Annotated in this window: 78 protein-coding genes, 5 pseudogenes and 3 CRISPR repeat arrays; of the genes and pseudogenes, 25 read left to right on the forward strand and 58 right to left on the reverse strand. The window is 62.2% G+C overall.

Annotated elements, in window-relative coordinates; all coding sequences use genetic code 11:
- Positions 1-39 precede the first annotated feature (39 nt).
- Positions 40-7,560: direct repeats of the CRISPR family, unit length 37 nt; unit sequence GCGTGAACCGGCCCAAACTCGATTGCGAGATTGAAAC.
- Between the two features lie 51 nt (positions 7,561-7,611).
- The 17 genes and pseudogenes from IPM84_15915 to IPM84_15995 all read right to left on the reverse strand — a co-directional run bounded on the left by IPM84_15915 (position 7,612) and on the right by IPM84_15995 (position 32,155).
- On the reverse strand, positions 7,612-8,751 hold the full coding sequence (locus IPM84_15915) for a hypothetical protein (GenBank protein MBK9094226.1): 1,140 nt from the start codon (positions 8,749-8,751) through the stop codon (positions 7,612-7,614).
- Positions 8,752-8,878: 127 nt separating this feature from the next.
- The gene (locus IPM84_15920) at positions 8,879-9,142 is read right to left on the reverse strand and encodes a hypothetical protein (GenBank protein MBK9094227.1); all 264 of its coding nucleotides are present in this window, start codon (positions 9,140-9,142) and stop codon (positions 8,879-8,881) included.
- A 133-nt stretch (positions 9,143-9,275) separates the two neighbouring features.
- Positions 9,276-15,962: a CRISPR direct-repeat array (repeat unit 37 nt; unit sequence GCGTGAACCGGCCCAAACTCGATTGCGAGATTGAAAC).
- A gap of 31 nt (positions 15,963-15,993) precedes the next feature.
- Positions 15,994-16,791 (reverse strand): annotated as a pseudogene (locus IPM84_15925) (ATP-binding protein).
- Positions 16,778-17,128 (reverse strand): hypothetical protein, encoded by a 351-nt coding sequence (locus tag IPM84_15930; protein MBK9094228.1) that lies wholly within the window; start codon positions 17,126-17,128, stop codon positions 16,778-16,780. The pseudogene IPM84_15925 and the gene IPM84_15930 overlap by 14 nt, the downstream one beginning before the upstream one ends.
- A 35-nt stretch (positions 17,129-17,163) precedes the next feature.
- A pseudogene (locus IPM84_15935) lies at positions 17,164-18,517 on the reverse strand (transposase).
- 85 nt (positions 18,518-18,602) lie between these two features.
- A complete protein-coding gene (locus IPM84_15940; GenBank protein ID MBK9094229.1) occupies positions 18,603-19,067 on the reverse strand; it encodes a hypothetical protein in 465 nt (154 codons plus the stop codon).
- A gap of 11 nt (positions 19,068-19,078) precedes the next feature.
- Entirely contained in the window at positions 19,079-19,252 is a 174-nt protein-coding gene (locus tag IPM84_15945) for a hypothetical protein (protein ID MBK9094230.1), read from the reverse strand.
- 610 nt (positions 19,253-19,862) lie between these two features.
- Positions 19,863-20,712: a CRISPR direct-repeat array (repeat unit 37 nt; unit sequence GCGTGAACCGGCCCAAACTCGATTGCGAGATTGAAAC).
- 200 nt (positions 20,713-20,912) lie between these two features.
- Positions 20,913-22,592 carry a transposase gene (locus IPM84_15950; GenBank protein MBK9094231.1) on the reverse strand — a complete coding sequence of 560 codons (1,680 nt, stop codon included), beginning with the start codon at positions 22,590-22,592 and terminating at the stop codon, positions 20,913-20,915.
- Positions 22,593-23,537: 945 nt separating this feature from the next.
- On the reverse strand, positions 23,538-23,705 hold the full coding sequence (locus IPM84_15955) for a hypothetical protein (GenBank protein MBK9094232.1): 168 nt from the start codon (positions 23,703-23,705) through the stop codon (positions 23,538-23,540).
- Positions 23,706-23,719: 14 nt separating this feature from the next.
- Positions 23,720-25,774 (reverse strand): glycogen debranching enzyme family protein, encoded by a 2,055-nt coding sequence (locus tag IPM84_15960; protein ID MBK9094233.1) that lies wholly within the window; start codon positions 25,772-25,774, stop codon positions 23,720-23,722.
- A complete protein-coding gene (locus tag IPM84_15965) occupies positions 25,761-26,831 on the reverse strand; it encodes an aldo/keto reductase (GenBank protein ID MBK9094234.1) in 1,071 nt (356 codons plus the stop codon). Before IPM84_15965 ends, IPM84_15960 begins: the two co-directional genes overlap by 14 nt.
- A 43-nt stretch (positions 26,832-26,874) precedes the next feature.
- Positions 26,875-28,257, reverse strand: coding sequence for a beta-glucosidase (locus IPM84_15970; protein ID MBK9094235.1), 1,383 nt, complete (start codon positions 28,255-28,257; stop codon positions 26,875-26,877).
- 8 nt (positions 28,258-28,265) lie between these two features.
- Entirely contained in the window at positions 28,266-28,793 is a 528-nt protein-coding gene (locus IPM84_15975) for a DinB family protein (GenBank protein ID MBK9094236.1), read from the reverse strand.
- A gap of 44 nt (positions 28,794-28,837) precedes the next feature.
- Positions 28,838-29,587 carry an enoyl-[acyl-carrier-protein] reductase FabL gene (gene fabL / locus IPM84_15980; GenBank protein MBK9094237.1) on the reverse strand — a complete coding sequence of 250 codons (750 nt, stop codon included), beginning with the start codon at positions 29,585-29,587 and terminating at the stop codon, positions 28,838-28,840.
- Positions 29,588-29,626: 39 nt separating this feature from the next.
- Positions 29,627-30,547 (reverse strand): annotated as a pseudogene (locus tag IPM84_15985) (proline dehydrogenase family protein).
- A gap of 103 nt (positions 30,548-30,650) precedes the next feature.
- Positions 30,651-31,505, reverse strand: coding sequence for a DUF309 domain-containing protein (locus IPM84_15990; GenBank protein MBK9094238.1), 855 nt, complete (start codon positions 31,503-31,505; stop codon positions 30,651-30,653).
- Entirely contained in the window at positions 31,502-32,155 is a 654-nt protein-coding gene (locus IPM84_15995; protein MBK9094239.1) for a winged helix-turn-helix transcriptional regulator, read from the reverse strand. Before IPM84_15995 ends, IPM84_15990 begins: the two co-directional genes overlap by 4 nt.
- A 175-nt stretch (positions 32,156-32,330) precedes the next feature.
- On the opposite strand from IPM84_15995, the gene IPM84_16000 reads away from it, so the two are divergent.
- From IPM84_16000 to IPM84_16010, 3 genes are all read left to right on the forward strand, one after another.
- Complete coding sequence (locus tag IPM84_16000) at positions 32,331-32,861, forward strand: ECF transporter S component (protein MBK9094240.1); 531 nt, start codon at positions 32,331-32,333, stop codon at positions 32,859-32,861.
- Positions 32,862-32,935: 74 nt separating this feature from the next.
- On the forward strand, positions 32,936-34,531 hold the full coding sequence (locus tag IPM84_16005; GenBank protein ID MBK9094241.1) for an ABC transporter ATP-binding protein: 1,596 nt from the start codon (positions 32,936-32,938) through the stop codon (positions 34,529-34,531).
- Positions 34,521-35,312: an energy-coupling factor transporter transmembrane protein EcfT gene (locus tag IPM84_16010; GenBank protein ID MBK9094242.1), complete on the forward strand. Its 792-nt coding sequence runs from the start codon at positions 34,521-34,523 to the stop codon at positions 35,310-35,312. The genes IPM84_16005 and IPM84_16010 overlap by 11 nt, the downstream gene beginning before the upstream one ends.
- 15 nt (positions 35,313-35,327) lie before the next feature.
- Here IPM84_16010 and IPM84_16015 read toward each other — a convergent pair whose 3' ends face one another.
- The 8 genes from IPM84_16015 to IPM84_16050 form a co-directional block, all read right to left on the reverse strand.
- Positions 35,328-36,017: a hypothetical protein gene (locus IPM84_16015; GenBank protein ID MBK9094243.1), complete on the reverse strand. Its 690-nt coding sequence runs from the start codon at positions 36,015-36,017 to the stop codon at positions 35,328-35,330.
- A gap of 48 nt (positions 36,018-36,065) precedes the next feature.
- Positions 36,066-36,689, reverse strand: coding sequence for a YgjV family protein (locus IPM84_16020; GenBank protein MBK9094244.1), 624 nt, complete (start codon positions 36,687-36,689; stop codon positions 36,066-36,068).
- A gap of 102 nt (positions 36,690-36,791) precedes the next feature.
- Positions 36,792-38,513 (reverse strand): thiamine pyrophosphate-binding protein, encoded by a 1,722-nt coding sequence (locus tag IPM84_16025; GenBank protein MBK9094245.1) that lies wholly within the window; start codon positions 38,511-38,513, stop codon positions 36,792-36,794.
- A gap of 508 nt (positions 38,514-39,021) precedes the next feature.
- Complete coding sequence (locus tag IPM84_16030) at positions 39,022-42,318, reverse strand: SUMF1/EgtB/PvdO family nonheme iron enzyme (protein MBK9094246.1); 3,297 nt, start codon at positions 42,316-42,318, stop codon at positions 39,022-39,024.
- Entirely contained in the window at positions 42,315-43,382 is a 1,068-nt protein-coding gene (locus IPM84_16035; GenBank protein ID MBK9094247.1) for an RNA-dependent DNA polymerase, read from the reverse strand. Before IPM84_16035 ends, IPM84_16030 begins: the two co-directional genes overlap by 4 nt.
- A gap of 583 nt (positions 43,383-43,965) precedes the next feature.
- Complete coding sequence (gene avd, locus IPM84_16040; protein MBK9094248.1) at positions 43,966-44,316, reverse strand: diversity-generating retroelement protein Avd; 351 nt, start codon at positions 44,314-44,316, stop codon at positions 43,966-43,968.
- Positions 44,317-44,543: 227 nt separating this feature from the next.
- Positions 44,544-45,434, reverse strand: a complete 891-nt coding sequence (locus tag IPM84_16045; GenBank protein MBK9094249.1) for a formylglycine-generating enzyme family protein — start codon at positions 45,432-45,434, stop codon at positions 44,544-44,546.
- Positions 45,431-47,779, reverse strand: coding sequence for an NACHT domain-containing protein (locus tag IPM84_16050; GenBank protein MBK9094250.1), 2,349 nt, complete (start codon positions 47,777-47,779; stop codon positions 45,431-45,433). The genes IPM84_16045 and IPM84_16050 overlap by 4 nt, the downstream gene beginning before the upstream one ends.
- Before the next feature lie 371 nt (positions 47,780-48,150).
- Here IPM84_16050 and IPM84_16055 point away from each other — a divergent pair, with 371 nt between their 5' ends.
- From IPM84_16055 to IPM84_16075, 5 genes are all read left to right on the forward strand, one after another.
- Entirely contained in the window at positions 48,151-49,074 is a 924-nt protein-coding gene (locus IPM84_16055) for a class I fructose-bisphosphate aldolase (protein MBK9094251.1), read from the forward strand.
- Positions 49,075-49,392: 318 nt separating this feature from the next.
- Positions 49,393-50,049, forward strand: a complete 657-nt coding sequence (locus IPM84_16060; GenBank protein MBK9094252.1) for a ribulose-phosphate 3-epimerase — start codon at positions 49,393-49,395, stop codon at positions 50,047-50,049.
- Positions 50,050-50,224: 175 nt separating this feature from the next.
- Positions 50,225-50,560 (forward strand): XisI protein, encoded by a 336-nt coding sequence (locus IPM84_16065; protein MBK9094253.1) that lies wholly within the window; start codon positions 50,225-50,227, stop codon positions 50,558-50,560.
- 131 nt (positions 50,561-50,691) lie between these two features.
- Complete coding sequence (locus IPM84_16070; protein ID MBK9094254.1) at positions 50,692-51,192, forward strand: hypothetical protein; 501 nt, start codon at positions 50,692-50,694, stop codon at positions 51,190-51,192.
- Positions 51,193-51,253: 61 nt separating this feature from the next.
- A complete protein-coding gene (locus tag IPM84_16075) occupies positions 51,254-54,784 on the forward strand; it encodes a DNRLRE domain-containing protein (GenBank protein MBK9094255.1) in 3,531 nt (1,176 codons plus the stop codon).
- Between the two features lie 60 nt (positions 54,785-54,844).
- On the opposite strand, the gene IPM84_16080 is transcribed toward IPM84_16075, so the two are convergent.
- From IPM84_16080 to htpG, 5 genes are all read right to left on the reverse strand, one after another.
- Positions 54,845-55,288: an NUDIX domain-containing protein gene (locus tag IPM84_16080; GenBank protein MBK9094256.1), complete on the reverse strand. Its 444-nt coding sequence runs from the start codon at positions 55,286-55,288 to the stop codon at positions 54,845-54,847.
- Positions 55,289-55,502: 214 nt separating this feature from the next.
- A complete protein-coding gene (locus tag IPM84_16085; protein MBK9094257.1) occupies positions 55,503-56,216 on the reverse strand; it encodes a hypothetical protein in 714 nt (237 codons plus the stop codon).
- Positions 56,213-57,085, reverse strand: a complete 873-nt coding sequence (locus IPM84_16090; GenBank protein MBK9094258.1) for an ABC transporter ATP-binding protein — start codon at positions 57,083-57,085, stop codon at positions 56,213-56,215. The genes IPM84_16085 and IPM84_16090 overlap by 4 nt, the downstream gene beginning before the upstream one ends.
- A 14-nt stretch (positions 57,086-57,099) precedes the next feature.
- Positions 57,100-57,867: a sulfite exporter TauE/SafE family protein gene (locus IPM84_16095; GenBank protein ID MBK9094259.1), complete on the reverse strand. Its 768-nt coding sequence runs from the start codon at positions 57,865-57,867 to the stop codon at positions 57,100-57,102.
- 43 nt (positions 57,868-57,910) lie between these two features.
- Complete coding sequence (gene htpG / locus IPM84_16100) at positions 57,911-59,806, reverse strand: molecular chaperone HtpG (protein ID MBK9094260.1); 1,896 nt, start codon at positions 59,804-59,806, stop codon at positions 57,911-57,913.
- 358 nt (positions 59,807-60,164) lie between these two features.
- Here htpG and IPM84_16105 point away from each other — a divergent pair, with 358 nt between their 5' ends.
- Entirely contained in the window at positions 60,165-60,386 is a 222-nt protein-coding gene (locus tag IPM84_16105; protein MBK9094261.1) for a hypothetical protein, read from the forward strand.
- A gap of 107 nt (positions 60,387-60,493) precedes the next feature.
- Here the strand turns inward: IPM84_16105 and IPM84_16110 are convergent, their stop codons facing one another.
- From IPM84_16110 to fabF, 5 genes are all read right to left on the reverse strand, one after another.
- Positions 60,494-61,531 (reverse strand): Uma2 family endonuclease, encoded by a 1,038-nt coding sequence (locus IPM84_16110; GenBank protein MBK9094262.1) that lies wholly within the window; start codon positions 61,529-61,531, stop codon positions 60,494-60,496.
- 101 nt (positions 61,532-61,632) lie between these two features.
- Positions 61,633-62,001 carry a metallopeptidase family protein gene (locus IPM84_16115; protein MBK9094263.1) on the reverse strand — a complete coding sequence of 123 codons (369 nt, stop codon included), beginning with the start codon at positions 61,999-62,001 and terminating at the stop codon, positions 61,633-61,635.
- A gap of 4 nt (positions 62,002-62,005) precedes the next feature.
- Positions 62,006-62,143, reverse strand: coding sequence for a hypothetical protein (locus IPM84_16120; GenBank protein ID MBK9094264.1), 138 nt, complete (start codon positions 62,141-62,143; stop codon positions 62,006-62,008).
- Positions 62,124-63,215 (reverse strand): ketoacyl-ACP synthase III, encoded by a 1,092-nt coding sequence (locus IPM84_16125; GenBank protein MBK9094265.1) that lies wholly within the window; start codon positions 63,213-63,215, stop codon positions 62,124-62,126. The genes IPM84_16120 and IPM84_16125 overlap by 20 nt, the downstream gene beginning before the upstream one ends.
- 30 nt (positions 63,216-63,245) lie before the next feature.
- Complete coding sequence (gene fabF / locus IPM84_16130) at positions 63,246-64,523, reverse strand: beta-ketoacyl-ACP synthase II (GenBank protein MBK9094266.1); 1,278 nt, start codon at positions 64,521-64,523, stop codon at positions 63,246-63,248.
- Positions 64,524-65,014: 491 nt separating this feature from the next.
- Between fabF and IPM84_16135 the strand changes: the two genes are divergently transcribed.
- Together IPM84_16135 and IPM84_16140 are read left to right on the forward strand one after the other, a co-directional pair.
- Positions 65,015-65,248, forward strand: a complete 234-nt coding sequence (locus tag IPM84_16135; GenBank protein ID MBK9094267.1) for an SUMF1/EgtB/PvdO family nonheme iron enzyme — start codon at positions 65,015-65,017, stop codon at positions 65,246-65,248.
- Positions 65,170-65,736, forward strand: a complete 567-nt coding sequence (locus IPM84_16140) for an RHS repeat protein (GenBank protein ID MBK9094268.1) — start codon at positions 65,170-65,172, stop codon at positions 65,734-65,736. The genes IPM84_16135 and IPM84_16140 overlap by 79 nt, the downstream gene beginning before the upstream one ends.
- Before the next feature lie 1,161 nt (positions 65,737-66,897).
- Here IPM84_16140 and IPM84_16145 read toward each other — a convergent pair.
- The 3 genes from IPM84_16145 to IPM84_16155 form a co-directional block, all read right to left on the reverse strand.
- Complete coding sequence (locus tag IPM84_16145; GenBank protein ID MBK9094269.1) at positions 66,898-67,881, reverse strand: CPBP family intramembrane metalloprotease; 984 nt, start codon at positions 67,879-67,881, stop codon at positions 66,898-66,900.
- 211 nt (positions 67,882-68,092) lie between these two features.
- Positions 68,093-68,776: a hypothetical protein gene (locus IPM84_16150; protein MBK9094270.1), complete on the reverse strand. Its 684-nt coding sequence runs from the start codon at positions 68,774-68,776 to the stop codon at positions 68,093-68,095.
- Positions 68,757-69,692, reverse strand: a complete 936-nt coding sequence (locus IPM84_16155; protein ID MBK9094271.1) for a hypothetical protein — start codon at positions 69,690-69,692, stop codon at positions 68,757-68,759. Before IPM84_16155 ends, IPM84_16150 begins: the two co-directional genes overlap by 20 nt.
- A gap of 293 nt (positions 69,693-69,985) precedes the next feature.
- Between IPM84_16155 and IPM84_16160 the strand changes: the two genes are divergently transcribed.
- Positions 69,986-70,249, forward strand: coding sequence for a DUF1232 domain-containing protein (locus IPM84_16160; protein MBK9094272.1), 264 nt, complete (start codon positions 69,986-69,988; stop codon positions 70,247-70,249).
- Between the two features lies 1 nt (position 70,250).
- On the forward strand, positions 70,251-70,718 hold the full coding sequence (locus tag IPM84_16165) for a hypothetical protein (GenBank protein ID MBK9094273.1): 468 nt from the start codon (positions 70,251-70,253) through the stop codon (positions 70,716-70,718).
- Positions 70,719-70,730: 12 nt separating this feature from the next.
- On the opposite strand, the gene rimO is transcribed toward IPM84_16165, so the two are convergent.
- Entirely contained in the window at positions 70,731-72,077 is a 1,347-nt protein-coding gene (gene rimO, locus IPM84_16170) for a 30S ribosomal protein S12 methylthiotransferase RimO (protein MBK9094274.1), read from the reverse strand.
- Positions 72,074-73,183 (reverse strand): helix-turn-helix domain-containing protein, encoded by a 1,110-nt coding sequence (locus IPM84_16175; protein ID MBK9094275.1) that lies wholly within the window; start codon positions 73,181-73,183, stop codon positions 72,074-72,076. Before IPM84_16175 ends, rimO begins: the two co-directional genes overlap by 4 nt.
- Before the next feature lie 174 nt (positions 73,184-73,357).
- On the opposite strand from IPM84_16175, the gene IPM84_16180 reads away from it, so the two are divergent.
- The gene (locus IPM84_16180) at positions 73,358-74,050 is read left to right on the forward strand and encodes an N-acetylmuramoyl-L-alanine amidase (protein ID MBK9094276.1); all 693 of its coding nucleotides are present in this window, start codon (positions 73,358-73,360) and stop codon (positions 74,048-74,050) included.
- Between the two features lie 57 nt (positions 74,051-74,107).
- Here the strand turns inward: IPM84_16180 and IPM84_16185 are convergent, their stop codons facing one another.
- The gene (locus tag IPM84_16185; GenBank protein MBK9094277.1) at positions 74,108-75,670 is read right to left on the reverse strand and encodes a fused MFS/spermidine synthase; all 1,563 of its coding nucleotides are present in this window, start codon (positions 75,668-75,670) and stop codon (positions 74,108-74,110) included.
- Between the two features lie 123 nt (positions 75,671-75,793).
- On the reverse strand, positions 75,794-80,158 hold the full coding sequence (pulA, locus tag IPM84_16190) for a pullulanase-type alpha-1,6-glucosidase (protein ID MBK9094278.1): 4,365 nt from the start codon (positions 80,156-80,158) through the stop codon (positions 75,794-75,796).
- 413 nt (positions 80,159-80,571) lie between these two features.
- Here pulA and IPM84_16195 point away from each other — a divergent pair, with 413 nt between their 5' ends.
- Positions 80,572-81,372 (forward strand): VOC family protein, encoded by an 801-nt coding sequence (locus tag IPM84_16195; protein ID MBK9094279.1) that lies wholly within the window; start codon positions 80,572-80,574, stop codon positions 81,370-81,372.
- Between the two features lie 116 nt (positions 81,373-81,488).
- On the opposite strand, the gene IPM84_16200 is transcribed toward IPM84_16195, so the two are convergent.
- From IPM84_16200 to IPM84_16210, 3 genes are all read right to left on the reverse strand, one after another.
- Positions 81,489-81,662, reverse strand: a complete 174-nt coding sequence (locus tag IPM84_16200; GenBank protein ID MBK9094280.1) for a hypothetical protein — start codon at positions 81,660-81,662, stop codon at positions 81,489-81,491.
- Positions 81,663-81,815: 153 nt separating this feature from the next.
- On the reverse strand, positions 81,816-85,187 hold the full coding sequence (locus IPM84_16205) for a PD40 domain-containing protein (GenBank protein MBK9094281.1): 3,372 nt from the start codon (positions 85,185-85,187) through the stop codon (positions 81,816-81,818).
- Between the two features lie 60 nt (positions 85,188-85,247).
- Complete coding sequence (locus IPM84_16210) at positions 85,248-88,619, reverse strand: PD40 domain-containing protein (protein ID MBK9094282.1); 3,372 nt, start codon at positions 88,617-88,619, stop codon at positions 85,248-85,250.
- A gap of 467 nt (positions 88,620-89,086) precedes the next feature.
- Here IPM84_16210 and IPM84_16215 point away from each other — a divergent pair, with 467 nt between their 5' ends.
- From IPM84_16215 to IPM84_16245, 7 genes are all read left to right on the forward strand, one after another.
- Complete coding sequence (locus IPM84_16215) at positions 89,087-89,503, forward strand: DUF1801 domain-containing protein (protein MBK9094283.1); 417 nt, start codon at positions 89,087-89,089, stop codon at positions 89,501-89,503.
- A gap of 2 nt (positions 89,504-89,505) precedes the next feature.
- On the forward strand, positions 89,506-91,233 hold the full coding sequence (locus tag IPM84_16220; GenBank protein MBK9094284.1) for a long-chain fatty acid--CoA ligase: 1,728 nt from the start codon (positions 89,506-89,508) through the stop codon (positions 91,231-91,233).
- 109 nt (positions 91,234-91,342) lie between these two features.
- Positions 91,343-93,382 (forward strand): hypothetical protein, encoded by a 2,040-nt coding sequence (locus IPM84_16225; GenBank protein MBK9094285.1) that lies wholly within the window; start codon positions 91,343-91,345, stop codon positions 93,380-93,382.
- A 21-nt stretch (positions 93,383-93,403) separates the two neighbouring features.
- Positions 93,404-93,673: a DUF2277 domain-containing protein gene (locus tag IPM84_16230; GenBank protein MBK9094286.1), complete on the forward strand. Its 270-nt coding sequence runs from the start codon at positions 93,404-93,406 to the stop codon at positions 93,671-93,673.
- Between the two features lie 104 nt (positions 93,674-93,777).
- Positions 93,778-94,275: a GNAT family N-acetyltransferase gene (locus IPM84_16235; protein ID MBK9094287.1), complete on the forward strand. Its 498-nt coding sequence runs from the start codon at positions 93,778-93,780 to the stop codon at positions 94,273-94,275.
- Positions 94,276-94,562: 287 nt separating this feature from the next.
- Complete coding sequence (locus tag IPM84_16240; protein ID MBK9094288.1) at positions 94,563-94,982, forward strand: hypothetical protein; 420 nt, start codon at positions 94,563-94,565, stop codon at positions 94,980-94,982.
- Positions 94,957-95,361, forward strand: coding sequence for an ACP S-malonyltransferase (locus IPM84_16245; protein MBK9094289.1), 405 nt, complete (start codon positions 94,957-94,959; stop codon positions 95,359-95,361). Before IPM84_16240 ends, IPM84_16245 begins: the two co-directional genes overlap by 26 nt.
- Before the next feature lie 35 nt (positions 95,362-95,396).
- Here IPM84_16245 and IPM84_16250 read toward each other — a convergent pair.
- From IPM84_16250 to IPM84_16295, 10 genes and pseudogenes are all read right to left on the reverse strand, one after another.
- Positions 95,397-95,546, reverse strand: a pseudogene (locus IPM84_16250) (response regulator transcription factor).
- Between the two features lie 5 nt (positions 95,547-95,551).
- The gene (locus IPM84_16255; protein ID MBK9094290.1) at positions 95,552-96,289 is read right to left on the reverse strand and encodes a hypothetical protein; all 738 of its coding nucleotides are present in this window, start codon (positions 96,287-96,289) and stop codon (positions 95,552-95,554) included.
- Complete coding sequence (locus IPM84_16260) at positions 96,225-96,509, reverse strand: type II toxin-antitoxin system Phd/YefM family antitoxin (protein ID MBK9094291.1); 285 nt, start codon at positions 96,507-96,509, stop codon at positions 96,225-96,227. The genes IPM84_16255 and IPM84_16260 overlap by 65 nt, the downstream gene beginning before the upstream one ends.
- Positions 96,510-96,835: 326 nt before the next feature.
- On the reverse strand, positions 96,836-99,526 hold the full coding sequence (locus IPM84_16265) for a DEAD/DEAH box helicase family protein (GenBank protein ID MBK9094292.1): 2,691 nt from the start codon (positions 99,524-99,526) through the stop codon (positions 96,836-96,838).
- Complete coding sequence (locus tag IPM84_16270) at positions 99,523-100,197, reverse strand: site-specific DNA-methyltransferase (GenBank protein ID MBK9094293.1); 675 nt, start codon at positions 100,195-100,197, stop codon at positions 99,523-99,525. Before IPM84_16270 ends, IPM84_16265 begins: the two co-directional genes overlap by 4 nt.
- A gap of 303 nt (positions 100,198-100,500) precedes the next feature.
- The gene (locus IPM84_16275) at positions 100,501-101,127 is read right to left on the reverse strand and encodes a site-specific DNA-methyltransferase (GenBank protein ID MBK9094294.1); all 627 of its coding nucleotides are present in this window, start codon (positions 101,125-101,127) and stop codon (positions 100,501-100,503) included.
- A 132-nt stretch (positions 101,128-101,259) separates the two neighbouring features.
- A complete protein-coding gene (locus tag IPM84_16280) occupies positions 101,260-103,017 on the reverse strand; it encodes a hypothetical protein (protein ID MBK9094295.1) in 1,758 nt (585 codons plus the stop codon).
- Positions 103,018-103,307: 290 nt separating this feature from the next.
- Complete coding sequence (locus IPM84_16285) at positions 103,308-103,721, reverse strand: GxxExxY protein (GenBank protein ID MBK9094296.1); 414 nt, start codon at positions 103,719-103,721, stop codon at positions 103,308-103,310.
- A 200-nt stretch (positions 103,722-103,921) separates the two neighbouring features.
- The gene (locus IPM84_16290; GenBank protein MBK9094297.1) at positions 103,922-106,744 is read right to left on the reverse strand and encodes a tetratricopeptide repeat protein; all 2,823 of its coding nucleotides are present in this window, start codon (positions 106,742-106,744) and stop codon (positions 103,922-103,924) included.
- Positions 106,741-107,499: a hypothetical protein gene (locus tag IPM84_16295; GenBank protein ID MBK9094298.1), complete on the reverse strand. Its 759-nt coding sequence runs from the start codon at positions 107,497-107,499 to the stop codon at positions 106,741-106,743. Before IPM84_16295 ends, IPM84_16290 begins: the two co-directional genes overlap by 4 nt.
- Before the next feature lie 195 nt (positions 107,500-107,694).
- On the opposite strand from IPM84_16295, the gene IPM84_16300 reads away from it, so the two are divergent.
- Entirely contained in the window at positions 107,695-108,288 is a 594-nt protein-coding gene (locus IPM84_16300) for a GNAT family N-acetyltransferase (protein MBK9094299.1), read from the forward strand.
- Positions 108,289-108,313: 25 nt separating this feature from the next.
- Positions 108,314-108,997, forward strand: coding sequence for an isoprenylcysteine carboxylmethyltransferase family protein (locus IPM84_16305; protein ID MBK9094300.1), 684 nt, complete (start codon positions 108,314-108,316; stop codon positions 108,995-108,997).
- A 1,148-nt stretch (positions 108,998-110,145) separates the two neighbouring features.
- Here the strand turns inward: IPM84_16305 and rhaI are convergent.
- From rhaI to IPM84_16320, 3 genes and pseudogenes are all read right to left on the reverse strand, one after another.
- Positions 110,146-111,305: pseudogene (gene rhaI / locus IPM84_16310) on the reverse strand (L-rhamnose isomerase).
- Complete coding sequence (locus IPM84_16315) at positions 111,293-111,739, reverse strand: 2-oxo acid dehydrogenase subunit E2 (GenBank protein MBK9094301.1); 447 nt, start codon at positions 111,737-111,739, stop codon at positions 111,293-111,295. The pseudogene rhaI and the gene IPM84_16315 overlap by 13 nt, the downstream one beginning before the upstream one ends.
- A gap of 450 nt (positions 111,740-112,189) precedes the next feature.
- A complete protein-coding gene (locus IPM84_16320; protein MBK9094302.1) occupies positions 112,190-112,984 on the reverse strand; it encodes a FadR family transcriptional regulator in 795 nt (264 codons plus the stop codon).
- A gap of 295 nt (positions 112,985-113,279) precedes the next feature.
- Between IPM84_16320 and IPM84_16325 the strand changes: the two genes are divergently transcribed.
- Positions 113,280-115,313, forward strand: coding sequence for a response regulator (locus IPM84_16325; protein MBK9094303.1), 2,034 nt, complete (start codon positions 113,280-113,282; stop codon positions 115,311-115,313).
- Positions 115,314-115,343: the final 30 nt, after the last annotated feature.

The raw sequence follows: 115,343 nt of genomic DNA on the forward strand, positions 1-115,343 counted from the left end.
ATTGAAACGGCGACGCTGGGCTGCCGCTCGCCTGCGCCTGGCGTGAACCGGCCCAAACTCGATTGCGAGATTGAAACAGAAAGGTCTGTCGTTGGTCCCGATATATCCAATTTGCGTGAACCGGCCCAAACTCGATTGCGAGATTGAAACAACACCTCGGTACCGATACCTTCCCCGGTGTCGCTGGCGTGAACCGGCCCAAACTCGATTGCGAGATTGAAACACGGGGAGGCGTGGCCGAGCATGTCCTGGGTGACGGCGTGAACCGGCCCAAACTCGATTGCGAGATTGAAACAGTTACCAAAGAAAATGGGCAAAAAAAAGCCCATCGGCGTGAACCGGCCCAAACTCGATTGCGAGATTGAAACACCCTGATAGACGAGGTAGAGGCCAGGCCGTGGGTGGCGTGAACCGGCCCAAACTCGATTGCGAGATTGAAACTACACCTCGTCCTCCTCGTCCATCTCGTCCACGCCTGCGTGAACCGGCCCAAACTCGATTGCGAGATTGAAACCGTGTTGCACCGCACCCGCACCTGCCCCACATCCACGCGTGAACCGGCCCAAACTCGATTGCGAGATTGAAACAGCCTGACGCTGACGCCCTGGCTGGTACGCATCGAGGCGTGAACCGGCCCAAACTCGATTGCGAGATTGAAACTCCTGAGCAGGAACGGCTGGTGGCCGAGGCGACGCCGGCGTGAACCGGCCCAAACTCGATTGCGAGATTGAAACCGCACGCGAACATCCCCGCCCCACTCCGGCACCGGCAGCGTGAACCGGCCCAAACTCGATTGCGAGATTGAAACGATGGCAGCACAGTCAAAGACCTTCGACGGGATGAAGCGTGAACCGGCCCAAACTCGATTGCGAGATTGAAACACGGACATCACGTTCGACCAGGCTGATGAATTCGCCGCGTGAACCGGCCCAAACTCGATTGCGAGATTGAAACGTCTATGTAATCAAGCTCTTGGGGGTAGAGGCTGACGCGTGAACCGGCCCAAACTCGATTGCGAGATTGAAACAGCGGACGGCCCAAGCAGGATCGTCGGACGGGCGGTGCGTGAACCGGCCCAAACTCGATTGCGAGATTGAAACCGATGCCACTCATCGAACGAACGAATGGCTGATACTGGCGTGAACCGGCCCAAACTCGATTGCGAGATTGAAACCAGCCGCTGCGCCACCGAGAAAATCCGATCAAGCGCGCGTGAACCGGCCCAAACTCGATTGCGAGATTGAAACCACATTCGCCACCGTCGCCGCCACGATCCCCGCGTGGCGTGAACCGGCCCAAACTCGATTGCGAGATTGAAACTTTCGATTGGCAGTGGACGCAGGCGGTGTACTCGGCGCGTGAACCGGCCCAAACTCGATTGCGAGATTGAAACACGAGATCGTGAACGCTGACAGCGTCGTCGTCCCCAGCGTGAACCGGCCCAAACTCGATTGCGAGATTGAAACCCCCACAGCGGTCAGGGTGCCCGTCGTGTTGGACAGGCGTGAACCGGCCCAAACTCGATTGCGAGATTGAAACGGACATCCCGACCCGCAGCTCATTTCGGATTGTGCCGGCGTGAACCGGCCCAAACTCGATTGCGAGATTGAAACTAGGGTGGGCGAAGGGGCGAAGAAATGGGAATCTCCGCGTGAACCGGCCCAAACTCGATTGCGAGATTGAAACCGCTGCCCGGTCCAAATGCCAAACCTGACGATCAGGCGTGAACCGGCCCAAACTCGATTGCGAGATTGAAACTCCGCCAGAGCAGTTGAATGTATTCCCGTTCGCGGTGCGTGAACCGGCCCAAACTCGATTGCGAGATTGAAACCTTCATATCGCCAGGCCCGAATAGTCGCCGCTAAAAGCGTGAACCGGCCCAAACTCGATTGCGAGATTGAAACGGAAAGATATGTGGAAGGGTGCTGTTGGGGCAAATAGCGTGAACCGGCCCAAACTCGATTGCGAGATTGAAACCGCGGCAGGCGACTCATGGCGCGAGCGCAGCGGCCTGGCGTGAACCGGCCCAAACTCGATTGCGAGATTGAAACATTTGTCGTGGCCTGGCCTAACGAAGAGACGGGACGGGCGTGAACCGGCCCAAACTCGATTGCGAGATTGAAACAATCATGCCCAGGATGTGGGCCTGGCGCTCGGCGGCGCGTGAACCGGCCCAAACTCGATTGCGAGATTGAAACCACGGGCGCGTTGGCGCTGCCCTCGGTCGAGGAAATCCTGGCGTGAACCGGCCCAAACTCGATTGCGAGATTGAAACCTCGAATGGCCCATTGCCGCCGGGCGCAAACTGATGCGTGAACCGGCCCAAACTCGATTGCGAGATTGAAACCAGCAGCCTCACCATCTCATCGTCCATTTTTGCCGGCGTGAACCGGCCCAAACTCGATTGCGAGATTGAAACGATCAGCAACCGCGCGCCCAACGTCGCCCCCACCGTGCGTGAACCGGCCCAAACTCGATTGCGAGATTGAAACGACGGGGTGGACGGAGTGGACAGAGGGAAGGGGGGAGCGTGAACCGGCCCAAACTCGATTGCGAGATTGAAACGAGCAGCCCATCCTCCGCGCGGCCGGCCACGCTAAAGCGTGAACCGGCCCAAACTCGATTGCGAGATTGAAACGGCGGTGATTACACTGTCAACCAGATGGCAATACCTGCGTGAACCGGCCCAAACTCGATTGCGAGATTGAAACTCATGCCGTTAAAACCTATCCCGATGTGGCGATTGGGGCGTGAACCGGCCCAAACTCGATTGCGAGATTGAAACAAAAATCGGCTTGATCTGCTCCTGATTCGCCATCGCAGCGTGAACCGGCCCAAACTCGATTGCGAGATTGAAACCGTCGTGTTGATGACCTGGTACGTTGTTCCTGCCATTGCGTGAACCGGCCCAAACTCGATTGCGAGATTGAAACAGCGAGTTTGTGACCGACCCCTCGGCCGCCGGCCTGGCGTGAACCGGCCCAAACTCGATTGCGAGATTGAAACTCTTCGCCTGGTTTCTGCGGCTGTGGGATGCCAAGCCAGGTGCAATGGCGTGAACCGGCCCAAACTCGATTGCGAGATTGAAACGCTTATCCCACACAATCCACCCCGTAGCTTGTGGGTGCGTGAACCGGCCCAAACTCGATTGCGAGATTGAAACAAAATTGTCAACCGCGGTTTGCACGAACGTATCGTAGCGTGAACCGGCCCAAACTCGATTGCGAGATTGAAACTCCACTCCGTCAGCTGCTCACTGTCCAGCCATGACGGCGTGAACCGGCCCAAACTCGATTGCGAGATTGAAACCATTGACCACAACGACATGATCCGCTACCTCCCCCTGCGTGAACCGGCCCAAACTCGATTGCGAGATTGAAACGTAGTATTTTTCCCAGAACACCATGCCGCCTTCGAAGGCGTGAACCGGCCCAAACTCGATTGCGAGATTGAAACACAAAATTTGCGCCAGGGGCCGAAGAGAGCCCCCAGCGTGAACCGGCCCAAACTCGATTGCGAGATTGAAACCCGCCGACCGACTTCTACGACGGGCAGGTCATCACGGCGTGAACCGGCCCAAACTCGATTGCGAGATTGAAACGTGCAGGGCCTGGACGTGCGCAACGCCGCCAACGTGCGTGAACCGGCCCAAACTCGATTGCGAGATTGAAACATCTCCGGATTCAAGTTCGATCACGGCGTCGGGGTCAAGCGTGAACCGGCCCAAACTCGATTGCGAGATTGAAACTTCAACTGTCCAGTTTGGCGGATTCGTCAGCGACAGGCGTGAACCGGCCCAAACTCGATTGCGAGATTGAAACGCCCATTTGCCTTGTTTTGCGAATTGCTTGCCGTCTGCGTGAACCGGCCCAAACTCGATTGCGAGATTGAAACATCAGCGCATCCAGGCGGGCCTGTTGTGCCAGCGCCAGGCGTGAACCGGCCCAAACTCGATTGCGAGATTGAAACGGATAAGCGGGCCACCCCCGAAACACCGGGCATCCCAGGCGTGAACCGTCCCAAACTCGATTGCGAGATTGAAACCCGCACGATGAGTGCGGAGTTGGAGCGGCTGAAGAAGCGTGAACCGGCCCAAACTCGATTGCGAGATTGAAACCATCACCCCACATGGCTGGCGTTTTTGCACCATCCACGCGTGAACCGGCCCAAACTCGATTGCGAGATTGAAACAAAGCCATGCTCTACTGCCAAGTGCCGGGGACGTTGCGTGAACCGGCCCAAACTCGATTGCGAGATTGAAACGTACATTTGCATATGATGTTGGGCCTTTCCTTTCCTTGCGTGAACCGGCCCAAACTCGATTGCGAGATTGAAACCGGGGAGCCGCTGAACTCTCCCCCATACGCTGAGGCGTGAACCGGCCCAAACTCGATTGCGAGATTGAAACAGCCAGACGACGCAGCCGCAGCCCGCGCTATCCTAGCGTGAACCGGCCCAAACTCGATTGCGAGATTGAAACTCATCTGGTCAATCTCCGCCGCAACTCCGACATCCTCATGCGTGAACCGGCCCAAACTCGATTGCGAGATTGAAACTTACCGCCTGATCTCTGAATGCCTGGAACAGCGCAGCGTGAACCGGCCCAAACTCGATTGCGAGATTGAAACTCCTCGAAAACCTGGAGACCACCCATGGCGCCTAAACGCGTGAACCGGCCCAAACTCGATTGCGAGATTGAAACAGTACGATAGTTCCATTTGGCCGCAAACACTTGCGTGCGTGAACCGGCCCAAACTCGATTGCGAGATTGAAACGCCTTCATATCGCAGACCTGCCGCGAGATGGCCCAGCGTGAACCGGCCCAAACTCGATTGCGAGATTGAAACAAGAGAAACATGAGGTCGGCGGGTCAATTGAGATCAGCGTGAACCGGCCCAAACTCGATTGCGAGATTGAAACCACGCGTTTTCCTTCTTTCGATTGAAAATCTCAAACGCGTGAACCGGCCCAAACTCGATTGCGAGATTGAAACTCCGCTCCACCCTCGCCAGCAGCAGCCTGCGCAGCGCCGTCAAGCGTGAACCGGCCCAAACTCGATTGCGAGATTGAAACGGGCAGTGGGTGCCCACCTTCCCAGGGCGTGACGTGGCGTGAACCGGCCCAAACTCGATTGCGAGATTGAAACTTCCCAGTGCGTCGGGTGTCCGCACCCCATGTCCTGGCGTGAACCGGCCCAAACTCGATTGCGAGATTGAAACATACAGCCGGCGAGCACCGCACCGCTGAACGTGGACGCGTGAACCGGCCCAAACTCGATTGCGAGATTGAAACTGCTGGCGCAGGGTACGGCGAAGGGGTGGGGGATTTGCGTGAACCGGCCCAAACTCGATTGCGAGATTGAAACCGGCACTGGTCACTGGCGGCAGTGGAGCGGGCTAAGCGTGAACCGGCCCAAACTCGATTGCGAGATTGAAACCTCAGTCCTGCCGGCCGCCACGCCTGCCATTCCCGAGCGTGAACCGGCCCAAACTCGATTGCGAGATTGAAACCAGCTACATCGCGCTCAACGGCTGGTGCCCTGGCGGCGTGAACCGGCCCAAACTCGATTGCGAGATTGAAACAGGCGCACATCTTCGGGCGACGGGGAAGGGTCGCCAGGCGTGAACCGGCCCAAACTCGATTGCGAGATTGAAACCGGAATCCTTTAGATTTCTTTAGCTCCCCATTTCTTGCGTGAACCGGCCCAAACTCGATTGCGAGATTGAAACCTGAAACCGTACAACGAGGCGACGAAGGAGATGAGGCGTGAACCGGCCCAAACTCGATTGCGAGATTGAAACTGGCGCTGCTGGAGTATGCTGAGAATCATGCGCAGTGCGTGAACCGGCCCAAACTCGATTGCGAGATTGAAACTATGACCTGGCTGCACTGCTGCCCGACCCGCTGATAGCGTGAACCGGCCCAAACTCGATTGCGAGATTGAAACTTGCGCTCGGAGGCCAGCTGCTTGACTTCGTCGGTCAGGGCGTGAACCGGCCCAAACTCGATTGCGAGATTGAAACCAGCTAATTCGGACTCTTGATAACTGCTTGGAAGGCGTGAACCGGCCCAAACTCGATTGCGAGATTGAAACTAAAATGCCTATCTGCCGCTGATACTGCCATTGCGAAGCGTGAACCGGCCCAAACTCGATTGCGAGATTGAAACAACGGGTTGACGCAAAGCGCGGCCGCGGCCGCAGCGCGTGAACCGGCCCAAACTCGATTGCGAGATTGAAACACACCAAGCCCAGCCAGCCCCCGACTGGCACTGACAGGCGTGAACCGGCCCAAACTCGATTGCGAGATTGAAACGTTATGATTTTGGCGGGCCTGGCGTTTATGGGCAATGGCGTGAACCGGCCCAAACTCGATTGCGAGATTGAAACAGCGTTGATCTCGTCATTGTCCAATTCACAGGTCGGCGTGAACCGGCCCAAACTCGATTGCGAGATTGAAACGTAAAGTTCGGCGCTCGTTTCGCCGCTATTCGGCAGGCGTGAACCGGCCCAAACTCGATTGCGAGATTGAAACATGCGTAGGGGTTGCTGCTTCGTCACTGATCCAGCGGGCGTGAACCGGCCCAAACTCGATTGCGAGATTGAAACACAGTGACGGTTGTCGTCGCAACCCCGCCATCTCCGCGTGAACCGGCCCAAACTCGATTGCGAGATTGAAACCGGCGATTACCTGGAGACTGACGACCTGTCCAGCGTCGCGTGAACCGGCCCAAACTCGATTGCGAGATTGAAACATGACACTGATAGCGGTAGTGGTTGTTGGCGGCCATGGCGTGAACCGGCCCAAACTCGATTGCGAGATTGAAACTTTTCCCATTCAGGATTTGTTATGTTCATTGTTCGAGCGTGAACCGGCCCAAACTCGATTGCGAGATTGAAACCGCAGTCGGATGTGCTGGAATTCGACACCGATGGCGGCGTGAACCGGCCCAAACTCGATTGCGAGATTGAAACACGCCGTTCTCGGAGGCGGATGTGCGGGCGCTGCTGGCGTGAACCGGCCCAAACTCGATTGCGAGATTGAAACAACAGGCTCACCGCCTGCCCGATGACGGCCATGATGGCGTGAACCGGCCCAAACTCGATTGCGAGATTGAAACAACAGCAGTAGCCTGGGTGCGATTGACCCCATCATGCGTGAACCGGCCCAAACTCGATTGCGAGATTGAAACTGATCGTCCGCCTTCGCCGTGGGTGCCGCTGCTGGCCGCCTCGCGTGAACCGGCCCAAACTCGATTGCGAGATTGAAACCTGGTTTCCGTGATGACCGTCGGCGCCTTGCCGGTCGCGTGAACCGGCCCAAACTCGATTGCGAGATTGAAACACGATGGACCTGCTGCGGGCGTTGGGCGACGCGGGGCGTGAACCGGCCCAAACTCGATTGCGAGATTGAAACCATCTCGCCGGCCACCTGCAGCGCCAGGCGCAGCCGGCGTGAACCGGCCCAAACTCGATTGCGAGATTGAAACACAGAAATACGACCGCGAGGGCCGGCTTCGGTTTCGCGTGAACCGGCCCAAACTCGATTGCGAGATTGAAACAGAAACCTGCGAACAGCACTAAAGATATTGTTAGCGCGAATAAGTAATGGGTCAAGCTGCTACCAGGGGTAGCACCTGTCCTTTCTGCCAGTAGAGATCCCAGCCGTGATTGAGAGTCAATGTTTTCAGAGCGGCCAGTGCATCCGTGGTGGATTGACTCCAGTGCATACCTTGGTGCTTCTGGCGGCGGGCGACAATCAAGTCGTTGGCTTTTTCCACCTGACCGCTGCCGTTGAACTGGCGTGCTTGCCGGCGGAGTTTATAGTTGGGAATGCTGGTGCGGCGGTTCTGTAGGTAGTTAATCAACTCATCCAGCTTGTTCGCATTCTTGGCAACGGGCCGGTAATCTTCGAGATAGGCCACTGCAGCCCCTACATCACCTGACCAGAGGGCAGGCAGGAGGCGTCCGATCAACTGTGCCTTATCCTTGCGGTTGCGGCAGATCATAGATAGCAGTTCGCAGCATTTCTTGCGCAAGTGATACCAGTCCAAGATCAGTTCCTTATGCGGTAAGTGCGCCAATTGCTCGGCGAAGAAGTTGCGAATCCAGCGGGCGCCATCGGCCAGCAGCGTAATTAGGGCGGAATTGCCCCCACAGAGCACGAGCAACAGACACACCTGCTGTAGAAAGGTAGCGCCAGTACCGCTGAGATAACGATAGCCCTGCGTCGTGACAATGCGCGCTGTGTGCAACTCCCACCAAGCACCCGGCGTCGGTTGACGCACCTTAACTTCGTCTAAACTCGCCACGATTTGATTTGGCTGCACCGTCGGCCCCAAACGTGCCAGGTTAGCCAGTGTCAACGTCGGTTCCGCACGTCGCGCCGTGAGCACACGGGCCCAGTCGCCAGCACTAACGCCGGTTGGCGACTGCGGTGTCTCGGCTGCCAACGCTGTTTCAACGGCAGCATTCAATTCGGCGGGCCAAGTCGCTGACCGTCGAGCGGCTTCAGTAGGGATCAAGTGCGGTTGTAAACCGGCAAGATCGCCCTGTGCAAGCAAGGCTTGCACCTCATCAGCTTCCGCTTGGCGGACTACCTGCCCATGCGTGCGGACCAATTGCCGCACCTCGGTGCTTGACAAGACTGATGGCGTCTGTGTCTGCCAGCTCAAAAGCCGCACAACCGTCTCAAACGGCATATCTTGAGCCAACAAACACGCCCATTCTTGTAACGATCGGGTGATGATCATCCCGTTGTGCTCCGGTAAGATCGCATTGCCAGGCATTGTGTGCGTTCCCGTCGCTGGGTGGTAGCAAACCTGCCGTGGTAAGTGCAATACACCTAGCCGACTGGCGACTTTGACGCTGGCAAAACCATCAAGATGAACGCCCCCGAGGGGGGAAAAACTGCTGGTGATTACCCACCAACAGTTGATCCAGTTCTCGCCATTGATCCACCAGTAGGTGGCGCATCACAGCTTGCCCGGTGTCAAGAGTCGTTACCTCCAGTTGATTTAGAGCTGTTTCTGATACAAGTTGCCCGACATCAGCCGCAGGTAGATCGATCCGATGCAGCTCCGTCGTCCGTTCAGGTTCCTTCTCGTCCGCAACCCGAACGATCAAGATGCGTAAGTGGCTCATGTGTCCTCCCATTACTCGAGCGATGTTTGCTACCAAATATGATATACCATACAGTGTCGCTCTTGACTAATGGAGATGGCCCGCTTACACCTTGGCCCCATCACTTATTCGCGCTTACAAGATATTCATGTTCGCGTGAACCGGCCCAAACTCGATTGCGAGATTGAAACTCAATCGTCGCGGGCGTGGTCGCGGGCACGTTGGCGGCGTGAACCGGCCCAAACTCGATTGCGAGATTGAAACTGGGACAGCCTGGTGGGTGCGCGCCGGAAGCTGTGGGCGTGAACCGGCCCAAACTCGATTGCGAGATTGAAACGGCGCTGCTGAACGTGCCGCCGAAGCCCGCCGGCATGCGTGAACCGGCCCAAACTCGATTGCGAGATTGAAACATCGGATGCAGCCCGCACACCTGGCACACACCTCACGCGTGAACCGGCCCAAACTCGATTGCGAGATTGAAACATCGCCCTGGTGCAACGGGCAGCGCGAGCTATGCCGGCGTGAACCGGCCCAAACTCGATTGCGAGATTGAAACATCGCATTCGGCGGTGTCGGCTGCATACTCGATGCAGGCGTGAACCGGCCCAAACTCGATTGCGAGATTGAAACTGGGGGAAAAATGGCGGGCGTTCTGGTGATTACGCCGCGTGAACCGGCCCAAACTCGATTGCGAGATTGAAACCTCGAACATCGAGCAGATGTCGCTGGAGTTCGTGATGGCGTGAACCGGCCCAAACTCGATTGCGAGATTGAAACAAATATCAGGACGCTCGCCGGCGAGTGCTGGACGGGCGTGAACCGGCCCAAACTCGATTGCGAGATTGAAACAATTGGCATCAGCACGCACGACGTTTCCGGCTGCCGCGTGAACCGGCCCAAACTCGATTGCGAGATTGAAACTTAGGGCACAAAGACCCCAGGACTACGCTACAGAAGCGTGAACCGGCCCAAACTCGATTGCGAGATTGAAACCGTGCTATCGTTGTCATCACCCACCCCAGGTATAAGCGTGAACCGGCCCAAACTCGATTGCGAGATTGAAACATCGTATTCATCGTAACATTGCGTACGATAGTCCGCGGCGTGAACCGGCCCAAACTCGATTGCGAGATTGAAACTGATAGCCAGTGTAGGGATACAAGTCAAGGCTGCCGGCGTGAACCGGCCCAAACTCGATTGCGAGATTGAAACTCCGCCAGAGCAGCTGAATGTATTCCCGTTTGCGGGCGTGAACCGGCCCAAACTCGATTGCGAGATTGAAACTCCACGTCGCGCGGAAGGTCCTTCCTCGCGACGTGAGCGTGAACCGGCCCAAACTCGATTGCGAGATTGAAACCACGGTCATTTCTCCTTATCCGTAAAGTTGCCGAAGGCGTGAACCGGCCCAAACTCGATTGCGAGATTGAAACAAACACGTCATACCACCAATTCACCAACCCGCCGGCCGCGTGAACCGGCCCAAACTCGATTGCGAGATTGAAACCGTGCGTCCATTCCCAACTCTCTATCGTCGAATCCACGTGAACCGGCCCAAACTCGATTGCGAGATTGAAACCGCAAAGTCGGCCTCATCAACGACCAGGGTGCCCCGGCGTGAACCGGCCCAAACTCGATTGCGAGATTGAAACACCCAGGTTGCGCCGCACGTGATGGTTGGATTCGTGGCGTGAACCGGCCCAAACTCGATTGCGAGATTGAAACAGCCGCCGGTCGCATGTACGGCCTGGCCGCCATCGCGTGAACCGGCCCAAACTCGATTGCGAGATTGAAACCATACTCCCCTCCCCGTTTCACCATCGTGCCCCTGAGGCGTGAACCGGCCCAAACTCGATTGCGAGATTGAAACACTCATCGGCCCGCTTCATCGCCCTGCTGGCTCATGCGTGAACCGGCCCAAACTCGATTGCGAGATTGAAACCAGCGAGTAACCGCTGGCTGGCTTACCACAGCCACGCGTGAACCGGCCCAAACTCGATTGCGAGATTGAAACTGTAACGCAGGAACAGAAAATGACAACGCCAGTATTGCGTGAACCGGCCCAAACTCGATTGCGAGATTGAAACAGTCCCTGACAACATCATAAAGGACGCAGCATCTTTGCGTGAACCGGCCCAAACTCGATTGCGAGATTGAAACAATGTGCGTCCTTGCGAGCGGATCGGGTAACTCAAGTGCGTGAACCGGCCCAAACTCGATTGCGAGATTGAAACATTGGAGCTAATCGCCTGCGCCAGGTGGTCATTGGAGGCGTGAACCGGCCCAAACTCGATTGCGAGATTGAAACCTTCAGAATCACCCGCACCCCCCACGGCCCGCGCGAGGCGTGAACCGGCCCAAACTCGATTGCGAGATTGAAACATCAGCCTTCAACCCCATGAATTCGGCCAGCGTCAAGCGTGAACCGGCCCAAACTCGATTGCGAGATTGAAACGTCCCGATGCCGACGTTGCCCGCATTTGTTACTACTAGCGTGAACCGGCCCAAACTCGATTGCGAGATTGAAACCATCTCCCGCAGCGTCGCACTCGGCCAACTCGCCGAAGCGTGAACCGGCCCAAACTCGATTGCGAGATTGAAACAATACAATGACAGCATAGCAAAGTTGTATCATTCAGAGGCGTGAACCGGCCCAAACTCGATTGCGAGATTGAAACTTGTTTCCGTTGGCGCTAAACTTCGGCCATTCGACGCGTGAACCGGCCAAAACTCGATTGCGAGATTGAAACGGCGAGTGGTGGGCGCTTGGAGTTGGCAGTCAAGCCGCGTGAACCGGCCCAAACTCGATTGCGAGATTGAAACACGGGCAACCCGGCGCCGAGCCAGCCGTACACCTGCGGCGTGAACCGGCCCAAACTCGATTGCGAGATTGAAACTTTCTGCTGTAGCCGTGGGTCTTTCGACATGGCCCAGCGTGAACCGGCCCAAACTCGATTGCGAGATTGAAACTCAGGGTAGATAATCGGAACAGCGCCGATGCTCTCATGCGTGAACCGGCCCAAACTCGATTGCGAGATTGAAACTCGTGCCACAGGTGACCAGGCGCACGCCAGCGAGAGGCGTGAACCGGCCCAAACTCGATTGCGAGATTGAAACTGGAAATGCCTCGTTAAAAGGGCAATTCCCATCGGTGGCGTGAACCGGCCCAAACTCGATTGCGAGATTGAAACACCGGTCGCGCCATAGGCACCGCAACGACAAGCGCCAGGCGTGAACCGGCCCAAACTCGATTGCGAGATTGAAACTACGTTGCTTTGGCTGGCTAGGGCTGACTTGACTTGCGTGAACCGGCCCAAACTCGATTGCGAGATTGAAACTGTTGGCGTATAATCAAACCAAAGGGAGGGAAACGCGCGTGAACCGGCCCAAACTCGATTGCGAGATTGAAACTGGCATCTCGGCTAAGTTGATCCAACGCATGTGTCGCGTGAACCGGCCCAAACTCGATTGCGAGATTGAAACCCTCAATCTCTGCCAGAAGCACAAACACATCCGCACGCGTGAACCGGCCCAAACTCGATTGCGAGATTGAAACTTGCCGATGCTTGCAGCATACGCCTGAAACGCCTGGCGTGAACCGGCCCAAACTCGATTGCGAGATTGAAACGAATCGCTGGTTGATGTGGCGCTGCGTTTTCGACGTGCGTGAACCGGCCCAAACTCGATTGCGAGATTGAAACTCAGGAGTCGGGTCAGGATGCGGATACGCCACAGGTGCGTGAACCGGCCCAAACTCGATTGCGAGATTGAAACGATGAATTTACAAGCGTTGTTGACAGACAAGTAGCGCGTGAACCGGCCCAAACTCGATTGCGAGATTGAAACTAGGTCGGATCCCAACCGCTGCCAATCCGGTAGTCTGGCGTGAACCGGCCCAAACTCGATTGCGAGATTGAAACTTCTCGACGAAGGGCGCTTGGCTGATATAGCTGCGGGGCGTGAACCGGCCCAAACTCGATTGCGAGATTGAAACAGGGAGGGCAGGTTGAAGCCGTCATCATCATAGCCCAGCGTGAACCGGCCCAAACTCGATTGCGAGATTGAAACTATCATCCGGCGCTACAACGTCGGGGGCACCATCACGCGTGAACCGGCCCAAACTCGATTGCGAGATTGAAACATTGGATGCGCGCTGAAAGACGCTGTGTCGGGCGAGCGTGAACCGGCCCAAACTCGATTGCGAGATTGAAACATGCACGCGGCGGACATGCACGCCCGCGTCATAGTTGCGTGAACCGGCCCAAACTCGATTGCGAGATTGAAACAACGGTGGGGACCTGCTCATCCGGCTGATCTTCCGAGCGTGAACCGGCCCAAACTCGATTGCGAGATTGAAACCTATCCGTGAATGACATCATCAATTGTCCAGACGACAGCGTGAACCGGCCCAAACTCGATTGCGAGATTGAAACAGCACATTGTCGAAGCGGGGCGCACCGCTACCGGCAAGGCGTGAACCGGCCCAAACTCGATTGCGAGATTGAAACCTGGCACCGGTCGCATGGGCGGCATTGTCGGGGAAGGCGTGAACCGGCCCAAACTCGATTGCGAGATTGAAACATTCGATGTTGCTGTTCGCCAACGCCATGAATCCAGGCGTGAACCGGCCCAAACTCGATTGCGAGATTGAAACCAGGGCGCTGGCGATGCGATGGTTGGCGTTGGGGCGCGTGAACCGGCCCAAACTCGATTGCGAGATTGAAACACGAAAGGGCGGCACGGCAGGATCAGCTGAATGGGGGCGTGAACCGGCCCAAACTCGATTGCGAGATTGAAACAGCAAGTCCGACGACCTCCACGGCGCATAATTGACGGCGTGAACCGGCCCAAACTCGATTGCGAGATTGAAACGAGCATGTTGGCATAGGCCGGGGAGGGCGGGACGTTGCGTGAACCGGCCCAAACTCGATTGCGAGATTGAAACTGAACTGGGTGCGAACCGCCGAGCCGAGTCGAAAGGCGTGAACCGGCCCAAACTCGATTGCGAGATTGAAACATCGAATCGGCGGCGGCATTTGGCGCGTGCGCCGGGGCGTGAACCGGCCCAAACTCGATTGCGAGATTGAAACCACATCCGCCGCGCGCAACACCTGCCCATCCACAAACGCGTGAACCGGCCCAAACTCGATTGCGAGATTGAAACTACTTACCCTATGGCCTAACCCTATGGCCTGGCCTGGCGTGAACCGGCCCAAACTCGATTGCGAGATTGAAACAGCCAACAAGATGGTTGGCATTGATTTTATTGCAGGGCGTGAACCGGCCCAAACTCGATTGCGAGATTGAAACTGGGGGACGTTGTTGGAAGGCTTGGGGGCTGAACGGGCGTGAACCGGCCCAAACTCGATTGCGAGATTGAAACTCTCTGTTGAATCGGCTGCCCATGTCCCCTGCGGAGGCGTGAACCGGCCCAAACTCGATTGCGAGATTGAAACTCATGCCGCTCTCTTTTCAGACAGTCTAATCAGCGTGCGTGAACCGGCCCAAACTCGATTGCGAGATTGAAACTCTTTCAACCCGTCTCGATACCCGTCATGGTACGACGCGTGAACCGGCCCAAACTCGATTGCGAGATTGAAACCCGAATGGGGACCGCTCCCCCCTACCCTGCTCGTCAAAGCGTGAACCGGCCCAAACTCGATTGCGAGATTGAAACCCCACTCGGTACCGGGGTAATCGGCGGCGGTGTCGGCGTGAACCGGCCCAAACTCGATTGCGAGATTGAAACTCGCATCACCACCCGGTGAGACACCTCCGACTGCACGCGTGAACCGGCCCAAACTCGATTGCGAGATTGAAACTGTAGCTGACGGCGCTGGTAGTATTCATGCACCACGGCGTGAACCGGCCCAAACTCGATTGCGAGATTGAAACCGGTATACCCGCTCGGCCTGCAATTCATCCTGCCCGGCGTGAACCGGCCCAAACTCGATTGCGAGATTGAAACCTCATTGTAAGCGAACCTGGCGACTATCGGGCGCTTGGCGTGAACCGGCCCAAACTCGATTGCGAGATTGAAACTGCACCACGTGCCGTCAAAACGACCTTTGGCCTTTGCGTGAACCGGCCCAAACTCGATTGCGAGATTGAAACCAACATACTGAATAATGTCCAGAGAGCCTCTACTGGCGTGAACCGGCCCAAACTCGATTGCGAGATTGAAACAGAACGTAACTGACAGGGATTTGCCAAATCGGACAAGCGTGAACCGGCCCAAACTCGATTGCGAGATTGAAACTGAGGAGTATTTCAAGAAATGGCTAAAGGCCCAAAGCGTGAACCGGCCCAAACTCGATTGCGAGATTGAAACGCCAAAGTGTAACGCCATCCGTGGCAGCTACCAATGGCGTGAACCGGCCCAAACTCGATTGCGAGATTGAAACAGGCCAAAGCGCCCGGCCATGACCAGCAACGAAATAAACGCGTGAACCGGCCCAAACTCGATTGCGAGATTGAAACCGGGTGGATGTGGATGTGCAAATAAGGTATGACGGTGCGTGAACCGGCCCAAACTCGATTGCGAGATTGAAACCCACGAATAGTCATGGAGAACATCTTCGTCATTGCCGCGTGAACCGGCCCAAACTCGATTGCGAGATTGAAACTTAAGGCTATGCCACCAACGAAAAACCGCCTACGAGGCGTGAACCGGCCCAAACTCGATTGCGAGATTGAAACCATCATTTCCCCCTCTAGGACGCGGCCAGCTTCACGGCGTGAACCGGCCCAAACTCGATTGCGAGATTGAAACCTTCAACTTCTGCAGGCACAGCAAAGGGGCGTGGGGCGTGAACCTGTCAAGCGACAATTAGATTTACACATCAGCGACAATTAGAATTACCCATTTTGAATGGTTAGTTTCGAATTGCCTCAACCTGGCCAGGCTGAGCCTGACCCATTTCCTGTGATTGGCGGCGGGCGGCTGCTTCCGCTCGCATACTGGTCATTTCGGACCCGAACTCGATGATCCGACTGTGATGAACCACGCGGTCGATCGCCGGCCGTGGTCAAGGGATCTTTGAAGATTTGATCCCACTGTGAAAACACGAGATTGGAGGTGATCACTACGCTGCGGCGCTCATAACGCTCAGCCAGAAAAGTGAATAACACTTCCATTTCTTCCCGGCTCTGCTGAACATAGCCGATGTCATCGAGGATGACCACCTGAAAGCGATCGAGCCGTTTCAGTTCCGGTTCCAGTGCATAGTCCCGTTTGGCTCGCAGTAAGCCGTCGACCAGTTTATAGGTCGGAGTGAACCAGACGCTGTAATCGTGGTGAATCCATTCGTAAGCCAACGCGGCGCCAAATGTGTTTTCCCAGTCCTGGGTTAGCAAAAATCAATATGTTTTCTGCCTCCTTGATGAAACCGCCCTCGATCAGGCCAGCTAATTGGCGGCGCAAGCGTAAAGGCAGCCGGGACTGCTCAAACCGGGCCAGGGTTTTGTCGGGTGGTAGGTGAGCCTCACGTAGCAAGCGCTCAACCCGACGCTGCTGGCGACCGGCTGTTTCCTGCTCTAACAGATAGAGCAGGAAACTCCTCGAGAGACCAGTCCTGCTGCTGGGCCAGGCTCAGGGCTTCCGGTACGGCCTCGGCGATGCTGGGCAGCCGCAGGCGTTTGCAGTGTTGCGCAATTGGTTCAAGCACTGTCATCGTTCACCTCCCTGAGTAGGGCATCGTACTGGGCCAGATTGACTGATGATGTCGCCAACTGGGGTATCGCTGGTGATGGAGACTTGATCAAGCGTTCAACGTCGGTGTCATCCCAGGTTTCTGGACTCTCCAGCAAACGTTTCAGTGCGGCTTCCACGTCACTTTCCAGGGTGTGCGCCGCCCAATGCACGATGCGTAGGTAGATCAGGTCGGCTTTGCGCGGTGAGTGCCACTGGTTCAAGATTTCCCAGGCTTGCCGGAAAACAACGGTCGGAAACAAGGCTTCCCGGTAACGGTAATCCCGAAAGCCGCCGGGTTTGCGTAGCAGGCTATCCACTAAGTGCCGATAGTTCAGTTCAATACCTTCGCCAGCTAGGGCGAGTTGGGGGTAGGTTGAGCGACATGAATGCGGCCCAAGGCGGCTAGTTTACTGAAGATGCGGGCCAATAAAACTGGCTCGGGCTTTTCGGGAAGCATTTTAATGGTCTCGGTCACATATTTGGCACCGCGATAGTGCGCTTTAAGGTCTAGGACGCTGCAATCTGGGTCTGTGTCGTGGAGATTGCGCAGTAAGCCCTGGGAGAAGTTGACCATGAACAAAGAGAGGTTGGCGGCATTGGTGACGGCGGTTTCCGGAGACATTCATGAAGTCCTCCAGGCCCCAATACTGTTTAGCGTCCCTGAAGTTGAACTCGATTTGGAATCTCAGACAATAATAGTCAACCAGTTTGTCGTAGGCGAGCGTGAGATCGCTGCTGAACAGGGTGACATGGGCGTAGGCTTGCGTTTGCAGATGAGTTTTCAGGATAACCACGACATTAAGCGGCTGGCTAAACTCTCTATGCAGGCATCGAATATGGTACATGCGAGTTTCGATCTGGCCGTCAACGGTCGTTTGTTTTAGGTACTCGACTGGCAAGTTCTGGTAATCCAGCTTGTCGCCGTATTTGCGGTGCGGCCCACGCCCTTTGCAGGGGCCAGTATAAGGTAAGTACAAGGCCGAGTCGGAGCGCAGCTTAGAAATCAGATGTAACTTGCACTGCTGCACCATGTGCAGGGCAAAACGGTTACCAAAATGCCCGTCCAGGGCCAGATAGGTCAGAGGGATCAATTTGCCCATAAGTTTGAGTTGAGCTTCCAGCATGGCTTGGATGCGAAGCAGTTCCGGCGACAGGGTGATTTCGGTTGCCGCTTTGTTCTTACTGCCTTTGGGGCGGCCCGGCTTGCGCGGCTCAGCCGGTTTGGGCGTCTGCTTAGCGACTGTCTTGGCACGGTTAGCCGCTTTTTTCTTCCTCGCTGCGCACGACTTGCTCGATCCGCAGCTGAGATGAGCGGCGTTTTTTGGTGTTGACCAGTGCCAAACTGAAAAAGGCCAGGCCGGGAATCACACGGCCGAATACCCCCGCAAAAAAACGATCCAGCCCGTGGGTGTAGTGCCCCGCTTTGCTCACCACCACCTCGTCGCCAACCATGATGTAGACATCGTCTGGCCGATATAGATGCTGGCGGAAAAACGCCCAAAACAACGTCGCCCACGGCACTACCGTGTAGAAAAAACGCTGTACCGTGCGATAACTGCCCCCTTCACCGGCCCAGCGCGAGATGCCAAGCATGGTCACCCGCCCTGTCATGCTAACACTGCCGCAATGATGCGGCTGAGTTGGCGCAGCGTCGTCGCCGTCACTAATGATTCGATACACTCTAAACGTGCTACAATATCAGGCATGGGCTTTCGCTAGTCCTTGTGTTGTGATTTTCGTAAACTATCAACAACAACTTTACTACGAAAGCCCGTTTAGTTCACATTTGACTTACCCCCATTTTGGCGAAGGTATTGTCAGTTGATACTGATTTTGGCCCACAAGGCGGGGCATCTTTGCCATCAGGTTTCGCCGGAAGTAGACTTCCAGGTGCCACTCATGGATGTGAACGATGACCATTTGGCCAATCAGGCTGGTCGGTACGGAGTAGGCATTGTGCTGCACCCGGATCATGCTACCCCGGCCGACTCTCACCCGGCATTCTTGATACGATTCCAGCGGAGGTACCGTCAGTGGCTTCATCACCGCTAATTCCTCGGCCAGGCGCTCCCGCCGACGTTCGTTGCGCCGGGTCATCACCTGAGCGATGAAGTGCTCATAATCTGTCACGGAGGCAAAATCCGAGCTGCTGCGCAGTAGCAGATGCTGGCGCAACGCCTGCTTGAGCGCACCGTTGGCCGCTTCGATGTCACCGTTCTCTTCGGGGCTGCCGACATGGATGGTCCGCGGCTGCATCCCATAATGCTTCAAGAGAGCCAGGTAAGCCAGATTATACCCCGGCCCAACTCATCGCTGGCGCTCAGTGAGTGGGTAACCGCCGACGAATTGTCGGTCTGATGGTACACCGGCACCGCGCCCAAGTTGAACAGGGTCACCTGCAAGGCGCGCTGGTACGCCAATAGTGATTCCGATTGTGCCACCACCCCCATTCCCAGTTGGAGTAGGGTAACACGCTGTGAATCAGCACATGCTTGAAGGACTCACCGGCAATTGTCGCCCCTAACTCCGTTAGCCAGGTGCCATCCGTCTGCAGAATTTCGCCTGGTCGGTGGACCTGCGCCAAAACAGCGATCTGGGCCAGGTGTATCGCCCGCCACTCGGCTATCCGCCGTTGTAGGGTTCGCAACTGGCCTTCCTGATACTTATCTGGCTGCTGTTCGCACAACCACTGAAAAGCGTTTTGGCTTCCAGTTCTGGAGCAGCTGCTAACATCTGCTCTACCTTCGGCCAATAGTCACTAAACGGGTCGTCTCGCGTGCGATATGCCCGTGGTTGCTGCACTTCACTGGGAAGTTGTTCCGCTCCTCATACTTAGCAACCGTTTTCGACTTTAATGTTCGCTTTGACGGCCGATTGTTCTTGGGTACGGCCTTTCGTTCGTTCACGCATTGCTAGCCTCACTTGAGCATCGGTACAAGTCATCTTATCCTCCCTCTCCTTCATGATCAGAGGAAGTTTACCTGACCTGCCTGCTGCTTCCTAGTGGGCAGTTCTAATTGTCGTCAATGAGTAATTATAGTTGTCGTTGAACAGTGAACCGGCCCAAACTCGATTGCGAGATTGAAACTTGAAGAAATTCAGGATGTCGCGCACGTCATCCACGCGTGAACCGGCCCAAACTCGATTGCGAGATTGAAACAAACCGCCCGCGCTGCACCGTCTGCGTGCGCTGGCTGCTCGTCAGGCGTGAACCGGCCCAAACTCGATTGCGAGATTGAAACTTCTTCTCTGTCTCCCCAAGGCTTTAGTCCATCGTGGCGTGAACCGGCCCAAACTCGATTGCGAGATTGAAACCGTGGTTGTCGCAATACAGGCTGTAGCCCGATGCAGGGCGTGAACCGGCCCAAACTCGATTGCGAGATTGAAACCGCTCTAAACCGAGCAAAGGCAAGCAGTTGCTCAGGCGTGAACCGGCCCAAACTCGATTGCGAGATTGAAACACATAGCGGGGATTCAACCGAATCAACCGCACCCCGCGCGTGAACCGGCCCAAACTCGATTGCGAGATTGAAACGCAGAATCGGTTGAGGATCCCCAGGCGCCGTCATGGGCGTGAACCGGCCCAAACTCGATTGCGAGATTGAAACACGCGGGCAGACGGCTGCGGTAGGTGCTGGCTGCGGCGTGAACCGGCCCAAACTCGATTGCGAGATTGAAACGGGGGTGATGCCGATGATCTCGCCGGCACGTTTTGTGGGCGTGAACCGGCCCAAACTCGATTGCGAGATTGAAACGTCCATTTCTTTGTGCAAAACGGGAGTAATCGGTACGCGTGAACCGGCCCAAACTCGATTGCGAGATTGAAACGCCCATACCCCAGGAACGAAAGCGCATTCGGCGTCGGCGTGAACCGGCCCAAACTCGATTGCGAGAGTGTTGCAGAATTAAGGTCAAGCGGCGGCTGAGGGGCTTCGCGGAGCGGCTGATTTTACGTTATGGTAAGTAGTGGTTTGCTGGTTGGGGCCTGAGAGGTATTTTTGGGTCAATTTGGGCTTCAGGAGGGGTCAATCGCCCAATTTTTCCCGTCATCCAAGCATCTTTCTCACCTTCGGCCGGTCGAAGGGCGCAGTACGCCCTGGGTCAGGGTTGGGGCACGGCAGACGCAGCTTGGGCCTGGCGTTGCAGGCGACGAAGCCACTGGCGGAGGTTGAAGGCGGTGGCACACATTTTGGCCTGGAAATCGCACAAGAGACGACCCCGGCGATGGGCACGGCGTGCGCCGTGGTAGCGGACGAGGTTGGCGATGATGCGCTCAACGGTCGAACGGAGCTTGAGGTCCAGACGGAACTGGGGGGTTTGGGCATAGGTGCGGGCTTTGGCAAGGATGGAGCGATGGTCGCTGATGAAAACCTGGCGTATGTGGGATGCGGGGACCTGGTCGCCCCGACATTGAGCGAACAAGGGACAGTCGGCGCATTGAGCGGGCGTGAAGCGAAAGCTGCGTCCGTCGCCACTTTGGGAACGGTAAGCAGTGGTGCTGACCCGACCGCGGGGGCAAGTGAGGGAGTGATCATCGGGCGATAAGGTAAAGTCGTCAGGGGCAAAGCGTTCGCTGCGCTGGTCATAGGGCATGAGAGGCGCAACGAGTTGAGTTTGACCGTCGCTGGCCTTGTCAACGTCAGCGTGGTGTTTGCCGGTGCCGGCTGCTTTGTCATAGATTAACTTGACGGGCATGAAGTCGTGATACTCTTGCTGAGCGGTGAGCAAATCAGGGATAGCCACGGGGTCTGGTTGGCTGCCGGTATCAGCCCTGATCTCACGAATGAAGGTATCGGTGGCGGCAAGGTTGACGTTGTATCCGAAGTCCGTTTTTTCGCCATGCACGCGGAAGGTGGCATCGTAATCGGTGGTGCTGGCGATACGATAGGACCCCTTCTTGTTCTTGGGTAACTCCTGCACGCTGGTAATCTCACCGGCCTCGTTACGGGTAATCGAGACTTCATCGGTCATAATTTTGTTCAAGATGTCGAGCAAAGCGGACACAGCCTGACGTTGAGCCTCTGGCAACGAGGGATGCTCGGCTAGTTGTGCCCGAATCAACGCCTGGCACTGAAGCGCAGCGGCCACCGTTCTTTGTAGGCGATTGCCGCGCTGCGTTTGATCGAGACGGAATTCCTTCGCTTCGTCTTCAGCGCCAAAGATCGCTTCTCGATCCAATTGCTTTCGCACTGCAGCCAGGCCCGCTTCATCCATTTCTTGCCATGCCGTCAGGAGTCGCTGGCACGTATGGCGGATCAACCAAATGATCGTTTCGGTTGCGGCATTGGTGCGCATGGCATAGGTATCGCCGATCTGCGACTTGTCTCGATCGTCGGCAAAGTCGTGGTCAATCTGGTTGAGGATCTGATCGAAGAAGGTGCGAGTCTGGTGCTCAATCACCCACAGTTCGAAGCGTTCCAGGGTGGCATGGTCGGGTCCGCTCTCGAATGCGGCATAACCCACGAACCACTTGACCAGCAGATTCCAGCGGATGGATTCTTCCAGGTTGCGCAGCGACAGATTCAGCAGGTACTTCACGAGTAACGCCCGCACCAAGCGGGACACCGGATGCACGACGGGTGCACCGCGCCCGCCCTCATGATGATACTTGGCGCACGCTGTCTCTAACGTGCCGAAATTCAGATGATTGCGCAGGCCAACCAGGAAATGGTTCTGCGCACGGGGTAACAGTAGCTTGTATATTTCGTCGCTGAACCAGTAGAGCAACTGCATGAGGTACTTCTCTACGACAGATCGAACGGCAGGTGGTATAATATCCATAGGTAGCCTGTGCTTTGGAAGGATTTCGGTTTGCAAGCAATAATCCCACAAAACCGGGCTATCAGCAATTCCTTGCCCTGCCCTTGGTTATCGAATTCTGCAACGCTCTCATTGCGAGATTGAAACTGCCATGACGGCGATCCAGGGGAGACCGCCATAAAAGCGTGAACCGGCCCAAACTCGATTGCGAGATTGAAACTGCCGTCAGCGTAGCGCCTACCCGCGCCAGGCGCAAGCGTGAACCGGCCCAAACTCGATTGCGAGATTGAAACCTGAATGAGCCAGAGGAGATCGGTCAGGCCGAACTGGCGTGAACCGGCCCAAACTCGATTTGCTTTGTAAAGACTTGTCAAATTTGGATGGGTGGGATGCGCGTGGGAGCGACCGTGCGTGGGTGAGACGACGGATGGTGGGCTGGGGGATGAGTTACCAGTCGAGGGAATTCAGGCGCCGGGAAGGCGGATACGGGGTGGCAAGCGGACCTCTCGCTCTCTATGATGCCCAATCACACTGGATATGCGACGTCAAGCGTCAAGATTTCTAAGCGAGCCACAACCACAGAGAACGCCGGTAAAGGAACGAGGCTTGGCCGTCAAGCAAAAGAACGCGACCATAAAGGTCAGGGAAGATTGGCGACGCAGCCGCCACCGGCCACCGGCATCCGCGATTCGACAAGGCGCCTGAGGTATGCCAGACTGGCGCTGTGGGCGAGGCGCACGTAAAGGCTGGGAGAGGCAGACAAACGCTGCCCTCACCGGCGACAATGACAGTGTTCCCCGCGGCGTTTGCCAGGCGGCGGGTCGCGCGAGCGGCAGCTGCGGGCGCGGGTTGAGCGCCGGCCGCGAGGTCGGATAGGTGTCGCACCAAACATAACTTGCCTGCCCACGAGGACAAGGTCGGTCGCAGGCTGTGGTCTGTGGGCCGGCCTTGTTGTATTGGTGGGGGTCATGGGTTTACCTGGGTGGGACGCCAGGGGGCCGGAGCCGGGTTGATGGTTGGGGAACTGCGGTGACGGCGATGGGCGAGCCAGTAGATGCGCCAGCGTGCCAGATCGTCGGGATAGGTGGCGTCGCGGTATTCAGCATTCAGTTCTGAGCATTCAGTTCTGAGCATTCAGCGTTCAGAATTCAGCGTTCAGATCTGAGCATCTTCCACACTCGCAGCACTTCTGCCACGCTCCACGCCTGCCAGGGGCAGCCGCGCGGGGCGAAGGGGGCGCTGCCGTCGGCGATTTCGCTGATGCTGCCCAGGCCGGCGTCGCTGAGGTGGTGGCGGAACGGTTCCAGGAAGGCGCGGGCCAGGGTTGGGTCCTGGTGGACGCGCAGATGGGCCTGCACGAAGGGACCGATCAGCCAGGCCCAGGTCGTGCCCTGGTGATAGGCGCCATCACGCGTGCGGCGGTTGCCCACGTAAAGGCCGATGTAGTTCGGGTCGCTGGCAGCGAGCGAACGCAGACCGATCGAGGTGAGCAGATGGCGGGCGCAGGCGTCGAGCAGGCGGCGCTGCTGGGACGGCGTCAACGGGCTGTTGGGCAGCGCGACGGCCAGCAGCCCGTTGGGGCGCAGCGCCAGGTCATCGCCGGTCGGCCCGTCCAGGATATCCGCGCAGAAGCCCAGGTCATCGCGCCAGAAACGGGCAAAGGATTGGCGCACCTGGTTGGCGCGCTGCTCATACGCGGCGGCTGGCTGCCCGAGGCGTTGAGCAAAATCGGCCATGATGCAGAGCGCATGATACCAGAGCGCATTGATCTCCACCGCCTTGCCCTGGCGCGGAGTCACCACCCAATCGCCCACTTTGGCATCCATCCAGGTCAACTGCACGCCCGCCTCGCCTGCGCTGAGCAGGCCATCGGCCGGGTCCACGCGAATGTTGAAACGCGTGCCGGTGTGATGCCACTCCACGATGTCCTGCAGTACGGGAAAGATCGCGGCCAAGAGATCGGGATCGCCGCTGGCAGCTACGACCGCGCGCACGGCCTCGAAATACCACAGCGTGGCGTCCACCGTGTTGTAATCGCCATCCCCCAGCGCTTCGCCCGCGTCCGGGAAGCGATTGGGCAGCATTCCCTGATTGACATAACGGGCAAAGGTGCGCAGCAGCGACGCGGCCAGTTCTGGCCGGCCAGTGCTCAAGGCCAGGCCCGGCAGCGCAATCATGGTGTCGCGGCCCCAATCGGTAAACCAGGGGTAACCAGCGATGACCGTATGCCCGTCGTCGCGGGCCACGATGAACTGGTCGGCCGCCAGGGTGAGCTGTTGAATCCAGGCCGGCTCGTCCGTCACCTGCGCGCGGGTCAGCAGCTCGATCGCGCGGGTTTGCGCGGCGCTCAGGCTGGCGACCGCGTCTGCATGATCCATACCCACGGTAGAAGCGACCAGGCACAGGGTTTGACCGGGCTGCAGATCCACGTAGAAACGCCCCAGCGCGGTCAGGTCTTCATGGTCGGTCTCCTGGCGCTCCGCTTCGATGCGCCAATGGAAGTTGCGGTACAGGTGATCGAGCACCTCGAAGCGCAACGCGGCCGGTTCCGCCGGCTGGCCGCCCTGCAGGCTGGCGGTCAGAAAGAACGGGGTTGCCGTCTCGAACATCGTGATCTTCAGTTCGAAACGGCCGTCAACCGCTTCCCAGTGACCGTTCTCCTGCGGTGTGGCGCAGATTTCCAGTTGCGGCGTCCAGGTCGGCATCTGCATGTCGCCGTGATAATCACGGTAGTTCGCCAGGGCCACGATCCCCAGGCGCACGGGCCGCTCGCCTCGCTCCAAGCGGTAGGTGACATAAGTGGTGTTCTGACCATGCACCATCCAGACGCGTTTCTCCAGGATGGCGTCAGCCAGGGCATAACGCCACACCGGCAGCGTGCCGTCCAGGTGAAACGATTCCAGGTGACGGTAGCCATGCGGGTCCACGGTGCCATCCTGAAATTCGTTGCAGGCAAGCGGGAAAACGGCGCCATCCATCTCGGCCCATTCGTCCAACTTCGCCAGGAGCAGCGTGCGGTCCAGCGGCGGCCGCAAGGCAGCCACGAGCAGACCATGATAGCGCCGGGTGTGCGCGCCGGCGATAGTGCCCGCCGCAAAGCCGCCGATACCGTTCGTCACCAGCCACTCACGGCGCAAGGCCGCATCCAAGTCCCCACAGATCGCACGGCCAAATGCAATAGCCGGCCCCCTACTTTGCCCCATGTCCTTCATACTCTCCCCCCCACCTCACCCCCTTCGCTCCTTCGCCCCTTCGCCCCTTCGCGCGCGCCTTCGCGCTCCAAACCCCACCCGCGGCCAAATTCTGTTCGACCTGACCCGGGGTCTTAGCGCCGGGGATGACGGTGCTGACGGCCGGATGATCGAGCGCAAAGCGAATGGCGGCCTGGGCCAGGGTTTGGCCGGGGCGCACCCATTCTGCCGCCAGGGTCTGCGCGGCGCGGCTGCGGGCCGTGACATAATCGGCCGGCCAGGTCGCGCGCATATCGCCTGGCGCAAAGCGCGTGTCTGGCCCGTATTTTCCGGCCAGGAAGCCGTTCGCCAACGGTTCACGGGCAATGATGCCCACCTGCAGGGCCAGGGCCAGGGGGAAGAGCTGGCTGGCCGCGGCCTGATCGAGCAGGTTGTACACCACCTGGATCGTGTCTGCTTTACCGCCGACCAGGGCCGCGATGCCTTCGACCGGCTGATGAATGGACACGCCGTAGAAACGAATCTTGCCGGCCTGCTTGAGATCGTCCAGCGCCTGCCAAATCTCGCCCTGCTCGATCAAGGCCAGGCCGGGGTTGTGCAGTTGATAAAGGTCAATCACCTCGCGGCGCAGCCGGCGCAGGCTCTGTTCGCAGGCAAAGCGCAGGTAGTCCGGGCGGAAATTGGCGCCATGCGCCACGGGCAGCACGGCGTCGGCCGGGAAATCGGCCAGCGGCCGCCCCAGGTGACGGCTCAGGCCGGGCGCCAGGGCCGGGTCAACATCCCGGTGATAGAAGTTGGCGCCCACTTTGGTGGCGATGATGACCTGGTCGCGGGCGGCCGCGTCATGCAGCGCCTGGCCGAGCAGCTCTTCGCTGTGCCCATGGCCGTAGACATCGGCCGCGTCGAAAAAAGTACAGCCCAACTCCAGCGCGCGCTGGATCGCCGCGCGGGAGGCGGCGTCATCGGTGGGGCCGTAGGAGTTGCCAAACGCCGCGCCGCCAATGGCCCAACCGCCAAAACCGATCTCGGATACCCGCAGGCCCGTGCGCCCAAGCGAACGATAGTTCATGCAGCAAGACCTTCTTCTCGATTATCTTTCAGCGCTTGAACCGTTACGCCGGCGCAAACCCGCCGGCCCGCGCCGCCTGTCCGTACCAGAGACCGCTGTCCTTGACGATGCGCTCCTGCGTCTCGTAGTTGACCCAGGTCAGCCCAAAGCGCTGCGCATAGCCATGCGCCCACTCGAAGTTGTCCAGCAGCGACCAGGCGAAGTAGCCGGCCAGGGGCACGCCCATCTGAATGGCGCGCCAGGCGGCGACCAAATGCTGGCGCACATAGGCGAGACGCCGGGCGTCATGCACTCGCCCATCGGCGTCTGGCCCGTCCGCATAGCTGGCGCCGTTCTCGGTGATGTAGATGCGGGGCGCTTGATACTCGAACGCCACCCGCACCAGGGTCCCGAACAGGCCGTCAGGGTAGGTTTCCCAACCCATCTCGGTCCAATGGTCGGGATCGCGCGGCGCGGGAATGAGAGTCGGCGGCAGGTTGTCGGCCTCGGTCACCGCCTGGCTGCGCACGATGACGCGATTGTAGTAGTTGACGCCCAGGAAGTCGGTCGGCGCGGCGATGGCGGCATCGTCGCCGGGCTGGACAAAGGACAGAACGCCGTGCGGGAACGCGCCCTCGGCCTCCAAATCAGCGGTGATGTCGGCGGGGTAACGGCGGCCGTAGAGCGGGTCCAGGAACCAGCGCACCCAGCGGCCATCCACGTTGCGTGCAAAATCCAGGTCGGCCGCGCTGCGCGAAGCCGGCGCGGTCCAGTTGATGTTCAGCGTGATGCCGGCCTGGGCGTCGGGGCTGTTCTGGCGCAGCACCGGCATGGCCCAGCCGTGCGACAGGAGCAAGTGATGACTGACCGCCGCGGCCGTCGCCACATCATTGATGCCGGGCGCATGCTCACCGTTCGAATGGCCGAGCCATGCCACCACGGCCGGCTCGTTGTGCGTAATCCACAGTTTGACACGGTCGCCCAAGCGGCGGCTGACCACATCGGCATACTCCACGAACGCGGCCGCGGTGTCGCGATTGGCCCATCCGCCCTGGTCTTGCAGGGCCTGGGGCAGGTCCCAGTGATAGAGCGTGACGCCCGGCTCGATGCCGGCGGCCAGCAGGCTATCCACCAGGCGGCTGTAAAAATCAAGCCCGGCCTGGTTGATGGCGCCGCGGCCCTGGGGCAGGATGCGCGTCCAGGCGATGGAGAAGCGGTAAGCGCGCAGTCCCAGCGACTGCATCAGACGGATGTCGTCCGGCCAGCGGTGGTAGTGATCGCACGCCACATCGCCGGTGTCACCGTTGCGGGTCTTGCCCGGCGTGTGTGCGAAGCGGTCCCAGATGGACTCCCCCTTGCCGTCGGCCTGCCAGGCGCCTTCGATCTGGTAGGCTGCGGTGGCCGCGCCCCACAAGAAATGTTCAGGAAAGGTCAGAAAAGATGGCATGATGTTCTTTATTCTCTCGTCACAGAAACGTCGGTTCCCGGCCAGGCCGGGATGCGGGGTGCGGGCAGTCCCAGGGCACGTGCAATCTCTGCGCCGTGCAGGCGTTCATGGTAAGCCATCACCTTGAAGACGCCCGCGACTGTGGTGCGAAAGCCGGCCGGATGCATGCCTTCGACCGCCATCTGCTCATCGCTCAGCGATTCGAGCAGTTCCAGGGTCCCTTGGCGCGAGCCGGTCATCGCCGCAATCATCTCGGCCAGCGAGCGGTTGGCCGCTTTTTTGACCTGGCGCTCGTTCCACACGTTCAGGCTGAAATCAGCGGGCAGCTCAACCCCTTCCAGGAAGCGTTGAACGGTGGCCTGCAGTCCGCGCTCCGACAGGGTGACATGCGCCACGATGTCATGAACGGTCCAGGCGGGGTTTTCGGTAGATTGTATCTCGGTGTCAGGCGTAATTTTGTCCAACACATCCAGGAGTTCCTGACGGGCCTCTTCCAGCCTGGTGCGAATCCGCGCACGCCGGTTGTCGTTGCTCATTTTGCTTCGCTCCGTTACTCTCTTTTCATTCCAAACATCTGCTGCTACGCCAACAGGGCGTAACCGCCGTCAATGGTGATCACCTGGCCCATGATCATGCGGGCATCGTCCGAACAGAGGAACGCGACCAGCCGCGCCACCTCTTCAGGCTGCACGAAGCGCCCGGCCGGCGTGCGCCGCAGCCCTTCGGCCAAGATTTGGTCCCTGCTGGGGAAGAAATCGAGCGCCTCCGTCTCCACCACGCCCGGGCTGATGGCGTTGCACACGATGCCGGTCGGCGCCAGCTCCACGGCCAGGTAACGCACCGCGGCCTCGATGGCCGCCTTGGAGATGCCGACCATGGCGTATTCGGGCAGTACACGGGTGGAGCCGATGCTGGTGATGCCGATGATGCGGCCCCAGCCCTGGGCCTGCATGAACGGCGCCACCGCCCGCGCACCAAACAGCAGAGAACGCGCGTTGATGTTCATCGTCCAATCCCAGGTGCGCTCGTCCTGCTCCACGGCCGGCCGCAGCACCCCGCTGGCAGCATTGGCGATGAAGATGTCCACCCCGCCAAAGGCCTTGACCGTTTCCTGCACGAGGGTCTGCAGGCCGTCGAGTTGGCCCACATTGGCCTTGACCACCAGGGCGCGTCCGCCCGCGGCCGTGATGGCCGCGGCCGTCTCCTCGGCCGATTCACGGCGGCGAAAGAAGTTGACCACCACCTGCGCGCCGGCCTGCGCCAGCTCGATGGCAATCGCCCGGCCGATGCCGCGACCGCTGCCGGTGACGATGGCGGTCTTGCCGGCCAGGAATGCGTCGGATCGCGCCGTCATCATCGCCCCACCAGCGCGCAGGAAGAAGACCAGGTTGGCCGGCCGCTCGGCCAGGCGGCGCATGAAATAGCCGTACCAGGCGGTGCCGAAGGGTACATAAACGCGCACCTTGTAGCCCTCTTTGACCAGGGCCAGTTGCACATCACGACGGATGCCGTAGAGCATCTGGAACTCGAAGCGGTCGCGGCCGATGCCGTGATGATAGGCGTAAGCCTTGGCGTAGTTGATAATCTGGTCATCGTGCGAGGCCACCGCCAGGTGCAGGTCTGCGGCGTGCGCTGCGCTGGCGTCGAACATCTGCCGGCAGAGCGCCAGCATATTTTGGTCCACCTCCGGCTTGGTGGGGAAGGCCACGGTTGGCGGCTCATCGTACGCGCCTTTGCACAGGCGCACGTCGGCCATGCCCTCGTCAATCAGCGCGGCCACGTCCTGCTGACTGCGATAGAGATAGGCCTGGATCACCACGCCGACGCACGGATGCGAGTCACGCAGGCGGCGATAAATCGCCAGCGTGCGGCTGGTGACAGCCGCGTCTTCCATGTCAACGCGCACAAAGCTGCCGATCTGCTCGGCCTTCTCCACGATGCGGCGCACGTTGGTGAAACAAAAGTCATCGCCGACATGCAGCCCCATGGCCGTCAACTTGACGGAGACGCCAGCCTTCAGGCCGTTGGCCTGAATGGCATCCAGCAGCCGCAGGTACTCATCAGCGTTGTTGCGCGCCTCGGCCTCACTGGAAACATACTCGCCCAGGTAATCCACGGTCGCGGTGATCCCCTGGCTGTTGAGCTGACGAATCACCTCGACCGCGTTGGCGAGCGTTTCGCCGGCCACGAAACGCCGCGCCGCCCTGCGCGACAGCGGCACAGCCACGATCAGTCCCTGGGCCTGTTTGCTGTGCGACAGGGCCAGAAGTGCAGTACGCATCACACCCATAAACGTCCATCCCCCTTTGGATTGACAAAGACGCCCCGCCGCCGGGGGCCGGCGCCCCCCCCCCCCCCCCCCCCCGCCGGGGGGGGCCCGGGCTGATTGTTCATCAGGACTTCCTCGTGATGTGCGGATAAAAGCACCGATCGAGTAACTTGGTCGAGTCTAGCTGAGTTACAGCCGGCTGCTCGGCGCCGAGTTCCATCAGATGTTGATGCAGGGCATACGCCTGGCGGCGAAAGGCGTCCAGGTCAACGCCCATGCAGAGCGGGGGCAGCCGGTCCAGGCGATTGAGGCCGCGGCGCAGCAGTTTGATGGCGCCGGCCCATTTGCCCTGCTCAATCTGATGCAGCGCCACGCCAACCTGCAAGATGCCCTGGTACAGTTCACGCACCGGACGCGCTTCCTCACGCCAGGCGCCTTCCAGCAGTTCGTGCTGTTCCCAGTAATGTCCCGCGTTGAACGCCTCGAAGCCGGCCACGGCCAGCGCGGCCGGCGCATCGTCCCAGCCTTCGATCTCCTCCGGTATCTTCTCCAGATGCTGCCTGACCAGCGCGGGCAGTTCCTGCACGAAGCGCGACCTGGCCCAGGCATGGTCGCAGCCGGCCTGCCGCGCCGCGGTCAGCGCCCCGCTTTCCACGTGACTGCCAAAGGCCACGATGGGGATCAGGCGCGTGTGCGGTAGATTCTTGGCCCGACGCACCACCGCCAGCCAGTCGCCAGGCGCGGTCATGTCAATCAACACCAGCGCGGGCCAGCGCCCTATCGCTTCCCACAACTCGTCGGCGGATTCCACCAGATCGGGCACGCCGCCCAGCGCTTGAATGGCATCGGTCACGCGCACGCTGAAGAAAAGATCCGGGATGTAGGCCGCCACGCGCCGCAGGGTCAGACCCGCGGGCGCGCTGGGCGCCGTGGCTGCATCCGGCTGCCGTGCGCCGGCCTCTGTGGGCAATGTCATCATGGGTTGCCTGCCTGACGCGCAACGATGCGATAGCCGCAGAAGGTTTCGCCGCGCAGGATGTGATGCTGACGTTCCACGGTGGCGTCGGGCAGCACCGTCTGAATGAACTCGATTTCGGAGCCGCAGGCCTGCTGAAAACGCCGGGCCACGTGATGTACCGCGCAGTTGAACTCGCGCAGCACAAAGGTCTGGTCGTCCACCTGCTGCCAATCGGCCAGGTAGCCATCCTCGTCCAGAATGGCCGCCAGCTCAGCCACGCGCGCGGCCAGGGTTGGCTTATCCTGCAGGCGCAGTTGAGCTTGCTGGATGCGACGCTGGCCGCGGCGTTGAAAGATGGCATCCACATGCGCGCTGCCATCGAGCAGTTCGATGTAACTCAGCAGCTCATTGGTCAGTTGCGCGTAAGTGGCGGGGAAGACGTCCTGCGCCTGCTCGCTGAGCCAATAGACGTTGCTGGGCCGGCCCATGCCTCGCTGCACCGTCTCATGATGCACCAGGCCGTCGTGCTCCAGTAGGGCCAGGTGACGGCGCACCCCCATCGGCGTCATCGTCAGCATTTCCGCCAGTTCGTTTGCTGTCAGCCGTCCCTGCTTCTTGAGCGTGATGAGGACCGTGTATCGGGTAGATTGTTCATTGTCAATGGCTTGCATGATGACAAGATTATAGCACGCGGTCAGGTCGTTGTAAACTTCACAAAACCGTAATCCAGCGTATAATATGCTGAAAGCAGGCACGAATTGCGCCTGACCCCTTAGGCGGAAGGGTGAAGCCGATTCCCGCTTGCAGCATAACGCCTATCCCCACACGCTCGCACGAGGTAAAACCATGAAACGACAGTCTCTTGACCCACGCGTAGCCTCCCTGGTTGCCATCATGATTGCCGTGGTCTATGTTCTGACGCGGCTGGTTCAGATTCCCATCGGCTCCCAGGGTTTCGTTCACCTGGGTGACGCCGCGATCTACTTCGCCGCCTTTGCCTTTGGCCCCTGGGTGGCCGCGGTGGCCGGCGGCCTGGGGACATCCCTGGTGGATGCGACCACCGGCTACGCCCAGTGGGCCATCTTTTCCCTGCTGGTGCATGGCATCCAGGGTTATGTGGCCGGCCTGCTGACGCGGCGCATCCCTGGGCTTTACGGCCAGCTCATCGCCGTCAGCAGCGGCGGTCTGATCCTCATCATCGGCTATTTTTTCGCCGGCATCCTGCTCACCGGCATCGGTGAAGCGGTCACTGGTGTCCTGCCCAATGTCCTGCAGGCGCTGAGCGGCGGCATCGTCGGCATTCCTCTCTTCGCTGCGGTGCTGCGTGCCTATCCTCCCCTGGCGCAGTGGGGCGCGTTCGGGCATTGGACCGAGTAATTGGCCCTCCGCACCGCTTGTCTGGCGCAGCGCAAGGCGATTTTCCTGTCAATCCTGTCAACGCTGGCGCTGCGATGAATCGGGCCGCCGCGGTGCGCATCAGCGGCCTGCGCTACGCCTATCCGGGTCTCAGCACCTGGGCGCTGGATGCCATTGACCTGGAGATTCAGCCCGGCGAATGGCTGGCCCTGGTGGGCGCCAACGCCAGCGGCAAGACCACCCTCTGTCGGGCGTTGGTCAGTCTGGTACCGCACCTGACCGGCGGACGCTTTCAGGGGCAGGTGTTGATCGGGGAGCGCGATACCCGGCAGCACCCGCCTTCCGCGCTGGTGGACGTCGTCGGCTTGACCTTCCAGAATGCCGAGAGCCAGCTCTTCAATCCAAGCGTCGAAGCAGAGATCGTATGGGGGCTGGAGGCGTTGGGCCTGCCGCGTGCCGTCATCGCTGAGCGGCTGGCCTGGGCCTTGCACACTTTTCACCTGGCCGACGTGGCTGCGCAATCGCCCGAACGCCTCTCCGGCGGGCAGCAGCGACGCCTGGCCCTGGCCGCCGTCCTGGCGATGCAGCCCTCGCTGCTGGTGCTCGATGCCCCGCTTGGCGGTCTCGATCCGCGGGGTCGCAGCGAAGTGCTGGCGACGCTGCAGGTTTTGCGGCAACAACGCCATGTCACGGTGGTGCTGGCCGAAGCCGACGATCCGGCCGTCGCCGCGTTTGCCGACCGGGTCGCACACCTGCAGCACGGGCGCCTGCTCTCCGTCACTTCGTCAGCCGATGTTCCCAAAGATGCCGCTGCCCGGTCAGGCGAGAGCGCGCAACTCAGCGCCATCGCTGTGCGCTCAGGCAATGGCGCACAGCCCGGTTCAGCCCAGCCTGCTGACCACAGCCGGCAACGCCTGGCTGCCGGACAGCAGGCGCCGGGAGCGACCGCAGCCATCACCCTGGAGCAGCTTGGCTTTGCCTATCATCCCGGCCGGCCCGTGCTGCAGGACGTCAGCCTGACCATTGCGGCCGGCGAGTTCGTGGCGTTGGTCGGCGCCAATGGTTCCGGCAAGACCACCCTGGCCAAGCACCTGATCGGTCTGCTGCGCCCAACCCAGGGGCGCCTGCTGGTCCAGGGCCAGGAAAGCGCTCGCCAGAGCGTGGGTGCGCTGGCGCGCCAGGTGGGCTTTTTGTTTCAGAACCCGGAACGCCAGATCTTCAGCGCCACGGTGAGCGACGAGGTCGCCTTTGGCCCGCGCAACCTGGGGTTGCCTGCCGCAAGCGTGGCGCAGCGGGTGGCGCAGGCGCTGGCGCGCTTCGATCTGACCGAGCTGGCGGGGCAGCCGCCGGCTGTGCTCAGCTTCACGCAGCGGCGCCGCGTCACCCTGGCGGCGGTGGCGGCCCTGGAAACGCCCATCCTGGTGTTGGACGAGCCGACGGTCAGCCTGGATGCCGAGGCCCGTGGCGGGTTGCTGGCCTGGCTGCACGAACGACATGCGCAGGGAATCACGTTGGTACTGGTGACGCACGACCTGGCGCTGGTGGCGGATCATGCGCAGCGCGTGCTGGTGATGCAGGACGGCCGCCTGGTGGCCGACGGCGCGCCCGGTGAGGTGCTCAGGCAGCGGGCCCTCCTGCTTGAGGCTGGTCTGACGCCGGCGCCTGTCGGGGAGACGGCCCATGCGCTTTGATCTCTTTGTGCCGGGCGCGTCCTGGTTGCACCGGCTTGATCCGCGCAGCAAGTTCCTGCTGGTCGGCGTGCTGCTGCTGATGGCGCTGTTGCTCAAGCACCTGGCGCTGCTGGCCGGGCTGCTGGTGTTGACTCACCTGCTGCTGGTCGGAGCCGGGGTGCCCTGGTCGGCGCTGCGCTGGCTGTGGGCGCGCATGGCCCCGCTGACTTTCTTCATTCTGCTGCTGCAGCCCCTGTTTGCCAGCGGGGCCGGTGCGCCACTGCTGCACATTGGCCCGCTCGTCGTCACCAGCGGCGGCGTGCTCGATGGGGTCAGCTTCGCACTGCGCGCCAATGTGATGGCCTTTGCCGCCTCGCTGCTGTTGTTCGTCACCGAGGCGCAGGCGCTGGTGCTCGGACTGGTGCGCCTGGGGCTGCCGTTCGAATACGGGATGACCTTCAGCCTGGCCCTGCGCTACCTGCCCACCACCTACGGCCTGTGGGTCAACATCATCGAAGCGCAGCAGGCCCGCGGCTGGACGCCTGAACGGCAGAGCCTGCTGGCGCGACTGTCCGCCTACCGGCCGGTGCTGGTGGCGGTCATCATTGCGGCCCTGCGCCTCAGCCAGGATCTGGGGCTGGCGCTGGCCTGTCGCGGCTTCGGCGCTCCAGGGACGCGCAGTGTCTGGCAGGATATTCGCTTCACGCGCACCGATACCTGGATCTGCGGGGCCGTCAGCGTGGCCTTTGGGCTGTTCCTGGCCGGCCGTTTGCTCCTGGGCTGGGGCGCGACGACGTGGTGAGAAAGAGGCGTGCCGTCATTCCTTTGGCTTGTGCGGTTTTTGCTGCGTCCAGAAGGCATCGGTCTCGATGCGCCGCTGCGCGCGCAGCGCGGTGGTCATCTCCCACTGCTCGCGGTGGCGCAGATAGTACCACAGGCTGGGCACGCCCAGGACAATGGTGATTTGCACCAGGTAGACGAGAAGCAAGACCGTTTCATGCCCGCTGGTGTAGTCTGGCACGATGGCTGCCACGGCCGGACGCGCCAGGTGAGACACCTCATAACGACCGGCGCTGGGCGCATCGAAGCTCATGACCGGCCGGCCCGCGGCAAACGGCGTGTCATAGAGTGCCATGCCGCGCCGGATGAAGGTCACCGGCAGCGTGCGCCCACCATCCAGCGCTTTCACCGCCAGCCAGGGGGCCGCGTCGGTCTCCATGATCTGATCGGTGATGGTCAGCAGATCCACGTCGGCGATGTAGAAGGCATAGCGGCCCGCGGCCGGCAGATCAACGACCGTCGGCGAATGGGTGAGATCGAACGAGATCACTTCTGCCCGCTCGACCTGGCGCACAATGCCAAGCTGATCGGGCAGAAAGAGAAAGAGGGAGCCGACCAGCTTGGCGACGCTGCCCAGGGACCAGCCGATGACGCAAAGCAGAAGGGTCAGAAAGACGCCCACCATGATGGCCCGCACGCTGGGCGGGCGATAGGACAATTCGAACACGATGATTTACCCCTCCATGGGCAATCTGGCGCGGCCGGGCGGCCAGGATCAGGCCAACGACCGGTAGTAGTAGTCGCCCTGTGACGTAAAGCCAATGCGCTCCAGGTAGCTACGATGGGCCGGCGTGCTGCCGGCTGCACGCAGGCGCGTGATGCCCTGGGCGCGGAAGCGCGGCGCCTGCTGCGCATACAGGAACAGCGCCGGCTTGAGATCACGATAGCCAGGCGCCACGTAATCCAACAGGACGTTCATCTCGCCTGGCTCACCGGCCTGCGCGATAAAGAGACCCACCGGCACCATGTCACGCAGCACGAACAGAATGACATCGGCCGGGTCGGGCGTGTAGTCGAAGTGGGGAAAGAACTGCTGAATGCCCTGGGCATGAAAGCGCAGGAACGCGGGCAGATACTTGGATTCCGCCGTGACCTCCAGCAGAGCAAAGTAGGCCCGCGCTCGCGCCATCTCGATCAAGTAGTAAAGATCAATCAGCACGATCAGGGCGTTGAGCACCGCCACCGGGTAGGCGTGAATGAGCGCGCCGTAGATCGTAAAGACCGCGGCGCCGATCAGGTTGACGAGTCGCAGGCGCAACACGGAGCGCATGGTGAGCGAAATCGCCACCACGATCGAAGCCACATAGCCGATGATTTCATAGAGTGTTTGTGTTTCCATCGAATCCCTCCGAATCCCTCTGTCCGTCTTTCGATGAGTAGGGGCATGGCCATGCGCCTGCCCATGCGGGCGACCGCGAGGAATCGCCCCTACAAATTGAAATTACATCGAGATGGAGCCTTTGCGAAAGTCGGTCTTGCCCAAGAGCGCGTTGACCAGGACCGGGCGCGTGGCCGCGACCTGCCGCGCCTGGGCCAGGGTTTCCGCAGCCAGCTCAGGGTCGTCCAGCCGCAAGCCGACTGCGCCCAGCCCCTCCACCACCCGGTGATAGTCGGTTTGGGCCAGCACGGTGGCTACGTCGCTGTGCAGCATCTCCACCTGTTCCCTGGCAATCTGCGTCCAGCCGCCGTCGTTGCCAATCACGGCGATGACCGGCGCCTGGTGACGCACCAGGGTGTCGAACTCCATCAGGCTGAAGCCGGCCGCGCCGTCGCCGTAGAGCAGCCAGACCTCAGCCGCGGGCCGGCACAGTTTGGCGGCCAGGGCAAAGCCGGCGCCCACGCCCAGCGTGCCGAAGGGGCCAGGGTCCAGCCAGGTCAAGGGGCCGGGCGGCTGCACGATGTAAGAGGCCGTCGCCACAAAGTCGCCGCCGTCGGCCACGATGATGCTGTCCGGGCCCAAAACGGCGTTGATCTCGCGGCAGAGGTGCAGCGGGTTGATGGACGCGGTTGGCGTTTCGGCCTGCACGGCAATTTCCGCATTGCGCTCGCGATCACGCGCCTGAATCTGCGCCAGCCAGGGCGCCCAGCGTTCGCCATCAACCTGGTGCGCGGCCAATTGGCGCAGGAACGCGCCCGGGTCGGCCTGGATGCCAATGTCAGGCCGCCGGTTCCTGGTCAAATCGTCGTGGCTGCGGTTGACGGAGATGAACCGGGCGCGGCGGCCGATCTGATTGCCGTAATCGAGGCGGAAATCGCAGGGCACGCCGGCCAGCAGCACCAGGTCCGCCTCCTTGAGCGCCTCGCGGCGCTTGTGGCGCAGGTGCAGCGCATGGTCACGTCCAAGCAGGCCACGCGCCATGCCGGACAGATAAACCGGCGCGCCGATGGCGGTCAGCGCCCCGGCCAGGTCGGCGGCCTGATTGGGCGTCCGCAGGGCCTGGCTGCCGATCAGGATGACCGGGCGCTGCGCTTTTTGCAGCGCCGCGGCCGCGGCCGCGACCCGTTCCGCGCTGGGCAGCGCCGGTGAGATCGGCCGCGGCGCCTGCACCGGGTTGGCCGGCACGCCGGCGAAGAGGCGGTTGACATGCCAGCGCAGGTAGGCCTGCAGCAGACGGCCGGCCAGGCTGCGTCCGCCGCTCTGCGCGCCGTAGAGGTTGCGCACCACCGGTTCGGCGTACAGCAGATCAATCGGGCATTCCACAAAGACCGGGCCGGGAACGCCGCTCTGCGCCTGTTCGAAGGCGGTGTGCAGCATGGGCGCCAGGTCACGCACGCGGCGCGCGGCCGCCGACCATTTGACCACGGAGCGCAGCAGCGACATCTGGTCCATGTCTTGCAGTGCGCCGCGACCCCGCAGCGCAGTCGGCGCGGCGCCGCCCAGCAGCACCACGGGCGACTGCGCCATCTGCGCGTTCTTGAGCGCGGTCAGCGTGTTGGTGACGCCCGGGCCGGCCGTGACCGCGGCCACACCGGGGATGCCGGTCAGGCGCGCGGTGGCATCGGCCGCGAAGACCGCGGTGGCCTCATGGCGCACATCCACCACACGGATGCCCTGCTGCTGCGCGGCCACCAGGATAGGCGAAATATGCCCGCCGACCAGCGTATAAAGAAAGGTCACGCCCTGCGCCTTCAGCGCAGCGGCCACGATCTGACCACCGTCCATGAAATCCTGTCCTGTTTTGCCAGCGTCCTGCCACGAATTGAACGAATTGAACGAATTCATGCACTTGGTTGGGCGGGAGAATCCCCACCGCACCTGGTCTCAATTCTAGCACACATCACAGAGGCTGACAACCAGGCTGAAAACCGGCAGCAGTTCCAAATGTAGCGCACATTCAACCACAAGGAGCACATGCGGGGGGTTGGTGAACACAAAGAAACGGCAGATCAGACGCAAATCGGCAACTTCTCTGCGTTCTTTGTGATCTCTGCGTTTTCGGAGAAAACGCATCTGTGGTCAAAAACCCGGCCACATTTGGAATTCCTGAGCTGGCAGCCGAGAATGGGGTGCGGCACGAAAAAAAATTTCGCCGCCTACCGGCGGTTTTGGATTGGTTGGCCGGTCGCCACGTTGGCTGGGCTGGGGGCTAGAAAACATACCAGTGCTGACCTGCCCATCATGTTTTTCAGATTTTCAGAGTTACAGAGGTCAGAGGGGTCAGCGTTCAGAGTCATAATGGGGACACCACCACACGAAACCCGCCGTTCCTGTCGAGGTAGTACGGGTCGTCCCCGTCGCGATAAGCACACCGAACGCTTGTTCTATTACCATAATACGAATAGCCCCGCAGGACACGCGACTCATTTGGTCCTGCCGCCAGGTTTTCGCGCGAGGCCCTACCCTGTACATCGCCCGGGTAAGGATAATTCTCTCCCCACAAGCTGCGCGTCCACTCCCACACGTTGCCGCTCAACTCTTCCACACCGTACGGACTCGCACCCAACGGAAAACAGCCTACCGCGCTGGTCGCGCCAATCCCCGCGTTGCTGTAATTGGCCTTCTCCGGCGTGATCTCTTCGCCCCATGGGTAGGTGCGCCGGGGTTCCGGGTTCGCCTGCCGCATTATCCCGGGCGCCGCGGCCAGGTCCGCACCCAACGGTCGTATCACCGCTGACACGGGTATCTCTTCGCCGCCCCGCGCCGCCTTCTCCCACTCCGCCTCGCTCGGCAGCCGTGCTTCCCACCCCGCCGGCAGCCATTGGCGCGCGTGTCCACTCAGCCAGCGCACAAAGGCCAACGCTTCGTACCAACTCACCCCCACGACCGGATGGTTGGGCAGCGTGAACGGCTCGCCGTAATCGTTCGGCCCGCGCCGCCACGTATCGTCCCAGCGCCCCTTGAATTCGCCCTGACGCCAAAAGTCGGCCGCCGCCGCTTCCGGCCAGTAACTGGCCTCTTTGTACCCGCCTGCGGCCACGAACGCGGCGTACTGCGCGTTGGTCACGGGGTAGCGTCCCATCCAGTAGCCGTAAGCCAGATCAACCGCATGCTGCGGCTTCTCGTCGCTGTCGGCCGCTTTGTCGCCGGCCGCACTGCCCATCACAAACCGCCCCGCGGGCACAAAGCAAAACGCCATGCCCTCGATCGTCATCGCCTCGCCGCGCGGATCGCCCAGCCGGGCCAGGGCCACACCGGCATCGGCGCGTTCGGGCGGCGTCAGGCCGGCGGCGAGCAGAGCCGCCAACCGTGGGATCAGCCGCGCCAGGTAGACCGGCCCACCGTCCGGGCCGTTGGCGTCGCGCTCAATCGTCTCGCGCCCGGCGAGCGCAGCCGTGAGGCCAGCCCAGAGGGTCGCGCGGCGGGCCTGCGTGGTCGCGATCTCGTGCGCAGGGCAGAGGTGATAGGCGAGATCGAGCAGGCCGTGCAGATTGCGACGGTTGTAGAGGAGCTCTTCGGCGCCCAGGCGTGCGGCCAGGCCGAAGTAGTCCCCTTCAGCGGCATGGGCATAGTAGGTGCGGTCAGGCTGGCGCTGGCCGACCAGGTAACAACCAGCCAGGTACTCCTGGAAGGTGCGGTGGGGAAAACTGTAGGTCGCCGGGTGTCCCAGCTCGCCGCCGCGACCGAGCAGTAGGCCGGCCCGCTGATCCACATAGTCGAGAAACTCGGCCGCCAGGCTCGTGTCACCCAGGTACTCGGCCTGGTCGAGCAGGACGAGCGTCGCGCCGCGTTCCAGGTCAACCGCGGCGCCGCGCTTGGCCCGGTGCGCTTCGTAGGCCAGCCGTTCCATGACCAGCCGTAGCTTGAGGTCATCGCGCAGGAAGGCCGACAGGGCCGCGGAGGGCGTCAGCCCGGTTTCGCCGGCTTTGCGCTGCTGCCAGCGGCGCAGCAGTACGTCCACGGCCAGGCTGTACAAACGCACCCGTTCTTTGGGCAGGCCGATCTCGCGCTGGTGGATGATGGCCATGGTCGTGAGCATCATGGGGTTCTCCGCCAGCTCGCGCAGGTCGGCTGATAGGGCGGCCTCGGCCAGGTTGGCCGCCTTGCGCCGGGCCTGCTCGGCATCGACGCGGCCCATCTCCCGCTGCGCGTTATACCAGGCCGTGGCAAAGGCGCGCACCTTCTCGTCGTCGAAGGGCGCCAGGGTAAACGAGGGCACGTTGGGCAGAACGGCCGCGCCGGTGTAGGAGCGAATGCGGCAGGTGACGATGAGGCGCGCCGGATGATAGCATTGAATGACCGCGCCTACCGCCTGGCGCACCTGGGTCTGCTGGGCAAAGGGGACTTCATCGAGGCCGTCGAGGATCAGCAGGCACGTGCCATCTTGAATGGCGGCGCGCAAGTCAGCGGCGAAACCGGCGCAGTCGAGCCGGGCCAGGTCGGCCACGGCCTGCGCGCGCACGGCCGCGGCCAGCGTTTCGTCTCGACGTTCGCCAGACAGCTTCGCCACTTCGATTCCCGCCAGGCGGGCGGCCAGGTCACGCAGCACGACGATGACGGGCAAGAGGTTACCGGGAATGTCTGGGGGTGGCGGCTCGCCGCGATTGGCCGCGGCCAGCCAGGCGGCCAGCTTGCGCACGAAGGTGCTCTTGCCGGCGCCGGGATCGCCCAGCAAGACCAGGCGGCTGGCCTGACCGGCCGCCTCCAGCGCGCTGAGGGGGCGGGTGTCATCCTCGCGGCCCAGGCGAGATGCGCCAGCCCCGGCGCGTTTTTGCTTCTCGTCAGCGGTCAACGGCACGCGCGCGGTGGTATCCAGCGCAATGTAGACGTGGTCGAGGGTGAGGTCGGCCTCGGCGCCCTCGTCGCCGCCCAAGGCTGCCAGGGGCAAAGCCGCGCACTGACGCCGCAGACGTTCCAGGTAACGCGCGCGCAGATCGGGCTTGGCCGGGCCGCGTTGGCCCTGCGCATCAGCGCCGGCCGCTGGATTCGTCAAGTTCACCTGCTGGATAAAGACCTGCACGATCCGCCCAACATCGCCGCCGACGGCAACGCCCAGCGCGCCGGCGGCGACGGGATGGTCGCCCTGGGCCGCGGCGCCGGGGCCGGTCACTGTGGCGTTGAGGCGCTGCACCAGGCTGGCCGCGGCGAGGCCACGCGACTCGAGCGCCTGCTGCATATCGGTCCGATAGCGGAACTCCTGGACCCGTTCCAGGATCGGACCCCACAGCTTGTCCTGGAGGAGATTGGTCTGGAAGGCGGTGAAGAAGCGCCGCAGGCCCAGGCGATGCTCGGGGAAACGGTCGCCGAAGAGAGCAGCGGCGGCTTGCACGTCCAGCGGGTGTTCCGGGTCGAGCAGCGCAGTGACGATGTCCTCCTGAAAAGGGCGGTGCTCCAGGAGCGGCCGCAGGTCTGGATCGGCGACGGTCGTGATGGCATCAGCCATCGCGCGCTCGAGCGCGGCCTGGCGTTGGCGTGCGTCGGTGCGCGCGAGGCGGTCCTTGAGGTCGCGCACCGCATCGCCGAAGCCGGCTTCGGCCAGCAAGCTGAGGGTGGCCTCCAAAGCGGCGGCCAGTAGAATTTCCAGGCTCATGAAACCTCCTTGGGGGATGGGCGAGATGTGCGCAGTGGATGGCGGCGGAAGAGGGCCTTGCGCAGGCCGACGGTGTTGGCGTGGCTGGCGTGGTTGACCCATCCACGCACGCTGGCGCTGACCTGGGCCAGCCGTAGGCGGCCGGCGCGGTAATCAGCGATGAGCCGGCGCAGCACACGGCGATAGGCCACGACCTTGCGCCGTTTGAGGCGCCGGCGGTGCGGCCAGACGACAAAGCCGAGGAACGGAATACCCTCACCCACCGGCCGCGGGTGCGAGCCAGGGTGGATGGTGAGGCGCAACGTCGCCAGGCGATCCACGACCGCGGTTTGCCAGGCCCACAGGCTGGCTTTGTCGTCAGCAAAGAAGAGGAGATCGTCAACAAAACGGACGTAGCCGCGGCAGCGCAGCTGGCGCACGACGAAGTGATCGAAGCCGTTGAGATAGACGTTGGCCCAGAACTGGCTGGTGAGGTTGCCAACGGGCAACCCGCGCGGACGCAACGGGGCAAACAGGTCATCGCCGAAGAAGTATTGCATATCGTAGGCGTCAGCCAGCACGCCGGCGCCGCCGGCGAGGATACGGTCCATCAGCCAGCGCACCTGCGGGTCGGCGACCTTCGACGCCAGCATGTCACGCAGCAGGGTGTGGTCAATGCTGGGAAAAAATTGGCGCACATCGCACTGCCAGACATACGGATAGCGCCGCGCCAGGGCTTGCACGCGGTCGAGGGCGCGGTGCGTGCCTTTGCCAACCCGGTTGGCGTAGGAGTTGACCACGAAGCTGCGTTCGTAGATCGGCTCGATGAGGTTGCAGAGGGCGTGGTGGACGACCCGGTCGCGGAAGGGCGCGGCCGAAATCAGGCGCTGCTTGGGTTCATGAATGGTGAAGTTGACGTATGCGCCGGGCAGGTACGTCATGGCGCGCAGCTCGGCCTGCAACTGATAAAGATTGCCTTCCAGGTCATGCTCGAAGGCGGCGACGTTGGGATGACCGCGCTTGCCTTTGGCGGCGCGGCGATAGGCCAGGAGAAGATTGTCCCACGCGCATAACTCAACGAACATTGCGTGCCTCAGCCCATGCGCTCACGAGGACGGGTGGCCCCGCGCCAGGGACGAACCGAGGGCGCGGGGCCGTTGGTATGTGCCCGGCCTGGTGCAAACCAGGCGCGGCCAGGAGCAGACTCGGCCATTTTTCGCCTCGGCCCCGAAGTGACGTGGTCCCCCGAAGGCTGCACGTCCCCGCCGGGCATTTCCGGCCGTGGAAAAATGTGGACACCACCACACGAAACCCGTTGTTCCTGTCGAGGTTGTTCGGGTTGTTCCTGTTGCGATAAGCACACCGAACGCTGTCTGTGAGCCTGCCCCTACAACCACAGCCCAAGGGCTGCGAATTGCCAGTGTTTGGCCCCGCGTCGCTTGGCGCGCGGGGCACAACCGTGGATGAAAATGTGGCGCAAGCCGCCGGCTTGCCTCCGTGGCGCGGGGCGCTGCAATCCGGCGGATTGCGCTACAGAGCTATTTTCGGGTTAGTTATCCATGCGCGGAGCGCACAACCGTGGATGAAAATGTAGCGCAAGCCGCCGGCTTGCCTCCGTGGCGGGGGGCGCTGCAATCCGGCGGATTGCGCCACAGAGCTATTTTCGGGTTAGTCGGACGGGGTGATCTTCAGCCATCCCCCCAACAGTCTGCCGATCTCAGCTACCATGGCCGCCACATGCGCGTACTGTCCGCCGCTGAGCCAGCCCCACTGCACGGCCAGGCGGAGATAGACACGCACTTTGGCGAGGGCTTCGTCAGCCCGCGCCAGCCGTTCCAGGCGGGCGCTGCGCAGGCGCACGTTCGCCTCTTCCAGGCGCTCGCGCAGATCGAACGCGGCATCGAGCAGGCGCTGGGTGAAGCTGTGACGGTAGGCGCGGGGGAAATGGTTGGTGGCCGGCAGCAACCAGGTCAGGAAATCATAGGTGCGGGTAAAGATCGGTGTTGGCTGGAAGCTCATGCGCATCCTCCTTTATTATAGGTCAGAATCGTAAGGGCGTCTAGCTGGCGCCCTGGCGGCCGGGAATGGGGTGCAAAAAAATTTCGCCGCCTACCGGCGGTTTTGGATTGGTTGGCCGGTCGCCTCGCTGGCTGGGCTGGCGGCAAGAAAACCAACCGATGTTAATCGGCCCACCATGTTTTTCAGATTTTCAGAGTTACAGAGGTCAGAGGGGTCAGCGTTCAGAGTCATAATGGGGACACCACCACACGAAACCCGAAGAACCTGCCGAGGTCGTCCGGGTCGTCCCTGAGGCGATAAGCACACCGAACGCCTGTTCTATTACCATAATACGAACTGCCCCGCAGGATACGCCACTCATCTGGTCCCGCGGCCAGGTTCTCGCGTCGCGCCCTGCCCTGCGCATCGCCTGGGTAAGGATAGTTCCCCCACAGGCTGCGCGTCCATTCCCACACATTGCCGCTTAGCTCCTGCACGCCGTACCGACTCGCACCCAACGGAAAACAGCCCACCCCACTGGTCGCGGCAATCCCGGTGTCGTCGTAATTGGCTCTCTCTGGCGTGATCTCTTCGCCCCACGGGTAGGTACGCCGTGGTTCCAGGTTCGCCTGCCGCACCACCTCCGGCGCCGCGGCCAGGCCCGCACCCAAGCGACCGATCACCGGCGATGTCACGATCTCCTCGCCGCCCCGCGCCGCCTTCTCCCACTCCGCCTCGCTCGGCAGCCGCACCGCCCATCCCGCCGGCAGCCATTGCCGCGCGTGTCCACTCAGCCAGCGCACGAAGGCCAGCGCTTCGTACCACGTCACACCTACAACCGGATGATTCGGCAGCGTGAATGGCTCGCCGTAAGCGGCCGGCCCGCGCCGCCACCTCTCGTCCCAGCGCCTTTTGAATTCGCCCTGGCGCCAATAGCCGGCCACCTCCGCTTCCGGCCAGTAACCGGCCTCTTTGTATCCGCCCGCAGCCACAAACGCCGCGAACTGCGCGTTGGTCACGGGATAGCGTCCCATCCAGTAGCCGTAATTCAGGTTGCAGGGGTGCAGCTCCTTGCCCTCCCCCATCTTGAACGGCCCCGCGGGCACGTAGCAGAACGCCATGCCGTCCACCGTCATCACGTCAGATCGGGGGTCTCCCAGTTTGGCCAAAGAACGTCCGGCGCCTGCGCGTTCCAGGGCCGGCAGTGAGTCGCTGCGCAGCGCGTGCACCAGGCCATTCTGCACGCGCGCCAGCTTGGGCTGATTGCGCTCGCTGACCGACGCCAGGTTGGCGTCTCCAGCAGCGCCTGGCCCGCCAGGTGTGCGCCCCACGCATCCGCCGCGGCATAGGCCGGGTCGTCCGGCGCACGATAGCAGAGCGCATCCACCAAGGACCAGATCGCAACGGCGGTCCCGCGCGCGGCCTTGGCCGCGGCCAAGAGGGCCACCTCGCGCCAGCGGTTGGCGTCGCCGCGCGCCAGGTCGGCCACCAGTTCGGGGTAGTCGTGATCGGTGAGATAACAGGCTGCCAGGTACTCCTGGAACGTGCGGTGGGGAAAGGTGTAGACGCCCACCCCACGCGGCAGTAGGAGGCCGGCGCGTTGGCTGAGATGCGTCAGGAGAAGCTTGGGTTTGACCTCGTTGTCGGCGAGCGTGAGGAGGCCGGCTACCAGGTCCTTTTCGGCGATGTCTGCCGTACCCACCAGGGCCGCCTGGGTCGCATGCGCCTGGTACGCGAGTTCGTTCAGAAAGGCCCGCATCTTCTGGCGATCAATGCGCAGCCACTCGACCAGGCTGGGCTGGATCACGACCACCTGGCCCTGGGGATTGCGCACCACTCGCTGGCTCTCCCACCAGTCGAGCAGCAGGTCAACGGCGTCGGCATAGAGTTCTTCGCGCTTTTCCGGCAGACTTCCGCCGCGCCAGGCGTGCAGGCTGGCCATCAACGTCAGCAGAAGGGGTCGTTCAGCCAGCGCACGCAGCCGGTCGCTGCCAGCGATGGCACGCTTCAGTACTTCCGCGCGACCCTGGGCATCACCGGCGTTCCAGTGGCGCAACTCACCGATATGCGCATACCACCGCTCGACGAAGCGCCCAACCTGGCCGGGCGAGAAAGGCGCCAAGACCGTCGCCTGAAACCCATTCAACTGCCAATCCTGCTGCTGGTAGGCGTAGGTGCGACTGGTCACGAGGATGCGACAGCGCGAAAACGCGCGGGCAAAGTCCTCGACCGCCGCCTTGATCAAGGTGCGGCGTTGATTCGCTTCCGGAACTTCATCCAGGCCATCGAGCAAGAGCAGGCCGCCTTTGTCCATCCATTCCTGCCGCAAGCGCGGCGCAAAGTCCGGCAGGGCGCAGTCGTTCAACTCGGCGACGATGAATTCCCAGAGATGGGTGGCTGTGGCCTGGCGCCCCGGCTTAGGCAAGCCACGCGCGGCAAAGTCACGCAGCACCACACGCACGGGCAGGAGTGCACCGTGCTTCCAGGGCTGGGGCGATGGCTTCTTCTCTTCCGATTCCGGGCGCCTGGCTTCTTCTTCATCGTCCGGTAACGGCGCAATCAGCAGAGCCAGGTTGGCTTGGGTCTTGTGCAAGGCTTCACCGGCCAGGCACAGAGCCACGAAACTGACGAACGTGCTCTTACCGCTGCCAGGATCGCCTAGCAGGACCAGGCGGTCGTAACGATTGAGCTGGGCCAGGGCAGACAGCGGTTTGGGGCGCTCGTCGGGCTTGCGCGCCTGGCTGCGCAGGGCGTCGTCCTCCTGAGTCCGCGTCAGGAGGGCGGTATAGACCGACGCGAGGTTGAGGCGAGCTTCGGCATCGCTGGCCGCCTTGGGGTCAATGCCGGCCAGGGAGAGGATGTTCGCTTGTTCGTAGAGATGGTTGAGGTAGGCCAGGCGCAGGTTGGCCGGGTCAGGGGCAACCGGCGCGGGTCCGGTCTGATTGATAATCGTGATGGGGGCATGGATTTCGCGTGCAGCCACGCCTCCGGCGCCCGCGCCGATATTGTTCTCGCCCTGGACGATGGCGCCTGAGGAGGCGACCAGCGTTGCCTGGAAACGATCTAGGTTCCCCAAGCTGATCAGCTCCTGTCGCAGCGTCTCACCAAACCAGGTGCGGTCGGCCGGGCTGAGCGTCTCCTGCACGGTCTGGATCGCGCCTAGCTTCTCCAGGACCGTGTCCAACTCCTGGCGCCAGGCTGGGTCAGCGGCGGCGGCCCGCTGCAGTTCTGCGGCCAGCTCGGCCTCGCTGCGGTCCTTCCAGGCCTGGATCTGATTCGCGACCAGATCCCCTCCAATGCCACCGATCACGCTTCCCAACGCAACCAGGGCCGCAAAATCACCCTGGTTGGCTGCGGTCACCACCGGCAACAGCGTGGTGGCCGAGAGGAATCCGTAGAGCGTGCCGGGCGCCAGCCGGCGCAGACGCCCGGCCAACGTGGCCAGGTTCTGCCGCGTGGCGGCTTGCCATGCCTGAAGGTTCATGATGGGGCTCCCTGATTTCTGGTTGTGCGCAGACGCAATTGTATACGGGATTCTAGCCGGTTTCGGCCTCTCCGTCAATTGCGCCGGGAATATCACATCTCAAGGCTCTTTGCATCACAAAGCGGTTCCTAATCGGCGGTCAAACTGTTTGCTGTCTGCATGCTTTGCGCTCTTTGCGTTCTTCGAGGTTCAAAAAATCGGTCAAATTTTGGAATTGCTGTTCGTTTGGCGCCAAGTTATCAATGGTGGTATACTGTGTGTAATCACATAGGCATGGCCGCTAGTCGAGCCGTGCCACACGTTTCTTGGCCGCAGGGTGCGGCCCTTATCTTTCCAAATTTGCAGAACTTGCAGGGAGGCGAATTTTCCTCATGAAAGACCGAGTACGTGAAATCCTCAGTTGGTATTCCAGTGACAATCCCGGTGTCAAGACGAACCTGGCGCGCATTCTCAATCACGGCCGTCTTGGCGGCACCGGCAAGGTGGTCATCCTGCCGGTTGACCAGGGTTTCGAGCATGGGCCGGCGCGCAGCTTTGCGCCCAACCCGCCCGGCTACAACCCGTTCTATCACTTCCAGTTAGCCGTGGACGCGGGCCTCAACGCGTACGCCGCCCCGTTGGGCTTCCTGGAAGCCGGCGCGGCCGAGTATGCCGGCGACATCCCAATGATCCTCAAGGTCAACAACCACGATGTGCTGCACGGCGATAGCGAACCGATTTCGGCCGTCACCGCTGGTGTGGATGATGCGCTGCGCCTGGGCTGCGTGGCCATCGGATTCACTATTTACCCCGGCTCCGTCTACCGCAACACAGCGTACGAGCAGTTGCGTGAACTGGCCGCCGAGGCCAAGAGTGTGGGTCTGGCGGTCGTTGTCTGGTCATACCCGCGCGGCGGCGACCTCAGCAAGCAGGGTGAGACCGCACTCGACGTAGATGCCTACGCCGCGCAGATTGCCTGCCAGTTGGGCGCACACATCGTCAAGGTCAAGCTGCCCAGCGACTATCTGGAGCAGGCCGAGGCCAAGAAGGTCTACGAGAAGTACGGGATTGCGCGCGCCACCCTGACCGAGCGCGTGCGCCACATCGTGCAGAGCGCGTTCGATGGCCGGCGCATCGTCATCTTCTCCGGCGGCGCCAAGTCTGGCGACGAGCAGGTCTTCGATGAAGTGCGCGCCATTCGCGACGGCGGCGGCTTCGGCTCGATCATGGGCCGTAATGCGTTCCAGCGCGCACCCGAAGATGCACTGAAGTTCCTGGGCACGATTGTGAAAATGTACGCGGGCGAGATCGCCTGAACACGGAGAGTTTCTGATACTCTGTGTTCTCCGGTAACTGCTCACCCTGCAGGCCGATTTGGACAGGATGAACAGGATGTACAGGATTCTTGCTCTGTGGTGTGCAAAACTATCGGCACGAGAGTTCGAATATCCTGTGAATCCTGTCTGAATTCCAGGCAGACCCAGCAGTTACGTTCTCCGTGTCCCCGTGGTTCAAGTCTGATAGATTTCACCACGGAGGCACGGAGGGCATGGAGATATTCTTGTTCTCTGCGTGCTCCGTGTCTTGTGTGAGAATCCCTTGCTCGCTGTCTCTGAGGGCGCACCGGTACTACCATGTCCATTGGCATCGTTCCTTCGATCCTTTCCGCCGACTTCACTCGCCTGGGCGAGCAGGTGCGTGAAGCCGAGGCCGCGGGCTGTGCGCGCATCCAGGTGGATGTGATGGACGGCCACTTCGTCCCCAACATCACGATGGGGCCGCTTGTCGTCGAAGCGGTGCGCCGTTCCTGCACCGTCCCCATCGAAGCCCATCTGATGATTGTCCAGCCGGAGCGCTACGTGGCCGATTTTGCGCAGGCCGGCGCGGATGTCATCATCGTGCATCTGGAAGCCGCGCCGCATCTGCACCGGCTCCTGCAGCAGATCAAAGGCCTGGGCAAACAGGCCGGCGTGGCGCTCAACCCCGCGACGCCCGCGCTCCTGCTCGATGGCGTGTGGGAACTGCTCGACCTGGTGCTGGTGATGACCGTCAACCCCGGCTTCGGCGGGCAAGCCTTCATCCCCGCCACCCTGCCCAAGCTGGCCGGCCTGCGCCGCCTGATCACCGAGCGCGGTTTGGCCTGCGACCTCGAGGTGGACGGCGGCATCGGCCCGCAGACCATCGCCCTGGCCGCGCAGGCCGGCGCCAACCTGGCCGTGGCCGGCTCGGCCGTCTTCAATCAGACACGCGCCATCAGAGAAAACATAAAGCAATTGAAGGATCTGTCGTAATTAGCCCTGATCGGAAGATGGTCATCTGGGATCCAGACACATGCGCCATCAATGATGAACTGCGGATTGATGACTATCTGGTTGCACGTCCGCGTTCGAGCAACAGTCGCTCATGACCAGCCACAAGACTAACCGTGTCAGAAACGCCCTGATCAAAGAATGAAGGAATTGTCGCATGGATAGACAAGCTGACTACCGGCGCATTATCAAGCAAGTGCTCTACGACCATGCGCAGATTGGATACAGCCATGGCGAAATTGAACGGCTAGCTATTTGCGATGCAGCAAACAACAGTTATCTTCTGCTGGCGATTGGTTGGGATGGTAATCGGCGAGTCCATTCCGTCGTATTTCATCTGCGTATCCGTGATGGGAAAATTTGGATCGAAGAAGATTGGACCGAGAACGGCGTTGCTGGCGAGTTAATGGAATTGGGCATTCCAAAAGATCAGATCGTCCTCGGCTTTCACTCCCCCTTCAAGCGTCAGTACACCGAGTTTGCTGTCGCGTGAACCGAGATTTCCTCCTGATTCTGGAGGACTTAGCTGCTGACCTGTAAAAGTGAGATCAACGCGGTGCTCATTATCAAGAATGGTCTGATGATTACGAGAGAGGCGAAACGTTACTTATGTCGAAATTTGCTATGACACAACCGCCAGTCACCTATCAGGAAGTGGTGAATCTGCTCGCCACACTACCATTGGAACGTTTGAACAGCGTATACGATTTCGACCTGTTTTTGGAATATCAACCACTCGTACCGATACCTGAGACCGACATCTTTGGCGCGACACACGCCGATATCCGTGCGGACGAAGAGCGATGGAATCAGCAGTTTGCCGATTCGCGCGACAAATTGAGTGCGCTGGCTCACGAAGCCGCAGAGGAGTTTCGTCAAGGGCGCACAAAACCCATGCAGTTTGCGCCCGACGGGGTAACTGCTCACCCTGCAGGCCGATTTGGACAGGATGAACAGGATGCACAGGATTCTTGCTCTGTGATGTGCAAAACTATCGGCACGAGAGTGGAACTGCTCACCCTGCAAGTTGATTTGACCAGGATGAACAGGATTCTTGCTCTGTGGCGTGCAAAACTACCGCCACGAGAGTTCGAATATCCTGTCAATCCTGTGAATCCTGTCTGAATTCCAGGCAGACCCAGCAGTTACGCATTGCCAGACGCCAATACGCAACGGAGGTAATACGATGACTGCTGCAACTCGCCTCACGCCCCTCCTGTCCCTCGTGACCCTCGTCCTGCTGACCGCCGCGGCCGCGCCGGCCAGTCAGCCCGCCTCAGCGCAAGCAGCCCCACACACCATCATCACCACCGTCTTCCAGCAGGGCCTCGACGGCTATACCGGCGTGCGCGACACCTGGGTCAGTTCGCTGGACTGGGACACGCCGCCGCAGCACACGGTCAACTACGGCCAAAACGATGGCTTGACCCTGTCACGTAACGATGGCGATAACCCGCTCCTGGCCTTCGATCTGACCAGCATCACGCCCAACAGCGCCATCCTGAGCGCCACGCTGGCCCTGGTCAACACCACCCCGGCCGGCTGCAATGTGACCGCGCCGTGGGTGCGCCGCGCGGAGCTTTTCCAGGTTCTGCGCGCTTGGGACGAAGGCAACCAGGTGGAATCGCCCATCAATGCGGCTGGCAAACACGGCGCCACCGGCGACAACGCCTTCGACTATTTCCCCGGACAGGGCGCCGATGTGCCGTGGAACGCCCGCGGCATGGCGGCCGGCAGCGATTACCTGGCCGCGCCATCCGCCGCCGCAGACATCATCAACCAGGGTTGGTACACCTGGCCGGTCACCAGCCTGGTGCGCGCCTGGGTGCGCAATGAACAGCCGAACCATGGCCTGGTGCTGCGCGATGCCAGCGGCTATCAGGATGGCAATTGCGACTGGCGTACCTTCGTCAGCAGCCAGGCCGCGGACGCCACTCACCGCCCGATCCTGACCGTGACCTACAATCCCGACACGCCCTGGACTGTGGCCGGGCCGGACCAGGTCAACCTCAGTTGGAACGGCGGCGCCGTCACCCTCGACGGCTCGGCCAGCCGTGACCGCCCCGGGGGCAACAACGCCACGCTGACTTTTCAATGGCGCGTGGCCCAGGCCGCGTATGGCTCGGCCTTGAACGGCGCGCTGATCGGCACGGCCGCCATCCAGTCCTTTACGCCGGATGTCCCCGGCGAGTGGGACATTGAGCTGACCGTGACCAACGATGTGGGCGCCAGCGCCGCGGACACGGTTCATCTGCGCCTGCTGGCGATTCCGGCCGGGCATCCCCGCATCTACCTCGATCCGGCCAAACTGGCGATCCTGCAAGCACGCGCTGTGCCGTCCAACCCGCGCTGGACGCAACTGCAGGCGGAGGCCAATGACCCATCGGGCGAGATGCACGCGCACGCGTTGGTGGGGCTGCTGACCGACTCGGCCAGTCTCTGCAATCAGGCCATTGGTCAGGCGCAGGCGCTCATTGCCAGCCCGTCTACCTATTCCACCGAGGCCGGCGACGTGGCCCTGGTCTACGATTGGTGCTACGGACGCCTCAGCGCCAGTCAGCGCAGCGCGTTCATCGCCTATTTCAACGCCTGGGGCGACGCGCCGCACAGCAACGACTCGCCGGGCTGGGGCAATTACTGGCCGCGCTTCGCCTATTCCTTTGCCCTGATGGGCCTGGCAACCTACGGCGATAACCCACGCGCCCAGGAATGGCTCGACGAGTTCCGCTACCATCGTTACCGCGACAGCGATCTGCCCCTGCTCGACCGCATCGCGGAGGGCGGCGCCTGGCCGGAGGGCATGATCTACGACTGGATTGCCAACTGGCCGCGCGCCAAGGCTCTGGCGGCCTGGCGCAGCGTCAGCGGGGAAGATCTGTTCTTGAGCAGCGCCTGGTATCGAGAACGCCTGGGCTACCTGCTGCTGCACCGCTGGCCGGGCCTGGCCGATCAATGGGGGCAATACTACCACCCCTATCTCTCCACCGGAGACACGGAGCGCAACCGCGGCAGCATTGCCAATTACGAGCGCATCATGAGCCTGATCCTGATCGAACGCTTTCCGCAGGATGCCCTGGCGCAGCAGTTACAGGCCTATGTGAGCGCGGCGCCCACGGACAACTCACAGAGCTTTCTCTACCATGAGGAATTCTTGTGGTACAACCCAGGGCAGGCGGCGACGACCCCGACACCGCTGACTCACCTGGCGCCCGGCACAGGCACGATCTTCATGCGCAGCGGCTGGCCGGATGGCGCGGCCGATACCAACACCGCCGCCACCTACCTGACATTTCAGATCGGCGATCATTTTACCTACCATCAGCACTATGATCAAAACAGCTTCACCCTCTTCAAGCGCAGCGACCTGGCGGTTGACAGCGGCGTCTACAGCGGCGATGGCCTGAGCAACCACGACATCAACTACTACGTGCGCACGGTGGCGCATAACACTCTCGTGGTTTACAACCCCACGGAAGATTTTTCGTCGGCGCGGCCCGATGCCACGTCCAACGATGGCGGTCAACGCACCATGTCGCCGGCCAGCCGTTCGCCAACCGACATCACCTATTTCGATCAACATGCGGTGCATTACGACACCGGCGATCTCGTGCGCTTCAGCGCGGCGCCGGCTTTCACCTATGCCCTGGGCGATGCCACCAAAGCGTATAACAACCCGACCTACAACCAGACGATGGACGCCGGCCTGAGCGGCAACGTGGCGAAAGTCAGCCGCTTCCAGCGCGAACTGGCCTATCTGCGGCCGCTGGCCACGGCCGGGCCAACGGCCAACGATTACGTGGTCATCCTGGATCGCGTGGGTGTGACGCAGGCAGCCTTCAGCGGCGCCAGGACGCAGTTGCTCTTCCACACTCTGGGCAATCCAACCGTCAACGGCAGCGCGGCCACGATTTCGCCCGGCGAGACGCTCTACAGCGGCGCAGACCTGGCGACCGCGGTCAACGGCGACGGCAAGCTGTTCATGAAGTTCCTGCTGCCACCGGCGCGCAATGTGCGCAAGATCGGCGACCGTGACGTCAAGGCGTTTTGGGTCAACGATGCCAACTACGACTGGCACTGGGACAGCAGCGAGCCGCAGCCGCGCCCCATTAATGACTTCGAGGATGTGCCCTACGGCGAGTGGCGGCTGGCCCTGGAACCGGCCGACAGTGCGCTGAATCACGTTTTCCTGACGGTGCTGCATCCGGCGGCCGCGGCCACCGCGGTCATGCCGACCACCAGCCTGGTCAGCGGCAGTGGCTTGAGCGGCGCGCATGTGGCCGACGCCGCGCTGAACCGGCTGCTGCTCTTCTCGTCTGCCAACGATGGCGCACCGCCGGCCGGCCCATTGGCGTACAGCTTCACGCCGACCGCGCGCACCCTGAACGTGTTGGTGGATCTGACGCCGGGCGCGGCCTTCAACCTGGGGACAACCTTCGCTGCCGGTGTGGTGACGGTGCAGCTCACACCAGCGGTCAACGGCGCGTACCGGGCCGATGACCAGGGCGTGCTCCAGTTCACCATCAACGCCAACGGCGCGGTGTGTCAACTGACGGGCGATTTCGATGGAGACGGTCAGGTCACGATCTACGATGTGCAGTGGGCGGGTCAGGCCTGGGGCCAGCCGGCCACGCCGCGCTACGATCTGAATCAGGATGGAGAGCAGGATGTGGTGGATGTGATGCTGGCGGCCGCTTACTGGGGCGACAACTGCTCCTGACGCCGTCGTAACTGCCCAGGCAGCCGGGACCAGCGGCAGCCGCTGCGACGACGCCCCGCTTCAGACCCCGGGCAAGAGGCGTAATACGTTGTCCGGGTACAGCGTGGCGCGACCGGAAACGAATTCGTCCCAGGGGCGCCAGAGGGCTGTGTAGTTCGTCAGATTCTCCTCCGTCACCTCGAACGCGTCTCCACGCGCCCGCAGGGCGGCAATCTGCTCGATCTCCACCGTGTAGATTTGGCACAGCTCATGGCCTGGGCGCCCCTGGTGTGTGAAGATGTTCTCCACCGTGCCCAGGTAGCGCGCCTGCGTTACCGTCACCCCAAGTTCCTCGGCCAGCTCACGGCACAAGGCTGTCTCGCTCGGCTCGCCGAACTCAATGCCGCCGCCAATCAAGCGGCAGCAAAGCCCGGCATCTGCCGGCATATCCGGCACTTGCATGACCAACACCTCGTCGTGAAGGCGAATATACGCCAGCGCCAGGGCGCGAATCCGGCCGATCATAGGTTTCTTCCTCGCTGAGCGGGTTTCGACCAGGGCCGCAACTGCTCAGGCGCCTGGCGCCTATAGCCGCCGAATGAATTCGGGCCGCAAGGGCGTTCAGCCGCCAGGTCGGCCTGCGCCGACCGGCAGCGCGTCCACGCAGGCCGACACCCGGCCGCCAGGCCCATCAGGCGCGATTTCATTCGTTGTTTCATTCGCTGTTTCATTCGCTGTTTCATTCGCTCCACACCAGGTCCTTGCGCGCGAAGAGCCAATCCGCGACGATGAAGCAGAGGAAAGCGTAGCCCAGCACTAAAAGAGCGCCTTGCAGCAGGTTGGCGCTGCTGAACGGCGTCAGGGTGATCGAGAACGGGTCGAGGATGCGCCGCCAGACCGCAAGTAGAAAATTCTGCCCGGCCTGCGTCAGCTCGAACTGATAGTCATAGACCGCGGCCAACGCGGCAATGAGCGCGTAGACCATGATGTGCGAGCTGCCGCGGCTGGTCAGGTTGGTCAGCAGCAGCCCGAAGAAGCCGGCGCAGAGGAAAAGACAGGGCCAGATCAAGGCCAGCAGCACCCACTCGCGGCCCATCAGCGGCGTGGTGAACTTGTCCTGCCAGAGGGCCATGCCCGTAACCAGGGTGGTGAGGACAAGGGTCAGCGCCAGGGCCGTCAGCACCACGGCCAGCAGCATTTCAGCGCGCGCGCGCAGGCGGGCAATGAACGGATAGGACGCCGCCCGGTTGCAGCGGCCAGCCAGCAGCAGCACCGTCACGATCGTGATGACGATCATGGCGACCGGCGTCACCGCGGCAAAATAGGCGGGCGTCGCGCCATACTGAAAGGCAAGCCCGTAAAAGGTGAGCGCCAGAGTTAGGGGGACGAAGCTCTGCCAGGAGCGGAAAAAGTCTTTGGCGATGAACCAGGCCAGGGTGAAGATGCGTCTCACGAACGGATCGCCTCCAGATAGATTTCTTCCAGGTTGGCCTGCTGCTGCACCAACCCCTGCACATCCAGACCGGCGTCGAGGAGCTGGCGCAAGATAGCGGCTTTCTGCTCGATGGCTGCGCCCACCAGGGTGATGCGGTTGTCTTCTACGGCAATGCCGGGCGCCAGGTCGCGCAGGCCAACCGCAAGCTCCGGTGTCAGCGTATCCACCTTGATCTGCACGTGCGGCTCGGCCAGCAGCACGCTGTTGAGGGTGCCGATGCGCGTCACGCGGCCGGCGCTGAGGATGGCGACGTGACTGCAAATCTGCGTCACTTCATTCAACTGGTGCGTGCTGAGCACCACGGTGCGGCCGGCCTGCTGCAACGCCAGGATCAGGTTGCGCATCTGTATCTGGCCGGTCGGATCCAGCCCGGCCGCCGGCTCGTCGAGCAGGAGCAAGGCGGGATCGCCGATGAGCGCCTGCGCGACCGCCAGGCGTTGACGCATCCCTTTGGAACAGGTGCGGATACGCCGGCCAGCCATGTCGCTGAGGCCCACGGTATGCAAGGCGCCGGCCACCGTGTCCTTCTGCCGGCGACCGTGTATCCCGGCCAGGCTGGCGGCGGTGCGCAGATAGTCATCCACGCGGGCCGTTTCTGGAAAAGCAGGACGCTCTGGCAGGTAGCCGATGTGCTGGGGCGGCGCCTGGCACTGAATCTTCCCGCTGTTGGCCGTTACGAAACCCATGACCAACTTGAGCAGGGTGGACTTGCCCGCGCCGTTGGGGCCGAGCAGCCCAAACACGGCGCCGGTTGGCACCTCCAGGCTGACGCCACGCAGGGCCGGCGTATTGTTATACGATTTGATCAGATTATTGACAAGCAGCAAGAGAACTCCTCCATTCACACCACCAGGTAATACAGCCCCACGCTGAGGCCGATTGTCACTACCAGCCGGCGCAGGAGAGCCGGCGCGATCTGTCCAGCCACGCGGCCGCCGATGACCCCGCCGGCGATGGCGCCGGCGGCCATGACCAGCGCAACCGGCCAGACTACGCGGCCGGAGAAGACGAAAAAGAGGGCCGCGGCCACATTGACGGCAAAGGCAATGGCCTGCTTGAGCGCGTTGAGCCGCGTCAGATCATCGTCCAGGGTGACGCCCAGCACGGCCAGGATGATCACGCTCAGCCCGGCGCCGAAATAGCCGCCATAGATGGCCGCGGTGAAGATCGGCGCGGCCACCCAGGCGGGATGGCGCGGCGCCGCGGCATCTCGCCGGCGGCCTGCCACCCAGGCGCGCACACGGGGTTGCGCGGCCAGCAGCCCCGAAGCCAGCAGGATCAGATAGGGCGCCAGGTTGCGAAAGAGCCGTTCGCTGGTCCACAGCAGCAGGAGGCCGCCGAGCAGCCCGCCCAGCGCGCCAACCGGCACGAGCAGCCAGACGCGCCGCGCTTGCCCGGCCAGATCACGCGCCTGCGCCAGCGTTGCGCCCAGATAGCCGGGCGTCAGGGCCACGGTGTTGGTGACATTGGCCGTTACGGCCGGCAGGCCGAGCGCGGTCAATGTGGGGAACGAAATCAGCGTCCCCCCGCCGGCAATGGCATTGACCGCGCCGGCCCCGGCCGCGGCCAGGAACAGGATGATCCAATGGCTCAGGCTGAAAGCATCCATGCGGGCTGCCCGTTTCCTTTGCTGCGCAGATCGCGGCCAGGCATCAGCCTGCCCCGCCTTCGACCTGCCGCGCGGCGTGCGCAGCATGGCCCAGCAGTTCCTGAATCCCCGCGACCAACGCCGCCGGGTTCGGATGGATGCCCTCTTGCAGCAGGGCGCTCTCGTACAACTGCTCGATCTCCAGGCGCATCAGGTCAGCCTGGCGGTCGGCCGTCACCAGGAAGGCCAGGTCTTGCACCAGGGCATGGCTGCGGTTCAGCTCCAGCACCTTCTTGGGCGCGGTAAACGGCTGATCGAGCAGCTTGTAGACGCGCTGCATCTCCTGGTTCATGGCGCCTTCGGGCGACACCAGGCGGCAGGGGCTGCTGCTCAGCGCCTTCGACGCCCGCACGCCCTGCACGCGATCGCCCAGAATCTCCGTAAAGCGGGCCAGCAGCCGGTCGAAGTCGGCATCGGGCATGGCATCGTCGGCCGGCTCATCTGTCTGCTCCGGCAGCGGCGGCAGATCGAGATCGGCGTTATCCACGTTCCTGAGCGGCTTGCCGTCGAACTCGCGCAGGGCCACCATCATGAAGCTGTCAACCGTCTCCACCAGCGTCAGCACTTCGATATGGCGCTGTTTGAGCGGATCGAGGTGCGGGCTGCGCTGCACCGAGGTCAGGTCCTCGCCCAGGATGTAGTAAATTTCCTTCTGCTCGGGTTGCATGCGCTGGACGTAGCCGGCCAGCGACACCCATTCGTCCCCGGCCGGCGCTTGCGTGGAACGAAAGCGCAGCAGGGGCAGCAGGCTCTCCATGCCGGCCATGTCGGTGGCGACACCCTCTTTGATGAAACCGCCGAATTCCTGCCAGAAGGCGCGGTAATCGTCCGGTTTCTCGCTCGCCAGGGCGCCCAGTTCTTTGACCAGGCGGCCGGTCAGCGCCTTCTGAATCTGCACCAGCAGGCGGTTAGCCTGCACCGTCTCGCGTGACACGTTGAGCGGGATGTCTTCGGAATCGAGCACCCCTTCGATGAAGCGGAAATGGTTGGGCAGCAGGTCCTTGTTGTACTCCTGGATCAGGACATGGCTGGAATAGAGCTTCAGGCCAAAGTCCTTGCGCAGGCTCATCATCCCCTTCTCACGCGTACGCGGGACGAAAAGCACCGCGTGAATATCCACCGGCGCATCGGCCACATAGTGCAGGTGCCGCAGCGGCTTCTCGAAGTCGAGGGTCAACTGCTCGTAGAAGGTGTCGTACTCCTCGTCGGTCACCTCACGCGGGGCGCGGCGCCAGAGAGCCGTGCGCTGATTGGCCACCTTGTCCTGCACATAGATGGGAAACGCCACGAAATCAGAGTGCTTCTTGATGATCTGTTCCAGGCGCCAGGCGGTCACGAATTCGGCGGCGTCTTCCTTGAGGTGCAGGATGACATCGGTGCCGCGCGCCGGCCGCTCGGCGGGGCCAACGCTGTACTGATTGTCGCCGGTGCTGCTCCATTGGGCGGCCTCGGCGTCAGGCCGGTAGGAGCGCGAGACAACCTGGATGCGATCGGCCACCATGAACGCCGCGTAGAAGCCAACGCCAAAACGGCCAATCATGTCGGTCAGCGGCCGCTTTTCTTGCGCCACTTGCTTGAGAAACGCGGCCGCGCCCGAATGGGCAATGGTGCCCAGGTTCTCGATCATCTCGGCCTGCGTCATGCCGATGCCGCTGTCGCTGACCGTCAGGGTCTTGGCATCGGCATCGAAGGTGATATGTACGGCCAACGCCGCGTCTAAGTCAAGCACGCTCTGATTGGTGAGCATCTCGAACTGCACGCGGCTCAGGGCATCCGACGCGTTGGAGATCAACTCACGCAGGAAAATCTCCCGCTCGGTGTAGAGCGAATGAACCAGGATATGCAGCAGTTGCTGAATCTCCGCACGAAACTCATAGGATTGCTGGGTCTGATCGGGCATGGTTATCTTCTCCGCGTCATGAAAAATCAGGGCGCCGATCGAGCGGCGTCCGGCGTGCTATTTTAGTCAAATCTGGACGAAAGACAAACAGCGACCACATGCAGCCAGGAATTCCAAATGTAGGCGTTGATCGGACCTGGATTGGAGGCTTCAGCCGGTTTCTTAGCCAGCAAAGCCGCAAACTGCACCGGCTAAAGCCTCGATTCCGGGACCATTTGGATTTGCTGATTTGGAATGACCGGCCTTGCGTGCCATGCGCCCCTGGTGGTATCATACGATCCTGGTCTGGCTGTGCGACCCGCGCAGAAAAGTCAGGAGCCAGGCATTTCATTCATCGTGACCGAAAGGGAGGAATCACATGGCAAGTAAACGCGACGACAAGGCGCCCAAAGTCATCATGTTGACGATCACTGGGCCAAACGGCGAAAAATGGGGCGAGCTGGTGGGGGCTGCCAAGGAGTTCAAGACGGGCAGCGTGGGCTTTTACGCCAGTGGCAAGATCGTGAATCCAGACAATCCGGAGGCGAGCTACCAGATTGGCTGCAACATCACCCTCATTGGCAGTAAGAGCGACGATTGAGGTGCGTTGAAGTTCTCAACGCAAGGACGCAGAGACGCCAGGACGCAACGGGGTTCTTTGCGCCCCTGCGCCCTGGCGTCCCTGCGTTGAGATACGACCCCGCACACCTAATCGCCGTTCGTTGGCTCGATGCCAAGCGCCCGCAGTTGAGCCAGCAGCCGCTCGCTGTGGTCGCGCGCCAACGCGGCCTGCTGCTCAGCCGTCTCAGCTCGCTGGCGTTCAGCCTCGGCCCGCTGGCGTTCAGCCTCGGCCCGCTGGCGTTCAGCCTCGGCCCGCTGACGTGCGGTCTCGGCCCGTTGGCGTTCAGCCTCAGCCCGCTGGCGTTCGGCTTCGGCTCGCTGATGTTCGGCTCTGGCGCGTTCGGCGCCGGTGGGAATCAAGTTGCCTTGTGCGTCACGCCACCGCAGCCAGGTGGCGGTGACCCCTTCGTAGTCGCCCTGCCACAGCGTCAGGCCGATCTGCGCCTCGGCAAACCAGCGTGAAGGAAGTTCCACGTACGTGCGGCCCTGTAGTTGAAAAACGTGCAAAATACCCTCGCCCAATTGATCGAGCGGGTCGAAAATGACGTAGTAGGAAACGCCCAACTCCGCGTAGCGGACGCGCTTGCGCGTGTTTTCAGCGCCTTCTCGATTCGAAACCACCTCGATCACAATCTCAGGCGCTTTTCCATGGTGCCACATGAAAAAGGAGCGGTGCTCCTTGGCCCACAGATCGAAAGCATGGGTGCGTACATCCACGGCCAGCATGACATCGGGCACCAGCGGAGAGAACTCTACGGTAATAAAAAGCCCCACATTGGCCGCCGCCAGGAAAGGACGACCCTCCCCCGGCCCGGCCCACGAGGTGTAGAGCGATTCGGTCAACAGTCGCTGCTGCTTTTCGGAGAAGATGTTGTCCACGGGTTCGTCGTCCTCGGTGATGATATGGTCAATCTTGGGCCATAACAGGCGCGGGAGTACCCCGATGCCACCCTCGCGTTCCCAGGCCGCAAGTTCGGCCAGGTCCTCTGGCGTGGGCGGCCCATGCTTCGGGTAGGCGCTGGGGAGCGGGTGGACGATGAAGCGGCTGTCGTCAGGCGCAGCCGGCGCTGCCGTCGGCGCCCTGCGCGGAGCAGGCCGTGGGGGAGGATCGCGCGGCTTGGTCATCGTGGTCATATGAACTCCATCACGATATGATAACGGATAAGACGTAATTCTAGCGAGGGCATCTGCAAGCGAGAAAAGTTTACCACGGCCATCGCCCGGTGTCAATAGCCGAGATCGCGAATCTCCCGCTCGTCGAAGCCGAAGTGATGGGCAATTTCATGCAGGACGGTCTTGCGCACCTGTTCGCGGATCGCTTCGGGCGTGCGAAAAAACTGCTCGATTGGCCCCTGAAAGATGGTGATGCGGTCAGGCGGCACCAGGTTGTAACCGGAGTCGCGGCGGATCAGCGGAATGCCCTCGTACAGACCAAACAGCGTGTAGCCTGGCCCCACGCGGCTGCGAGCCAGGTGCGCCGGCGTCGGCCATACCTCGACCGTGATTGCGACATTGCGCAGATAGCCCAGGATCTGATCTGGCATGCCCGCGACCGCTTCCACCACCAGCGCTTCGAATTCTTCAGGATTCAGCATGGGCCTACTCGTTACCGTTTTGCTCGTGCTTCTTGACCCCGCGCTTGCCCAGGCCCAGCACGCGGAACCGTTCCGGCAGCTCGATCTCCGACACGCGGATATCTTCCGCCAGGCTGTCATACTTACGCAGCAGACGGCGCACCGTGGAACGCGCGCGCCGCTCCGTACGCGCCCTGCCGCTGCGCCTCCTTCCACCACTTGGGCTGGGAAACAGGCACCGGTGCGCCCCACTTGATCGCCGTCGCGGCCCAGGTCAACCCGGCGCCAAAGCTGACGAAAACGAGGTGGTCATTTTTCTTGATGCGACCCGACTCGATGGCCTCGCACAGCGCCAGCGGAATAGAGGCGGTGGAGGTGTTACCATAGCGTTCAAGGTTGATGAAGATCTTCTCGCGCGGAATCTTGAGTTGGCGATGCACCGACGATTCGATGATGCGCGCGTTGGCTTGGTGCGGAATGATCAGGTCAATATCATCCAGGGTCAGGCCGGCCTTCTGCACCACCTCGCGCGTGGCCGTGGCCATGATGCGGGTGGCAAAGCGGAAGACCGCGGCGCCGTCCATTTTGACATAATGCTGACGGCCGGTGACGGTCTCCAGCGTGGTGGGCATGCGGCTGCCGCCCGCCGGCAGTGAGAGCAGCTCCCCGCCGGAGCCGTCCGAACCGAGCACGCTGGCCAGGATGCCGCCAGGCTCCTCGCTGGCGCTTAGGAGCACCGCACCGGCGCCATCGCCGAACAGCACGCATGTGGTGCGATCGCTCCAATCCACGATGCGTGAGAGGGTTTCGGAGCCGATCACCAACACGTTTTGCGCAGCCCCGGTGGCGATCATGCTGCGCGCCAGCGTCAGGGCGTAGACAAAACCGGAGCAGGCCGCGCTCAGATCGAATGCGCCCGCGTGCTCCGCGCCCAGGGCATCCTGCACCAGGCAGGCCGTGGCCGGAAATTGATGCTCGGGCGAGGAGGTGGAGCAGATAATCAAATCCACCTCGTTGGCTGACACACCGGCCACGCGCAGGGCCGCGGCCGCGGCCTTGGTAGCCATCGTGGCCGTCGTCTCCCGCGGGTTGGTGGCAATGCGGCGCTCGCGGATGCCCGTGCGGCTGAATATCCAATCATCGGAGGTGTCAATGATGCCTTCCAGGTCACGATTGGTGAGCACACGCTCAGGTACATAGCAACCCCAACCGACGATTTGTGCATAGCGGGCCATGGCGATCCATTCTCCTTGTGGTCTTGCCTCTCAGGCAACCGTCGTCCCTGTCACAGCGGCATTTTCTGGCTGCGACCAGCGACGCACGACGATACTTGCATTGTGTCCGCCAAAGCCAAATGAGTTTGACAGCGCCACATGGATGGGCAAGCGCCGCGCGACATTCGGGGTGTAGTCCAAATCACACGCAGGGTCAGGCGTTTCGTAGTTGATGGTTGGCGGGATGATGCCTTCCGTCAACGCCTTGAGGCAGACCATCACCTCGAAGGCTCCCGCCCCGCCCAGCAAGTGTGCGGTCATGGACTTGGTCGAGCTGATGGCTACCCGGTAGGCATGATCGCCCAGGACGGCTTTGATGGCCGTGGTTTCACCCTTGTCGTTCAATCGGGTGCCCGTGCCATGCGCGTTGATGTAGTCAATCTCCTCAACCTTGATGCCGGCCTTGCGGATCGCCAGCTTCATGGCAACGACCGCGCCTTCGCCATTTTCAGCCGGCGCGGCCATGTGATAGGCGTCAGCGCTGCCGCCATAGCCCAGGATTTCACCGTAGATGCGGGCGCCGCGGGCCAGGGCATGGTCGAGCGCCTCCACGATCAGGATGGCGGAGCCTTCACCCATCAGGAAACCATCGCGGTTGGCGTCGAACGGACGGCACGCGCCTTCGGGGTTGTCGTTGCGCGTGGACATGGCGCCCATCACATCGAAGCCGCCCAGGGTGAGCGGCACAACGGCCGCCTCGGCCCCGCCGGCAATCATGATCTCGGCATCGCCGCGCCCTACCACTTCGGCCGCCTCGCCCACGGCGCTGGTGCCGGTGGCGCACGCGCTGACTACGGCCATGTTCGGCCCGCGGATGCCCAGTTGAATGGCGATCTGACCGCCGGCGCTGTCCACCAGCATGGCGGGAATGAAAAAGGGGCTGATGCGGCGCGGCCCCCGCTGCTGCAGGATATCGTACTGGCTGAGCAGTGTCCCGATGCCGCCCACGGCCGACCCCACGATGACGCCGACACGTTCGCGATCCTCGTGCGCCAGGTCAAGCCCGGAATCGGCCAGGGCCTCGACGGTCGCCGCCCAGGCATAATGAATGTAGGTATCGAGGCGCCGCGCCTCTTTTGTATCCATGAACTTGGTAGGGTCAAAACCTTTGACCTCGGCCGCGATTTGCGTCTTGAACGGAGATGGATCGAACGCGGTAATCCGTCCCACGCCGCTCTTGCCCGCCTTGAGGGCTTCCCAGGCCGTGGGAACATTCAAGCCAACCGGTGAAATCGTTCCCATCCCGGTGACTACGACACGTCTGTTCACTGGCAACCTCCCGCTGTGCATAAGAAACGCCGCGGCGTGGGAAATGACCGCGTGGTGCAGTCAGGCCCAACGCTGGGCGGCGCTCACTGATATTTTACGCTTCGTCTCATTATAACACTATCAAGCCGCAAACGACGCGCCGGTGAGTCGCGCAAAATTGACGGAACTTTCGTGGCGAGAGTCGCGTTGAGCACGCTGGTGGAATTTTGCTGCAAATGTCACGAATTTTGTAACTGCTCACCCTGCAGGCCGATTTGGACAGGATGAACAGGATGTACAGGATTCTTGCTCTGTGGTGTGCAAAACTATCGGCACGAGAGTTACGATTCCGCCGATCGACCGCTGTGGATGAAATACCCCGGCGGCAGTGCGAGTCAGATTGGCGAGCAGGTACACTATGCGTACACGACGCAGGGGTTACTCGACACGGTACAGAGCAACGGCGGCGTCTATTACGTTGGCAAGACACAGTACAACGAACTTTGTGTGATATGCATGGTAACACATTCGAATGGTGTTACGATGTACCATCGAGTTACCCAACGTTTCCAACGACCGATTGGGTTGGAGAAGGAAATGCTGGCGTGCGCTCTATAAGAAGTAGTTCATGGGCGACCAGTCTGGAGGCCACTGATCACCGTTGCGCATGTCGCGGTGCGGAGATACCAGATGCCAAGTGTCCATGGTTTGGTTTCCGAGTTTGCTTGAGACAATTTCTGGAGTGAAACTCAAAGATGGCAGAAGTGGTACAACACGGCGCCTCGATGGCAGTCAAGATGTCACGCTGACCTACGACGCTGAGAACCGGCTGATCGGCATCAGCGGCGGGGGCGTCACGGCCAGCTATGTGTACGACGCGGACGGCAACCGGGTCAAGGAGACCATCGGCCCGATTTTCGGCCACGAATTGCACGAATCGAAACGAAGACAGAAGCTTGATTCGTGCAAATTAGTGAAATTCGTGGCAGAGAAAGCTGGGCGCACGGTGGGCGGCACGACCTTGTATTTCTATCAGTCTCGCTTCTACGCTCCTTCTTTGCCCTGCAGCTTGCGTTGCAAGCGCTCATGCCGATGCTGCAAGCCGGCCAGCGCTTCCCGCCGCGCGGGTGAGCGCGGCCAGGCTTCGACTTCATGCTCACCCCAACGCGTCCACATCAGCGCGGCCGTGCAATCGTTGGCGTGCCACTCGTGGTACTTCGCCAGCTCCACGTAGGGCTCCAGATCCTTGACGTTTGCGCTGCGCGTGACGTGCGTGATCCAGTCCTGCCAGGTTTCCGCAGCTTCGGACAGGCGCTGCAACCGCTTGAGCAGTTGCCCCAACCGGCTGTAGGTTTGCAGGCGCACGTCGTCCGGCAGCGGATGCGAGAGCGCGTCGCGATAGGCGCGCTCGGCCTCCGCGGGCCGCCCGGCCTGGTCGTAGGTGTACCCCAGGGCCGCCATGTCGAGCGCGTGGATCGTCTCGCCGGCCCACGGATCGGCCAGCAGGCGGGTCAACGTGGCGGCCAGCGTGACCATGGAGAGGATGTCTTCCAGGTTGTGATAGAAAACGCCGACCAGGTCCTGGGCATCGCCCGTCTGCAGATACTGGAAGTAGAGGGAGGGGATCAACCAGCCCGGCACGTCGGCCTGATCGCGGCGCAGCCCCAGGATCTGCGTTTCCAGGCTGCTGAGCGCGCAGGAGGGCAGGCGCTGGCGCCAGACGCGTCGCGCCGGGTGCAGCAGATCGAGATGCGGCGCGGTGGTCAGGCGCGGGGTCTGACGGTGCATGATGAAGCGATTGGTCAGCAGCGGTAGATCGAAGGCGCGGCCGTTGAAAGAAACGAGGCTCGTGGCTGCATCCAGCACGCCGGCCAGCGTGTAAGACGGCGCGTTCTTCGCGCTCGCTGCGCATGAAGAACTGGCGCACCTTGAACGCGGGGGGCGCCGGGGCGCTCGCTTCCTCCTGGCTAACCGGCGGGCCGGAGGACGGTTCGAAGACGCCGACGCCGATCATGAACGCGTAGGTGCCGGCGCCGCCGCCCAGCCCGCTAGTCTCCGTGTCCAGGAACGCGGCGCGGGCGAAGTCGAAGTTGTCCAGGTTGGCTTCGGGATAGAGGGCGGCCAGCGTGTCCAGCGGCTGACCGAGGCAGGCAGCCAGCGCGTAGCGGCTGCGCAGCGTTGAGCCAGGATAGACCACCTCGCGCACGAAGCATGGCCCGTGCGGCGTCTCGATCTCCTGACCGGGGATCAGGATCTCGATGCTGCGGCCGGTCGGGGTCGCCAATGGCCGGACAGGGGGGCGCGGCGCTGTTGCGCCTGGGGTCATCCCCCGGCTGATTCCCAGCCGGTCAGCGATCCGATCGAGTTGTGCCTGCAGGTCTGCGTTCATGAGCCGTCAACTGCTGGGGATGATCAAGGCCAACACGACGAGGATGGTGTTGTAGAGCGTGTGCAGGGCGATGGACATGGTCAGGTTGCCGCGCTGACGGATGATGCCCAGGACCAGGCCCAGCACGAAAACCTGCACGACGGCGGGGCTAAGGCCGTACTGCACATGGATGACCGCGAACAGAAACGAGGTGGGGATCAGACCAAAGCGCGGCTGCAGCGCACCGCGGAAGATCAACTCTTCACCCAGGCCGGCCGACAGCCCGATGGTGAGCGCACCCAGCGGCGTGATCAGGCCGCCAAAGAGCGCGTTCGACACCTTGCCGATGCGCTCGAAACTGACCGGATCGAAGTTTGCCCAGGCCCAGGCCACCCCTTGATCGAGCAAGACGAAGAGGACGGCCAGACCGGCGACCAGGCCCCACTGGCGCGCGCTGGGCATGTGCAGTCCGAGGCGATCGGTGACTTCATCGGTGCTGCGGCGCAGCCAGAGGCCCACGCCGAACAGCCCCATGATGATGAAAGCCGCGCCCTGCTGCCACAGCGCGGAGATGTCGAGCAGGCTGCCCATATCCGAGAGCGAATCCAAGCTGCCGCCCAGCATGGCTAACTGAATGGGCATGGAGCCGAGCAGATACACAGCGAACACCAGCGCGGTGGCATGCACCACCGACGCGGGGTTGACCGGCAGGAGGCGGGCCAGGCCGCGGCGCAGCGCAGGAATGACAGGCAGGAAGGCGAGCAGGCCGGTTGCCAACAGCCAAAGCCCCAGCGCAGTCCAGTGAGGCTGGAAGGGCAGGTCGTTGAGCGGATTGTCCGCCTGCGTTGCCAGCATGGCCGGCATGAGTAAGCAGATGAAGCTGAAGAGAATCATGACGATATTGAGCAGCGTCACCAACAGGTAGGTGAGGATGCGCCAGCCGGCGCTGTGCTCGGCCAGGTTGGCCGCGATCAGCAGCGCGATGAAAGGGACGAACTGCAAGAAGACCATCGGATCGAACCGTCCTTTACTTGTAACTACTCAGCCGGCGCGCTGTTGTAAGAGCGATTGAAATCGCGCCTGATGGGCGTACCGCCGGGCGTCCACCTGCGTGGACGCGATGCTGGTCGGCGCAGGCCGACCTGGCGGCGGAACGCCCTTGCGGCCCGAATTCATTCGGCGGCTGTAGTCGGCGCAAGGTACCTGAATAGTTACCTTTATTTTAGCTTTCGAGATTTTCCAGTGCCCGCGCCACGTTGGCCGGCACATGCCCCTGGGTGACCGCGCGCAGGAAGGCCAGTACGCGGCCGGCCGTGATGCCGCCGGCCGCGGCGCGGCGTAGGGCGGTCTGCGTGATGCGATAGCGGAAATCGGGCTGGCTGGCCTCCCACTGCGTGCAGCGCGCCACCCGAAAGCGATCGAACGCGGCCGCGCTGTGGGGCACATATACGTTGAAATCGGCCTCCACGCGAATGGGAGCGGGCGGCGGTGCATTGACCCGCTGCGGTTGACCGGCCAGCCAGGCCGCGCCCTGACTCGTCACGCGCAGGGTGTCCAGTGGGCCGTGCTCGCCGGCCGTTTCGCCGTGTCCTGATGCGCCGATGTCGAGCGCGCCCAGCCAGTGCAGCGGACCGGCGATCAGGAAGCGCAGCAGCGCCCCTTCGACCTCATCCCAGTGCTCGAAGCCCAGCAGGTAGGTGGATTCGTGACTGCGCCGGATGTACCAGGTGGTGTAGATGCCATCGCTGCGCTGAAAGTCGGGATCATGCCGCCGTATGGCGGCTACCAGATCCTCGCGGCGGTGCCAGACCCCAGGGCGGATGGTAGCCAGGTGGACCAGCAGGCGGCGTCGCGTCGCCACTGGATCATTGCGCCAGCCGCTGCCCTCACAGCGCAGGTCGGGCACGCGGCGCAGGTCGTCCCACTCGGTGGAGGCAAGCCAGGCCTGCCAGAGGGCATGGGCTTGATCCGGCGCCGGCGCTTGCAGCCAACTGCGCGCCGGCGTCGCCAGCAGACGCAGCCGGCCGCCGTGCGTCCGCCACCAGCCCAGGGCTTGTCCCAGGCTGGGGCAGGCGATCGCCGCAACCGCCCCGGCCGTCGCCGCCATCCGCCGCCCCGGCTGTCCCCGCCGCCCCGGCCCCCGCCGCCCCGGCTGCCCCCGCCGCCCCCTTCAGTGAAGCTTCGGGCAGCGGCGCCAGCAGTTGTTGATTGAGCGCCGCCAGATCAGCGGCGCGCCAGCGCCCGGTCGGGTCCTGCATCACCTCATTGTTTTGCACGAAGGCCAGCAGCGTACCGGCATCCAGGGCAAGGCGGTAGCTGCTGAGATGCACCGTGCCAGGCGCCGGCGCCAGCGGCAATTGCAGCGACGCGCCGGTCGTCACGCTGGCGCTGGGGAGCCAGGCCAGGACATCAACCGGCACAAAGATGAAGTCGCCGGTTTCGCCGCCGACCGTGGCAAACGCACGGCCGATCAGCCCCTGATACCAGAGCACTTCAGCCGCGTTGATGGGCGCCAGCCAGGGCTGTTCACGCGCCAGCCAGGCCGGTCCGCCCTGACGCACCTCGCCGGCCAGGCGGGCAAACGACGGCGCAGTCATCGCGCCGCCGGCCTGCACGAGCGCCGCCAGCAGCGTCTGCGCCGTCTCCGGCAGCCGCTCCACCGCATCCACAATCGAGCCAGGATCGGCCAACGCCGCGCTCAACTCCACGGCCAACGCGGCCGGTGTGGCGGCGTGTACTAACGATTGAAGCCCGCGTGCATCGGCGATGGCACGCAGGAGCGACACCGGGTAATCGGTTAAGGTTTGGGTCAGAGTAAGCATTATTCGGACGCCATGCGCATCGGTCAACCCCGCAGAAAATCGCCCGCCCGGCGTTTTTGCTGAAGATCGCCGCGTTTTGTATGCCAGGCCGCTTGGCATTTGCCGCACTTGGCATTACAATAAGGCGACGCAGAGGGGTATTATAACAGATAGATCATGTTGTGAGGAATCACATGAATCAGACCAACGATCGCAGAGGCCTGCTGGCCGACCTGCTCAGACAACTCAACCTGGTGTGGAAGCTGCTCCTGGATCGGCGCGTGCCTGCTTCCACGAAATTACTCTTGCCGCTGATGGCCCTGGCCTATACCATCTTCCCCATTGACCTGATCCCTGATCTGGTGCCGGTCCTCGGGCAGTTGGATGACCTGGCCATTGTGTTGATCGCCATGCGCCTGTTTGTCATGCTGGCGCCGCCGGAGGTGGTGGCATTCCATCGGGGCCAGACACCACCAGCCAGCAGCGCCGGCCCTGGCGACGCCGCCAGTACGCCGGGCAGCGGCGCGGAGACGAAGGGCCGCGTGGTGGATGGCACCTACCGGGTGATGGACAAGTAGCATGAGTGAATCGCTGGCAGACGCCGACCTGTCAACCGAATTGCTGACCGCGACTGAGGCTGATGCCGAGGATGTTGCCGTCATGACCGCGGGGCCAGAAGCAGCGGTCATGGTTGTGGCTGCCAGCCTGCGCAGCCTGGCCGACGCCCAGCGCGCGATCTTGAACGGCCAACAGGCCAATCGCGACCTGATCGGCGTGGTGGTGCAAGACAACTTCAACCTGAAGGCGGAGAATCAGCGTCTGCGCGACCGCATGTTGTCACTGGAGCGTGACTTGACAGAACTGCGACGGCGTGACGAAGCGCGGCGTGAGGGCGTCGAGGCGCGTATGCAGGCGGCCGAAGCGGCGGTCAACACGCTGCTGGAGCAGGTGCAGCGTCTGCAGGCCCAGTTGCGCACGCTGACCGCGCCGCGATCCGTGGCCGATAGCCGATCGAAGGGGTTCCTGGCCAGGCTGTTGGGCGATTGAGCGGTTTCGTCACTACCGGAGCACCAACTCACCGAGCGCCTCGCCCACCAGGTCATACTCCAGAGCGCTGTTGATTCGCACCGGCAGCATTTCTCCAACCGGGTGCGGCCGGGTGCCTGGTACAAGCACCAGTCCATCCACCTCAGGTGCGTCGCGATAGCTGCGACCCACGCTATACCCATTGTCGAAGCCTTCGATGAGCACGTCGAGCACCCGTCCCACCTGGGCTTGGTTGCGGGCCAGGGAGATGGGCTGCTGCGCGGCCATCAGGCGTTGGCGGCGTTCCTCTTTGAGTGCGGCCGGCACCTGGTTGGGCATATCGAAGGCCGGGGTGCCCGGTTCGGGGCTGAAAGTAAAGACCCCCAGCTTGTCGAACTGCACCTCGTGAACGAAGTCGAGCAGGCCCTGGAACTCGGCCTCGGTTTCGCCAGGAAAACCGACGATGAAGGTCGAACGCAGGGCCAGGTCAGGCAGGGCGCTGCGCAGCTTGCCCACTGTCTTCGTCACCCACTGACTGCTGCTGGGCCGCTTCATGCGCGCCAGGGTGTCCGGGTGCCCATGCTGTAACGGCATGTCCAGGTAGGGCACGATGGTGCGTTGGCTCGCCATCATCTCGATTAACTCATCGCTGACATGCCCCGGATAGGCGTACATCAGGCGCAGCCAGCGCAGGCCCGCGGCCCGATTGCAGATGGCGTTGAGCAGGGCGGGCAGGGAATTGGCTTCCCCGCGGTCGCGGCCGTAGTCGGTGGAATCCTGAGCAATCACGATCAGCTCACGCGCGCCGGCCGCGGCCAGCGCCTCTGCTTCCGCGACGATACCGGCAAAGGGGCGACTGCGCAGACCGCCCTTGAAGGAAGGGATGGAACAGAAGGCGCACGGGGCGTTGCAGCCATCGGAGATCTTCAGGTAGGCGCTGCCCGCCACCACGCCGGGCCGTGGGGTGGCGTCAGGCTGCGGGATTTCAGGATCACCTACCAACTCGTAGCGCCCCTGGCCGCGGCGATTGCGTCCGCCGCGCAGCGTTTCCACCATCTGCACAATTTCCAGCCAGCGCCGGGTGCCCAGCAGGCCATCCACGCGCGGCACGCGGCGCACGATCTCGGCGCCATTGCGCTGCGCCAGGCAGCCGGCCGCGATCAACACCTGATTGTGGCGTTTGTGCTTGCCCAGGTCGCGCAAGACGGCAATGGATTCTTCTTTGGCCGCCTCCAGAAAACCGCACGTGTTGACGATGAGCACATCAGCCTGGTCCGGATTCGCCGTGGATCCATAGCCGCGCTGGAGCATCAGCATGGCCATGCCTTCGCTGTCAACCTGGTTTTTGGGGCAGCCGAGGGTCAGTAAATAATAGGTCAGCACAGCGTACTCATTATCTCGTTGGGCAGGGGTGCGCAGGGGTGGGCAGGGTTCCCCTGCGGCATCAGCCTGGAGGATTGCCCAGGCGTGGGCGTGCGACCGGGCGTTGCGGTGGCAGCCGGCGTTGAGGCGCCGGTGACGCTGGTCGGCGAAGGCGTCATGGATGTAGCGGTTACTGTCACGCTGGAGGTCACGGTACTGTCGCCATCATTGCCACACCGCCGCGACACTAATCCATCCGCCAGGGTCCAGGTACATTCTTCGATCCCGCCGAGGCTGCCCAGGGCGCCCTGCGCCTCACCGTTGATGGTGACCTCGACACCGCCTGCGTTGCCTGTGCGCAGGACGAAGCTGTATTGTATCTGCCAGCGCTGCTCGCTGCCGGCCTCCAGCACCTTCTCCAGGACTACCTGTTCATCGGCCAGCACGCGCACCCAGGCGCGCTGCACGGCTCGCACCACCACCTCCATTTCCGTCGTGGGGGGGGTCATGGTGGGCGTTGGGGCCGCCGTGGAGATGGGCGTTGCCGTGGGGGTGGGAGTGGGCAGCAGGAAGATGCCTGCCGTTGGCGTGGCTGTGATGCGGTAGATGTCGGGCGTGGCCGTTGGGGCGGTCGTATTGGCCGGTGCGGTGGCGGTACTCGTGGGTGTCGCCGTGCTGAGCGGCGCCAGAAGGCCGGAGAGCAGTTGGGGATTGGTACGCCACGCCCAGACGCCCAGCACCAGGGCCACCAGCGCAATGCCGATCAGGAGGCCAATGGCCAACCAGCGCGCGGTGAACGGCGATTCATGGTGTAGTTCAACTTCTATGGGCCGATAGTCAACCGCACGTGGCCCCATGGCCTGTTCGGCCACTTTGGCGATCTGCATGACTTCGGCTCGGGGTTTGCCCAGGCGGCGTACCGCCTCATCGGCATCCAGGCCGAGGAAGGTGGCGTAGTTACGGAGGAACCCGCGCGTGGGCACATCGCCGGGCAGTTCTTCTGGCTCCCCTGATTCCAGGGCAGCCAGGTATTTTTGGCGGATACGTGTGGCGCCCTCGACCTGGGCCAGACTCAGCCCCTTGGTCTCACGGGTTTCACGCAACCATTGGCCCAGTTCAACCATGCCTGTTTGATCCTCCGCTATCTCGCGTCTCGTTCATCGCTTGCAGTATAGCTGCACGCGCTGACTATACCCGGCCCCTTTGGGTTTGTCAAATGCCCTGCCTGCAATCACCGCTCGCTGCGCTTGCCGAAATGGGGCCGTGCCATTATCATACCCGCTAAACCTGAATCATCTATGCGCCGATCTACTGTCAAGCGCCTTGAGCGCACCGCCTTCTTGCTCACGTTGGTCATCCTGCTGGTGGCCGGCTGGCTCTCCTGGCGCAGCAGCGCCGCCGGTTTTGCCTGGCCCTGGGATGATCCCAACCGCGTCCCGCGCCAGCGCCCGTTGCGCGCGGTTGCGGGCAAGACGGTGGGCATCATCGCCGGGCACATGAACTACGATTCGGGCGCGGTGTGCGACGATGGCTTGCAGGAGACCCAGATCACCCAGGCCGTGGCCCGCCTGGTGGCCGAGCGCCTGACCCAGGCCGGCGCCAGCGTAGATATTCTGGCCGAAAAGGATGCCCGCCTGGATGGCTATCAGGCCGACGCCTTCATCTCGATCCACGCCGATTCGTGCGTCGCGCTGAGCGGTTACAAGGCGGCCCGCTCGGAACAGAGTGCGCAGCCGCTGCTGGAAGACAAGTTCCTGCGCTGTGTCTATCGCGAGTACGGTCAAAAGAGCGGCCTGCCGCAACACCTCAATTCGATCAGCCACAACATGACGCAATACTACGCCTTCAATCGCATCGCCGCGGCCACGCCTGCGGTGATCCTGGAGCTTGGTTTTCTGGGCGGCGACCGCCAGTTGTTGACCACGCAGCAGGAGCGCCTGGCTTGGGGCGTCAGCGAAAGCGTGCTTTGCTTCCTCGACGCCGACCGCTGACTCAGACGCAACAATCCCTGACCACAACGAAGCAAGACCCATTTCGGTTTCACGCGCCTACTCTGCCAGCAGAAAGCGCAGGATCAGGCCATGCATCGTCTGTTCGACCGGCGCCAGGTCATCGCGCCACGGCTTGCCCGCTGCTGTGGCCGGCGCGAGGCGTACATGCCCGCGGGCGCGCTGGGCCACGGTCACGAGAAGGGGATGGGTGAGCCGAGCGGTGTTGGTCTCCCAATCGGCCAGCGTGACCGGCTGTTGACTGGCGATGACCAGGCTGTTGCCCAGGGTCGCGCCGTTGGTCGGCTCTTCGATGATGAGGACGCTGGGAAAAAGCGCGTGCAGCGTGGCCGTCAGCGCGTCCACCAGGCGATAGTCGTCGTCGGTGCGCGCCACGTTGATGGCAACCACGCCGTTGGGGGTCAGATGCTCACGCACACTGCTGAAAAACTCCACGGTGGTCAGATGAAAGGGGATGTACGGTGGACGGTAGGCATCAACCGCAATGACATCGTAGCGTGCGGCGGTGTGGGCCAGAAAATAGCGACCATCCTGGGCCACCGCGTTGAGATTGGGCTGGTTCATGCCAAACCAACGGCGCCCCACCGCGATGACGGCCGGGTCAAGCTCCACGCCATCAATGGGCAGCGGCCCGTAGACCTGACTGTAGAGGCTGGAGATGGTGCCGCCGGCCAGGCCAATCAGCGCCATGCGCTGCACATCAGCCGGGTCATGCGGCGTCGGGCTGAAAAACGGGGCCAGCAAGAAGTAATCCCAGATACCATCGGCCAGGCCGCCGCCAGGCCGGTAGACCGAATGAATCCCCTGCCCCTCGTTGAGCTTCAGGAGCACCTCACCCTGTCGCTGCAACACCTGGATGTAGTTGTAGGCCGACTCCGTTTCAAATTCTACGCTTCCCCCGCCGCTAAGATCGGTCTGTGACTTGACGGCGCCCGGGTTTTGCAGCGCCAGCGTTAGGATCAGCAGCCAGAGGATGATGTATGACCAGGGCGGGCGTCGTCGTGCGTGCCACAGGCCGCCGAGCGCCAGGCCCAGCAGCAGCAGGCTGAGCAGGAAGAAGGTGCGGCGCGTGCCGACGTTGGGAATGAGCAGGAGCACCGTGCCAAACGTCCCGCTGATGCTGCCCAGCGTCGCCAACGCCGACAGGCGGCCGGCCGTCTGCCCGCTGTGCTGCACATCGGTCAGCACGAGGCGCAGCGCGAAGGGGGTGACGCAGCCCAGCAGGATGACCGGGATCGCAAAGAGGGCCAGCACGGCCAGGAACGAGCCGATGAGCAGGGCAGCGTCGTAGGCGTCGAAGGCATCAGCGGCCAGGGCTAACAGCGGGCGGCTGAGCACCGGGATCAGGCCGACCGCGCCTGCGCCCCAGGCCGTCAGGCGGAAGAGGGTTTCGGCGTGCGGCGAGCGGTCCGCCACGCGGCCGCCCAGCCAGGCGCCGGCCGCCAGATAGAGCAGAATCAGCCCGATCAGGTTGGCCCAAACGATGAGGGAATTACCAAACCAGGGGTCGAGCAGGCGTGAACCGGCCAGCTCGACCCCTAGCGTTACCAGGCCGGCCGTGAAGACCAGCAGGTTGAGGAAACGGACAGATGAAATGGACAAGGTGAGTTCTCAGACAACGCTGACATTGGCGCAGAGAATCGTCTGACTGAGCGAACGCCTCGACAGCGCATCGTGTGCATGCTGCCGCGGGGCGTTCGCCCAGCCTCAGAGTGCTCGCAGGTGTCAGGGCGCCTGGTAGATCAAACGAATCTGCGGGCGGAAGGTGGGGTTCAGGCTCTTCGAGCCGGCCACGATCAGTTCGGCATTGGCCGTGCCCACGCCCTTGAGCAGGACGCCGTTGTTCGCCTCCGGGCTGGCGACCCAGCCCTGGGCCAGGTCGGTGACGTTGAACCAGATCCAATGCCCGGCGCTGCTGGACGTCACGCTGTCGGTGGCGGTTTGAGCGCGATCGTCCACGCCGTTGGCGCCCGGCGTCTGCCACAGGTCATCGCGGTTGACGCGATTCCAGGTGGCCTTGTGTGAAACCCACGGTCTGTAGACCTGGTAGGCGTCCACCGTGACCGGATTGCCGGCCGCGTAGGTGACGTAGTAGCCGATCTGCGCCTGACCCACCAGGGCGTAGGGGGAGATGTGCGCCAAGTTGAAGCGCACCAGCACCGATCGGGTGTTGGGCTGGCGGATGATCATCCACTTGCTGCCCGCGTAGTTGGTGTCAGGCGACCAGGCGTCCAGGAAGACATCCCCGGTGCCGTCGTAGCCGTTAAGCCCATCCTGCAGAATCTCTTCATAGGCGTTGAGCGGCGGGACGGTGACGCTGGCGGTGGCGGTGGCCAGGACCTGGTTCTGGTACATCACCGTATCGTCGAAGGTAACAGACTGGCCGGCGGCCGCGGTTTGCACTGTGACCTTGAAGCCGAAGCGGACTTCCTGGCCCATGTCCTGGTTACCCAGCCAGGCGATGGCTACCACATCACCCGTGGCTGGCATCTGGCTCAGCAGTGCCTGGAAGCCCCGGGTCTGGTAGATGCGCAGGGCCTCGCCCATTGGCAGTGTAACCGGGATGGCGCCGCCGTAGACGCTGCCGTCCTGGTAGCGCACCAGGTTCGTGTTCAGGGGCACGAGGTGGAGCAGGCCCTGGCCGGGGCCGCCGATGTTGCGGTTGCGTACTTGCACATCCACGGTGCTGCCGACCAGCGCGGTGGTGGGAGTCACCTCGATGCTGGCCTCGATGGCCGGCGGATCGTACGCGGTGAAGACGGCGGTGGTACGCGCCGGCACGTAGAAGGTGCCTGTGCTCCGGTCGAACGTCGCCGTGCGCACGATCGGATCGGCCGAGTTGGCCTGCACTTCATGCAGGTGATACTCGCTGCTGGTCGGCATCTGGTAGGCTTGAGCCTCATCGCTGGCGTTGAAGAAGACGCCGACGCTGTCATGATACGGATCAAGATTGGCGCCACCCACACGATCGGCGATGAACATCACGATCAGGCCGGGCGTCTGGTCCGGCCCGGTGTTGAAGAAGGTGACGCGTGACATCACATCATCCGCGGTCGCCAGGTCGAACAAAGCCGAGCTGTTGCGGATGGTCATCATTTCCTGGAAATGATCCGCGGTCGCCACAATGTCACGGCCATGGGCGCGCAGATCCTGGTTGCGGAAGAGCGGCCCGATGATGGCCCAGGTGCTCTGATTGTCCCCGGCGGGCGGCAAACCAACGGCCCAGTTGTTGTCGCGGTAGGAGAAGTCCAGGCGGTTGAACCAGTCGCCGGAGTTGTAGCTGTTGCGGTCGAGCGATTTCGAGCGCAGCAGATCATCGCCAGCATGGAAGAAGTGGACGCCCTGCGCCAGGCTGGTGAGGCTGAGGCCCATCATCTGCATACGGACGCGTGACTCGATGCTGTTGGAGATGGCGGCCTTGGCTTGAATGGCATCGAACAGGGTTTCGTTGTCATGGGCCGACACGTAGACAATATTCTCCTGCGGGTCGGCGTTGTAGCCGGCCGGCGAGCCGTTGTAGTCAATCTGGTCGCCGCGCACCAGGTTGCCATCCTTGTCAATGAAGGTAAACGCGCCCAGGTTGCCCGCCAGGCCGATGCGAACCCAGTCCATGTAGTGCAACAGCTTGGCGCGCGGGTCGGTCGTGCCCTGGTCGGCGTCGTTGGGATCGTAGTAGAGGCCGCTGATGAAGCCCTGCTGTTGCAGGGGGCTGAAGGGGCCGCCGCCACGAGCGCCATCGCGCAGGCGATCGTTGAAGCTGCCGATGCCGGTGCCGGCCATGTTGATCTGGGTGGCGTTGACGCCGCGGGCGTTGTTGGCGACTTCGCCGAAGTTCCAGCCTTCACCGTAGAGGTAGATGCTGGCGCCATCCACGCCGTTCTGGTCAGGGGTGAGCGCCCAGAGGGTATCGCGCACCGTTTCCATGTTGCTCTTCATGTGGTGGCCCATCAGGTCGAAGCGGAAGCCATCCACCTTGTACTGCGTGGCCCAGGTCACCAGTGAGTCCACCATGAGTTTTTCCATCATGTTGAATTCGCTGGCGGTGTTCTGGCAGCAGGTGCTGGTTTCGACGCTGCCCAGCACGCTCAGGCGATGGTAGTAGCCAGGCACGATTTTGTCGAGGACGGAGCGATCGTTCTGGCCGCTGGCGTTGGTGTGGTTATAGACCACATCCATGACCACGCGCAGGCCGGCCTCGTTCAGCGCCTGCACCATCTGGCGGAATTCCAGAATGCGGGCCGTGCCATCCGGATCGCTGGCGTAGGAGCCTTCCGGGGTGGTGTAGTGATACGGATCATAGCCCCAGTTGAAGCCATCCAGGTCGCGCAGCGGGCCGATGATCGCCTGCTGCTGATCGGAATCGCGCGGGTAGGACGCGAGCTGCGCCCAGTCCGGCTCCTGGCGTTGGCTGGCATCCTCGTTGACGCTGGCGATGTCGAACACCGGCAGCAGGTGCAGGTGCGTCAAGCCGGCCGCGGCCAGGCTGCTCAGGTGCGTCATGCCGTTGCTGGCGCTGTCGGTGAAGGCCAGGTATTTGCCGCGATGTTCGGCGGGCACGGTGGCGTCATTCATGCTGAAATCGCGCACGTGCAGCTCGTAGATCGAGATGTCCTCGAACGAGGAGAGCGCAGGCTTCTCGAAGCTGTCCCAATCGGCGGGCATGAGCGCGGGATCATTCAAGTCAACGATCTGGCTGCGCATGCTGTTCATGCTCAGGCTGAAGGAGTACGGGTCGGTCACCATGTTGTGCTCAACCTGGCCCGTGCCGCGCACGTAGACTTCAACCTCGAACAGGTAGAACTTGCCCATCCAGCCAGCGTCGCCGGTGATGCCCCAGACGCCCGTGCTCGTGTCGAGAGTCATGGGGAAGGTGGCGTCGGTCGTGGTGGTCGAGTCATCATAGACGTGCAGGGTCACGTTCTTGGCGGTGGGCGCCCAGACGGCCAGGGTGGGTGCGCCGCCATCGAAGGTGACGCCGAGCGCGCCACCGTAGGTGTAGAGGTCGTCGAGGACGCCCTGGATTTGCAGGGAGGTGGCGTCCGCCAGGTTGCCGTCGGCGTTCCTGGCCTGCATGGCGATCTGACCGGTGAGCAGGCCCTTGACCATCGGCAGGTCGCTGGGGCTGATCTTGAGCGCGTCATAGCCGGCCACGTGCGGGAATTTGGCCTGAATCTCCGGGCTGAGGCCGGCCGGATCGTAGGTCAAGGCAATCGCGTCGCCGCCCTCGATACCGGTGGGCGCCAGGGTCATGCCGCCATTGGCCGCGTAAAACAGCTCATAGCTGTTGGCGCTGCCGCCGGATGCATTCCAGGCGATGGTGTCGCCGCTGACCCACAGGGCTTTGGCGGTTGACAGGTCGCCGCGCGGTGCGCCCACGGTGTTGATGTCCAGGCAGTGGGTGGCGGCGTTGTACTGGAAGTAGACTTCGGCGCCATCGCTGGCTACGGTGAACGGGATATTGGCCCCGCCCTGCTGGCAGGCTGCGCCGTAGTTGACGGACCAGCTTTCGTCGAGGGCTGCCTTGCCTTCGTACGAGCCGGCGGGGATGGCGGTGGTGGTGAAGGTGTAGATGCCGTCGCCGTCGGTGTCCTGCAGCCAACTGCGGAGGCAGTCCGGTGACCAATCGCCAGGGCAGCCGAGTTCGCTCTGGAAATTGCCCGGCACGGTGGCGATGGTCCAGCCCTGGTTGTCGGTGATCCAGTGGCTCTTGTGATCGTAGTAGAACTTGACGCTGGTGTCAGCGGCCAGGTTGAGCGGGATGTTGGGGCCGCCGGGGACGGCGTTGAGGCCGTAGTTCTCGCCCCAACCGTCGTTGAGCGCGGCTTTGTACTCATAGCTGCCGGCCGGCACCGTGTAGGTGCCTTGCCAGACATCATCGGCCGCGTCGTAGGCCAAATAGGTGGCGGCGCAGTCGGGCTGCCAATCGCCCGGACAGCCCAGTTCTTGCTGCAATGAGCCGGGGATATTGACAACGGTGGGTGGGGGGGTATGATCGGCGCCGGCCGGTAGCGCGCCGGCCAGCAGTTGCACGGCCAGCATGACCATCAAGAGCAAGCGCCCCAGGGTATGGGCACGAGAATGGGATGGCATAATGAGTGATCTCCTCTGAGTTGCGACAACCAAGGGTAAACTGATGTTGGAATTTGTTCGACAGCGGGGAGCAGCGCGATGGGGTGAAGAATCAGATCGAATGCACCTCCTTGTGTTTGCCATTGCACGCACGGCGCTGGGGTTCAGGTGATGACAGGCGCCTCGGCGACGCTGTCATGTGTGATTACGATAACGGAATTGTACCCGCATTTGGGCAGTCTGTAAAGTGGAAAAGGACAAAGTGCAAAGTACAAAGTGCAAAGTGCAGAGATCAGAGAGCAAATCGGCAATCGCAAATCGGCAATCGCAAATCGCAAAGGATGAATTAGACCAAATGTTCTATTTGTGCTATAATTGTCTACCCTGTTGGTTGATGTATGATCTACGTCGCGTGAGAGCAAAGGAGCAAACCTATGTATGTCGTGAAGGAGTATCCTGACGGGATTTTCTGTTGGGTTGACCTGTCGTCCACGGACCCGGAAGGCGCGAAGGCGTTCTATGCGGGGTTGTTTGGCTGGGAAATTGAGGACCGGCCGACCGACATGGGGCCGGTGTACACGATGCTGATGATAGAGGGTAAGACGGTGGCCGGACTTGGCCCGTTGAGTCCGGATCTGCAGGCGCAGGGCGTGCCGTCGTTCTGGAGCGCGTATGTGAAGAGCGATGACGCGAATGGCGTCGCGGCCAGGATCGCCGAGGCCGGCGGCATAGTGATGATGCCGCCGATGGATGTCATGTCCGAAGGCCGCCTGATGATGGCGCAGGATCCAACTGGCGCGATGTTTGGCGTCTGGCAGCCGCGCCAGCACATCGGCGCACAGCTGGTGAATATACCGAATACCCTGGTGTGGACCGAGCTGCAAACACGCAACGCCGCGCAGGCGCAGTCCTTTTACCAGCACGTGTTTGGCTGGAGCGGCGAAACCGACGCCAATGGCTACACGGTTTTCGTCCAGAACGGGCGGAGCCACGCCGGCATGATGCAAATAGACGAGAACTGGGGCGATGTGCCGCCGAACTGGGCGATCTATTTCATGGTGACAGACCTGGACGCCATCACGGCGACGGCGCAGGCGCTCGGCGGCCGTGTGTTGGTGCCGTCCACGTCGGCCGGAGACATGGGGCACTTTGCGGTGCTGCAAGATCCGCAGGGCGCCGTTTTTACCGCCATGCAGATTGACCCGGCCTTTGTGGATCCGCCGCCCGGTGCGTGACGACGGTCATACCCTGAATTTCTGAACGCAAGGACGCAGAGACGCCAGGACGCGAGAAACAGTTGGTTCTTCGCTTCCCGGCGTCTTTGTGTGAGAATTCCTTGCTCGAAGTGGGATCATTTGGGCTGATGTTGATCGCCCTTCGAGCGGGCGCGACGTTGGTAGCGCGGCAGCCGCGGGCTGCGCAGGGCAACGACGAGCACGAACAGCGCGGCGATCAGCAAGAAGATCATGCTCAGCAGTTCGGGGAGTCCCGCCTCGCCGGTGTGGAGCAGAATTTGCAGGTGCATGAAGATCGTGTCTCCTTCTCATCACCTACGCCTCTCGGTCGTTCTGTCTTGCCGCGCCGGGTGTCGCGCAGCGACGATTGGTGCGGGCGCAATGGTAACGCAGGTAATGGTAACGCAGGTTTATTCGAATTCTTCCACATGTGGAGAATTCCGTCAATTTGCCATCACCGCCGGTAGAAAGATGCGGCCGCCTACGGTTAGGCCCGCTTGGAGAACGGCTTCTTGCCCGCCGGGATGGATGACCTGAACATCGTAGACGCCAGGAGACAGGGTATCGGGCAGGGATGCCAGCAAGACCTGGCGACCGGAGCGGCGCACGTTGGTCAATGTGACGTTGCCCACGCGCACCGTCGGGACCAAGACGAAGTTGTCGCCATGTACGGTGATATCCATGCTGACGCGCGGTGGTACCGTGGCCGGTTCGACGGAGAGCACCTGGGGCGTTAGCCACGGACCGACGGCGACATCGTCCAGCAGCAGGCCGCCGTAGCGCGCATCGGCGGTCGCCGACACGTTGAATGTCACCGTCACTGTCTGTCCGGCCCAGCGACTCATGTCGAACCAGGCCTGTTGTGTCGTCGTCACGGGTACGAAAGTTTGCAGCAGGTGCGTCTGTCCAGCCGTGCTGATGTGCAGGGTGGCCGGATCGAGAGTTGCACTGCCTTCGGGTTGGTAGCGATAGCGAAATGACAGGGTTGGCGCGTTCTGGCTGACCGGAATGGTGAACGACTGGCTCAGCCTGCTCACCCCAGCCTGCTCCGGTTGCAGGAGAAAGCGGTTCAGGTGGAGGTGATACCAGTAGGGATAATTGTCTTCACGCATGGCGGGGACGGCCAGCGCGATCCAATCGTTCGTCGGATGCGCCCACAGCGAGAGCTGATTGGGTTCCCAGTTGTAACCAGGCAATGGATGCGGAACGCTCCACAAACCGTTGGCCCTGTAGGCTATCCAAAGGCCTTCGCCGCTATACCAGAAAGCGACCAGATCACCGTTGGCTCGTTGTGCAAGGCTCATCTGATAGCCGTGAGTGCTGCTAATCCGCACGGGTGTCGTCCATGTCCCGCCCGGTTCCCGCGTCCTGTAATGCACGCCGTCTGTGCTTGGGCTGTTGCTGAGAACATGCAGGCGGCCTGCGGGGTCGGCAAGTGTTGCGAGCTGCATCCCGGAAGATGATCCGGGGACGGCTTCCTGCTGCCAGGCACCGTTCGTTTGGCGGCGGAAATACGAGAGCTCTTCTTGCCCGCTAGACAGGACATGAACCTCGCGGTTCGGGGTGATGGCGAGGGATGACGGGCGACGAGAAGATGTCACTAATTCGGGAAAATCCCATTCGCCGCTGGGGAGTCGCTTGCGATAATACACGCCGCTCACATCGGCCCACAAGACGTGAGGGCGGTTGAGGCTGTCAAGCACGAGGGCCAGAGAGGGGTCGTAGGACCCGCCGAGAGCGCCGATTGTTTGCGGCGTAGACCAGGTTCCGGTCAACGGCCGGTTGGCATACATCAGGGTGTAGCTAGTGGGTTCAGGCTCCGGGACGGCCCAAGCCAGGTGCATGCGATTGTCGCTGCCAATTGCCATCTGCGGCATAGACCCGGGGAACAGACGCTCTTCGATCGAGCAGGGTTGCTCCATCCGGCAGGTCACGTAAACAATCCAGTTATCAAACTGGTTCTGGGACAGGCGTTGTTGCCAGGCCAGGTGCAGCGTCCCGCCCGTATCGGCGCTCAGTGTGGGAGCAGAGTTGTAGCCTGGCGGAGATGTCATCTGCGTAAACGGTTGTGTGGACCACTGCTGCCCTACCAGCGCGCCCCAACGCCCGGTCGCAGCCGCATCCGCACGTACTGTCGGCGGGATATTTCCCTCTACCAGCCAGTTTGCAGGCGCCGGCCCGCCCAGCTCGAAGTCGCCATTGCGCAGCAGATTCGTTGGCGGGCCTACGTAAGCATCGAAGCCCCGATCTGCGCGCAGGGCGATGCTCGTTGGGACAATCGGCGCGTAACCCGCGTGGCTGGCTGTCATCGTGTAGTCGCCGCCGGCAGCAACATACATCGCATAGAGGCCCATCGCATCGCTCTGGGCGCTGTTGAGCGCTGTTGGCGCCGTGACGCTGGCGTGAGGCACAACGACGTTACGGTTGTCACGCACATGGCCTTGTACACTCCAACGATAGAAAGTCGTCAGCGCGTCCCCATCCGGATTGGTCGGCCATGCCTCCTCGTTGTACGCGCGATCGCGCGCCCGACTGCGTAACGCCACGGTGGCGCCCGGTTCTCGCCAGAGTGTGGCGCTGGTCTCCGGAGTCGTTAGCCAAAGATTCCAAGGTCCCGTGGCTTTATTGCGAAAATCAATGTCGTAACTGCTAATGCCGGCGCCTCCCACATCAGCGCCTGACCAGGTGACAATGACCTCATTGCGAACAAAGCGCGGCAGCGGGTTGACCTGGGTGACTGGCGCCATCGTGTCAGTCGTTGTCCAATCTCCCTCCATGTCAATACCCCCTGAGATCATGGGCAGCAGCGGTGCGCTACCATCTGACCGCATGTGCATCACAGAAGCACGCTGGATCAGCAGTTGGTTTCCCTCTACGACATATTCGATCTTCGATGCCAACAACGTCAATCCATCGGGCGCCCAATCGCCCATCCACAGGTCTACGAAGCTCAAACCTGTGTCTTTGACGTAAGCCAGGTGGTAGTGTTGAACATCATATACTCCGATCTCACTCCAATAGTCGCCATCGGCATCGAAATCGAACCCAATGTAGTTATGATTGGGCGACCATACTGGATTTTGCAGGAAGCGGAAGGGTGAACTGATGGCGTGAGCTTGACTGCCATCGCTGTTCGCCGCCCACAGGGTTCCATCGAAACCCAGGTAACGCACCCAAACAAGTTCACCGGAGCGGGACCAGGATGGGTAGAGATCATCGTCAGGATGGCTGGCGACCCACTGGGCGCCTGTGCCATCGGCATTGATGATACGGATGTCCCAGTTGTCGCCATGCTCTTGAGCAAACACCAGGCGGCGTCCGTCAGGCGACCAGTCGGGTTGGCGTTTGTGGCCGCTGCCGCTCGTCAGTTGGCGCACATCGCTGCCATCTGCGTTGGCCACATAGATTTCGTAGGCTCCGGTGCGATTCGAGGCAAAAGCGATGCGAGTACCGCCGCGGTTCAAGCGCGGCTCCAACTCAGTCGCGGTATGATTGGTGACGCGAGTCGCCTGGCTGCCATCCCCGCGTGCGGTGTATACCTCCCAATTGGCATTGCGGTATGAAACGAAGGCCAGGCGCGTCCAGCCAGTGTAGCTGCTGGGTGTCTCGGCAGCGCTCGGTGCAGGCATTAGCACTTCGTTGGTCAGGACCAGAGGCGGCTGCAGGTCGGTCAGGTGCTGTGACCACCACGCTTCCTTTAGCGCCGCAATCGGTGGTTCGGGCGGCACGGCGTTTGCGTCGAAGGGGCGATCAAGCAACAGGATGATCCCCATCAGGGCGATGACGCACACCTGAGAATAACGTGTGATTCGCATGGTTCTCTCCTCTAAATTCATGTCGGTTGATTGTCGGGCAGATTTCACCCCGATGGCAGATCAGGGCAGGCCGCGATAGTCGCGACTGCCAAACAGCAGCGGCAGGTAGCTCACGCCGGGAATGGTGAGCGCATTGGGCAATTGCCCCTCCTGCCCACCGGGGTTGAACACGCTGATCGTATAGCTGCCTGGCCCGATGCGCGCCGGAACGATCATGCGCAGTGTGTTGGCGTCGAGCCACTGCACGTTGGAAACCCTGATGTTGCCGACGTTCACGGTGGGCGTCTGGATGAAGTTGGCGCCGTGAATGATGACCGGTGTTTCCTGGTACATGGGCAGCACGGATGGCTCGACTGAGCGCGCCAATGGCGTGAGCCAGGAGCCAAGCGCCACCTCGTCCGCAAACGCCGTGGTGAAGCGCCCGTCGGCTGTGCTCGATACGGCGAGTGTGACGGTCACGGTCTGTCCAGCATATTGACTCAGGTCGAACCAGGCGAAACGAAACCGCGGGTCTGGATCTGGGGTCATGCGCTGGAGCTCGACCGTGCGATCTGGTAGTTGCAGGACCAGGTTGGCCAGATCCTCGTTGTTGTTATACGGACCTTCGATTCGATAGCGCAGACTGAGGGTGGGGCGATGCATGGCGGGCGGCAGAGCGACGACTTGACTGATACTGCTCACATCGGTTTGTTCGGGCTGCAGGATGAAGCGGGTGAGGAAGATGTTGGGCCGCGCACCGGCCTGGGGATCATAGGCCGGCGCCACGACGGCGAGGCGATCCGAGTTAGCCAGGTTGGCGCTTTCCAACATTCTGCCGTCCCAGGTCATCGGTTCCAGGGAATAGGGAGATGACCAGGCGCCCGACGCAAGTTGGTAGATCGCGTTCAGGTAGCCGGATTCCCCTGCGAAAGCGACCAAGCGCCCGTCGCGAGTCCGTAACAAACGCGCCGATTCGCACGAGGCGCCCATCCAAATGGGCGTTGTGAGCGCGCCTTGCGGGTTTCTCACGGTATACTTCGCGCTTCGATACTGATCGCACCATACGACATGCGTGTTGCCCTGTGGATCCACCAGCATGTCTGGCCGATTTGGTTGATAGGGGAAGTCGAGGGTCCGTTGACTCCACACTCCGGCCGGGCTGCGCTCCCAGAAGTTGAAGGCAGTGTAAGCGCTGGCGACGAGGACCGTATTATCCGCGAGGACGGTCAGGGATGGCATCGCGCGTCCGGTTCCAAGCGATTCGGGCGCAGTCCAGGCACCGTTGGCTTGGCGCCGCTGATAACGTAACCCGGCGCTGCCACCCCACACGACATGTGGAGCTCCCTGTCTGTCAACGGTCAAGGCGCTGCTCAGATAGATGTCAGCGCTGGCTAATTCACGCGCCGGAGTCCAGGCGCCGCCGGCTGCCCGTTGAGCATAGAAGAGGCGCCATACCTGTTCGTTCTGCGCGTCTACCGTCTGCCATAGCAGGTGGACAACGGCGTCTGAACCTATGGTCAAACGTGGCGCGAAACCGGGCCACAGGGCCTGGGGGCTTTGGCAGGGTTGATCGAATGCACAGGTGGTGTAGGCGATGCGCCGGTTGCCGCTATTCAAGTCCCATTGATCGGCCCATGCCAGGTGCAGCGTCCCGGCCGGGCCAAACGCCAACGTAGGATCGTAGGCATAACCAGCCGTGCGACTGATGCGTTCCGCGTCTGGCACTGTCCACCTCTGCCCCACACGCGCGCCCCAGGAACCGGTCGTCACGGCGTCTCGCTGCGCCTGGGCAGAAACCGCACCCCGAACAATCCAATCGCGCAAGGCCGGCGCGTCCAGTTCGAAGTCTCCGTTGCGAATCAGATTGTCGGCTGGGGCCAGGTAGAAATCGAGCTGGGTGTCATGACTGATCAACCGAGGCGTAGGCGCCGCCGGTTGGTATCCGCTCTGGGTTGCCCAGATCGTGTAGACCTGGGTTGTCGAAATGTAAGCGGTGTATGCGCCTGGGTTGTTGCCCACGTCCACGCCCAGAGCCGGCGGCGTTAGATTCAGAACGGGATTCGCAATTGGAATGCTGCGCGTGTCGAGTACATTTCCCATCACTTCCCACTGATAGGCCGTTGTGTGGGTATCCCCGTTGGGATTCGTTGTCCATTCCTGCACGTTGAATGCGTTGTCGCGTGCGCGGCCGCGAAAGAAAACCGTTTGTGGGGAGACAAAGATGAATTCAGCCCATGGTACAGGCCCGTTCGAGAGTAGATTGGTCCAAACGCTGTTAGCGCCCAGGCGATACTGCAGATCGTAAGAGCGGATACCGGCTCCTCCTGTATCGAAGCCGGCCAACGGAACGAAAGATCCACCAGCGCGGGTATACCCTGAACGCGATATGGTGTGTACCACCGGCGGCTCGGTATCGGTCGTTTGCCAATGCCCCTGCCTGTCCATGCCAGAGGCGATCAAACGCAATGAGGTGAATGTGCTCATCTCTTGGATGTAGATGTGATTGAGTACGCGTTGGTTGCCCTGCATGACGTATTCCACCCGGTCAACCAGGAGAGATTCCTCATTGGGCGCCCGACCGCTGACCCGGTAATCTACCAGGGGATTCTCGGCGTCTAGATAGTCGTACCAATAGCCCCGATCGCGGTAGAAGTACGCCACTTCCAGCGCAGGATCGCTGTCTATGTTGTAGGTGACTGCGAAGAGATTATCGCTCGAGAGCCAGACGATGTCCAGTAGTCCTGGCAGCACGGCGGTGAGCGGCTGACGTTGACTGCCATCGGCATTCATGATCCAGACCCGCGCCTGACCGCCTTCTGTGCGAATCCAGGCGATCTTGCCATCAGGCGTCCAGGTCGGACTCTCGTCCGCGGCAGCGTCTTGTGTCAATGCCCTGGCCTGGCTGCCATCGGCATTGCTGACGAAAATATCGGTTTGCGTGGCCGATGCGACGACATAAACCAGCATTTGTCCCGTGACCGACAGATCGGGGCTGCGTTTGACGCCCGCGCCGGTTGTCAACTGGCGCAAACCGCTCCCGTCTCGATTCAGCACGAAAATTTCATCACGGCCGCTGCGATCGGAGACGAAGAAGATCTTCGTAGCGCCCCGATTCAGGATTGGCTCAACGTCGTTGGCTGGGTGATTGGTCAAGCGTGTCGGCTGCCAGCCATCACCGTATGTAAGGTAGATTTCCCAGTTCCCATCGCGATAGGAAGAAAAGGCGATGCGCGTCCACGTCCCCAGGCTGTCCGGTTCGACCGGCGCGTCCGCGGTCACGCTTGTGTGCGCGGGCGAGTCAGGGTCTGGCTGCTGCCAGGACATGCCAGGGGCGCGATTCCCCAGTGGGTCAGGTGCGGTGCGGGTTGGCGTGGCGCGTGAAGCGGCCGACGCTGCGCCCGCTAACGACATGAGGAGCATGAGGAGTAGGGGCGCCAGAACTCTGGCACGCATGGCGTGGTGAATCGGTGGCAGCCAGCAACCTGCAAGCAGGCTGCCACGGCAAAGCACGTTGGGGTGACGCATATTACCTCCCTGATTTTGTGCAACAGGCAAACGGTGCAAGAACTTGGTTTGATGTGTCGTGAAACTGGCGGGGGGCTGAGGCGTTCGATCTTTGTCACCGACGAGCAGGCTCGCCTGGCGGCCGAGAATTGCAGGAAGGATAGCACTGCACAAGCCGGCTGAGTATGATCTGGCTCAGGTTGCGATGGCTTTGAGCTTTTTCGATGACACAGCGGCCAACGGTCAACGCGCAGGCATACTTCGACCTTGTTGCCGTGACGTGAATGCCTCTGGTTCACCGCCAGCCTGAGATGCACCCCGGCGGTTGGCAAGTTGACAATTCACAGGGCCGCGTGTAGACTGAAAAAAGTGACAGAATGATGCTTCAGTTCGCGACAGGAGTGAAATAGCACAAGATGGCGAATAGGTCAACGGCCAACTCCATTGACGAGTATATAGCGGGATTCCCCCCCGAGACTCAGAAGGTGCTGGAGGAGTTACGAGCGCTCATCAAGGCATCAGCGCCCGACGCGACAGAGACGATCAGCTACGCGATCCCCACGTTCGACCTGAACGGGAAACACCTTGTACACTTCGCAGGCTACGAGAGGCATGTAGGGCTTTATCCGGCGCCGAGCGGGCTCGAGGCGTTCAAGAAAGACCTCAAGCCCTACAAGAGCGGGAAGGGCTCGGTGCAGTTCCCCCTTGGCCAGCCATTGCCCAAGGACCTGATTCACCGGATCGTCGAATTTAGGGTCGAACAGAACACCGGCAATGCCTCGAAAATAGGGCGCGACTACGTGCTACGGATGCTCGGAGGCCGATCGCCATGACCATGGATTTTCGCTGGTTTGCACACTACGAGCCAGGCGTTGCACACAGCGTTGCTGTCCCGGATACCACCGTACACCAATTGCTTGTGGACTCAACGGTGAGGTTTCCCGACCACACTGCGGTGCGCATGGTGCTGCGCTATTTGCCCCTGGGACTGAAAGTGCAGGCCACGCTGAGCTACACTGAGCTCAACCGGCTGAGCGATCGTTTTGCTGCGGCTTTGGTTAAACTGGGCGTGAGCAAAGGCAGTCGCGTCTCCCTCATGCTGCCCAACATACCGCAGCTGGTCATCGCCTATTTTGGCGTGCTGAAGGCCGGTGCGATCGTTGTCAACACCAACCCCACGTATCCGGCGCACGAGTTGGCGCCGCTGCTGCGCAGCGCGGGGGCCGAAACCATTGTTACGCTCAGCGGCCTCTACGATCGTGTGCTCGAAATCCAGCCCACCACCGCCATCAAGACCATCATCCTGACCGACATCCCCGAAACGATCGGCCGGCTCTTCCGCAACACGGTGGCCAAACAGGTGCGCGCGAGCGGCATGATGAAAGCCGTGACCCCCCGCGCGGGCACCTATTTCATGCAGGACCTCCTCGCCACGGTCCCGGCCACAGCGCCCAGCGTGCCCGTTGACCCGGCCAGCGACACGGCGGTTTTCCAGTTCACAGGCGGCACCTCGGGCCTGCCCAAGGCCGCCGAGCTGACCCATCGCAACCTGGTGGCAAACATCGCCCAGATCAACGCCTGGGTGCCTTCGCTGAAGCCGGGAGGCGAAAAGTTCCTCTTGGCCCTGCCGGCCTTCCATGTCTATGGCATGACCGTGGGCATGCTGACATGCCTGAATCTGGGGGGCGAACTGGTGCTGGCGCCCGACCCTCGCCATACGCTCCATCTCTTGGAGATCATCGCGCGGGAGAAAATCACTGTCTACCCGGGTGTGCCGGCCATGTATATTGCCATCATCAACCACCCTAAAGTGGCCGATTTTGACCTGCACAGCGTCCGGGTCTGTCTGAGCGGCGGCGCTTCGCTGCCGGCCGAAGTGGCGCAGAAGTTCGAGGCCGTGACGGGCGGCAAATTGGTGGAGGGCTACGGCATGTCCGAAACTTCGCCGCTCACTGCGGGCAATCCCGTCTTTGGCCAGACCAAAACCGGCTCGGTCGGCATGCCGTTTCCCAGCACTGAACTGGCCATCATCGCCCTGGAGCCTGACGAGCACGGCGAGACCCAGTTTTTGGATGTCGAGCAAGCGGGTGAGCTGGTGGTACGCGGGCCCCAGGTCATGAAGGGGTACTACAACAACCCGGCGGAAACCCGGATTGCCATCGACGCTGCCGGCTGGCTCCACACCGGCGACATTGCCACGATGGACGCGGATGGTTACTTCTTTATCGTGGACCGCAAGAAGGACCTGATCATCGCCAGCGGCTACAACATCGTGCCCCGCGAAGTAGAAGAAATCCTGTTCATGCACCCGAAGGTGCTGGAAGCTGCGGTCGTGGGCGTACCTGACGCCAAACGGGGGGAAACGGTCAAGGCCTTCGTCGTGCTCAAGGAAGGCCAGAGCGCCACCGCCGAAGATATTCGCGACTTCTGCAAAGAGCGCCTGGCCCCCTACAAGGTGCCTTCCCTGGTCGAATTCCGCACGGAGTTGCCGAAGTCCCAGGTCGGCAAAACGCTGAGGCGCATCTTGGTGGAAGAGGAAAAGCGCAAGGTGGCGCTTCACTAATGGAAATGGTCGAGCTCTATATCAATGAAGTCGCGCCGATGGTCGGACGCCTGGTGCAGAGCCATTGACCGGCGAAGGGATTTGTGGGTGTTTAGTAGGAGTGAATATCATGTCCAAACTCAGCTTTTCCAAACACGTGCTATACATGGCTATGATCATGGCCCTGATAGCCTCTTTTTCAGGACTCGGTCCTGTTTCTGCCCAGCCGACGCAGGCTCTGATCGAAGACTGGCGCGCGTCGGACTTCAATTACGCTTCAAGCATGATGGACACGGATCAGAGCGATAACGTGTATGTTGTGGGCGACACCGCAACCTCCAGGAACCTGATCATCAAGAAATTCGATGGCGCCGGAACCCTGCTGTGGCAAACCCCGTATGACGCCGTAGACGCACTCAGCGGGGTGTGGATCGCCGTTGATGGCAATGGCAGCGCTGTTGTCCAGGCGAATACGATCCGCAGCTCGACCGGTCAACCGACTGGGTGGCTGACCCTCAAATATGACACCAATGGCAATCTGCTATGGGCCAATAGTCGGCCGGGAATTTTCAGCGGTTCTGTCCGCGTTGAGGTAGATACCAACAACAACATCTATGTCGCCGGGTATAGTTTCAACGACTCGGTGTTGATCAAGTACTCTCCAACCGGGACAACCCTTTGGACCGCGGTGTTCGACAACAACGGTGCCATTGACATGGCTTCTTCCATGGCCATCTCACCGGATAACAGCCGGATCGGGGTGGCCGGCATCAGTGGTAATCTGTTCATGGCGCTGATGTATGACGCCAACGGAAACCAATTGTGGGCAAATACAAATAACAGTATTTACGCGGCCGGTGACGTGGCCTTCGGTCCCGGAAATATCAGCTATTTCGCCGCCGGCACCTACTTCCCGCAAGACCCAAATCCCTATCAGATGGCGATTGTGAAGTTTGACGCCGCGGGCAACCAGTCCTGGATCAAGAGCTACAGCGTTGGCGATCGGACTTTCCGCGTGGCCGTGGATGCCCAGGGAAATATCGTGGCAACCGGCATGGACGCGGTTGGCTACATGGATTGGATGACGATCAAGACGGACGCCAACGGCAACTTGCTTTGGTCGCAACGCTATGACGGCGGCAGGAACAACGACGAGACCCCCAATATGCTGGCAGTTGACGCTTCCGGCGCCGTATACGTGACTGGCAAAGGTGGCCCTAATCCAGGTTCGGGCAACATTTCCTACCTCAAAGGCGTGGTCGTCAAGTATAACGCGGATGGGACACCCCAGTGGGCGGTGTGGGATGATTATGCGGGCGGCAAGGCATTGCGTTTTGGGGCAGGGAACGCACTGACAACCCTCGCCTGGGGCTATCTCGTCACCACCCATTACACGCAGACTGGCCTGCCAGACGTGCTGCCCAATCCCCCAAGCAATCTCAGCGGCTTTGTGTGGTACACCGGCTCAAGGTATGAGGTCAGTTTAAGTTTCAACGATAATGCCAATAATGAGTTCTGGGTGGAGGCTGAACGCTGCGCGGGTTCAGGTTGCACCGATTTCACCAAGGTGGCTCAGACTCGTGGCGAGAACGCAACCGGCCTGACCGATACGAGCGCTGCACGGGGCGTCACCTACACTTACCGCGTGCGGGCGCTGGGGTTCATGGGGCTCTCAGACCCTTCGAACACGGTCGAGGTGACCATGCCTCCGCTCAATCCGCCGGCGGCACCCAGTGACCTGATGGCTGAGATGAGCGGCATTCACGTCGTGCTGAACTGGCAGGACAATTCGAACAACGAGGATCTATTCGTCGTCGAGCGCTGCCAGGAAGCAGGCTGTACCAGCTTCGCGTGGTTGGACGCGAGAGGAGCCAACACCACCACACTGACCGATTCCAGCGTTGCGGCAGGGGAGAGCTACTCCTACCGGGTGCGCGCCTTGAACTTCGACGGCTATTCCTCCTATTCAAACATCGCCACGATCATCACACTCGGCGGCATCTGTCCTGACTTCAATCACAACGGCACGGTCGACGTTGCTGACCTGAGCGCGATCGCCAGCCTGTGGGGTCAGCCTGCTCCCGCCGGCTATGATCTCGACGGGGATGGCTTCGTCACGATTGCCGACATCGAGATCGTGGCGGCGCTTTGGGGCACGAGCTGTCCATGAATGCTGAATGAGGTAACGCTTGTGTGTAGAAATATCAAGACCCTCTTCAACTTCGAACCGCCTGTGACGGACGCAGAGATTCGTGCGGCCGCCGTACAATTTGTGAGAAAAGTGAGCGGCTTCGCCAAGCCATCGAAAACCAACGAAGCTGCATTCCTTGCCGCCGTCGAAGAGATTGCAGCAGTTTCCAGAAATCTTCTGGCCGCGCTCGAGACGAACGCGCCACCGAAGAACCGGGCGGAGGATGCTGCCAGGGCACGCGCACGCGCCACGCAGAGGTTTCCCAGGTAAAGGGTACTTGCCATTCGTGAGAGGCCCGAAACCATGAAATGGCTTGCTTGCTTCTGATTGGGACAACAGCGGCTGTATGATTTGCCAGGGAGGAATGATAAGCCATGAAAGCGGCACCTGCAGGTCACGTGGTCTTGGACCGGATGACCCCCGCTGAGTTCGAAGCCTATTTACAGCCGGCGATTGCCGAGTATGCGGCGGACAAAATCGCCGCCGGCAATTGGTCGGAGGCGGAGGCTTTGTCACATGCACAGCGCGATTTCGCTGATCTGTTGCCGCAGGGTGTTGTCACGCCCGACCAACACCTGTTCACGATTCGGGATGCGGCCAGCGCGCGGGCCGTGGGTGTGATCTGGCTGGCCGTGATACCGCACTTTGGGCGGCCAAGCGCGTTCATCTATGATCTGCGCATCTTCGACGCCTTCCAGCGCCGGGGCTATGGCATGCAGGCCATGCTGGCCGTGGAGCACGAGGCGCAGGCGTTGGGCATGGATCGCATTGGACTGCACGTATTTGGACATAACTCCGCTGCGCAAGCACTCTACCTCAAGCTAGGATACACCATCACCAACGTCAACATGGTCAAGCACCTGGCGCCTTGAGCAGCACATGCTGAGCCTGTGGAGAACGGCTTCAGGGCCGGGCTGGCCGCAACCTTGCACTGATGTCCGGAATTCTGCGCCCAATGTGAAAGGCAGGCACTCCTGACGGCGGGCAATGACGTTGCGCTGATCGGCCACCTACGGAAACTGCCGGTGGTGAGGAGCATCCTATGGCGGGATGATATCGGTGGCGCCAAGCCGCAGAGCGATGACGTTATCTTGTCAGACCCCGTGGCATAAGGTATACTGCCTGCGAGTCAAGTAGTGGCTTTGGTTTGGAGAGAAGCATGATGACGATTACGGCGAACGCTACGCAGCAGAATGGGGCGCGCTATACGATTATCGAGACAGACTTGGGGCCACTCATCAGCGAAAGTCGTGTCAGTGTGTTTGATGTGATGGATGCCTACGATGCCGGTGATTCTGTCTATGAAATTGATCTGACATTCAACCTCTCGCCCTTGCAGGTTGAAACAGCACTCGACTACATTGCGGAGCATCGAGCCGCGTTAGAGCCGCAGTTGGCGGAGGTCAAGCGACAGTTGGCCGACCGAGAAGCGTTCTATCGTCGCCAAGCGGCAGAGATCGCACTGCGTATTGCCGCCCTGCCCATGACGCCCCAGCGAGAGGCCCTGCTCGCGCTGCGAGAACGTACTGAAGACAAGTACCAGGCAGATACCCATGCAGATCGTCCTGAGCGATCATAATTGCGAAGGCCAGGCGCGAGCGATCTTCCGAACTCTGGACACTCGTGGCTATCTCAAGCTGATTCCCATGGAATTGCGCTTGTTTGTTGATGCTGGCCTATCCGTCAGCGCCGCAGATGCCACAGTGTGGCAGTACTGTCAGGACTGCGGCTTTCTTTTGCTTACCGGAAACCGCAACACCAGCGATGGTGAACAGTCGCTTGAAAGCACGATACGGCGCTTGACCACGTCGAACAGTCTTCCAGTCGTGACCATCAGCAATCTACGTCGCGTTCTCGCAGATCCGGCATATTGCGAGGATTGTGCTCTCAGACTAGCTGAAGTTGTGCTAGACCTCGAAAATTATCGAGGGGTGCATCGCTTGTATCTCCCAGGCTGAATCGGCACACATTGACTGTCGAGCGACAGGGCTTGTCAGCGCTCCAGACGGTGCAGCCCGCCGATTCCCGCCTCGCGCGCACGCACAATGGCCTGGGCACGGTCGGTCACCTGCAGCTTGCTGAAGATGTTGCTGACGTGGTTGCGTACGGTCTTGGGGCTGAGCACCAGCCGGCGGGCGATCTCTTCATTCAGGTCAATTGGCGACGCAGCCGTCGGTACTCGGCGACCAGCGTGCTGTCGTCGAGTGCTTGCTCGAACAGGTGCAGCCAGTTTTCCACATAACGATCGTCCAGGCGGTTGCCTTGCCGCTTGATGATCCCCTCAACATCCACACGATCTTTGGTGCGCAGAGACACCATCTTGTAGACGATCAGGTCCTCCGGGCTGCACACGCGCACGGCCAGGCCAGGCTTCAATTCCATCACGCGGGCGCGGCCGATAGCCGTTTCGTCGAACGTCGTCTCAGCGAGCATCACGTCAACGCGCGTGCCCGCAGGATCTTGGAAGAAAGCGATGCCGTGGCGCCGAAAGGCCTCGTCGGGATCGGCGTGCAACGGTGTGAAGTCTGACACCAACTCCAGAATGCGGCCTCGTTCGTCGCGCCGAGCTAACACCTTGAGGTCAGCATCGCGCGTCAAACGCGGCTCACCCCAGGCGCTCACAGCCAGCCCACCGATCACGACCGAGGGCACACCTGCCTCTTCCAAACGCTGTTGCAGATCGGCGACTGAGCGAATGAGGCTTTCCATGCTAGCTCCAATATGGTGGTTGCCAGTGAGGGCTGCCAGTCTGGCCTGTAACTGAATCATGGCCTGGATGCGCGGCTGACGGAAGGTCTCCTCGGTCGCTTGCAGTTGCGGCTCAAACTCGCGCTGCAATGCCAGGAACTGTTGAATGCCCTGTTCGATCGTCAGTTGGCGCAGCAACTGAGTTTCCAGGGCTTCGATCTCCGCCCAGCCTTGTTGATGTTGGCTCAAATCCATCAGAAAGCCTCGAAGTTTCCTGGATGGCATGCCAATCCTCCTCGGAGACGAGTATGGCGTTGGCGCGCTTGCCAGTAATAAGCACCGATTCGTGTGATTCAGCCACTCGATCTAGCAGTCGAAAGAGCTGAGCACGCGCTTCTGTCACGGTGACGGTGGTCATGCAGTGGTCCTCCGATGATGACAATTGCCGCAAGAGTACGTGATTCCGTAGACTTTGTCAATTCGTCGCCGTGAACCCTGTGACCGGCAGCCGTGCGCTGACGCGGGTGCCGCCCTCAGCCCGGCGCTCGATGCGGCATGCGCCGCCCAGTTCATCAGCCGATAGCGCAGCATGGAAAAGCCAATCGTCAGCGGAATCAGCTCTACTCAGGTGGTTGCACCTACCTGCAGAATATCTGCGGGTGTGAACAAGTAGTAGCCTGGCTCAAAGATTACCACTCTGAATGGTAATCTGCAAGATTATCCTGGAAAATGGTAATTTTCCTCTCACCCATACGCGATCTTGTGGACGATGACCGAGAAATCGCCGGCCGTGGGCATGACGAACAGGCAGCGCCCATGGCTGCGAGATTCCCACACCGCGCCGATGGCCCGCTTTTCTTCGGCGTCGGCGGATGTGTAGCGATCCTTGCCTTTGTATTCCACGATAAGGAGACGTCCATCCTTGAGCTGGCAGATGAAATCGGGGTAAAACCAGTCGGTCGCGGTTTGCAGCCGGAAGGATGTCGCCTTGAGCGCGAGGTTGCGCACCCAAAACGTCACTTCTGGTAAATCCTCGATGAATTGTGCGCAGCGGAACTCCTCGGTGAGCTTGCCGCTCGGGGTTAGCTCGCGCAATTCGCCCGGCTTGGGGCCGAAGTAGTGCTTGGGAAACTGAAAGGCGCCCTCGTAGAGCCAGCTTGGTTCATAACCCATGGTCCTGAAGTTGATCGCGACCTCATCGCTGACCGCCAGCACCGACTGCGGCAGGAGAAAGGCCTGAAACGCGGCCCGGCGCTCGGCCTGGCGATGCTCGTCAATCCGCTTCTCCACTTCCTCACGCAGCCGGAAGCGGTCCAGGGCGAGGGTGCTGACATCGGTGATTTCGTAGCGGGCCATAAGGCCGCGCACCACCTTGCGCAGGTACGCGGCCGATTCGCCCAGGGGAATATCGTAGTGCTCAAGATGGCGGTCGAGCCAGGCCACCAGGCTCTCCAACGACCAATCGCCGGCGCCGCCGAGGTCGAGCACCTGTTGGTGCAGCGTGGCGATGAAATCGGCCGCGTATTTCTCTTGCAGCGGTGAGGCAACCACTTCACCCCTGGCGCCGATGTCGAGCACGCCCGCCTTGCCTATTGGCCGGTGCCGCGGATGGTAGTCGTCGGCCAGCGTGGCATCCTTGGTGCTCAGCTTCCACGGATGTTCGAGCAGGAAGGTGCTCTCGAACTCGAACATCTCGCCGTTCTCCTGCACGCACAGCCGCGGCACGCGGAAATCAAGCCCGCGCGCGTAAGGCGAAAAGGCGCGGGGCTTGCCGCTGCCGCCAAAGGCCATCTCGGTTGCGCGCACCAGGTTGACGATCGCGACCACGCGCGCCTGCGCCGCGGGGGTCTTGACACAACTGGTGAGCAGCTCGGTTTCGTCGCTGTCGAGCGGCGCCAGGACGGTGATCTCGCCCTGCGTAACGTCAATCTGAACCTTACCGCCCAGCGCGACGACCTGCACCTGGGCCACTGCGGCGTCAATCTCCCGGACGGGGTCGAAGTGCGCGGTCTGCGGCTGCAGGCCGAACGGCAGGATGCCCTGGGCTGCGGGGATGACGATGCGGTCTGCCTCGGCGCGGGTGAAGCCGTTGTTTTCCAACGCCTCGCGCAGCTCATTCAACACTTCAGGCAGCGACTCGGACACGGAGAACGCGTACGCGCAGTTGAGGTCGGGATGCCGCTTCGCCTGGGCGTTCGGGAGGCGCAGGATGCGGCCGACGATCTGCTCGATGGCCGTGGCGGAGCGCGTCGCTTTGAGGCTGCACAACACGTAGGCAAACGGGCAGTCCCATCCCTCGCGCAGTTTTTCGACCGTGATGATAAAGCGCACCGGGCAGGACGGCGACGCGATGTCCTTCACGTCTTTGAGCTCGTCGAGCCGGCCGACGGAAATCTTCACCTGGTCCGCGCTGATGCTGGGGTGCTGGCGCACCAGCCGGTCGCGCAGCGGCGCGCACGCGTCGACGCGCTCGGCTTGCAGTAGCAGGATGGGGCGCAGGTACTCGCCGGTCTGCTGCGCTTCGGCCCGGGCCAGCTTTTCCAGATCCGCACGCAGGGTGATCGCTTCGCCCAGCAGTTGGTCAGCCTGGCTGGGATGCCGGGTGATGACGCGCAGCGGCAGCTTGATCATGTCCGCGGCCTTGAGCTCGGCCGCGGAGACGTGATGGAGCACGTTGGACGGATGCCTGGCCCGCGCGGGGGTGGCGGTGAACTCGACGATGCAGGAGGGCTTCACCGCGCCTAGCGTGGCGAACGAGAGGTCCGTGCGCGCGTTGTGCGCTTCGTCCACGATGACGATGGGCCGGCGCAGGCGCAGCATGTTGACCAGCGATGGTTTGGGCTTGCCGTCCGCACCGGGCAGCAGGTCGGCCAGGCGGTCGGCGGGCAGGTTCAGCAGGTGTTCGGCGAATGTGCCGTTCTGGTCGTAGACCTTGCGGCCGGTGGTGTCCTCCACGCGGAAGGACTGGATGGTGGCGACGATGACGACGGTCTGGCCGTCCACGGTCGCGCGCGAGAGGCGCAGCGCCTCCTCGATGGCCATCACCTCCACCGCGCCGCACGCGAGCTCCAGGGCGCGGCGGTACGGGTGCCGCGGGTCGCGCAGCGCGTCCACGGTCTGGTCGAGGATGGTGTTGCTGGGCACCAGCCAGAGCACCACCGCCCGCTCGGCGCGCAGCAGGTCGGTCATGGCCAGGCCTGCGGCATGGCAGGCCAGCAGCGTCTTGCCGCCGCCCGTGGGCACGCGCAGGCAGACGTAGGGCATGCCGGCCGCCAAGCCCGCGGCCGAAACCGGGAGATAGGGTACGGGCACCTGTCCGTTGCGCAGTTGGATGGCGGCGAACGCGGCCTCGGGCCGGCCCTCCCGCGCACATTGGCGGAAGAACGCACGCAGCGAGTCGAGCACGCGCACCTGGTAGTCTTTGAGTGTGATCATGCGACTTTGATCTCGTAGGGGGTCTGGCGGATGACGATGCGCTCGGCCTGCAGCCGGTCGCGGCCCAGCCGGTGGCCTGCGCAGTAGATCACCTTTTGCCCATCGAAGGCCGGCAGCCCGGCCAGCACCGCGCGCGTGAGGACGTTGCCGCCATCTTCGCGGCGGTCGCCGAGGATGCCGTTGTAGAGCAGATAGACGCCGACCCCGCGGCATGCAGCCAGGAACGGCGTATCGAGCTCGGCGTCGCTGGGGAGCGGCTCGCCGGTCTCGGTGAAATAGACGTGCCTGGCCAGCTCCTCGAAGGTTACGGTCTCGCGTATCTTGCCGTCCGCGTCGAACAGCGGCTCGCCCAGCGTGCAGTAGCGGAAGCCGCCGCCGAGACCTTTGATGTGCTCGCCCTTGGCGTTGGTGTAGCCCTCAGCGACACGGCGGACACGTTTCGCCGTAATGTTCCAGGCGATCCCTGCCTCGATCTCGACGAGGATGAAGCGCCGGGGGGCCTGCTCGGATGCGGCGTGATTGAGCTTCAAGGCTGCATGGCCGGTGGTGCCTGAGCCGGCGAACGAGTCGAGCACGAGATCGCCGGGATTGCTGGCGATCTGCAGGATGCGTTCGATCAGCGGGGTGGGTTTCGGTGTGATGAACACCGATTCCGAATCTGCGAAATCCATGATCTGGACCAGTTCCTTCTTGGCATCCTGGGTGTGTCCGACCGTCGAAAACCCAGTTGTGGCGCAACGCCTTCTTTCACGTCGAAGAAGCGCTTTATCTGCGGGATGGAATTACCGTCTTCTTCCCCCAAATCCGATTGTTCCCGATAAGCTCCAAACCATGCCTTCACGGCCAAATCCAGCCCTGGCCGGTGGGGCTTAGAATGCACTCCTGTCCGGACGGACAAGTAGTGAAGATAGGCCAAGGCTCTAGAAGTGCGGCCGACAAGTCTCCAGGCTTCCGCTCATCCCCGCGGGTCGTTGTCAGGATTCTTGTAGCGGCATCTTGCACTTCGTTGCGAGGCACCAGTTGGGACGCCACACCTCCCCGTTCCTTGCATACACGACGATGTAATCGTGATCCTCGGAGAAGTGGCGTGCGGAGTTTTTTGGTGAATAGACTTTCTGCCAGAGTACCGTGGTGATGAAATTCGTCGCACCGAAAATCTCATCCATCACGTAGCGGAGCGCCTGGACTTCGTTGTCGTCAATGCTGATGAAGATTGCGCCGTCTTCAGGGAGAAACTGGCGCAGCAGCGCGAGCCGCGGGTACATCAGGCACAGCCAGCGGTCGTGCCGGTCGAGGGTCTCGCCCTCCTTGCCCACCACCTTGCCCAGCCACGCGCGGATCAGCGGGCTATTGACGTTGTCGTTGTAGACCCAACCCTCGTTGCCGGTGTTGTACGGCGGGTCAATGTAGATGCACTTCACCTGGCCCGCGTAGGTGGGCAGCAGCGCCTTGAGCGCGACCAGGTTGTCGCCCTCCACGATCAGGTTGCCGCTGCCCGGGGCGCCGCAGGCTAGCTCAGGCACGTCAGCCAGCAGGTGGAAGGGGACTTGCAGGTGGTGGTTGACCACCGCGTCTTTGCCGATCCAGTTGAGGGTGGGCATGGGTTTTTAGTTCCGTTTTGGGGTGGTGGGAAGCCGGCAGGCTCCTGGTCTTTGCGTTACCAAACCAACTGTTGCGCGAAAAGTTTAGCACACGACACAGGCAGAGGCAAACCGTGCGCCCGCGCGCCTCCTTCACCGCAGACTGCGCTCCATGGCTTGAACTGCGGTGGTCAGCTCGGTCAGGAAAGCGCGGTGCCGGGGGAAGCGGGTGCGGGTTTCGTTCACCAGTCCGCTGGCGGCCGCCCTGTCTCCGCGCAGCTGCAGCACTTCCGCACACGCGACCGTCAGGATGGCCGCTTTGTCGTAGCTCTTGCGATGCTGGCCGCCGACGATCGCTTGCGTCCGCTTCTGCGCCACTTCCAGGCACCAGGCCAGCAGCGTTGCTTGTTGGTTATACGCCAACGAAACATCGGCAAACGATTGCGTGTAGGCACGCTCAAGGCGTTTGGGCAGCGGGTCTCCCTGCGTTCCGAAGACCGTTGATGTGGCGAGGTAGGACTGTTGCAGCCCTTCCTGCCAGAGTTTCGCCAGGTTCGGGGGCAGCGCGTCGGGCAGCTTGCCTGTGAGCAGCGCCAGGAGGCACGGCACGACCGCCCCCTGCGGATTACTGCTGCTCCACCCCAGCACCTGTAGACTATCGGCCAGCCGTTGCGCGGCGCCGAAATCCTCGGCCAACAGCGCGGCGTGCGCGAGGGTGATCGGGTTCACCCAAACCGGCCGCTCCAAATCGTCACCGCCAGCAAAGGCAACATCCTGGTTGGCGGGCGGATGCGCCAGGCGATCTTGCGCGTGGGGCAAGGCCCGACGCATCTCGGTGCTTTGTTCCGGGCCGGCCGGCGCAGCCTCCCACAGATCGAGCAGGCGCGGGAGGGTCGGCTTGATGAGAAACGCTGCCCAGCGTCCGTCGCGGACGATCTGAGTCTCGCCCAAGCGGGCCGCAGCCGCGCACAGGTGATCGGCCACGGCCGCCCGGATGGGGAGGCCATTCGGCAGCAGGGTCAGGGCCTCCTGGGCGGCGACGAGAAGCTCGCGGTCCTTCCCCTCGCCCGCCAGCGCGGCAAACCAGTCCAGGTACGCGCGGGGGCGGCTCACCCCCTCAGCGCGTGCCAATGTCTCAAGTCCCGGCGTGCCATGCGCCAGGCGCACCGCCTCCCGCAACCAGGCGTCCGCATCACTGTCGCTCTGCGTGCGCAGGAATGTGATCCAGTCGGCCAGGAACTGCTCCTGGTCGGGCAGTGGACGCGGTGAGATCTGGAGCAGGCCTGCCAGCGTGGGGCGCGGCAGATACAGCGAGGAGTTCACGCGCCGCATCAGCGCGCTGAGGGCCTGCGGCCGGTTCGCAAGCGGTTCAGTCTCGTAGATCGCGCGCAGATGCCGGGCGCTGGCCTCGCGCATATCCACACCGATCAAGTCGGGTGCACTGATGCCGCGGCCATAATCGTCTTCGGAGTTGAACGCCTCGGAAAGCGCCTCATACGCGTCGCGCGCCAGCGGCAGATTGCCGGTGTCGAACGCAGCCGCGGCCCGGTCGAACAAAGTGACCAGCGGCGCCACGAATTCCGCGTAGGGCCCCAGGCTGTCCTCGTCATCGGTCTCGTTCCAGTCGTCTCGCTCGTTCCAGGCGCCTCCCCCTTTTTCGATGGTAGCCTGGAGATCGCTGAGGAGATCATCAATATCGGAGAGCAACGCATCTTGCTCGATTTCCTGCTGGAGGGCGATCACCTCCCCGACCGGTTCGAGCTGCGCCAGAAAGGCATGTCGTCCGGCCGGCGGCGTCCCCTGGGCCATGGCTCGGAGGATGGCGCGCAGCTCGTCGGCCGCGCAGGCCGCCAGCCGCTGTTCTACGATGTCCCAGAACGCTTTCAGTGAGATATTTTCTGCAAGTGACATGAGAGAAACCTCCACAATGTATTATCCAAGGTGTTTGGATCACGAAGGCGTTTGGATCACGAAGTCACGAAGGTTCGCGAAGGACACGAAGCGCGAAGGCGTTTGGATCACGAAGTCACGAAGGTTCGCGAAGGAAGCGCGAAGGCGTTTGGATCACGAAGCCACGAAGGTTCGCGAAGGGCACGAAGCGCGAAGGCATTCGCCGCGCTCTTCGTGCTTCGCGTCCTTCGTGCCACTTCGCGCCTTCGTGATCCAAACGTTCGCGCCTTCGCGATCCAAACGCCACCCCCCTACGGATGCGGCCCATGCAACGCGGGGCCGGTCGGCGTCCACACAAAGCGATCCTTGCCCAACGGCACCTGGCCGAAGTTCGCCAACAGGCACACGCGGAAGTTGCCCTTGCGCAAATAAAGCTGGCACTGCTCGACATCTTCAGGACGCATCGCCTTCGCCGCCTTGGTCTCCAAGATCACGGTATGGGTGTCGTCCCAGATCACAAAATCCACGCGCCGCCGCGTCACTTCGATGCCGTCATAGGAGATCGGGATTTCGGCCTCGCGCATGTATTCCAGCCCCAGTTTGCGCAATTCGATCTCCAGGGCACGCTGGTAGTCCACTTCCATGCAGTGGGGACCGAGCTGTCGCTGGACAGCGATGCACGCGCCGAAAACTTTGTAGGACAAAGGTTCGAATTGGTAGCCCATAGATCACCTCCGAAAGATTGGATTGCGAAGTCACGATAGGGTTTGGAGCGCGAAGTCGCGAAGGCGTTTGGAGCACGAAGTCACGATAGCGTTTGGATCACGAAGCCACGAAGGTTCGCGAAGAACACGAAGCGCGAAGGCCGCGAAGACGCTCGCCGCGGCGCGTCCCTTCGTGTTCTTCGTGCTTCGCGCCCTTCGTGTTACTTCGCGCCTTCGTGCTCCAAACGCCCGTGCTCCAAACGCCCGTGATCCCCGCCCACGCTCACCACCGCCTCGCACTCCGCCAGCACCTGCCGCGCCTCGTCCAGATCCGGGTAGCGCAGCTTCGTCCTGATCTCCACGGCGCGGCGGGCGAAGGGCAGCCCCTCCGCGGGATGGCCCTGGCGGAGCAGCGCCTTGGCAAACACATAGCAGTCCGACCCCACCAATTCCGCCCGCCCGAGCTTCTCGGTCAGCGCCAGCGCCTCGCGGGCCAGCCGCTCGGCCTCGGGCCACTGCTCCCGGTCGAGCGCCAGCTCGGCCAGGTTGCCGGTATTCTCGGCGATCCCTTCACGGTAGTTGATCTTGCGCGCGATGCGCAGCGCTTCGCCATAGTCGCGCTCGGCCGCCGCGTAGTCGCCCGCAAGGTGCTCGGCTCCGGCGAGGTCGTTGAGGCCGATCGCCACGTCCACGCTCTCCGCGTTGAGCGCGCGGTCTAACTCCAGCTTTTCCTGGTACGCGACAATGGCCGCGGCGTAGTCCTTAGCCAACCGGTGACCGAGGCCGCGCAGTTGGATGGCGACGGCGCGTGTGCGCGCGCCGGCGCGGGCAGCCTCCCAGTGCGCCGTGGCGCGGGCGGCCCAGCGCAGCACCTCCGCGGCCTGCCCGCGCAGACGGCACGTGTATCCAGCCCCATAGGCGCGCCAGCCCGCATTCCACCAATCCTGGACCGCGACCGCCCTGGCGTCCGCCTGCTCGAACAGGGCCAGCCGCTCGTCCCAGCGGCCGGAGAAGTTCAGGAAGGCCGCGAGTGCGTAGCACAGCGTCTGCAGACGGTCATTGGGGCCGGCCAGGAAGAGCGGCAGGGCCGCGGCGACCGTGGGCCACTCGGCCTCCAGGCTGGGGAAGCGCTCGTACTCCTGGTAGCCGTTCTCCAGGGCCAGCGCGTAGGCCCGGTCGGTCAGCCGGCCGGCGGTCGCGGCCACGGCCTCGGGCCGGCGCCGGCGCAGGAAGAGGGCGGCCAACGGGGGCAGCAGGAAGGCCGCGCTGTCGGGGCTGGCGACCACCAGGGCGCGGTCGGCCAGGTCTTCGAGCGCGGTCAACGCGGCCGGCTCGACCAACCCGGCCAGGTCGGCTATCCATTCAACTTTGGCCGGCTGGGTGAAGTGCGTTAGCGCGGCGAGGACTTTGGTCTCGCTCTCGCTGAAGCTCTCCACCAGGTCGCCGAAGATGTATTCCAGCGGATCGTTGCCCGGCGGCGCGGCGCGTAGGAAATCGCAAGCATCGGCCACGGTGCGGCACTGCCCCCGGCCCAACTGCCCGGCCGTCCACTGGATCAGCAGCGGGTTGCCGTGGGTCAGCTCGTAAAGCGCCTGCCGCTCGGCCGCGGTCGCACGCGCCAGGTGCCGGTTGCGCTTCGCCAACTCGTCCAGCAGCGAGAGCGCGTCAGCCAGCGCCAGGCGGTCCAGCCGGATGGCGCGCGCGTCCACGTCGCTGCGCCGCCGGCTGGTGACGATGGCTTTGTTGCCCTCCGGCAGGCGGGCCAGGAATTGGAAGACCCGCATGCGCTCGGTTTCGTTCAGCGTCTCCAGGTTGTCAATCACGATCAGCGCGCGCTGGCCCGCCAGCGCGCGGCGCACCGTGTTGGCGCGCTCGGCCGGATCGCTCCTGGCGATGTCGGCCTCGCCCAGCTCGCGGGCCAGCTCGGCCAGCAGCGCCATGTAGTTGGGCAGCATGAAGTCGGCCAGCGGCTGCTCGCCCGCGGGGGTCAGCTCGCGTACCTTGGCCGAGAGGAAGATCTTGGCCGCGAAATCTTGTGCGGGGGCCAGGTGGCCGGCGCGCACGGCCAGCGCGGTCTTGCCGATGCCGCCGGGGCCGTCAATCAGCGCGCCCCAGGTGCGCGCCTCGGGCGAAATCGCCTCGGCAATGCTCTGCAGCTCCGCGGCGCGGCCGAAGAAGTAGGGCTGCGAGGGTAGGGTGGAACGGATGGGAGGCGGCGGCGAGGGTGGGACAGGCGGCGGGGATGCGAGCGCCGCACGTCGTTCCAACTTCAACCCCACCGTTTGCAGCGTGTGCAGCACGAACTGGGCGGCGTTGCGCGCGGCGGTCGTCTGCCGTGCGTCCTTGTCCATGCCCTTGTTGCCGTCCGCCCAGTCGCAGATGGCCTTGACGAGGATCCAATCCACCTTGCGGTCCTGGCAAGCTACGTACAATCCCGCGCCCTCCATCTCGCCGCCGATGGCTTCTCGCTCGAACTTGATGAGCTGGTCTCGAAAGTCAACGTTATCTACCAGCTTGTCGCCCGAAAGAACCAATCCAAAGCGCACCTTGAGCCCCTTGGAGGGTTCGTCTTCTTCATCTTCTTCATCTACCTGGTAGAGGTCAGCGCTCTGAAGCAGGTTGTACAAATCGGTGGAGGCGTGCGGCCGGTCGCCGCGCGGGATGATATCGATCCGACCCTCCTTGTCCACGCCAACGCGTTGCAAGTCGTACAGCATGAGTTGTTCAGAAACTAGAACATCGCCGATGGTCTGCTTCTTTTCGTTGACCCCGAAGGCGATACCGACCATGATCACCGCTGAAGGCGAAAGGGCTTCGATACCCTTTCCAATGGTCTCTTGGGAACCTCCTGGGCCGCTCGTCCCCTTCTGGGATTGCACCATGAACACGCGAACGTCGTTCACGATACCCAGGTCATGATAGACTCGGCCGTTAATCGTCTCGGGCCGCGCCTTCTGGCCAGTTGCTGTGAGAAACACCCTGAAGACGGCTTGAGCCTCGACTTTGGTGACAGTCACGAGCAATACATCGGCTTGCGGTGTCATGGCGTTCCCTCCTGGCACGACCAGTCCGCGCCGGCCGCCCACAGTGCCTTGATTTCGGTCTTGAAGAAGTCATACCAGCGGCCGTCCTGCACGCGCAAGAGATAGCGCGGCATGGACTCGGTGGTTACGCGGAAGCAGTAATGCTCCAGGTACAGCACGCCGGCGCCGGTGTCGGGGTTGGCGGCCAGCGCGCCGTAGGCCAGCGGGTGTTGGATGGTGCGCACCTCGACGCGGCCGGGCGCGGCCTGGCGCAGGTCGCACAGCAAGTCCAGCACGTAGAGGATCTCCTGGCGCTTCTTCTCCACGTCGCGGCGGGTGTAGCCGCGCGCCACGGCCATCTCCAGCCCCGCGCCGTCCGGGTGCACCAGCAGGACCCGGAGCCGGTGCCCGCGCTGGAGCTTGCGTTCGAGCAGCGGGTAGTTGCTGGTCACGGTGCGGTGCAGACTGACGCCCACCAGCCACAGCTCTTCAGCAGTTTCGAGATCGGACTTGTAGCTGGGCGGAAACTCCTCGCGGAAGAAGTCGTCGAGCGATCGCTCCCGCTGCTGCAGCAGCTCGTCCATGCGGTGGCGGTTGCCCAGGCTCGTGATCGCGAGCAGCGCCAGCACGGCCAGCGTCAAGGGCGCGAGCAAGGTCGTGGGGGCCACACCCACCAGGTTCAACACCACGAACGCGACCGCGGCCGCGATGGTCAGGTAGAGGTCAACGTTTTCGCCCTTGCGGAGGTCGTTCCAGATGCGGCGTAGGGTCAGCATGGCAACTCCTTTCGGTGTGGACACGGGTCGCGTCGGTAGACGGGGGTAGTTTACACCACGAACGGGGGAAACGCGAAATGTCCTTACGCCTGCTGAGCCAATTTCCGCTTGACGCGCCTGTAACGCGGCGCGATAATGACCCTGTGATGCCATCTGTGCACTTGGAACTGATTTGGAGGATAACAAATTAGCGCCATGACCCAAATGCCCGTTCTCGAAACCGCACGCCTCCTGGTTCGGCCTTTTGTGCTCGAAGACTTGCAGGACGTTTATCAACTCCTCGATGTTGAGTTGAGCGACACGGACCTCCGTACCGACAAGATGGAGACCCTGACCGAACGCGCCCAGTGGTTGCAGTGGGCGGTGCTGAATGACGCGCAACTCGCGCAGCTCCACCAGCCGCCGTACGGTGATCGCGCGGTGGTCCTCAAGTCAACAGGGCAACTGATCGGCGCTTGTGGTTTTGTGCCCTGCCTGGCCCCCTTTGAACAGTTGCCTGGCTTCGCCCCTGGCGACCTTTTGGGAGGCGCCGGCCTTTACTCAACGGAGTTTGGCCTATTCTATGCGATTTCCCCAGCACATCAGCGCCACGGCTACGCAACGGAGGCCGCGCAAGCGCTGATCCATTATGCGTTCCGGCATTTGCGGCTCCGGCGTGTGATCGCGACGACGATGGATGACAATGTCGCTTCGATAGGGGTGATGAGAAAGCTGGGCATGCGGATCGAGAACAATCCGTCTCCCGAACCGCCGTGGTTGCAGGTGGTGGGCGTTCTTGAGAACCTCTGAATAGTGATCTGGGAGGTGAAAGGACATGAACACCAAGCTCATGGTACGATATGCCATTCGCGAGACCCTTGGTCTCCTTGGCATGGGCGTAGCACTGTTCTGGCCCGCCGGGCGGCTGGACTGGTGGCCGGGCTGGGCCGCGCTCGCGGTCATGGCCGCCTGGATCGCGGCGATGGCCATCACCCTCATCCGCCTCAACCCAGGCCTGCTGGCTGAGCGCCTGGGGCCGCGTAAGGGGGCCAAGCCGTGGGACACCGCCATCATGAGCCTTCTGGGCCTGATCCAGTTAGCGCGCTACATCATCGCCGGACTGGATCAGCGTTATGACTGGACAGGCGGCTTGCCTGCGGTGGCGCAGCTTGCTGCGTTGGCCCTGTGTGTGCTGGGTTATGCCCTGGTGGTCTGGGCGACGGCTTCCAACGCGTTCTTCTCGCAGATTGTGCGCATTCAGTCTGAGCGCGGCCACACGGTCGTCCGTGGCGGCCCGTACCGCTACGTGCGGCATCCGGCCTACATCGGCGCAATTCTATTTGAACTGGCTGTGCCGGTTTTGCTCGCTTCCTGGCCTGCTTTGATCATCAGCGGCTTGAGCGTCCTCCTGCTCATCCTCCGCACGGCACTCGAAGACCGCACCTTGCAGGTGGAGTTGATCGGCTATGCCGGCTATGCGCGCCAGGTGCGTTATCGCCTGTTGCCGGGCATTTGGTAGGCGAGAGAGAAACGCTACGCTAACAAGGAGTGACCTATGTCATGGCAAACGCAACGCCTCGCCGATCCCCTCCCCTGGCTGCTGGGATACACCAGGGGGGGGCGCCCGGGGGGGGGGGGCCCGGCCCCCACTCGGGGGGGGGGCCCCCCCGGAAGGGGGGGGGGCGGGGGGGGGGGGGGGGGGGGGGGGGGGGGGGGGGGGGGGGGGGGGGGGGGGGGGGGGGGGGGGGGGGGGGGGGGGGGGGGGGGGGGGGGGGGGGGGGGGGGGGGCGGCGGGGGGGGGGGGGGGGGGGGCGGGGGGGGGGGGGGGGGCGGGGGGGGGGGGGGGGGGCGCGGGGGGGGGCGGGGGAGGGGGGGGGGGGGGGGGGGGGGGGGGGGGGCCCCCGCGGGGGGGGGGGGGGGGGGAAAGCGCCCCGGGGGGGGGGGGGGGGGGGGGGGGGGGGGGGGGGGGGGGGGGGGGGGGGGGGGGGGGGGGGGGGGGGGGGGGGAGGGGGGGGGGGGGGGGGGGGGAAGGGCGCAGTTCCCCTTGGCAGCCATTGCCCAAGGACCTGATTCGCCGGATCGTCGAGTTCAGGGTCGAACAGAGCACCGGCAAGGCCTCGAAATAGGGCGCGATCACTCACATGCTACGGATGTTTGGAGCGCGAAGGCGTTTGGAGCGCGAAGCCACGAAGGTTCGCGAAGGACACGAAGCGCGAAGGCCCTCGCCGCGGCGCGTCTCTTCGCGCCCTTCGTGCCACTTCGCGCCTTCGTGATCCAAACGTGCGAGCCCTTCGTGATCGCCTTCGTGATCCAAACGCCCGCGCTCCAAACGCTCGCGATGAGATACGCGTCGCGTCGGCAGACAGGGATAGTTTACTCCACGAACGAGGAAATTGAGAAATGCCCTTTCGTCTGCTGAGCCAATTTTCGCTTGACGCGCCTGTGACGCGGCGCGATAATGGCCCTGCATACCAATGGAGCCCAAACATGAGAAACCTACTCGCCGCGGCGCGTCCCTTCGCGCCCTTCGTGCTTCGCGCCCTTCGTGCTTCGCGCCCTTCGTGCTTCGCGCCCTTCGTGCCACTTCGCGTCTTCGTGCTCCAAACGCCTTCGCGCCCAATGCACCCACCCTGCGGGCCTTGCGTGTCCTGCAGGCCGTTGCCTGAGTCAGGCGCCGGGGTAGCCGCTGCTGGCTGCGTGCGCCGCGCCGCGGGCCGCGGCCACCGTTTGCACGTAGCTGTCGGCTTTGAGCGCGGCCAGCGGATCGAGCGGCACATTCATTTCGGCCCGCACTTGCCGCAGGAGGGGACGCACATCGGTCTGGAACGCGTCCGCCAGGATCAGATGACTGCCGAGGACGTCGCCGGCCTCTTGCCTGGCGCGCAGGGCGGCATAATCCACGATCAGGGCTTTGGCCAGGGCCGTCTGGCAGTTGAGGATGCTGAGGAGCATGGCTTCCAGCTTCGGCTCGATGTTGTGGCTCTGGTCAATCATGTAGGCCACATTGGCTGCCCCTTCGCCCGCGCTGACCAGTTCGCTGAAAATGACGAACAGTTCCCACGGGTTGGTGCTGCCCACGATCAGATCATCGTCCCCGTACTGCCGCGCGTTGAAATGGAAGCCTCCCAAGCGGCCCTCGTCCAGCAGCAGCGCCACGATGTGCGCCACGTTGGTGCCCTGCGCATGATGCCCCGTGTCCACCAGAACTTCCAGCCTGCGGTCCAAGCTTTTGGCAGAGCGTACGCCATGCCCCAATCGGCCAGGTCGGTATGGTAGAAGGCCGGCTCTAAGAATTTGTATTCAAGCAACATGCGGCTGCCAGGCGGCAGGTGTGGATAGACCTCGGCCAGCGTCTCTTGCAGCCGGTGTTTGCGTGCGCGGATGCTATCCTGCCCGGCGTAGTTCGTGCCATCGGCCAGCCACACCGACAGGATGTCGCTGCCGGTTGCCTGCATGATGGCGCAGCACTCGATCATGTGATCTCTGGCGCGCTGGCGCACGGCCGCTGAAGGATGGCAGACGCTGCCGAGCATGTAGACATCGTCCTGGAAGAGATTGGGGTTGATGGCCCCTAGCCTGATGCCGAGTTCGCCGGCAAACTGCCTCAGGGCCGCCCAGTCAGCGGCCGTATCCCACGGGATGTGCAAGGCGACGCTGGGCGCGATGCCGGTTAGTCGGTTCATGTAAGCCGCATCGGCGATTTTTTCTTCGACGGTGCGCGCGGCGCCGGGCTGGGCAAAGACCTTGAACCGTGTGCCGCTGTCGCCGTAGCCCCAGGACGGGGTTTCGATGTGCTGCTGTTTGAGTGCGGTTTTCACGCGGGCCAGATCAAGGCCGCGGCCGGCAAGCGTATCGGCGAGGGCGGCGTACCCGCTCTGTGATTCTGGCATGGCTGCCTCCTGTCCTTAGTCGAGGTGAAACACTTCTTCCAGTTCCAGCATCGCCTCGTTAGGTAGGGTAACTCGATCAACTGCGTGACCCGTGCCAGGAAACGCGCGGCCGGCGCACCATCAACCAGGCGATGATCGAAGGTCAAACTGAGGCTCAGCCGGGTCCGCGCCTCGATGCGGTCGTCAGCAACCACCACCGGCTTGCGTAACAGACGGCCGATGCCCAGAATGGCAGCTTGCGGCGGCGTGATGATGGGCGTAAAGGTATCCACCCCATGCAAGCAGCAGTTCACTCGCCAGCGGTGCGCTGCCTGACTGGCCGGGCACGGACAAGGACGCTGATGAGGAACGGAAAATCGTGGTCTCGTCATGCATTTAGCGTTATCCTCAAACTGCAACCATTCCGGTCGGCGCAGGCCGACCTTGCGGCGGAACGCCCCGTAGCCCCGAATTCATTCGGCGGCTGCGGTACATGGCAAGCAGCAGTTCACTCGCCAGCGGTGCGCTGCCTGACTGGCCGGGCACGGACAAGGACGCTGATGAGGAACGGAAAATCGTGGTCTCGTTATGCATTTAGCGTTATCCTCAAACTGTAACCATTCCGGTCGGCGCAGGCCGACCTTGCGGCGGAACGCCCCGTAGCCCCGAATTCATTCGGCGGCTCGCCAGCGGTGCGCTGCCTGACTGGCCGGGCACGGACAAGGACGCTGATGAGGAACGGAAAATCGTGGTCTCGTTATGCATTTAGCGTTATCCTCAAACTGCAACCATTCCGGTCGGCGCAGGCCGACCTTGCGGCGGAACGCCCCGTAGCCCCGAATTCATTCGGCGGCCTGGTAGCGAGCCGTGGCCTCGCGCACCTGGACCATGTGATCGGCCATCGCCTGGCGTGCGGCAACAGGATCATGCGCGGCAATCGCGTCATAGACCTGACGATGGCACTCCCAGGCCCGCTCTAACTCGCCCGCCACCTGAAAGGTGCGCCGGCGGCTCTCGCGTAACAAATCCGTAATGGACGACATCAGGATCAGGAGGACCGTATTTTGGCTCGCCTTCGCGATTTCAAGATGAAAACTGGTGTCGAACTCCACATGCTCCTCGACATTTTCTGCATGAGGTTGGGCGATGAGTGCGGCCATGGCCGTTAGGCCTGCCGGGGTCGCCCGTTCTGCGGCCAGTGCAGCCATTTCCGGTTCCAGGATGGTCCGCACTTCGTTCAACTGCTCGAAGGCCAGTTCGCCGTTCTGCAGCATGAACAGACCAGCGTCCAGCACATTCCAATGCATGCGCGGGTTCACGGTGGAGCCTCGGCCATGCTCCACGTTCAGAATACCCTTCGCGGCCAGGGTCATCAAGGCTTCGCGCACCGCCACGCGACTGGTCTGGAACATGTCGGCCAGGTCGCGTTCCGGAGGGAGCCGGTTGCCCTCTGCGTAGTAGCCCTGCGTAATGGCCGACAGGAGCTGCCGGCTGATCTGTTCGCTTAATTTTTCACGCCGTAACGCCCGAAAGGCAGGTTCACACGTGGTCATACGCGCCTCCAGCGCCAGCACAGAGCGCCCGAACGAACGGTGCGCTTCGTCATTGTGCGGGTGGTCTGCTGTTTGTGTTGTCATGTGGTATTACCAATTGTCAATGCCATTATACCTGAGCCGCTGCGACCTGCCAAGTCCTCCCCGCATTGGCCGTCCTTTGCGTTGTAGCCCCTGGCACGCTATAATGGCCCCGAACGAGCGACAAAGCCAGCCATCTGTGACTTGGCCGGCCTTGTATCCGTCTTCTATGCGCCCTTCGCGCCCTTGCGCCCTTGCGCCTTTGCGTTGAATAACGATCCCTACCCATGTGTCTGACCAGTGCAGATCATGCCCCTACCGGCGCCGGTGATGAATGGGTACCCGATGGAGGTGAACGATGACCCAAGTCTTGATCGTGGATGACCAGGAACAGAATCTCTACCTGCTGCAGGTGCTGCTGGGGACGTATGGCTACGAGGTGCAGTCAGCCCGCAACGGAATCGAGGCGCTGGAGATGGCGCGCCGCGAGGCGCCGGACCTGATCATCACCGACATCCTGATGCCCGGCATGGATGGTTTCAGCCTGTGCCGCGCGTGGATGGCCGATGAGCATCTGCGCCGTGTGCCGTTGGTCTTCTACACCGCCACTTACACCGATGCGCAGGACGAGGCGTTTGCCCTGAGCCTGGGCGCGGCGCGTTTCATCGTCAAGCCGGCCGAGCCGGATGCCTTCGTTGAGGCGGTGCGCCAAGTGTTGGCAAATCACGCCGCGCAGCGGCTGGCCCCGGACGAGGAGCCGCGCCCGACCGATGAACCTTTTTATCAGCAGTACAATCATGCCCTGATCCGCAAGCTCGAAGCCAAGATGGTGCAGCTCGAAGAGGCGAACCGCGCACTGGAACGCGACATCGCCGAACGTAAGCGGGCGGAGGCCGAACGCGAGCGACTGCTGGCGCAGGTGCAGGCGCAGGCCAAGCAAATCACGCAGATCGTCGAAAGCGTGCCAGACGGGATGCTGCTGCTCGATGCTGCGGGCCAGGTACTGTTGACCAATCCGGCGGCGCGGCGTGATCTGGCCGTGCTGACCGGCGCTGAGATCAGCGCCCGCGTCACCGCCCTGGGCGGCCGGCCGCTCGCCGAACTGATGGCGCCACCCCCATCGGGCCAATGGCATGAACTGCACGTCGGCACTCGCACCATCGCGCTGACGGCTCAGCCCATCAGCAGCGCCGCGGCGCCCGAAAGCTGGCTGTTCATCACCAATGACATTACGGAGCTGCGCGACCAACAGCGCTATCGCCAGATGCAGGAGCGCCTGGCCACCGTCGGCCAACTGGCCGCCGGCATCGCCCATGACTTCAACAATATCATGGGCGCCATCATGCTCTACGCCGGGCTGCTCGAGAAGGCGCCCGAACTGGCCCCGCGCCACCAGCGCTACGCCGCCACTATTCGACAACAGGCCGATCACGCTGCCAACCTCATTCGTCAGATCCTCGACTTCAGCCGGCGCGCGCCCATGGAACGCAATGCCCACGACCTGCTCTCGCAGGCCAAGGAACTCGTCAATCTGCTCGCACGCACCCTGCCGGAACACATCAAGCTCAGCATCCGCTACGACCGCAACGAGTACATCGTTCAGGCCGACCCCACCCGGCTGCAGCAGGCGCTGATGAACCTGGCGCTCAACGCCCGCGATGCCATGCCGCAGGGCGGCCGCCTGACTTTCACCCTTTCGACCCTGACGCTGGCGCCCGGCCAGCCAGCCCCGCTGCCCGACTTGGGGCCGGGGCCGTGGGTGCGTGTGGACGTGGCCGACACGGGGACGGGGATTTCGCCGGAGCACCTGGCGCGGGTCTTCGAGCCGTTCTTTTCGACCAAAGCCCCCGGCCAGGGCACCGGCCTCGGCCTGGCGCAGGTCTACGGTATCATCAAGCAGCACGAGGGCGCCATTGACGTCACCAGCCAGATGGGCGTGGGCACAACCCTTACGCTCTATCTGCCGCTCTGCGCTGAACCGGCGGCCGCACCGGCTCCCGCGTCCGCCATGGACCTCCCGACCGGCAGCGAAACGATCCTGCTGGTGGAGGACAACGCGGCCGCACGCGCAGCGGTGGGCGAGGCGCTGGAGGGGCTGGGCTATCGGGTTGTGTCGGCCGGGACCGGTCACGAGGCGTTAGCCGCGCTGGCTGAGCCAGGGCACGGCGTGGCCCTGGTGCTCAGCGACATGGTGATGCCGGAGATGGGCGGGCTGGAACTCTACCGCCGGCTGCGCGCCGCGCACCCGGCGGTCAAGCTGCTCTTCATGACCGGCCACGCGCTGGCCGAGGGCGGCTACGAGGAGTTGGCGCAGGCCGGCGTGCCCTGGCTGCAGAAGCCCTTTGCCGTGGCCGACGTGGCTGCCAGGGTGCGGGCTGTGCTGGACGCGTAAGACCCTGCACCACCCACACCCGATTGACCA

Source organism: Candidatus Amarolinea dominans, from assembly GCA_016719785.1.
In the GTDB taxonomy this organism is placed as follows: domain Bacteria; phylum Chloroflexota; class Anaerolineae; order SSC4; family Amarolineaceae; genus Amarolinea; species Amarolinea dominans.

Coding starts and splice junctions, on each gene's coding strand:
- IPM84_15915 (MBK9094226.1), bottom strand. CDS start 8,751: ATGATCATCACCCGATCGTTACAAGAATGGGCGTGTTTGTTGGCTCAA.
- IPM84_15920 (MBK9094227.1), bottom strand. CDS start 9,142: ATGAGCCACTTACGCATCTTGATCGTTCGGGTTGCGGACGAGAAGGAA.
- IPM84_15940 (MBK9094229.1), bottom strand. CDS start 19,067: ATGCAGCCGCGGACCATCCATGTCGGCAGCCCCGAAGAGAACGGTGAC.
- IPM84_15950 (MBK9094231.1), bottom strand. CDS start 22,592: ATGGATATTATACCACCTGCCGTTCGATCTGTCGTAGAGAAGTACCTC.
- IPM84_15955 (MBK9094232.1), bottom strand. CDS start 23,705: ATGCTCAGAACTGAATGCTCAGAACTGAATGCTGAATACCGCGACGCC.
- IPM84_15960 (MBK9094233.1), bottom strand. CDS start 25,774: ATGGGGCAAAGTAGGGGGCCGGCTATTGCATTTGGCCGTGCGATCTGT.
- IPM84_15965 (MBK9094234.1), bottom strand. CDS start 26,831: ATGAACTATCGTTCGCTTGGGCGCACGGGCCTGCGGGTATCCGAGATC.
- IPM84_15970 (MBK9094235.1), bottom strand. CDS start 28,257: ATGCCATCTTTTCTGACCTTTCCTGAACATTTCTTGTGGGGCGCGGCC.
- IPM84_15975 (MBK9094236.1), bottom strand. CDS start 28,793: ATGAGCAACGACAACCGGCGTGCGCGGATTCGCACCAGGCTGGAAGAG.
- IPM84_15990 (MBK9094238.1), bottom strand. CDS start 31,505: ATGATGACATTGCCCACAGAGGCCGGCGCACGGCAGCCGGATGCAGCC.
- IPM84_15995 (MBK9094239.1), bottom strand. CDS start 32,155: ATGCAAGCCATTGACAATGAACAATCTACCCGATACACGGTCCTCATC.
- IPM84_16000 (MBK9094240.1), top strand. CDS start 32,331: ATGAAACGACAGTCTCTTGACCCACGCGTAGCCTCCCTGGTTGCCATC.
- IPM84_16005 (MBK9094241.1), top strand. CDS start 32,936: ATGAATCGGGCCGCCGCGGTGCGCATCAGCGGCCTGCGCTACGCCTAT.
- IPM84_16010 (MBK9094242.1), top strand. CDS start 34,521: ATGCGCTTTGATCTCTTTGTGCCGGGCGCGTCCTGGTTGCACCGGCTT.
- IPM84_16020 (MBK9094244.1), bottom strand. CDS start 36,689: ATGGAAACACAAACACTCTATGAAATCATCGGCTATGTGGCTTCGATC.
- IPM84_16025 (MBK9094245.1), bottom strand. CDS start 38,513: ATGGACGGTGGTCAGATCGTGGCCGCTGCGCTGAAGGCGCAGGGCGTG.
- IPM84_16030 (MBK9094246.1), bottom strand. CDS start 42,318: ATGAGCCTGGAAATTCTACTGGCCGCCGCTTTGGAGGCCACCCTCAGC.
- IPM84_16035 (MBK9094247.1), bottom strand. CDS start 43,382: ATGTTCGTTGAGTTATGCGCGTGGGACAATCTTCTCCTGGCCTATCGC.
- avd (MBK9094248.1), bottom strand. CDS start 44,316: ATGAGCTTCCAGCCAACACCGATCTTTACCCGCACCTATGATTTCCTG.
- IPM84_16050 (MBK9094250.1), bottom strand. CDS start 47,779: ATGAACCTTCAGGCATGGCAAGCCGCCACGCGGCAGAACCTGGCCACG.
- IPM84_16055 (MBK9094251.1), top strand. CDS start 48,151: ATGAAAGACCGAGTACGTGAAATCCTCAGTTGGTATTCCAGTGACAAT.
- IPM84_16060 (MBK9094252.1), top strand. CDS start 49,393: ATGTCCATTGGCATCGTTCCTTCGATCCTTTCCGCCGACTTCACTCGC.
- IPM84_16065 (MBK9094253.1), top strand. CDS start 50,225: ATGGATAGACAAGCTGACTACCGGCGCATTATCAAGCAAGTGCTCTAC.
- IPM84_16070 (MBK9094254.1), top strand. CDS start 50,692: ATGACACAACCGCCAGTCACCTATCAGGAAGTGGTGAATCTGCTCGCC.
- IPM84_16075 (MBK9094255.1), top strand. CDS start 51,254: ATGACTGCTGCAACTCGCCTCACGCCCCTCCTGTCCCTCGTGACCCTC.
- IPM84_16080 (MBK9094256.1), bottom strand. CDS start 55,288: ATGATCGGCCGGATTCGCGCCCTGGCGCTGGCGTATATTCGCCTTCAC.
- IPM84_16095 (MBK9094259.1), bottom strand. CDS start 57,867: ATGGATGCTTTCAGCCTGAGCCATTGGATCATCCTGTTCCTGGCCGCG.
- htpG (MBK9094260.1), bottom strand. CDS start 59,806: ATGCCCGATCAGACCCAGCAATCCTATGAGTTTCGTGCGGAGATTCAG.
- IPM84_16105 (MBK9094261.1), top strand. CDS start 60,165: ATGGCAAGTAAACGCGACGACAAGGCGCCCAAAGTCATCATGTTGACG.
- IPM84_16110 (MBK9094262.1), bottom strand. CDS start 61,531: ATGACCAAGCCGCGCGATCCTCCCCCACGGCCTGCTCCGCGCAGGGCG.
- IPM84_16115 (MBK9094263.1), bottom strand. CDS start 62,001: ATGCTGAATCCTGAAGAATTCGAAGCGCTGGTGGTGGAAGCGGTCGCG.
- IPM84_16125 (MBK9094265.1), bottom strand. CDS start 63,215: ATGGCCCGCTATGCACAAATCGTCGGTTGGGGTTGCTATGTACCTGAG.
- IPM84_16135 (MBK9094267.1), top strand. CDS start 65,015: ATGCATGGTAACACATTCGAATGGTGTTACGATGTACCATCGAGTTAC.
- IPM84_16140 (MBK9094268.1), top strand. CDS start 65,170: ATGTCGCGGTGCGGAGATACCAGATGCCAAGTGTCCATGGTTTGGTTT.
- IPM84_16145 (MBK9094269.1), bottom strand. CDS start 67,881: ATGGTCTTCTTGCAGTTCGTCCCTTTCATCGCGCTGCTGATCGCGGCC.
- IPM84_16155 (MBK9094271.1), bottom strand. CDS start 69,692: ATGCTTACTCTGACCCAAACCTTAACCGATTACCCGGTGTCGCTCCTG.
- IPM84_16160 (MBK9094272.1), top strand. CDS start 69,986: ATGGCCCTGGCCTATACCATCTTCCCCATTGACCTGATCCCTGATCTG.
- IPM84_16165 (MBK9094273.1), top strand. CDS start 70,251: ATGAGTGAATCGCTGGCAGACGCCGACCTGTCAACCGAATTGCTGACC.
- IPM84_16175 (MBK9094275.1), bottom strand. CDS start 73,183: ATGGTTGAACTGGGCCAATGGTTGCGTGAAACCCGTGAGACCAAGGGG.
- IPM84_16180 (MBK9094276.1), top strand. CDS start 73,358: ATGCGCCGATCTACTGTCAAGCGCCTTGAGCGCACCGCCTTCTTGCTC.
- pulA (MBK9094278.1), bottom strand. CDS start 80,158: ATGCCATCCCATTCTCGTGCCCATACCCTGGGGCGCTTGCTCTTGATG.
- IPM84_16195 (MBK9094279.1), top strand. CDS start 80,572: ATGTATGTCGTGAAGGAGTATCCTGACGGGATTTTCTGTTGGGTTGAC.
- IPM84_16200 (MBK9094280.1), bottom strand. CDS start 81,662: ATGCACCTGCAAATTCTGCTCCACACCGGCGAGGCGGGACTCCCCGAA.
- IPM84_16205 (MBK9094281.1), bottom strand. CDS start 85,187: ATGCGAATCACACGTTATTCTCAGGTGTGCGTCATCGCCCTGATGGGG.
- IPM84_16210 (MBK9094282.1), bottom strand. CDS start 88,619: ATGCGTGCCAGAGTTCTGGCGCCCCTACTCCTCATGCTCCTCATGTCG.
- IPM84_16215 (MBK9094283.1), top strand. CDS start 89,087: ATGGCGAATAGGTCAACGGCCAACTCCATTGACGAGTATATAGCGGGA.
- IPM84_16220 (MBK9094284.1), top strand. CDS start 89,506: ATGGATTTTCGCTGGTTTGCACACTACGAGCCAGGCGTTGCACACAGC.
- IPM84_16225 (MBK9094285.1), top strand. CDS start 91,343: ATGTCCAAACTCAGCTTTTCCAAACACGTGCTATACATGGCTATGATC.
- IPM84_16235 (MBK9094287.1), top strand. CDS start 93,778: ATGAAAGCGGCACCTGCAGGTCACGTGGTCTTGGACCGGATGACCCCC.
- IPM84_16240 (MBK9094288.1), top strand. CDS start 94,563: ATGATGACGATTACGGCGAACGCTACGCAGCAGAATGGGGCGCGCTAT.
- IPM84_16245 (MBK9094289.1), top strand. CDS start 94,957: ATGCAGATCGTCCTGAGCGATCATAATTGCGAAGGCCAGGCGCGAGCG.
- IPM84_16260 (MBK9094291.1), bottom strand. CDS start 96,509: ATGACCACCGTCACCGTGACAGAAGCGCGTGCTCAGCTCTTTCGACTG.
- IPM84_16265 (MBK9094292.1), bottom strand. CDS start 99,526: ATGATCACACTCAAAGACTACCAGGTGCGCGTGCTCGACTCGCTGCGT.
- IPM84_16270 (MBK9094293.1), bottom strand. CDS start 100,197: ATGGATTTCGCAGATTCGGAATCGGTGTTCATCACACCGAAACCCACC.
- IPM84_16275 (MBK9094294.1), bottom strand. CDS start 101,127: ATGCCCACCCTCAACTGGATCGGCAAAGACGCGGTGGTCAACCACCAC.
- IPM84_16280 (MBK9094295.1), bottom strand. CDS start 103,017: ATGTCACTTGCAGAAAATATCTCACTGAAAGCGTTCTGGGACATCGTA.
- IPM84_16285 (MBK9094296.1), bottom strand. CDS start 103,721: ATGGGCTACCAATTCGAACCTTTGTCCTACAAAGTTTTCGGCGCGTGC.
- IPM84_16290 (MBK9094297.1), bottom strand. CDS start 106,744: ATGACACCGCAAGCCGATGTATTGCTCGTGACTGTCACCAAAGTCGAG.
- IPM84_16295 (MBK9094298.1), bottom strand. CDS start 107,499: ATGCTGACCCTACGCCGCATCTGGAACGACCTCCGCAAGGGCGAAAAC.
- IPM84_16300 (MBK9094299.1), top strand. CDS start 107,695: ATGACCCAAATGCCCGTTCTCGAAACCGCACGCCTCCTGGTTCGGCCT.
- IPM84_16305 (MBK9094300.1), top strand. CDS start 108,314: ATGAACACCAAGCTCATGGTACGATATGCCATTCGCGAGACCCTTGGT.
- IPM84_16315 (MBK9094301.1), bottom strand. CDS start 111,739: ATGACGAGACCACGATTTTCCGTTCCTCATCAGCGTCCTTGTCCGTGC.
- IPM84_16320 (MBK9094302.1), bottom strand. CDS start 112,984: ATGACAACACAAACAGCAGACCACCCGCACAATGACGAAGCGCACCGT.
- IPM84_16325 (MBK9094303.1), top strand. CDS start 113,280: ATGACCCAAGTCTTGATCGTGGATGACCAGGAACAGAATCTCTACCTG.